The organism is Tessaracoccus pujii, assembly GCF_055326215.1.
Map to the genome: position 1 here is coordinate 114,741 of NZ_JBUZNP010000006.1, position 113,903 is coordinate 228,643.

The 113,903-nt window shown below is 68.5% G+C and carries 102 protein-coding genes and 4 tRNA genes (2 of these 106 cut by a window edge); 54 read left to right on the forward strand and 52 right to left on the reverse strand.

From position 1 onward, the window contains the following. The 9 genes from ACZK5N_RS10255 to dnaK all read right to left on the reverse strand — a co-directional run. Window positions 1–226: the 5' portion of a FecCD family ABC transporter permease gene (locus tag ACZK5N_RS10255; protein ID WP_463624881.1), read on the reverse strand. 749 nt of this gene lie to the left of the window's left edge; 226 of the gene's 975 nt are visible here — the first part of the coding sequence; it begins with the start codon at window positions 224–226; its stop codon lies off the left edge, out of view. Beyond that, on the reverse strand, window positions 223–1,275 hold the full coding sequence (locus ACZK5N_RS10260) for an iron-siderophore ABC transporter substrate-binding protein (protein WP_463624882.1): 1,053 nt from the start codon (window positions 1,273–1,275) through the stop codon (window positions 223–225). The genes ACZK5N_RS10255 and ACZK5N_RS10260 overlap by 4 nt, the downstream gene beginning before the upstream one ends. A gap of 30 nt (window positions 1,276–1,305) precedes the next feature. Then, window positions 1,306–2,148, reverse strand: a complete 843-nt coding sequence (locus tag ACZK5N_RS10265; RefSeq protein WP_463624883.1) for a siderophore-interacting protein — start codon at window positions 2,146–2,148, stop codon at window positions 1,306–1,308. 55 nt (window positions 2,149–2,203) lie between these two features. Next, window positions 2,204–2,818, reverse strand: coding sequence for a DUF1707 SHOCT-like domain-containing protein (locus tag ACZK5N_RS10270; protein WP_463624884.1), 615 nt, complete (start codon window positions 2,816–2,818; stop codon window positions 2,204–2,206). A gap of 9 nt (window positions 2,819–2,827) precedes the next feature. Further along, window positions 2,828–3,289, reverse strand: coding sequence for a hypothetical protein (locus ACZK5N_RS10275; protein ID WP_463624885.1), 462 nt, complete (start codon window positions 3,287–3,289; stop codon window positions 2,828–2,830). A gap of 120 nt (window positions 3,290–3,409) precedes the next feature. After that, window positions 3,410–3,835 (reverse strand): heat shock protein transcriptional repressor HspR, encoded by a 426-nt coding sequence (locus ACZK5N_RS10280; protein WP_459018730.1) that lies wholly within the window; start codon window positions 3,833–3,835, stop codon window positions 3,410–3,412. A 4-nt stretch (window positions 3,836–3,839) separates the two neighbouring features. Further along, a complete protein-coding gene (gene dnaJ / locus ACZK5N_RS10285; protein WP_463624886.1) occupies window positions 3,840–4,991 on the reverse strand; it encodes a molecular chaperone DnaJ in 1,152 nt (383 codons plus the stop codon). Window positions 4,992–5,025: 34 nt separating this feature from the next. Continuing rightward, window positions 5,026–5,559, reverse strand: a complete 534-nt coding sequence (locus tag ACZK5N_RS10290) for a nucleotide exchange factor GrpE (protein WP_459020464.1) — start codon at window positions 5,557–5,559, stop codon at window positions 5,026–5,028. Between the two features lie 32 nt (window positions 5,560–5,591). Next, window positions 5,592–7,445: a molecular chaperone DnaK gene (gene dnaK, locus ACZK5N_RS10295; RefSeq protein ID WP_459018728.1), complete on the reverse strand. Its 1,854-nt coding sequence runs from the start codon at window positions 7,443–7,445 to the stop codon at window positions 5,592–5,594. Between the two features lie 339 nt (window positions 7,446–7,784). Here dnaK and ACZK5N_RS10300 point away from each other — a divergent pair, with 339 nt between their 5' ends. Beyond that, the gene (locus ACZK5N_RS10300) at window positions 7,785–8,810 is read left to right on the forward strand and encodes a lactonase family protein (protein ID WP_463624887.1); all 1,026 of its coding nucleotides are present in this window, start codon (window positions 7,785–7,787) and stop codon (window positions 8,808–8,810) included. 109 nt (window positions 8,811–8,919) lie between these two features. On the opposite strand, the gene ACZK5N_RS10305 is transcribed toward ACZK5N_RS10300, so the two are convergent. Genes ACZK5N_RS10305 through mptB form a run of 5 tightly spaced genes read right to left on the reverse strand, consistent with a single transcriptional unit; the run spans window position 8,920 to window position 14,850 of the window. Next, window positions 8,920–9,960 (reverse strand): glutathione synthetase, encoded by a 1,041-nt coding sequence (locus ACZK5N_RS10305; protein WP_459018726.1) that lies wholly within the window; start codon window positions 9,958–9,960, stop codon window positions 8,920–8,922. Beyond that, the gene (locus tag ACZK5N_RS10310) at window positions 9,957–11,129 is read right to left on the reverse strand and encodes a peptidase MATCAP family protein (RefSeq protein ID WP_463624888.1); all 1,173 of its coding nucleotides are present in this window, start codon (window positions 11,127–11,129) and stop codon (window positions 9,957–9,959) included. Before ACZK5N_RS10310 ends, ACZK5N_RS10305 begins: the two co-directional genes overlap by 4 nt. Continuing rightward, window positions 11,126–11,887: an N-formylglutamate amidohydrolase gene (locus tag ACZK5N_RS10315; protein ID WP_459018724.1), complete on the reverse strand. Its 762-nt coding sequence runs from the start codon at window positions 11,885–11,887 to the stop codon at window positions 11,126–11,128. Before ACZK5N_RS10315 ends, ACZK5N_RS10310 begins: the two co-directional genes overlap by 4 nt. Window positions 11,888–11,925: 38 nt before the next feature. Then, on the reverse strand, window positions 11,926–13,353 hold the full coding sequence (gene thrC, locus ACZK5N_RS10320; RefSeq protein WP_463624889.1) for a threonine synthase: 1,428 nt from the start codon (window positions 13,351–13,353) through the stop codon (window positions 11,926–11,928). A gap of 57 nt (window positions 13,354–13,410) precedes the next feature. After that, complete coding sequence (mptB, locus tag ACZK5N_RS10325; RefSeq protein WP_463624890.1) at window positions 13,411–14,850, reverse strand: polyprenol phosphomannose-dependent alpha 1,6 mannosyltransferase MptB; 1,440 nt, start codon at window positions 14,848–14,850, stop codon at window positions 13,411–13,413. 97 nt (window positions 14,851–14,947) lie between these two features. Between mptB and ACZK5N_RS10330 the strand changes: the two genes are divergently transcribed. The 6 genes from ACZK5N_RS10330 to deoC all read left to right on the forward strand — a co-directional run bounded on the left by ACZK5N_RS10330 (window position 14,948) and on the right by deoC (window position 20,240). Further along, window positions 14,948–15,325, forward strand: a complete 378-nt coding sequence (locus ACZK5N_RS10330) for a VOC family protein (protein ID WP_459018721.1) — start codon at window positions 14,948–14,950, stop codon at window positions 15,323–15,325. After that, a complete protein-coding gene (locus ACZK5N_RS10335) occupies window positions 15,322–16,683 on the forward strand; it encodes an NAD(P)/FAD-dependent oxidoreductase (RefSeq protein ID WP_459018720.1) in 1,362 nt (453 codons plus the stop codon). The genes ACZK5N_RS10330 and ACZK5N_RS10335 overlap by 4 nt, the downstream gene beginning before the upstream one ends. After that, window positions 16,680–17,150, forward strand: coding sequence for a DoxX family protein (locus ACZK5N_RS10340; protein ID WP_459018719.1), 471 nt, complete (start codon window positions 16,680–16,682; stop codon window positions 17,148–17,150). The genes ACZK5N_RS10335 and ACZK5N_RS10340 overlap by 4 nt, the downstream gene beginning before the upstream one ends. A 40-nt stretch (window positions 17,151–17,190) precedes the next feature. Next, on the forward strand, window positions 17,191–17,916 hold the full coding sequence (locus ACZK5N_RS10345; protein ID WP_459018718.1) for a response regulator transcription factor: 726 nt from the start codon (window positions 17,191–17,193) through the stop codon (window positions 17,914–17,916). Then, entirely contained in the window at window positions 17,913–19,367 is a 1,455-nt protein-coding gene (locus ACZK5N_RS10350) for a sensor histidine kinase (RefSeq protein ID WP_459018717.1), read from the forward strand. Before ACZK5N_RS10345 ends, ACZK5N_RS10350 begins: the two co-directional genes overlap by 4 nt. Before the next feature lie 159 nt (window positions 19,368–19,526). After that, entirely contained in the window at window positions 19,527–20,240 is a 714-nt protein-coding gene (deoC, locus tag ACZK5N_RS10355) for a deoxyribose-phosphate aldolase (protein ID WP_459018716.1), read from the forward strand. Between the two features lie 334 nt (window positions 20,241–20,574). Here deoC and ACZK5N_RS10360 read toward each other — a convergent pair whose 3' ends face one another. Continuing rightward, window positions 20,575–22,440 (reverse strand): ABC transporter ATP-binding protein, encoded by a 1,866-nt coding sequence (locus ACZK5N_RS10360; protein ID WP_463624891.1) that lies wholly within the window; start codon window positions 22,438–22,440, stop codon window positions 20,575–20,577. Between the two features lie 130 nt (window positions 22,441–22,570). On the opposite strand from ACZK5N_RS10360, the gene dcd reads away from it, so the two are divergent. Continuing rightward, on the forward strand, window positions 22,571–23,146 hold the full coding sequence (gene dcd, locus ACZK5N_RS10365; protein ID WP_459018714.1) for a dCTP deaminase: 576 nt from the start codon (window positions 22,571–22,573) through the stop codon (window positions 23,144–23,146). Window positions 23,147–23,237: 91 nt separating this feature from the next. On the opposite strand, the gene ACZK5N_RS10370 is transcribed toward dcd, so the two are convergent. Further along, window positions 23,238–25,010 (reverse strand): aminotransferase class I/II-fold pyridoxal phosphate-dependent enzyme, encoded by a 1,773-nt coding sequence (locus ACZK5N_RS10370; RefSeq protein ID WP_463624892.1) that lies wholly within the window; start codon window positions 25,008–25,010, stop codon window positions 23,238–23,240. A 150-nt stretch (window positions 25,011–25,160) separates the two neighbouring features. Further along, window positions 25,161–26,717 (reverse strand): polysaccharide deacetylase family protein, encoded by a 1,557-nt coding sequence (locus ACZK5N_RS10375; RefSeq protein WP_459018712.1) that lies wholly within the window; start codon window positions 26,715–26,717, stop codon window positions 25,161–25,163. A gap of 349 nt (window positions 26,718–27,066) precedes the next feature. On the opposite strand from ACZK5N_RS10375, the gene ileS reads away from it, so the two are divergent. Then, window positions 27,067–30,228 (forward strand): isoleucine--tRNA ligase, encoded by a 3,162-nt coding sequence (gene ileS, locus ACZK5N_RS10380; protein ID WP_463624893.1) that lies wholly within the window; start codon window positions 27,067–27,069, stop codon window positions 30,226–30,228. Window positions 30,229–30,332: 104 nt separating this feature from the next. Here ileS and ACZK5N_RS10385 read toward each other — a convergent pair whose 3' ends face one another. Together ACZK5N_RS10385 and ACZK5N_RS10390 are read right to left on the reverse strand one after the other, a co-directional pair. Then, window positions 30,333–31,328 (reverse strand): Gfo/Idh/MocA family protein, encoded by a 996-nt coding sequence (locus ACZK5N_RS10385; RefSeq protein WP_463624894.1) that lies wholly within the window; start codon window positions 31,326–31,328, stop codon window positions 30,333–30,335. Between the two features lie 128 nt (window positions 31,329–31,456). After that, entirely contained in the window at window positions 31,457–32,632 is a 1,176-nt protein-coding gene (locus tag ACZK5N_RS10390; protein WP_459018709.1) for a DUF480 domain-containing protein, read from the reverse strand. A 158-nt stretch (window positions 32,633–32,790) separates the two neighbouring features. Between ACZK5N_RS10390 and ACZK5N_RS10395 the strand changes: the two genes are divergently transcribed. Both ACZK5N_RS10395 and ngcE read left to right on the forward strand, forming a co-directional pair. Further along, window positions 32,791–34,065, forward strand: coding sequence for an aspartate kinase (locus tag ACZK5N_RS10395; RefSeq protein WP_463624895.1), 1,275 nt, complete (start codon window positions 32,791–32,793; stop codon window positions 34,063–34,065). A gap of 59 nt (window positions 34,066–34,124) precedes the next feature. Beyond that, window positions 34,125–35,507: an N-acetylglucosamine/diacetylchitobiose ABC transporter substrate-binding protein gene (gene ngcE / locus ACZK5N_RS10400; protein WP_463624896.1), complete on the forward strand. Its 1,383-nt coding sequence runs from the start codon at window positions 34,125–34,127 to the stop codon at window positions 35,505–35,507. 9 nt (window positions 35,508–35,516) lie between these two features. Here the strand turns inward: ngcE and ACZK5N_RS10405 are convergent, their stop codons facing one another. Further along, on the reverse strand, window positions 35,517–37,163 hold the full coding sequence (locus tag ACZK5N_RS10405; RefSeq protein WP_463624897.1) for a helicase HerA-like domain-containing protein: 1,647 nt from the start codon (window positions 37,161–37,163) through the stop codon (window positions 35,517–35,519). A 39-nt stretch (window positions 37,164–37,202) separates the two neighbouring features. Between ACZK5N_RS10405 and ACZK5N_RS10410 the strand changes: the two genes are divergently transcribed. Together ACZK5N_RS10410 and ACZK5N_RS10415 are read left to right on the forward strand one after the other, a co-directional pair. Next, window positions 37,203–37,496: a type II toxin-antitoxin system VapB family antitoxin gene (locus ACZK5N_RS10410; RefSeq protein WP_459018705.1), complete on the forward strand. Its 294-nt coding sequence runs from the start codon at window positions 37,203–37,205 to the stop codon at window positions 37,494–37,496. 33 nt (window positions 37,497–37,529) lie between these two features. Next, window positions 37,530–38,105, forward strand: coding sequence for a LytR C-terminal domain-containing protein (locus tag ACZK5N_RS10415; RefSeq protein ID WP_463624898.1), 576 nt, complete (start codon window positions 37,530–37,532; stop codon window positions 38,103–38,105). A 60-nt stretch (window positions 38,106–38,165) separates the two neighbouring features. On the opposite strand, the gene ACZK5N_RS10420 is transcribed toward ACZK5N_RS10415, so the two are convergent. After that, a tRNA-Ser gene (locus tag ACZK5N_RS10420) sits at window positions 38,166–38,250 on the reverse strand. A 144-nt stretch (window positions 38,251–38,394) separates the two neighbouring features. On the opposite strand from ACZK5N_RS10420, the gene ACZK5N_RS10425 reads away from it, so the two are divergent. Then, window positions 38,395–39,567, forward strand: a complete 1,173-nt coding sequence (locus ACZK5N_RS10425; RefSeq protein ID WP_463624899.1) for an MFS transporter — start codon at window positions 38,395–38,397, stop codon at window positions 39,565–39,567. 10 nt (window positions 39,568–39,577) lie between these two features. Here ACZK5N_RS10425 and tadA read toward each other — a convergent pair whose 3' ends face one another. Together tadA and ACZK5N_RS10435 are read right to left on the reverse strand one after the other, a co-directional pair. Further along, entirely contained in the window at window positions 39,578–40,009 is a 432-nt protein-coding gene (gene tadA, locus ACZK5N_RS10430) for a tRNA adenosine(34) deaminase TadA (RefSeq protein WP_463624935.1), read from the reverse strand. A 25-nt stretch (window positions 40,010–40,034) separates the two neighbouring features. Next, window positions 40,035–40,622: a tRNA adenosine deaminase-associated protein gene (locus ACZK5N_RS10435; RefSeq protein ID WP_459018702.1), complete on the reverse strand. Its 588-nt coding sequence runs from the start codon at window positions 40,620–40,622 to the stop codon at window positions 40,035–40,037. Window positions 40,623–40,733: 111 nt separating this feature from the next. On the opposite strand from ACZK5N_RS10435, the gene upp reads away from it, so the two are divergent. Continuing rightward, the gene (gene upp, locus ACZK5N_RS10440; RefSeq protein WP_459018701.1) at window positions 40,734–41,375 is read left to right on the forward strand and encodes a uracil phosphoribosyltransferase; all 642 of its coding nucleotides are present in this window, start codon (window positions 40,734–40,736) and stop codon (window positions 41,373–41,375) included. Between the two features lie 92 nt (window positions 41,376–41,467). Next, complete coding sequence (locus ACZK5N_RS10445; protein WP_463624900.1) at window positions 41,468–42,229, forward strand: YwiC-like family protein; 762 nt, start codon at window positions 41,468–41,470, stop codon at window positions 42,227–42,229. Window positions 42,230–42,318: 89 nt separating this feature from the next. Here ACZK5N_RS10445 and ACZK5N_RS10450 read toward each other — a convergent pair whose 3' ends face one another. The 3 genes from ACZK5N_RS10450 to ACZK5N_RS10460 form a co-directional block, all read right to left on the reverse strand. Beyond that, window positions 42,319–43,224, reverse strand: coding sequence for a 1,4-dihydroxy-2-naphthoyl-CoA synthase (locus ACZK5N_RS10450; RefSeq protein ID WP_459018699.1), 906 nt, complete (start codon window positions 43,222–43,224; stop codon window positions 42,319–42,321). A 48-nt stretch (window positions 43,225–43,272) separates the two neighbouring features. Further along, window positions 43,273–44,007, reverse strand: a complete 735-nt coding sequence (locus tag ACZK5N_RS10455; RefSeq protein ID WP_459018698.1) for a glycerophosphodiester phosphodiesterase — start codon at window positions 44,005–44,007, stop codon at window positions 43,273–43,275. 107 nt (window positions 44,008–44,114) lie between these two features. Continuing rightward, window positions 44,115–44,187 (reverse strand) — tRNA-Arg (locus tag ACZK5N_RS10460). A gap of 130 nt (window positions 44,188–44,317) precedes the next feature. Here ACZK5N_RS10460 and ACZK5N_RS10465 point away from each other — a divergent pair. Together ACZK5N_RS10465 and ACZK5N_RS10470 are read left to right on the forward strand one after the other, a co-directional pair. Continuing rightward, window positions 44,318–45,802, forward strand: a complete 1,485-nt coding sequence (locus ACZK5N_RS10465) for a DNA-3-methyladenine glycosylase 2 family protein (RefSeq protein ID WP_463624901.1) — start codon at window positions 44,318–44,320, stop codon at window positions 45,800–45,802. Beyond that, window positions 45,799–46,281: a methylated-DNA--[protein]-cysteine S-methyltransferase gene (locus ACZK5N_RS10470; protein WP_459018696.1), complete on the forward strand. Its 483-nt coding sequence runs from the start codon at window positions 45,799–45,801 to the stop codon at window positions 46,279–46,281. The genes ACZK5N_RS10465 and ACZK5N_RS10470 overlap by 4 nt, the downstream gene beginning before the upstream one ends. A 50-nt stretch (window positions 46,282–46,331) precedes the next feature. On the opposite strand, the gene ACZK5N_RS10475 is transcribed toward ACZK5N_RS10470, so the two are convergent. Beyond that, a tRNA-Ser gene (locus tag ACZK5N_RS10475) sits at window positions 46,332–46,425 on the reverse strand. A gap of 131 nt (window positions 46,426–46,556) precedes the next feature. Between ACZK5N_RS10475 and ACZK5N_RS10480 the strand changes: the two genes are divergently transcribed. Beyond that, a complete protein-coding gene (locus ACZK5N_RS10480) occupies window positions 46,557–48,269 on the forward strand; it encodes an LCP family protein (RefSeq protein WP_459018695.1) in 1,713 nt (570 codons plus the stop codon). Between the two features lie 19 nt (window positions 48,270–48,288). On the opposite strand, the gene ACZK5N_RS10485 is transcribed toward ACZK5N_RS10480, so the two are convergent. Further along, window positions 48,289–48,726 carry a hypothetical protein gene (locus ACZK5N_RS10485; protein ID WP_459018694.1) on the reverse strand — a complete coding sequence of 146 codons (438 nt, stop codon included), beginning with the start codon at window positions 48,724–48,726 and terminating at the stop codon, window positions 48,289–48,291. A 48-nt stretch (window positions 48,727–48,774) separates the two neighbouring features. Further along, window positions 48,775–48,862 (reverse strand) — tRNA-Ser (locus ACZK5N_RS10490). Between the two features lie 170 nt (window positions 48,863–49,032). Between ACZK5N_RS10490 and ACZK5N_RS10495 the strand changes: the two genes are divergently transcribed. From ACZK5N_RS10495 to ACZK5N_RS10510, 4 genes are all read left to right on the forward strand, one after another. Then, window positions 49,033–49,851, forward strand: coding sequence for a pseudouridine synthase (locus ACZK5N_RS10495; RefSeq protein ID WP_459020462.1), 819 nt, complete (start codon window positions 49,033–49,035; stop codon window positions 49,849–49,851). Between the two features lie 84 nt (window positions 49,852–49,935). Next, entirely contained in the window at window positions 49,936–50,595 is a 660-nt protein-coding gene (locus tag ACZK5N_RS10500) for a 4a-hydroxytetrahydrobiopterin dehydratase (RefSeq protein ID WP_459018693.1), read from the forward strand. A gap of 59 nt (window positions 50,596–50,654) precedes the next feature. Continuing rightward, a complete protein-coding gene (locus tag ACZK5N_RS10505) occupies window positions 50,655–51,620 on the forward strand; it encodes an NAD(P)H-quinone oxidoreductase (RefSeq protein ID WP_459018692.1) in 966 nt (321 codons plus the stop codon). 105 nt (window positions 51,621–51,725) lie between these two features. Then, the gene (locus ACZK5N_RS10510) at window positions 51,726–53,750 is read left to right on the forward strand and encodes a cell wall-binding repeat-containing protein (RefSeq protein WP_459018691.1); all 2,025 of its coding nucleotides are present in this window, start codon (window positions 51,726–51,728) and stop codon (window positions 53,748–53,750) included. A 70-nt stretch (window positions 53,751–53,820) separates the two neighbouring features. Here ACZK5N_RS10510 and ACZK5N_RS10515 read toward each other — a convergent pair whose 3' ends face one another. Beyond that, the gene (locus ACZK5N_RS10515; protein ID WP_459018690.1) at window positions 53,821–54,879 is read right to left on the reverse strand and encodes a glycosyltransferase; all 1,059 of its coding nucleotides are present in this window, start codon (window positions 54,877–54,879) and stop codon (window positions 53,821–53,823) included. 90 nt (window positions 54,880–54,969) lie between these two features. On the opposite strand from ACZK5N_RS10515, the gene ACZK5N_RS10520 reads away from it, so the two are divergent. Further along, window positions 54,970–56,268, forward strand: a complete 1,299-nt coding sequence (locus ACZK5N_RS10520) for a nucleotide sugar dehydrogenase (protein WP_459018689.1) — start codon at window positions 54,970–54,972, stop codon at window positions 56,266–56,268. Window position 56,269: 1 nt separating this feature from the next. Here ACZK5N_RS10520 and wecB read toward each other — a convergent pair whose 3' ends face one another. Further along, a complete protein-coding gene (gene wecB / locus ACZK5N_RS10525) occupies window positions 56,270–57,334 on the reverse strand; it encodes a non-hydrolyzing UDP-N-acetylglucosamine 2-epimerase (protein WP_459018688.1) in 1,065 nt (354 codons plus the stop codon). A gap of 113 nt (window positions 57,335–57,447) precedes the next feature. Between wecB and ACZK5N_RS10530 the strand changes: the two genes are divergently transcribed. Next, window positions 57,448–58,707, forward strand: coding sequence for an O-antigen ligase family protein (locus tag ACZK5N_RS10530; RefSeq protein ID WP_459018687.1), 1,260 nt, complete (start codon window positions 57,448–57,450; stop codon window positions 58,705–58,707). A gap of 655 nt (window positions 58,708–59,362) precedes the next feature. After that, window positions 59,363–60,460 (forward strand): glycosyltransferase family protein, encoded by a 1,098-nt coding sequence (locus tag ACZK5N_RS10535; protein WP_459018686.1) that lies wholly within the window; start codon window positions 59,363–59,365, stop codon window positions 60,458–60,460. Here ACZK5N_RS10535 and ACZK5N_RS10540 read toward each other — a convergent pair. Next, window positions 60,451–61,686 carry a glycosyltransferase gene (locus tag ACZK5N_RS10540; RefSeq protein WP_459018685.1) on the reverse strand — a complete coding sequence of 412 codons (1,236 nt, stop codon included), beginning with the start codon at window positions 61,684–61,686 and terminating at the stop codon, window positions 60,451–60,453. The two genes, ACZK5N_RS10535 and ACZK5N_RS10540, sit on opposite strands and share 10 nt — an antisense overlap. A gap of 91 nt (window positions 61,687–61,777) precedes the next feature. On the opposite strand from ACZK5N_RS10540, the gene ACZK5N_RS10545 reads away from it, so the two are divergent. Genes ACZK5N_RS10545 through ACZK5N_RS10560 form a run of 4 tightly spaced genes read left to right on the forward strand, consistent with a single transcriptional unit; the run spans window position 61,778 to window position 67,349 of the window. Then, a complete protein-coding gene (locus ACZK5N_RS10545; protein WP_459018684.1) occupies window positions 61,778–62,863 on the forward strand; it encodes a glycosyltransferase in 1,086 nt (361 codons plus the stop codon). After that, window positions 62,860–64,197 carry a lipopolysaccharide biosynthesis protein gene (locus ACZK5N_RS10550; protein ID WP_459018683.1) on the forward strand — a complete coding sequence of 446 codons (1,338 nt, stop codon included), beginning with the start codon at window positions 62,860–62,862 and terminating at the stop codon, window positions 64,195–64,197. Before ACZK5N_RS10545 ends, ACZK5N_RS10550 begins: the two co-directional genes overlap by 4 nt. 1 nt (window position 64,198) lies before the next feature. Continuing rightward, window positions 64,199–65,527: an O-antigen ligase family protein gene (locus ACZK5N_RS10555; RefSeq protein ID WP_463624902.1), complete on the forward strand. Its 1,329-nt coding sequence runs from the start codon at window positions 64,199–64,201 to the stop codon at window positions 65,525–65,527. Between the two features lie 10 nt (window positions 65,528–65,537). Beyond that, window positions 65,538–67,349 carry a polysaccharide biosynthesis protein gene (locus tag ACZK5N_RS10560; RefSeq protein ID WP_459018681.1) on the forward strand — a complete coding sequence of 604 codons (1,812 nt, stop codon included), beginning with the start codon at window positions 65,538–65,540 and terminating at the stop codon, window positions 67,347–67,349. Here ACZK5N_RS10560 and ACZK5N_RS10565 read toward each other — a convergent pair. Continuing rightward, window positions 67,331–68,500 (reverse strand): glycosyltransferase family 4 protein, encoded by a 1,170-nt coding sequence (locus ACZK5N_RS10565; RefSeq protein ID WP_459018680.1) that lies wholly within the window; start codon window positions 68,498–68,500, stop codon window positions 67,331–67,333. The genes ACZK5N_RS10560 and ACZK5N_RS10565 overlap by 19 nt on opposite strands. Further along, complete coding sequence (locus ACZK5N_RS10570; RefSeq protein ID WP_459018679.1) at window positions 68,470–69,405, reverse strand: NAD-dependent epimerase/dehydratase family protein; 936 nt, start codon at window positions 69,403–69,405, stop codon at window positions 68,470–68,472. Before ACZK5N_RS10570 ends, ACZK5N_RS10565 begins: the two co-directional genes overlap by 31 nt. Window positions 69,406–69,538: 133 nt before the next feature. On the opposite strand from ACZK5N_RS10570, the gene ACZK5N_RS10575 reads away from it, so the two are divergent. From ACZK5N_RS10575 to ACZK5N_RS10585, 3 genes are read left to right on the forward strand one after another with little or no spacing between them, the layout of a single operon-like run. Continuing rightward, window positions 69,539–70,822 carry a nucleotide sugar dehydrogenase gene (locus ACZK5N_RS10575; RefSeq protein WP_459018678.1) on the forward strand — a complete coding sequence of 428 codons (1,284 nt, stop codon included), beginning with the start codon at window positions 69,539–69,541 and terminating at the stop codon, window positions 70,820–70,822. Between the two features lie 54 nt (window positions 70,823–70,876). Beyond that, the gene (locus ACZK5N_RS10580; protein WP_459018677.1) at window positions 70,877–72,031 is read left to right on the forward strand and encodes a DegT/DnrJ/EryC1/StrS family aminotransferase; all 1,155 of its coding nucleotides are present in this window, start codon (window positions 70,877–70,879) and stop codon (window positions 72,029–72,031) included. Next, a complete protein-coding gene (locus tag ACZK5N_RS10585; protein ID WP_459018676.1) occupies window positions 72,028–72,687 on the forward strand; it encodes a sugar transferase in 660 nt (219 codons plus the stop codon). Before ACZK5N_RS10580 ends, ACZK5N_RS10585 begins: the two co-directional genes overlap by 4 nt. Here the strand turns inward: ACZK5N_RS10585 and ACZK5N_RS10590 are convergent. Beyond that, a complete protein-coding gene (locus ACZK5N_RS10590; protein ID WP_459018675.1) occupies window positions 72,647–73,240 on the reverse strand; it encodes an acetyltransferase in 594 nt (197 codons plus the stop codon). The two genes, ACZK5N_RS10585 and ACZK5N_RS10590, sit on opposite strands and share 41 nt — an antisense overlap. Before the next feature lie 91 nt (window positions 73,241–73,331). On the opposite strand from ACZK5N_RS10590, the gene ACZK5N_RS10595 reads away from it, so the two are divergent. From ACZK5N_RS10595 to ACZK5N_RS10610, 4 genes are read left to right on the forward strand one after another with little or no spacing between them, the layout of a single operon-like run. Continuing rightward, window positions 73,332–74,483 (forward strand): glycosyltransferase, encoded by a 1,152-nt coding sequence (locus tag ACZK5N_RS10595; RefSeq protein ID WP_459018674.1) that lies wholly within the window; start codon window positions 73,332–73,334, stop codon window positions 74,481–74,483. Between the two features lie 35 nt (window positions 74,484–74,518). Further along, window positions 74,519–75,124, forward strand: a complete 606-nt coding sequence (locus ACZK5N_RS10600) for an acyltransferase (protein WP_459018673.1) — start codon at window positions 74,519–74,521, stop codon at window positions 75,122–75,124. Next, window positions 75,121–76,212 carry a DegT/DnrJ/EryC1/StrS family aminotransferase gene (locus ACZK5N_RS10605; protein WP_459018672.1) on the forward strand — a complete coding sequence of 364 codons (1,092 nt, stop codon included), beginning with the start codon at window positions 75,121–75,123 and terminating at the stop codon, window positions 76,210–76,212. The genes ACZK5N_RS10600 and ACZK5N_RS10605 overlap by 4 nt, the downstream gene beginning before the upstream one ends. A gap of 2 nt (window positions 76,213–76,214) precedes the next feature. Then, window positions 76,215–77,204, forward strand: a complete 990-nt coding sequence (locus ACZK5N_RS10610) for a Gfo/Idh/MocA family protein (RefSeq protein WP_459020461.1) — start codon at window positions 76,215–76,217, stop codon at window positions 77,202–77,204. Between the two features lie 27 nt (window positions 77,205–77,231). Here ACZK5N_RS10610 and ACZK5N_RS10615 read toward each other — a convergent pair whose 3' ends face one another. Further along, window positions 77,232–78,794, reverse strand: a complete 1,563-nt coding sequence (locus ACZK5N_RS10615; protein ID WP_459018671.1) for an FG-GAP-like repeat-containing protein — start codon at window positions 78,792–78,794, stop codon at window positions 77,232–77,234. Window positions 78,795–78,966: 172 nt separating this feature from the next. Between ACZK5N_RS10615 and argG the strand changes: the two genes are divergently transcribed. The 4 genes from argG to ACZK5N_RS10635 all read left to right on the forward strand — a co-directional run bounded on the left by argG (window position 78,967) and on the right by ACZK5N_RS10635 (window position 83,923). After that, window positions 78,967–80,388 carry an argininosuccinate synthase gene (argG, locus tag ACZK5N_RS10620; RefSeq protein WP_459020460.1) on the forward strand — a complete coding sequence of 474 codons (1,422 nt, stop codon included), beginning with the start codon at window positions 78,967–78,969 and terminating at the stop codon, window positions 80,386–80,388. A 311-nt stretch (window positions 80,389–80,699) separates the two neighbouring features. Beyond that, entirely contained in the window at window positions 80,700–81,218 is a 519-nt protein-coding gene (locus ACZK5N_RS10625; protein WP_463624903.1) for a WhiB family transcriptional regulator, read from the forward strand. A 72-nt stretch (window positions 81,219–81,290) separates the two neighbouring features. Further along, window positions 81,291–82,247 (forward strand): TIGR03885 family FMN-dependent LLM class oxidoreductase, encoded by a 957-nt coding sequence (locus ACZK5N_RS10630; protein WP_463624904.1) that lies wholly within the window; start codon window positions 81,291–81,293, stop codon window positions 82,245–82,247. Window positions 82,248–82,261: 14 nt separating this feature from the next. After that, a complete protein-coding gene (locus tag ACZK5N_RS10635) occupies window positions 82,262–83,923 on the forward strand; it encodes an alpha-amylase family protein (RefSeq protein ID WP_459018668.1) in 1,662 nt (553 codons plus the stop codon). Here ACZK5N_RS10635 and ACZK5N_RS10640 read toward each other — a convergent pair. Together ACZK5N_RS10640 and serS are read right to left on the reverse strand one after the other, a co-directional pair. Further along, window positions 83,884–84,720, reverse strand: a complete 837-nt coding sequence (locus tag ACZK5N_RS10640; RefSeq protein WP_459020459.1) for an HAD family hydrolase — start codon at window positions 84,718–84,720, stop codon at window positions 83,884–83,886. The two genes, ACZK5N_RS10635 and ACZK5N_RS10640, sit on opposite strands and share 40 nt — an antisense overlap. A gap of 105 nt (window positions 84,721–84,825) precedes the next feature. Then, window positions 84,826–86,091, reverse strand: coding sequence for a serine--tRNA ligase (gene serS, locus ACZK5N_RS10645; RefSeq protein ID WP_459018667.1), 1,266 nt, complete (start codon window positions 86,089–86,091; stop codon window positions 84,826–84,828). A 117-nt stretch (window positions 86,092–86,208) separates the two neighbouring features. Between serS and ACZK5N_RS10650 the strand changes: the two genes are divergently transcribed. Beyond that, the gene (locus ACZK5N_RS10650; protein ID WP_459018666.1) at window positions 86,209–87,411 is read left to right on the forward strand and encodes an MFS transporter; all 1,203 of its coding nucleotides are present in this window, start codon (window positions 86,209–86,211) and stop codon (window positions 87,409–87,411) included. A 38-nt stretch (window positions 87,412–87,449) separates the two neighbouring features. Beyond that, window positions 87,450–88,991 (forward strand): bifunctional phosphatase PAP2/diacylglycerol kinase family protein, encoded by a 1,542-nt coding sequence (locus ACZK5N_RS10655; RefSeq protein ID WP_459018665.1) that lies wholly within the window; start codon window positions 87,450–87,452, stop codon window positions 88,989–88,991. A gap of 178 nt (window positions 88,992–89,169) precedes the next feature. On the opposite strand, the gene pheA is transcribed toward ACZK5N_RS10655, so the two are convergent. From pheA to aat, 4 genes are read right to left on the reverse strand one after another with little or no spacing between them, the layout of a single operon-like run. Next, a complete protein-coding gene (gene pheA, locus ACZK5N_RS10660) occupies window positions 89,170–90,069 on the reverse strand; it encodes a prephenate dehydratase (RefSeq protein WP_459018664.1) in 900 nt (299 codons plus the stop codon). Window positions 90,070–90,121: 52 nt separating this feature from the next. Further along, the gene (locus ACZK5N_RS10665) at window positions 90,122–90,934 is read right to left on the reverse strand and encodes a DUF1206 domain-containing protein (RefSeq protein ID WP_459018663.1); all 813 of its coding nucleotides are present in this window, start codon (window positions 90,932–90,934) and stop codon (window positions 90,122–90,124) included. Window positions 90,935–90,964: 30 nt separating this feature from the next. Further along, window positions 90,965–91,828 carry an Fpg/Nei family DNA glycosylase gene (locus tag ACZK5N_RS10670; protein WP_459018662.1) on the reverse strand — a complete coding sequence of 288 codons (864 nt, stop codon included), beginning with the start codon at window positions 91,826–91,828 and terminating at the stop codon, window positions 90,965–90,967. Continuing rightward, complete coding sequence (gene aat / locus ACZK5N_RS10675) at window positions 91,821–92,570, reverse strand: leucyl/phenylalanyl-tRNA--protein transferase (protein ID WP_459018661.1); 750 nt, start codon at window positions 92,568–92,570, stop codon at window positions 91,821–91,823. Before aat ends, ACZK5N_RS10670 begins: the two co-directional genes overlap by 8 nt. A 91-nt stretch (window positions 92,571–92,661) precedes the next feature. On the opposite strand from aat, the gene ACZK5N_RS10680 reads away from it, so the two are divergent. Next, window positions 92,662–93,363 carry a hypothetical protein gene (locus ACZK5N_RS10680; protein ID WP_459018660.1) on the forward strand — a complete coding sequence of 234 codons (702 nt, stop codon included), beginning with the start codon at window positions 92,662–92,664 and terminating at the stop codon, window positions 93,361–93,363. Window positions 93,364–93,646: 283 nt separating this feature from the next. On the opposite strand, the gene alr is transcribed toward ACZK5N_RS10680, so the two are convergent. The 6 genes from alr to pdhA form a co-directional block, all read right to left on the reverse strand. Next, complete coding sequence (gene alr, locus ACZK5N_RS10685) at window positions 93,647–94,762, reverse strand: alanine racemase (RefSeq protein WP_459018659.1); 1,116 nt, start codon at window positions 94,760–94,762, stop codon at window positions 93,647–93,649. A 56-nt stretch (window positions 94,763–94,818) separates the two neighbouring features. After that, on the reverse strand, window positions 94,819–96,237 hold the full coding sequence (locus ACZK5N_RS10690; RefSeq protein ID WP_459018658.1) for an ANTAR domain-containing protein: 1,419 nt from the start codon (window positions 96,235–96,237) through the stop codon (window positions 94,819–94,821). Window positions 96,238–96,359: 122 nt separating this feature from the next. Next, window positions 96,360–96,905 (reverse strand): hypothetical protein, encoded by a 546-nt coding sequence (locus ACZK5N_RS10695; protein WP_459018657.1) that lies wholly within the window; start codon window positions 96,903–96,905, stop codon window positions 96,360–96,362. A gap of 171 nt (window positions 96,906–97,076) precedes the next feature. Then, the gene (locus ACZK5N_RS10700; RefSeq protein WP_463624905.1) at window positions 97,077–98,651 is read right to left on the reverse strand and encodes a dihydrolipoamide acetyltransferase family protein; all 1,575 of its coding nucleotides are present in this window, start codon (window positions 98,649–98,651) and stop codon (window positions 97,077–97,079) included. A 9-nt stretch (window positions 98,652–98,660) separates the two neighbouring features. Continuing rightward, window positions 98,661–99,638, reverse strand: a complete 978-nt coding sequence (locus tag ACZK5N_RS10705; protein WP_459018655.1) for an alpha-ketoacid dehydrogenase subunit beta — start codon at window positions 99,636–99,638, stop codon at window positions 98,661–98,663. Continuing rightward, window positions 99,635–100,732, reverse strand: a complete 1,098-nt coding sequence (pdhA, locus tag ACZK5N_RS10710; protein WP_463624906.1) for a pyruvate dehydrogenase (acetyl-transferring) E1 component subunit alpha — start codon at window positions 100,730–100,732, stop codon at window positions 99,635–99,637. Before pdhA ends, ACZK5N_RS10705 begins: the two co-directional genes overlap by 4 nt. A 300-nt stretch (window positions 100,733–101,032) precedes the next feature. Here pdhA and ACZK5N_RS10715 point away from each other — a divergent pair, with 300 nt between their 5' ends. Further along, window positions 101,033–103,090 (forward strand): bifunctional metallophosphatase/5'-nucleotidase, encoded by a 2,058-nt coding sequence (locus tag ACZK5N_RS10715; protein WP_463624907.1) that lies wholly within the window; start codon window positions 101,033–101,035, stop codon window positions 103,088–103,090. Between the two features lie 186 nt (window positions 103,091–103,276). Here the strand turns inward: ACZK5N_RS10715 and argF are convergent, their stop codons facing one another. Together argF and ACZK5N_RS10725 are read right to left on the reverse strand one after the other, a co-directional pair. After that, window positions 103,277–104,272: an ornithine carbamoyltransferase gene (gene argF, locus ACZK5N_RS10720; protein WP_463624936.1), complete on the reverse strand. Its 996-nt coding sequence runs from the start codon at window positions 104,270–104,272 to the stop codon at window positions 103,277–103,279. A 56-nt stretch (window positions 104,273–104,328) separates the two neighbouring features. After that, window positions 104,329–104,787 (reverse strand): low molecular weight protein-tyrosine-phosphatase, encoded by a 459-nt coding sequence (locus ACZK5N_RS10725; RefSeq protein WP_459018652.1) that lies wholly within the window; start codon window positions 104,785–104,787, stop codon window positions 104,329–104,331. A gap of 94 nt (window positions 104,788–104,881) precedes the next feature. On the opposite strand from ACZK5N_RS10725, the gene ACZK5N_RS10730 reads away from it, so the two are divergent. From ACZK5N_RS10730 to ACZK5N_RS10755, 6 genes are all read left to right on the forward strand, one after another. Beyond that, on the forward strand, window positions 104,882–105,568 hold the full coding sequence (locus tag ACZK5N_RS10730; RefSeq protein ID WP_459018651.1) for a response regulator transcription factor: 687 nt from the start codon (window positions 104,882–104,884) through the stop codon (window positions 105,566–105,568). After that, complete coding sequence (locus ACZK5N_RS10735) at window positions 105,565–106,986, forward strand: sensor histidine kinase (protein WP_459018650.1); 1,422 nt, start codon at window positions 105,565–105,567, stop codon at window positions 106,984–106,986. The genes ACZK5N_RS10730 and ACZK5N_RS10735 overlap by 4 nt, the downstream gene beginning before the upstream one ends. A 10-nt stretch (window positions 106,987–106,996) precedes the next feature. Further along, entirely contained in the window at window positions 106,997–107,701 is a 705-nt protein-coding gene (locus ACZK5N_RS10740) for an AzlC family ABC transporter permease (protein ID WP_459018649.1), read from the forward strand. Next, the gene (locus ACZK5N_RS10745; protein ID WP_463624908.1) at window positions 107,698–108,009 is read left to right on the forward strand and encodes an AzlD domain-containing protein; all 312 of its coding nucleotides are present in this window, start codon (window positions 107,698–107,700) and stop codon (window positions 108,007–108,009) included. The genes ACZK5N_RS10740 and ACZK5N_RS10745 overlap by 4 nt, the downstream gene beginning before the upstream one ends. Window positions 108,010–108,530: 521 nt before the next feature. Continuing rightward, a complete protein-coding gene (locus ACZK5N_RS10750; protein ID WP_463624909.1) occupies window positions 108,531–108,920 on the forward strand; it encodes a hypothetical protein in 390 nt (129 codons plus the stop codon). Between the two features lie 122 nt (window positions 108,921–109,042). Further along, entirely contained in the window at window positions 109,043–109,261 is a 219-nt protein-coding gene (locus tag ACZK5N_RS10755) for a DUF4332 domain-containing protein (protein ID WP_463624910.1), read from the forward strand. 18 nt (window positions 109,262–109,279) lie between these two features. Here ACZK5N_RS10755 and ACZK5N_RS10760 read toward each other — a convergent pair whose 3' ends face one another. Then, a complete protein-coding gene (locus tag ACZK5N_RS10760; protein WP_459018645.1) occupies window positions 109,280–110,629 on the reverse strand; it encodes an ATP-binding protein in 1,350 nt (449 codons plus the stop codon). Next, a complete protein-coding gene (locus tag ACZK5N_RS10765; RefSeq protein WP_459018644.1) occupies window positions 110,626–111,279 on the reverse strand; it encodes a response regulator transcription factor in 654 nt (217 codons plus the stop codon). Before ACZK5N_RS10765 ends, ACZK5N_RS10760 begins: the two co-directional genes overlap by 4 nt. 80 nt (window positions 111,280–111,359) lie before the next feature. Between ACZK5N_RS10765 and ACZK5N_RS10770 the strand changes: the two genes are divergently transcribed. The 3 genes in view from ACZK5N_RS10770 to ACZK5N_RS10780 are tightly spaced (each overlapping or abutting the next) and all read left to right on the forward strand, a layout consistent with a single transcriptional unit that may run on beyond the window. Continuing rightward, window positions 111,360–112,574 carry a LolA family protein gene (locus ACZK5N_RS10770; protein WP_463624911.1) on the forward strand — a complete coding sequence of 405 codons (1,215 nt, stop codon included), beginning with the start codon at window positions 111,360–111,362 and terminating at the stop codon, window positions 112,572–112,574. Then, window positions 112,571–113,512 (forward strand): ABC transporter ATP-binding protein, encoded by a 942-nt coding sequence (locus ACZK5N_RS10775; RefSeq protein WP_459018642.1) that lies wholly within the window; start codon window positions 112,571–112,573, stop codon window positions 113,510–113,512. Before ACZK5N_RS10770 ends, ACZK5N_RS10775 begins: the two co-directional genes overlap by 4 nt. Continuing rightward, window positions 113,499–113,903, forward strand: partial view of an ABC transporter permease gene (locus tag ACZK5N_RS10780; RefSeq protein WP_463624912.1) — the 5' end (the start) only. The gene runs 429 nt beyond the window's last position; the window shows 405 of its 834 coding nt (coding positions 1–405); the start codon lies at window positions 113,499–113,501; its stop codon lies off the right edge, out of view. Before ACZK5N_RS10775 ends, ACZK5N_RS10780 begins: the two co-directional genes overlap by 14 nt.

Sequence of the window (113,903 nt, forward strand, 5' to 3'; positions counted from 1 at the left end):
GCAGGATGGCGCCCGACAGGGCGAGGGCCGCCCCGCAGACCAGGCCGACGAGGGTCCGGTCCACGCGGGCGACGAGGATCGCGGCGGAGACGGGCTCGCGGCCGGTGAGGAACGCGACGACGTCACCCACCGGCACGCTCACCGCACCGAGCCCGAACGAGGCCAGCGCCGCGGCCACTAGACAGCCGACGGCGATCGCGCCGCCTGCCGCCCGCGGCAGCGTCACTGGACCTTCGCGGCGGCCTCCGCCAGCAGCGGCAGGAACTTCTCGACCGCGACGGGGATGCTGAGCGGGGTGGGGCTGGACAGCGGCAGGGCAAGCGTCGGGTCGCCCGAGGCCACGAACGCGCCGGTCTTCAGCGCCGGTAGATCCTGGATGAGCGGCGCCGCCTGGATGTCGGCCAGCTTCACCGAGTCGTCGGTGTAGAAGACGATCACATCGGCGTCGAACTCCGATGCCCGCTCGGCGGAGACGTCGACGGAGAACTGGCCGGGTGCGCCGGCGCTCAACTCGGTGACGATGGCAGGGGTCTGCAAGCCGACGGCGTCGAGGAAACGCGGACGGGCGTCGGTGGCGCTGTAGACGCCGAATTTCGAGTAGTCGGCGGCAGCGAACCAGATCCACGCGGCGGATGTGCCCGCGATCTCCGGGTACTGCGCTCCGGCCTCCTCCAGGAGGAAGGTGGTGTCGGCCTCCACCTCGGCCGCACGGTCGCTGCGACCCACAGCCCGGCCGACGAGCTCGAGCGAGTCCTGCCAGGAGGTGGACCAGGGCGCTTCCGGGTAGGCGACCACCGGCGCCACCTTGCTCAGCGTGTCGTACTCCTCCTGTGTCAGGCCGGAGTTGGTGGCAAGGATGAGGTCCGGTTCGAGGGCGACGATCTCCTCGATCGGTGCCCCGGCTGAGTCGTCGTAGCGGGTGGGCTGGTCGCCGCCCAACTCGGCGACGGCGGCGTCGAACCAGTCCGTGGAGCCGGCGGCGTTACCGCCCCAGGTGATCTTCACGGCGCCGACCGGCACGACGCCGAGCGAGACGAGGGTCTCGTGGTCGGTCCACCCGATGGTGGCGACGCGGGTGGGCTCCGCCTCGATCACCGCCTCGCCCAGGGCGTGGGCCACGGTGACCGGGAAGGCATCGGCAGCGGTGGCCTCCGACGAGGCCACCGTCGCGGACGACGTGCTGTCGGGGCTCGAGGTCGCGGCCGGGCCGGTGCTGCAGGCGCTGAGAGCGAGCACGGCGGCAACCGCGCCCGCGACGCGGGACAGAAGTGACATGGGTTTCCTTGTTTCGTAGGGCAGGGACGGTCAGGCGCGTGCCTGGCCGAGCTTCCAGTAGCCGGAGAAGAGCACCTGCTGTTTCACGACGCCGCGCTCGATGACGAGGAGACGGCGGCATGCGGCAGCGAGGTCGCTCTCCCCGCAGAGATAGAAGTAGTCGTACGACGTGGTGTCGAGTTCGCGCAGGAGCCCCAACGCCCGCTCACCCGGCGCCGCCCCGTCGCGGGTGACGACGGTGAGGCCCGGATGCCAGGACAGCGGCGTCAGGTGCGCGACATCGGGGGTCTCGACGATGATCCGGCAGTCGGGGTCCAGGTCGTGAGCCTCAAGGATCGCGGCCAGGCCCGGGGCGGCGGTCTCGTCGACCACGAAGCAGAGGCGCGAGGCTGCGCCGGGGAGGAAGAGGGCGCCGCACTGGCGGAAGCCCACCCGATCACCCGGGGCGGCCCCAAGCGCCCAGGCGGAGCCGGGGCCGTCGGTGCCGTGCGTGACGATGTCGACTTCGACGGTGCCGGCGCCGGGATCGTGGCGCCGGACGGTGTACCAGCGCAGCACGGGGCGATCACCCTCGGGTATTTCCGCGACGGCGGCGCGGATGTTGAACCGCTCGGCGTCCGGCAGCACGAGTTGCCCCGACCCACCGGGCATGAGGAGCCCGAAGTACTCATCTGCGCCCACGCACTCGAGCCCGACGAACTCGGCGGCGCGGAGGGTGATCCGCCTGACCGAGGCGGCCGGGGAGGTCACGGCGATCACCTCGGCCGCGACCAGGCGGTGCCCACGGGCCCGCGGCGTGGCCGCCATGGCGCCCCGGGCCCTCGTCTTGGCGAGGCGGAACTGCGCCTTCTCAATCAGCGTCGCGATCGTCACGGAAGTTAGGCTAACCTAACTTCGGAATTACGCAAACCGCGTCTTGCCAAATGCCTCAGCGGGTGGGCGCCTGCGCTCGGCGCGACAATCTCACGTCGCTACCTGCCCAGAACAGGAATCCCTTCAGGACGAGCGTTCCGTTCGAACCGTCTCCTCGGGCGGGGCCCTCGATGTCGTTGCCCGCCATGACCGCGATGGACTCGTCGATGACCCGCACCCCGGCAGGCACGTAGATGTCGTGTCCGGCCATGACGGCGGAGAGTTCCATCGTGAGCACGACCCCTGGGCCCATGACGTCGTCGAGGTGGATGGTGTCGCCGCCCCACCATGCGACGTTGCGGTACAGGGTGGTGCCGGGGGCGACGTCAACCTCGCGGCCGCTCATGATCGTGAACGACGGCGCACCCACGGCAACCGCCGGCTCGGCATGCGAAAGGGGCTGGAGCCGGGCGACCGTGGTGGTCGCCAGCTCCAGCCCCTCGGGCAGATCTTCGACAAGCCTGACGAACTCGTCCGTGTAGCGGGCGTGCATCGCAGCATCCTGCCGCTCACCCAGCTCCTCGACCGTCAGCCGCCCCTCCGCGTGGGCACGCTGGAGCACGGTCAGGACCGCATCACGGTCTGCGTCTCCGGCGCGAAGGCGCCTGTGCGGAACCAGCTCGTCGGACATGCCAGCAGTCTAGGACGCGGGGGGTCCGGGCACCTCCGGGCCGTCCTGCTCCTCGTCCTCAGCTCCATGGCGAGCCTCGCCGCGACCCCTGTCCGCCATCTCGCGGTAGCCCTTGGTGAGCTCCTCCACGAACTTGTTGATCTGATCGCGCATCTGGGCCAGGAACGCCTTGGCGCCCTCGGTGGAGTCGTTGTCCGGGTGAGCGGCGACATACTGGCGCTGCTGCTCCTCGTAGAAGGTCTTGGCTTTGTCGCCGACGAAACCGGCGAAGCCGACGGCGGCGAAGGCGGCCTCGGCGGCCACCTTCTTGAGGTTCTCCCCGATGTTCTCCGGCGACACTCGATCCTGCGGATCCGCCGCCGTCACCTGCTCGTGCTCCGGCCCGAGCTCGGGCTCAGGCTCGAAGTCCTTGGTGTCCTCGGCGTCCAGGAAGGTTGCCGTGGGGACCTCGTCGTGCTCGTGGTGCGTCATGATGTGTCCTCCTCCATCCGGGCGACTCACCCGGCGTGTCTTACCAGTGTGCCGCGTTTCCGGCGCTTGTCACAGGGGGTGTCCCCCTGATTCTGCCCCCGAATCGCCCCTGGGGGACGCCTATCCGGCCACCGAGGGCGGCAGCGCGAGGCGGCGGACCGGGCGGGACCGGCCGGCGTGGACGGCGCCCGAGGACTCGGCGGTGAAGATGCGCATCGCCGCCTCGTGCGTCTGCAGCCGGCGAATGGTGTCGGTCAGCCGCTCCACCTGATCCCGCAGCCCCTCGACCTCGGCTTCCAGCGCGAGGATGCGCCGGATCCCCTCCAGGTTGATGCCCTCGGTCTGGCTGAGGTGCTGGACGTGGCGGAGCTTGGCCACATCCCTGAGGGAGTACCGCCGGCCCCTGCCTCGAGCGCGCTGCGGCACCACCAGGCCCAGCCTGTCGTAGCCGCGCAACGTCTGCGCGTGCATGTCAGCCAACGAGGCCGCGACGGACACCGGGAAGACGGCCGCGTCGATGTCGAACAGCTGGGGCAGGCTCGTCATGCTCTCACCCGCCGAACAGGGAGGCCCTGGGGTTGGTCTCGTGCGCCTTCTCCGCGTACTCCTGGAGAGCCCGCTTGGCCTCGTCGCTCAGGTCATCGGGCACCTGCACGTTGAGGGTGACCAGGAGGTCTCCCATGGTGCCGTCCGACTTGCGGGCGCCCTTGCCGCGCACCCGCATCGTGCGGCCGTTGGGGGTCGACGGCGGCACCCGAAGCTTCACGTTGGCGCCGCCCAACGTGGGGATGGTGATCTCCGCGCCGAGCGACGCCTCGGCGAACGTGACGGGCACCTCCAGGGTGAGGTTGCTGCCATTGCGTCCGAAGAGCCGGTGAGCCTTGACTTTCACGCTCACGTACAGGTCTCCCGGGGCGCCGCCGTTCTCGCCGGCCGCCCCCTTCCCCTTGAGCCGGATCCGCTGACCGTCGGACACCCCGGCCGGGATGCGCACCTGCATGGTCTTGGTGGAGCGGCCGCGGCCCGATCCCTCGCAGTCCGGGCACGGGTCATCGACGATCAGACCGCGTCCCAGGCACTCTGTGCACGGCTCGCTCATGTGGAACACGCCACCGGCCTGAGTCGACTGCATGCCGGACCCCTCACATCGCGGGCAGACCCGAGGCAGTGAGCCGGCCTTGGCGCCGGTGCCCCGGCACGACGCACACGGCTGATCCGAGATGGTGCGCATCGTCACCGTCGCGCCCTCGACCGCCTGCTCGAAGGTGATGGTCACATCACCCTCGATGTCGGCACCTCGACGTGGGCCGCGCTGTGTCGCCCGACGGGTGGCACCCGTCTGGGTGAACAGCCCACCGAAGATGTCGCCGAATCCGGCGTTGCCCTGGCCGGCCTGGGCGTTGCGGAGGAGGTCCTCGAACCCCGCCGGTCCGCCCTGGCCGGGCCTGGTGAACTTGAAGCCGCCGCCGAACAGGCTTCGTGCCTCGTCGTACTCCTTGCGCTTCTCGGTGTCGCTGAGGATGGCGTTGGCCTCCGACGCCTCCTTGAAGCGGGACAGCGCCGCGTGGTTGTCCGGATTCTGATCCGGGTGGTTGTCCTTGGCGATCTGGCGGAACGCCTTCTTGATCTCATCGGCACTGGCGCTCTTGGAGACGCCGAGGACCTTGTAGTAGTCCTTTTCGAGCCAGTCCTTCGTGCTCATCTGTCGATCATCTCCCTTCTGCCGGTGTCTGTGATCAGGGGTTGGCCACGGCGACGCGCGCGGGCCGGATGACCCTCGAGCCGAGCAGGTAACCCTGCTGCATGACCTGGGAGATGGTCACCACCGAGACCGGCTCGTCGAGAGGCACCGACATGAGCGCCTCGTGCAGGTTCGGATCGAATTCCTCGCCCACCGCCCCGAACATGGTCAGGCCGTGCTTGGCCGCGACCTTCTGCAACTCGTCGGCGATCATCTTGAAGCCGCCCTCGATGTTCTCGTGCTGCCTGGCCAGTTCGATGTGATCCAGCACCGGCATGAGGTCTCCCACGACGGCTTCGATCCCTGACTGACGGGCAAGGTCGCGGTCCCGGTCCACGCGCTTCTTGTAGTTGACGTACTCGGCTGCCACGCGCTGCAGGTCCAGGGTCCTCTCGGCGACGAGCGCCTCGAGTTCTGCCACCCTGCCCGCGCCGGGATCGAGGGTCTGAGCCTCTTCCCGTCGGGCCTCAGCGGCGTCCTGGTCCTGAACGGCCTCGGGTGAGGGCGCCGCCTGGACGCCCTCACCCACAGCCTCGCCGTTCGGTACGAACTGCGAATCGGTCACTTGTTGTCCTTCTCCTCTTCGACGATCTCGGCCTCGACCACGTCGTCCTCACCCTCCTGGGCGGACCCGGTGGAGGACTCGGACTGGGCCGACTCCTCGGCCTGCCTCGCCTGGGCGGCGGCGTAGATGGCCTGGCCCATGGACGCGGCCTTCGTGTTGAGGTCGTCGATCGCGGTCTTCACCACGTCGTTGTCCTCACCCTTGAGTGCCTCCTTGAGCGCCTCGGTGGCCTCCACGACCGGAGCCTTGACGTCCTCACCGATGGTATCGGCGTGCTCGGCCAGAAGCTTCTCGGTGCGGAACACCAGTGCGTCGCCCTCGTTGCGCATGTCGACGGCCTCGCGGCGCTTGCGGTCCTCCTCGGCGTGCGACTCCGCGTCGCGCACCATGCGGTCGATGTCCTCCTTGCCGAGGGCCGAGCCGCCGGTCACGGTCATGGACTGCTCCTTGCCGGTGGCCAGGTCCTTGGCGCCGACGTGCACGATGCCGTTGGCGTCGATGTCGAAAGTCACCTCGATCTGCGGCACCGAGCGGGGCGCCGGCAGGAGGCCGGTCAGCTCGAAGTTGCCCAGGGACTTGTTGTCGCGGGCGAACTCCCGCTCACCCTGGTACACCTGGATCATCACGGCGGGCTGGTTGTCCTCAGCGGTGGTGAACACCTCCGAGCGCTTGATCGGGATGGTGGTGTTGCGCTCGATGATCTTGGTCATCACGCCGCCCTTGGTCTCGATACCGAGGCTCAGCGGGGTGACGTCGAGGAGCAGCACGTCCTTGACCTCGCCCTTGAGCACACCGGCCTGCAGGGACGCGCCCAGGGCCACGACCTCGTCGGGGTTGACGCCCTTGTTGGGCTCCTTGCCGCCGGTGAGTTCCTTGACCAGGTCCACGACGGCGGGCATGCGGGTGGAGCCGCCGACCAGGAGCACAGTGTCGATCTTGTTCACCGAGGTCTTCGCGTCGGAGATGACCGCGTTGAAGGGCGCGCGGCAGCGGTCCAGCAGGTTCTGGGTCATGCGCTGGAACTCGGAGCGGGAGAGCTTCTCGTCCAGGTGCAGCGGGCCCTCGGACGAGGCGGTGATGTAGGGCAGGTTGATGGAGGTCTCGGAGGCCGAGCTCAGCTCGATCTTCGCGCGCTCGGCCGCCTCCTGCAGGCGCTGGCGAGCCATCTTGTCCTTGGCCAGGTCCACGCCGTGCTTGTTCTTGAACTGCGTGGCCAGCCAGTCCACCACCACGGCGTCCCAGTCGTCGCCGCCGAGGCGGTTGTCTCCCTTGGTGGCCTTGACCTCGAACACGCCGCCCTCGATCTCGAGTAGGGACACGTCGAAGGTGCCGCCGCCGAGGTCGAAGACGAGGACGGTCTGCTCAGCGCCGCCCTTGTCCAGGCCGTAGGCCAGCGCGGCCGCGGTGGGCTCGTTGATGATGCGGTCCACGACGAGGCCGGCGATCTCGCCCGCCTCCTTGGTCGCCTGACGCTCGGCGTCGGAGAAGTACGCGGGAACGGTGATGACGGCGTTGGTGACGGACTCCCCGAGGTAGGCCTCGGCGTCGCGCTTCAGCTTCTGCAGCACGAACGCGCTGATCTGCTGGGGGCGGTAGTCCTTGCCGTCGACGGTGGTCTTCCAATCCGTGCCCATGTGGCGCTTGACGGAGCGGATGGTGCGGTCCACGTTGGTGACCGCCTGACGCTTGGCGACCTCGCCGACGAGGACCTCGCCGGAGTTCGAGAACGCCACGACCGACGGGGTGGTGCGGGCACCCTCCGCATTGGGGATGACGGTGGGCTCGCCACCCTCGAGGACGGCGACGACAGAGTTGGTGGTGCCGAGGTCGATGCCTACTGCACGAGCCATGGGGGTTCCTCCTGTGGAGACAAGTCTGGTTTCAGGGCCTTGAGCCGGGTTCACTCAAGTTAACCACATGAGCCCGCCGGGCTCAAGTTCGAGTTGAGCCACCTCCGCTCAACCCCGTTCCCAAAGATGCGAACGCGCTCAGGGTTCTCGCTCAGGCGCACACTCCACGAACCCCCTGGCCTCCCCGGCCTCACCGCCATCCGTCGAATCACGCGGTTTATGTTCGTCCAGCACGGTGGTCGGGCCTCACAGGCCCCCGAGTCCCGCACTGGAGGAACAAAAACCGCGCCTGACTCCTGCCCAGCCCTGGTGATCGAGCCCTGAAGCTAGGCTGGCGGCATGGAACCCCTCCTCGCTCTCGTCGCGAACTCCAAGGACGGCACGATCACCGCGCTGCGGCTCGCCGACGGCGCCTTGACGGAGGTGGCCACCACCGCCGTCGCGCCCGGACTCCCGCTGGCCGTCGACCGTGAGCACGGCCTTGTCTTCGCCGGCACCAGCGACCCGAAGGGAATCACCGTCCTGCGCCTCGCTCCCTCCGGCGCCCTCGAGATCCTCGGCGCGTACCCCGCCAACGGCGCCCCCGTCTACCTGACGCTCAGCTCCGACGGCGGGTTGCTCTTCAGCGCCTCGTACCACGACCACGTCGGCGAGGTGTGGACCGTCGCCGACGACGGTGCCCTCACCCCCGTCGGTGACACGCTGCACCGGCAGAACATGCACAGCGTGCAGGTGAGCTCGGACGACCGCTTCGCGTACTTCGTGTCGCTGCGGGAGGACCTGGTGGCGCAGTTCGCGGTCGGCACCGACGGCGTGCTCACGCCGCTGGACCCGCCCACCGTCGCCGCACCGGAGGGTTCCGGCCCTCGGCACCTCATCTTCGACGCCGCCCAGACCTCGCTCTACGTCAACACCGAGTACTCGGGCGAGGCGCTGCGCTACCTCCGTGACCCGGAGACCGGCCTGCTGGAGGCGGCCGAGGCGGTCACGAACATCCCCACCGACCGGGGATTGTCGCACAGCCGCTTCGGGGCCAAGCCGCGTGAGGAGGACCTCATCTGGTGCGCGGACCTCCGCCTCGCAGAGGGCGGTCGCCGGCTGTACAGCTCCGAACGCACGCGCGGGACGATCACTGCCGTGGACGTGGCGGCGGACGGGACCCTCGGCGCGGCGACGGCGCACTCGGACGTGGTCGCCCAGCCGCGGCACTTCGTCGTGCTGCCCGACGACAGCCTGCTCGTGGCCTCCGAGATCGACAGGGTCGTCGCGCTGTACCGGCCTGACGCCGACGGGGCGCTGACCGAGGTGTCGCGGCACGACGTCGGCCTGGGCGCCAACTGGATCGAGATCCTGCCCCTGCCCTAGCCTCCGACCCGCGTCCTGGCCCTGGGGATGCGCGAGGATCCGGAACCCGCGGCACGCGCCCCCGCCCGAATCTTCCACCCCAGCACGTGTGGGAGTGCGTGACGGCCGCTCAGAGGGTGGCCAGGTTCACGTTGTCCAGGCCCGGGTTGTGGCGGCGGACGTCGAGCTTGCGCTCGAGGTCCTGGATGATCGGGATCGCGAAGTTCTCCTCGTACAGCGCCTGGCAGCTGCCGAGGCCACCGGGGCTGAACACGTTGACCTCCATCAGCTTGTCGCCCACGATGTCGAGCCCCACGAGGAACATCCCGTCGGCCACCAGCTTCGGCCGCACCACGTCGACCAGGCCGAGCATCTCGTCGGTCACCTTCGCCGCCAGGGCCTGGCCTCCGGCAGACATGTTGGAACGAGGATCGGAGCCCCCGGACTTCCGCCGGAACGCGGCGTACTTGCCGTTGACCTGCAGCGGCTGCCCGTTCATGACGAACATGCGCACGTCACCGTTCTTCGCCTCCTCCAGGTACTCCTGGGTCACCACGTAACCGTCGCGGGCGATGGCCTCGATGATCTGGTTGAGGTTGGGGGACTCCTCGGTGTTGACGAGGAACACGCCGCTGCCACCGGAGCCCTGCAGCGGCTTGAGCACCGCCTTCCCGCCGAGGTCGCTCACGAATGCCGCGATCTGGTCCCGGTCTCGCGAGATCAGGGTCCGGGGGCGCACCACCTCAGGGAAATGCTGGAAATAGGCCTTCGACAGCGCGTTGGCCAGGGAACCGGGATCGTTGACCACCAGCACCCCCGTCGACGCGATGAGCTGGCCGAACGCGACACCGGCGTTGTTGGCCCACGCCGCGCCCTGCGCGTCGTCCGCCGGGTCGCTGCGCAGCATGACGACATCGAACTCCGACAGCGACAACCGTTGCTCCACGTCCGGCCGCTGCACGTCCTCCAGGTAGCGCTCCAGGGAGCGGTAGTTCTTTCCCTGCCCGCCTCGCACCCGGCCGCTCAGTGAGCCGTCCGGCTCGTAGGCGAAGTTACCCATGCCCAGAAGCCATGCCTCATGGCCCATGTTCGTGGCGTGCATGGCCAGCCGGGTGGTGGTGTAGGTGGACTTCTCGGTGAGGACGTCGTTGACGACGAAGCCGATCTTCATGAGGAAACTCCTTGGATCAGTGCGATGGGGTCTGTGATGCGGGAGGCCTCGTCGAGCCGCTCGCGGCCGGCCGGGTCGTCGAACCAGCGCGGGAGGAGGACGGGAGGGTGGAGCACACCCCGGCTGGCGAGCTCGTCCACCAACGGTAGATCCACCAGCGAGAACTTGCCGAGGAACAGCGCGTCCAGCACTCCCCCGCCCCGCAGGTGGGCCAGCAGGTCCAGCAGGCCCCGCAGGTAGATCGCGTCCTTGGTGAGCCCGCCGGAGCGGAAGACGCGCATCACCGTCGTGAACGCGCCGCCCGGATGGAAGCCGGCCTCGATGAGGCCCTCCCAGCATTCGCGGAACCTCGCGCCACCCAGCATGCGGTGCACGGTGACGACGCGGCCCGCCAGCTGCCGCATCCGCGAGGCCGTCAACTCGCCGCAGGCCACCTCGGCCAGCACCGCCAAGCCCTCCTGCGTCTCGTCGTACCCCGCGAGCCCGGTGCCCAGCACCTGCAACGGCTGGTGGGAGCCGTTGACGTGGGTGACGAGATGCGTGCCCACCTCGTGCTGGATCAGCGCGACGGCGCGCTCGCCCGCCACCGAGGACTCCGGCCCGATGAGCAGCAGGTTCCCCGACACCATGACGCCCGTGGAATCCGGCCGGATCTCGGCGTGGATGTCCACGTCCGGTTCCAGGGCCCGGTAGTAGTCGATCTCCTCGCGGGCCAGGTCCAGGAACTGCTCCGCGGTCAGGCGGTCCCCGCCCCATGACTGCGGCTCGACGCGTGCCAGGATGGCCTCGGCGGCCGTGAGGAGGTCGCGGTGCACGCCGCCGTACAGCTCGACGCTGAGGTCGCGGAAGTCCGCCGAGTCGCGGGCGCGGAGCATGGCCAGCTGCAGGCCCAGCTCCCGCTGCTTGCTGCGCAGCAGCGCCGCGACCGTCGCGTCCCGGACCGCGCCCACGTCGATCCGCTCCAGGACCGTCTGCAGGACCTCCGGGTCGGTCTCCAGCTCCCGGTACGCGAAGGCCGGCTCGTCGACGCCGCCACCGAGGAACTCGTCCTTGACGTCGTCGGCGTCGACGGGGGTGACGTCGAGGACGAACCGGAAGCTCTGCCCGAGTTGGGAGAGCTGGTGGTCGATCGCCCTGTCGATGACCGCCAGCGGATTGGGCTCGGTCATCGGGACAGCGCCTGCAGGACAGGGTCCATGGTGCGGCCGAGCGCCTCGGCGAGGAACGCGACCCGCGCGTCGTCCGGCTCGCCGGTCCACTCGTCCATGAAGGTCTTCTTGAACTCGATCGCCAGCACGCAGCCGACACCCGGATAGCGTCCGTGCACCCACCAGGCGAGGTTCTGGCCCTTGAACTTGACGTTCTCCCGGATGTCGAACCCCTGCCCCAGCATGGAACCGCGGAATGCCTCCACCACCGGCGAGAAGCGGTCCAGGTCCACGCTGCCGGTGCCGAGGTTGACCTCGGGATTCTCCTCCCAGGGCTCGGCTTCGGCCTCCTCGCCGTGCCGGCGATGGTTGTAGGAGTGCACGTCGTAGATCACGAACGGCCCGCGGGCGGCCACCTCGTCGAGACGCTCGCCCAGCTCGGCGAAGAACCCGTCATAGACCTCGAGCGAGCGGGCCACCACGTCGTCGGGCAGCGGGTCCTCGGACCACATGTGGAGGCCCCAGGCATCCTCGGGGCGGCGGTAGACGGTCTTCTCGCGGACCCGGTTGAGGTCGGTCTCGAACCGGGAGCGGTGCACCAGCACCCGGGCCGGTGCGAGGGAGGCGATCCGGTCCGTGAACGGGTCCTCCTCCCGGAGCCGGTCGTCCTCGCTGAGGATCGACAGCTCGGCGATGTCGGGGCGCAGGTCATGGCCGGCGTGGATCGAGGTGGCGATGAGCTGCCCCGACCAGTCTCCATCGAACTCGTAAGCGTCCATGCCTCAAGTCTTACCCGAGGACGGACCACCTCAAACCCTCAGCGGGAAACCGACCTCTCGGCGATGAGCGCGCGGAGCGCGTCCGCGCTGCACGGGAGGTCGACCACGTGACGCGGCAGGTCCTCGATGCCCTCGAAGCGATGCGGCCGTGGGGGGACCATGCCGGTGGCCTCGACGATGGTGTCGGAGAACTTCACCGGCAGCGCGGTCTCCAGCACGACGATGCGACCCTCGACGCCGGACCCGGCTGCCACGTGCACCGCGTCGGCGGTGTGGGGGTCGATCATCACCGTGTCCGCCTCGTAGACCCGGCGGATCTCCGTGAGCCGGTCCTCATGGGTGGAGGTGCCGGCCACGAACCCGAAGCGGTCCAGCTGACCGGCGAACTCGGGCGCCGCGGCGAGGTCGAACTGACCCTCGGCCAGAGCGTCGACGAACAGCGAGCGCAGGCGTGCGGCGTCGCGGCCGAGCAGGTCGAAGACGAAGCGCTCGAAGTTGGACGCCTTGGAAATGTCCATCGACGGCGACGACGTGGCCAGCGTCTCGGCCGCCCCGCGCACCCGGTAACGGCCCGTGCGGAAGAACTCCTCCAGCACGTTGTTCTCGTTGGTGGCCAGGATGAGCCGGTGGATGGGCAACCCCATCTCGCGGGCGATGTGGCCGGCCGCGATGTTGCCGAAGTTGCCCGACGGTACGGCGAAGCTGATGGGCTCGTCGCCCGGGAGCTGCAGCCAGGCGGCGAAGTAGTACACCACCTGGGCCATCAGGCGGGCCCAGTTGATGGAGTTGACCGCGCCCAGCCGGTAGCGGGCCTTGAACTCCGCGTCGTTGTGGAGTTCCTTGACGAGGTCCTGGCAGTCGTCGAACACCCCGTCGACAGCGATGTTGACGATGGCCGGGTCGTCGATGGAGAACATCTGCGCCTGCTGGAACGGGGTCATCCGGCCGCGAGGTGACAGCATGAACACCCTCACCCCCGGCTTGCCGCGCAGCGCGTACTCGGCGGACGAGCCGGTGTCGCCGCTGGTGGCCCCGACGATGGTGAGGGTTTCGCCCCGCCTGGCCAGCTCGTAGGCGAAGAGCTCGCCGAGCAGCTGCATGGCCATGTCCTTGAACGCAGCCGAGGGTCCGTTGCTGAGGTGCGCAAGCCACAGGCCGTCGCTCAGTCGGGTGACCGGCACGACGGCGGGGTCCAGGAACTTCGTCGGCTCGTAGGCGCGCTCGACGATGCCGCGGAGATCATCCTCCGGGATGTCGTCGACGAACAGCCGCACGATCTCGAACGCGAGAGCCGCGTAGCCCTTCTCGGCGAGGACTGCCCGCCATGCCTCCAGCGTCGCGGGTGACACCCGAGGGTAGGAATCCGGCAGGTAGAGCCCACCGTCGGCGGCTAGCCCCTCGAGGAGGATGTCGCTGAACGGCTTGCCGGGCAGGCCCGAGGAATCCCGGGTGGAGACGTAACGCATGGCGCCATGCTACCGAGCCGGCACCTGGCGTCGCCCAGTCCTGGTCCGGCCCCGGGGTCAGTGCGCCGAGGGAGGCAACGGCGAGACGCGGCGACGGTGCAGGCTCAGCCAGAGCGCGGCAAGTGGCAGCGCAAGAACGGGCATGGCCAGGAACGGCGGCATCATCGTCTGCAGCGCGGGTAGCAGGGTGAAGGCCACCACCAGCACCAGCCAGGCGCGGTGCCACCCGGGCCCGGTCCGCCAGAACACGTACAGGGGCAGGAACCACGTCAGGTACCACGGCTGCAGCGCCGGGGCGAGCACACAGAATGCCCCCAGCACCGCCAACGTGAACACCCAGGGCCGGCCGACGTCGTCGCCGCGGGGTCCCCACCTCACCCAGATGGCCGCCACCGCCGCCACGATGAGCGCCGACGAGAGCACAGTGACCGCCGAATTGGCGGTGTCCTCCGGCATCCCGTAGCGCAGCGCCGCCGCCAGCCAGGACAGCGGCGCGTTGCTCACCGCCTCGACGGGGTTGCCCGCCGTCGGCGCGCCCCACCCGAAACCGAAGCGCAGCGAGGAGGCCACGAAGACGGCCACCGTGATCCCCCCGGGCACCGCGGCCGTCGCCGCAAGCCGCCACCATCCCGCCGCGACACTCCTGCCCCCGGGACGCGCGCCCCACTCCCGGTACCTCACGGCCCACGCCACCGCGACCACGCCCAGCCCGAACAGCGCCGCCGACTGCTTGATGCCCATCGCCAACCCCAGCAGGAGACCGGCGACGACGAGGCCACGCCATCCCCTCCACCCGAGGTCCGTGGCGGCCAGGACCGCCAGCAGCGCCAGCGCCACCATGACGGCGTCGTTGTGCACGCCACCGACCCACTGGAACAGCATGATCGGGTTGAGCAGACCCGCCCAGAGCGCCAGGCCCGGATCGATGTCGAAGCGACGGGCCAGCCGAGGAAGCGCCCAGGCCAGCGCGGCCAGCGCCAGGAGGCTCGGTATCCGCATGGCCACCGTCGTCCAGTACAGATCAGAACCGGTCAGGCGCGACAGGGCCCCGAACAACTCCAACGACAGCGCCGGGTAGACCGCGGTGGTCTTGTGCCAGTGCACCCCGACGAGGAGGCCGGGCAGGCCCGCCTCGCCCAGCGGGGTGGCGTAGGGGTCCAGGCCGCCCGCCACCAGCCATCCCTGCGCGGCGTAGGCGTAGGCGTCGCGGGAGTACATCGGCAGCGCGAACACCATGGGCGCGGCCCACACCGCAGCCGTCAGCAGGGGCCGTCTCCAGTGCGGGCCCAGCTGCCACCAGGCCACCAGGAGGACGCTCAGCGCGGGCAGCGACACGAACGGACGCCACCAGCTGTCGCCGCGCTCCAACAGGCCGGGCGCGTCGGCGAACTGGGCACCGACAAGCACCAACACCGCCATCAGGCCCGCCGTGATCCACCACCAGGGGTGCACGGGACGCCCGTGGGGTGCGGGTCGCAGCCATGCGGGTGGCGTCACGCGGCGGCCCTCCTCGTCGGTCCAAGCCGCACCAGAGTACCCCGGGCGTCGGCGGCGACATCGCGGCCCTGCGGGGGGCGGCGGTTACCCTGGTGGAATGCGACTCGCTATGTGCAGCCTCCACGTGACCGATCCGGACCGTGCCCACCGCTTCTACACCGAGGTGCTCGGCTTCGAGACGCTGCTGGCCATGCCCGAGCATCACGTGTTCGTGGTCAACGGTCGCGGTCAGGACACGGGGCTGCTCCTGGAGCCGAGCGACCACCCCGTCGCGGCCGCCTACATGACCGGTCTGCGGGCGGAGAACATCCCGGCGCTCGTCGTCGGCACGGACGACCTGGACGCAGACGTCGCGCGGCTCACCGAGGCGGGGGTCCGGTTCGTGGGCGATCGGTTCAGCGACGCGTCCGGCTCGTCGATCAACCTCGACGACACCGTGGGCAACATCATCCAACTCCATGAGGCGGCAGCATGAGCAGGCATCGCGTGGTCATCATCGGGTCCGGTTTCGGCGGGCTGTTCGCGGCGAAGGCCCTGAAGCGGGCGGATGTGGACGTGATCCTCATCGCCAGGACCACCCACCACCTGTTCCAGCCGCTGCTGTACCAGGTGGCCACCGGTGTGCTGTCGGAGGGCGAGATCGCCCCCGCCACCCGCGAGATCCTCCGGCGCCAGACCAACGCGCAGGTCCTCCTCGGCCTCGTCGAGGACATCGACCTGACCAACCGGGTGGTCAAGTGGCGCTTCCACAACGAATACAGCGAGACCCCCTACGACTCGCTCATCGTCGCGGCGGGCGCTGGTCAGTCCTACTTCGGCAACGACCAGTTCGCCACCTTCGCGCCCGGCATGAAGTCCATCGACGACGCCCTCGAACTGCGGGCGCGCATCTTCAGCGCCTTCGAGATCGCCGAGTTCACCCAGGACGAGGAGGAGCGACGGCGGATGCTGACGTTCGCCGTCGTCGGCGCCGGGCCCACCGGTGTGGAGATGGCCGGCCAGATCCGGGAGTTGGCCACGTCCACGCTGCGCCATGAGTTCCGCACCATCGACCCCACCACCGCACGGGTCATCCTCGTCGACGGCGCCGGACAGGTGCTACCGCCGTTCGGACCCGAGCTGGGCGCCAAGACGCAGAAGACGCTCGAGCGCCTCGGCGTGGAGGTCAAGCTCAACGCCCTGGTCACCGGGGTGGACGAGAACGGACTCACCCTCAAACACCAGGACGGCACGGTGGAGCGCATCGAGTCGTTCGCGAAGGTCTGGGCGGCCGGTGTCCAGGGCAACGACCTGGGGCGCACCCTCGCTGAGCAGTCGGGCGCCGAGTTGGACCGCGCTGGCCGCGTCGTCGTGGCCGAGGACCTCAGCCTGCCCGGTCACCCGGAGGTGTTCGTCGTGGGCGACCTCATGTCGGTGCCCGGCGTGCCGGGGGTCGCCCAGGGTGCCATCCAGGGAGCCCGGCACGCGGCGGCGGCGATCCGCGCACGCATCGAGCACACCGGGGCTCCCGGGGCCTTCACCTACAAGGACAAGGGCTCCATGGCCACCATCTCCAAGTTCGAGGCCGTGGCGAAGATCAGGTCCATCAAGCTCAGCGGGTTCGTCGCCTGGGCGGCATGGCTGTTCCTGCACATCCTCTACATCGCCGGCTTCAAGCAGCGGGTCACCACCCTGCTGAGCTGGGCCATCACCTTCGTCACCAACGGACGGTCCCAGCGCGTGGTCACGAACCAGCAGATGGTGGGACGTCTGGCGCTGGAGCACCTGGGGGCAGGGAGTTCTGGCAGGCTGATCCGAGGTCGAGCCGAGGAATTGAAGCCGAGGAAGCAATGAGAGAGTTCAAGCGCGTGATGCGCGACATCGCCCTGCTTGTGGCGCGCATCGTCGCAGGGGTCACCCTGGTGGCCCACGGGTGGCACCGCTGGCAGGAGACCGGCCTGGATGTGCAGGTGGCGCTGGTCGAGGCCACAGGCCTGCCCAACGCCGCCGCGCTGGTGGTCGCCACGGTCGCGTTCGAGCTGATCGGCGGCGTGCTCCTGGTCTTCGGGCTGGCCACGCCCCTGGTGGGGCTCGGCATGGCGGTCCTCAATGTGGCGATCATCGTCACCACCAAGGCGGACGGCGCCTTCTACGCACACCTGGGAGGGTGGGAGTACAACGCCATCCAGGCGGCGCTGGGCCTGATGTTCCTGGTCTACGGCTCGGGCCGTGCGGGCCTGGACAACCTGTTCGTCCGCCCCAAGGACGAGCACGACTCGCTCATCGCCGAGTCTCCGCAGGCACAGACTTCTCACAGCTGACGCACAGCGAGCCGGTGGCCGAAGGTGCCAGAGTAGGGCCATGCCACTCACCGATCCCCTGACGCGCCCGGACGGCACCCCCATCCGGATCCTCACCGTCGACGACGAGCCGAGCCTCATCGAGCTGCTCTCGATGGCCATGCGCTACGAGGGCTGGGACGTGCACACCGCCACCACCGGAAGCGACGCCGTGCGGGTCGCGCGCGAGGCGCAGCCGGACGCCCTGGTGCTGGACATGATGCTTCCGGACTTCGACGGGCTCGAAGTGATGCGCCGCATCCGCACGGAGCAGCCGGACGTGCCGGTGATCTTCCTCACGGCCCGCGACGGCGTGTCGGACCGGGTGGCCGGGCTCACCGCCGGCGGCGACGACTACGTCACCAAGCCCTTCTCGCTGGAAGAGGTGATCGCGCGGCTCAGGGGCCTGCTGCGGCGCAGCGGCGCCACCAGCGTGCGGCCCGACACCCAGCTCGTCGTCGGGGACCTCGTCCTGGACGAGGACTCGCACGAGGTGACCCGCGCGGGGGCGCAGATCAAGCTGACCGCCACCGAGTTCGAGCTGTTGCGCTTCCTCATGCGCAATCCCAGGCGCGTGTTGTCGAAGGCCCAGATCCTGGACCGCGTCTGGAACTACGACTTCGGCGGCCAGGCCAACGTCGTCGAGCTCTACATCTCCTACCTGCGCAAGAAGATCGACGCGGACCGCGAGCCAATGATCCACACCATGCGCGGCGCCGGCTACGTGCTCCGGCCGGCCGGCGCATGACCCGGGAGCAGCGCCGAGGGTCGCTTGCCTCGCAGCTGCAACCCCGGCTGGTGCTGACGGTCGCCGTGATGGCCATCCTGGTGGCGCTCACCACCGTGCTCGCGCTGCGCACCATCCTGTACAACCAGCTCGACGGCGAACTGGACGCGGCACAGGTGCGGCAGAGCCGCAGCGTCGGTCGCGACGACGGGCCACCCGGCCTGGAGACGCCCGGCATGCGGGTGGGCACCGTGATCGCGGCGGAACTCACCAACGGCACGGCGCTGGGCGGCGTCGTCGGCGACGGCTCCACCAGCGCGTCGATGACTGTGGAGGCCTGGGAGGCCCTGCTGGACGTGCGCGTGGACGGATCGAAGCACACGGTCGCGGTGCCCGGGCTGGGCGACTACCGGGTCCAGGCGCGCGACACCCCCGTCGGCACGGTGGTGGTCGGGCTGCCGGTGGCCGACATCCACAAGACGGTGCTGTGGCTGGCGATGCTGGCGGCGGCCGTCAGTCTGCTGGCCATCTCCGGCACGGCCCTGGTGACGCGGGCGGTGCTGGTGAGCGCCACCAAGCCGCTCGTGGCGCTGACGGACACGGCCGACGAGGTCAGCCGGCTGGAGCTCGAGCGCGGGTCGGTGGCCGTGCCGCGCGTGGAGACCGGGCCGCTGCCGGAGAACAACGAGGTCACGCGCCTCTCCACCGCGTTCAACCAGATGCTGGGGCGGGTGGAGGGGGCGCTGCTGGCGCGCGAGAGCTCCGAGGCGAAGCTGCGGCGGTTCGTCGCCGACGCGTCGCACGAACTGCGGAATCCGTTGGCCGCCATCCGCGGTTACGCGGAGCTTGGCCAGCGCTCGCTGGAGGGGACGCCGCACGCATTGAGCCGGATCGGTGCGGAATCCGAGCGCATGTCGAAGCTCGTCAACGACCTGCTGCTGCTGGCCCGGCTCGACGCGGACGCGTCCGTCGAGCTCAAACCAGTTGACGCCGTCGAGGTGGTCCTCAACGCCGTGAGCGACGCCCAGGCGGCCAGCCGCGACCACCGCTGGGTGCTGGACCTGCCGGAGCAGGCGGTTCAGGTCATGGCGGACCCGGACCAGCTGCACCAGGTGATGGTGAACCTGCTCTCCAACGCCCGGACGCACACGCCGCCGGGGACGACGGTGACCACCGCCGTGTCCGCGCTGCCTGGGGCGCCGTTCGGTGGGCATCCGGCCGGCGCTGGTGTCGCGGTGATCCACGTGATCGATGACGGGCCGGGCATCCCGGTCGACGCGTTGCCTCAGGTGTTCGAGCGCTTCGTGCGGGCCGATGACGCGCGATCGCATTCGGCGGCGCAGTCGACGGGCCTGGGGTTGGCGATCGTCCGCGCCGTCGTCGAGGGGTTCGGGGGGACGGCGTCCGTGGAGTCACGGCCGGGGCGGACGTGTCTCACGGTGACCCTGCCGCTTGCGACGCCCCGCGTCTGACCCGGAGGGGCCACCGCTTGGGCGGCGGATGTGGGAGCGTAGTCGCCACCAGAAGTGCCACTCGGGCGGTCGTCGGCCCTCAGACCGGGAGGGCGCGGCAGTAAGCTCGTGTCGGTTGACGTCGGCGGCCCGGTGACCGCCCCGAGGAGAAGGACGGCCATGGAGATCACGCGCTCGGCGCTCGCCCAGATGGTGGACCACACGCTCTTGAAGACCGACGCCACGCGGGCGCAGGTCTCGGCCCTCGTGTCGGAGGCGCGCGAGCTGGGGGTGTACTCGGTGTGCGTGTCGCCGTCGATGCTGCCCATCACCGACGATCTGGGGGACGTGAAGGTGGCCACGGTGTGCGGATTTCCGTCTGGCAACCACACGGCGACGGCGAAGGCCGCGGAGGCGGCGGAGTCGTCGAAGCTCGGGGCTGACGAGATCGACATGGTGATCAACATCGGGCTCCTCAAGGAGGGACGGCCGGAAGAGGTCGAGGCCGAGATCCGCGCCGTGCGCGAGGCCACGACGGGGCTGCTGAAGGTGATCATCGAGTCCGCCGCGCTGACCGATGACGAGATTGTCGCGGCGTGCCGCGCGGCCGAGGCTGCCGGGGCGGACTACGTGAAGACGTCCACCGGCTTCCACCCCGCCGGTGGGGCGTCGGTGCATGCGGTGGAGCTGATGGCGTCGACGGTGGGCGAGCGCCTGGGCGTCAAGGCGAGCGGGGGCATCCGCGACTTCGCGACGGCCAACGCGATGGTCGCGGCAGGCGCGACCCGCCTGGGCCTCTCCGGGAGCCGAGCGGTCCTCGACGGCGCTGAGAGCGCCGGCTCTCCCCGGGTCGCGGAGGCGTCCGGGCACGTCGGCATGGGTTCGGCGTACTGAGCCTCTTCCCCTGTTGCCACCGTCGCGTCCGTCAGGCTCGGGTCGGGATATGGGTTGAGCCGGACACGGCTCTCACGGAGGGTTGTTGAGCCTGATCTGGACACCAACGAGCTTGGATCGATCGAATCGGTGCGGCTGAGCATTGAGACCGATTCCCGGCTCATGACCACTCATCGAAAGCCGTGTCCGGCTCACGCTGAGTTTGAACCATCAAACCCGGTCATCCACGCGACGGGCCTCGATCCCGGCTCAAGTCCACGCGACGAAAGCCGTGTCAGGCTCAACGCGACCCCGCAGAAGCCGTGTCCGGCTCAACCCCAGATTGCGGCAGGGGTCAGTCGCTGAACTGGGTGGCGTACAGCGTCGCGTAGGAGCCGCCGGCGGCGAGAAGTTCGGCGTGAGTGCCCCGCTCGACGACGCGGCCGGCCTCGACGACGAGGATCTGGTCCGCGTGCCGCACCGTCGACAACCGGTGGGCGATCACGATGGAGGTCCGTCCCTCCCGTGCCGTGTCCAACGCCCGCTGGACCAGCGTCTCCGACTCGGAGTCCAGGTGTGCCGTCGCCTCGTCGAGGACCAGTATGGGCGGCGCCTTGAGCAGCAGCCGCGCGATCGCGAACCGCTGCCGCTCTCCCCCGCTCAGCCGATAGCCGCGCTCGCCGACGACGGTACGCAGCCCGTCGGGCAGCCGCCGGACCAGGCCGGCGATCTGCGCCGCGGCGAGCGCCCCCCACAGCTCCTCCTCCGTCGCCGACGGGCGGGCGTAGCGGAGGTTGGCCTCGATGGTGTCGTGGAACAGGTGCGCGTCCTGCGTCACGTAGCCGATCTCGCCCTGCAGCGACGCCAGCGTCAGCCGTCGGACATCCTGGCCCGCGATCTCGACCGCGCCGGAGTCGACGTCGTAGAGCCGCGCGAGCAGATGCGTGATGGTGGTCTTCCCCGCCCCCGAGGGGCCGACGAGCGCCACCGTCTGCCCGGGAAGCGCCTCGAACGTGACCCCCTTGAGCACCGGCTCGTTGGCGGACTCCCCGACGGCGGCCGTCGGCTCCAGGGACTCCAGGGAGACCGTCGCGGCGTCCGGGTAGGTGAACCGGACGTCGCGGAACGCCACCGACGGCGGCCCCGAGACCGGCTCGGCGTCCGGGGCGTCGACGATGAGCGGCTTGAGGTCCAGCACCTCGAACACCCGCTCGAAGCTCACCAGGGCACTCATGATGTCCACCCGCAGGTTCGACAGCTGCATGAGCGGCCCGTACAGCCGGGCGAGCAGGGCCACCAGCGCGGTGAGAGTGCCGATGGTCAGTTGCTCGCGCACCGCCGCCACACCGCCGAACCCATAGAACAGCGCCGTCGCCAACGCCCCCACGAGCGACATCGCCGTCATGAAAACGCGGGAGATCATGGCGATCTTCACCCCGGAGTCCGCCACATCCTTCGACTGCCTGGCGAAGGTCTCGTGCTCAGTACCGAGGTCGCCGAACAGCTTGACCAGCAGCGCCCCGGACACCGTAAACCGCTCCGTCATCGTGGCCGACATCTCCGCATTCTGCGTCATCCGCAGCCGCGACAGATCCGCGAGCTTCGTGCCCACCATTCGCGCCGGCACCATGAAGATCGGCAGCAGCACGAGCGCGGCCAACGTCAGGGGCCAGGAGAGCGCCAGCATCGACGCCAGCACCAGGACGAGAGTGATGGAGTTGCTGACGACAGTCGACAGCGTCGAGGTGAACGCCTGCTGCGCGCCGTTGACATCCGACTGCAGCCGCGACACCAACTTCCCCGTGTGCGACCGGCTGAAGAAGGCGATGGGCATCGTCAGCATGTGATCGAAGATCTGCGTGCGCATCGAGTAGATGAGGCCCTCGCCGATCCGCGCAGAACACCACCGTTCCACGATCTGCAGCAGGGCGGAGCCGACAGCCATACCCGCGACGGCGACCGCCAGCCACACGACCAGAGCCTCGTCGCCCGCGAGCACGCCGTCGTCGATGATCCGCTGGAACAGCAGCAGGGGTGCCACCGACAGCGCGCTGCTGATGACGACGGTGATGAGGAAGACGACGATGAGACCCTTGAAGGGTGCGCCGTAGGCGATGACGCGACGAGCGGTGCCGCGGTCCAGCTTGTGGTGCGTGATCTCCGGATCCGTGGCGAGTCGTCCCAGCATCCGCCCGCCGCCCATGCCGCGCCCCACGCTCATCCGCCACTCCTCGCCGCCCACCCTCGGGCTGGATGCCGGGCATCACGCCGCGGCTCCACCAGCGTAGCCGCGCGGTCCCGCGGGGCGTGGCCGTCTTCCTGCGGGAGGCGTGCGGCACTAGGCTCAGCCCATGCTGCTCAGCGATCGCGACATCCTCGGGGAAGTTCACACCGGGGGCATCCTCCTCGACCCGTGGGATCCGGGCATGGTCCAGCCGTCGAGCGTGGACGTCCGCCTGGACAAGTTCTTCCGGGTGTTCGAGAACCACCGCTACCCGTCGATCGACCCGTCGGTGGAGCAGCCAGACCTCACCCGCCTCATCGAGACCCCCGTCGACGAGCCGTTCGTCCTGCATCCGGGTGAATTCGTGCTGGGCTCGACGTTCGAGCGGGTCACCCTGGGTGCGGCTGTCGCGGCGAGGTTGGAGGGAAAGTCGTCGCTGGGGCGCCTCGGCCTGCTCACGCACTCGACGGCGGGCTTCATCGACCCGGGCTTCTCGGGCCACGTGACCCTCGAACTGTCGAACATGGCCACCCTGCCGGTGAAGCTGTGGCCCGGGATGAAGATCGGGCAGTTGTGCTTCTTCCGCCTGAGCTCGCCGGCCGAGCACCCGTACGGTTCCGTGAAGTACGGGTCGCGGTACCAGGGCCAGCGCGGACCGACGCCGTCGCGCTCGCACCTGAACTTCCACCGCACCCAGGTCTGACCAGCCGGGCCTCCATGTGGAGCATTGCGTCGCGCAATGACCCACACGCGCTCCGAGGCGACCCACCGTCGGCAACCCCGCTGGAACCGGGTCAGGGCCGGGGCGGCTCGATCCGCAGCGACACGCCCTCTCCGACGTCCAAAATGGTTCCCATCTCGACCCTCACCGCTGCCCCGTGGCGCAGCGTGAACGGCTCACCGTCGGGCGGCAGCACGAGGGTGCCGTTGATCGAGTGCAGGTCCCGCACCACCACGTCGTCCGTGAGTGCCTCGACGACCAGGTGGTTGCGCGAGATGTCCAGGTGCGGGCTCGGCACCCGCAGCAGGTCGGCATCCTCGTAGCCCGCCGCGCGGCGGGGGTCGCGGCCGATGACCACCGCCGTGACCACGTTGACGAACTCCCCACCGTTGGTGTGCACACCGGCCAGCGGGGGCGGGACGACGTGCCGGGCCGCGGGACCGCGGGCCTGGACGGCGGGCATGGGCGCCGTCTGGGACACCTCTGGGATCACGGCAGGCATCGGCGCCGTGTGCGGACCGTCTGAGACCACGGCGGGCATCGGCGCGGTATGTGGACCGTCGTCGACCACGATGGGCATCGGCGCCGTGTGCGGGCCGGACTCCCCCCGCCCCGGTTCCGTCTCCACCACCCGGGTGGGCTCCGAGTCGGGGTTCTCGCCAGGCTCGTCGTCCTGCGGCGGCTCCCAGGTCTCCGGCTCGGCACGCCTCGCGCGCGCTGCCGCGACCTCCGCGCGAACCTCCACCAACGAGGAGGCCATCCGCTCCACCGCCTCCGCGATGATCTCCCGCGACGTGGCCAGATTCACCCGGACGAACTGTGTCGTGTCGGGGGAGAACTCGCGGCCGAAGTTGAACCGCACCCGCCCGAAGCCGTGGAAGTGTCTGCCCGGGTTCTCCAGGGCCAGCGGCGAGCAGTCCAGCCACGCCAGATAGGTCCCGTCGGAGGGCGTGTAGCTCAGCTCCGGCACCAGGGCGGCGAGCCGTTCGGCAAAGAACTGCTTGTTCGCCGCGACCTCCGCCGCCGCCTCGGCCACCCAGTCGCGCGCCTCGTTGAAGGCCGCCGAGTGGGCCAGCACGCCGAAGTAGCTGGCACCCTCGGGCGTCATCGGGTTGAGGCGCGCCAACACGTCCCGGTCCCCGATGACCAGCGCCGCCTTGAGCGCCGCGAGGTTCCACGACTTCGACGCCGACGTCACGATCACCGCATTGCCCGCACCCGGCACCGCCAGGTACGGCGTGTGGGCGGCCCCTGCCAGCGGGGCGTGGATCTCGTCGGAGACCACCACCACCCCGTGCCGCTCCGCGAGTTCGGCCACGCGGGCCAGTTCGTCGGCGGTGTGGATGGTGCCGTTGGGATTGTGCGGCGAGCACAGCAGGTAGATCTTCGGGCGGTGCTCGGCGAATGCGGCCTCGAGCGCGTCGAGGTCCAGGCGGTCATCGAGCAGCGGCACGTCCACCAGCCGCCGCCCTGTGGTGGTCACCACATGACGGAAGGGCGGGTAGATCGGCGAGTTGATGACGACGGCGTCCCCCGCCGCCGCGAACGCGAGCACCGCCTCGCGCATGGCCGTGACCACGTCCGTGGCTAGTGTCTGGTCCGCCACACCGATGCGCCAGCCCCACTGCCACTCGGCGTACTCGGCGAACGCCTCCTGGTACGTGGGCAGTTCCGGGTACCCGGTGTCCCCGTCGGCCAGCGCCCGCTCCAGCGCGGCCCGGATGGGCGGCGCGAGGTGGGCGTCCATCTCGGCCACGAACATCGGCAGCACGTCGGGCTCCCAGCGCCGCCACTTGATGGTGCCGCGACGGCGCAGCTCGCTCAGGGGGACGTCGAAGATCGCCATGGCCCAAACCTAGTGGCCATCGCGGCAGCGGGACGCCAGTAACCGCCTCCACGCTCACCCCCGCGGAGGGAGACCGCCGCTACGGGCTCGATTCCGCGGCCAAGCCCCTCGCACCAGCCCTCATAGACGCCGGGGGAACGCGGCTCCGCGTCAGCCGTCCAGGAGGGTGCTGATCGTGGCAAACGTGTAGCCGCGAGCGCGGATGTCGTTGATCATCCCCTGGAGCGCATCGGCGTCGAGCGTCGACCCATCATCCGGGTGCGCTCCGACGTGCATCAGCACAACCGCACCGGGCTGGAGCGCCGACAGGACTCTCTGGCGGACGATGCTGGTGGTGATGCCTCCTGTGGTCCCCTTCCATCCCAACGTGTCCACCGTCCATCGGATGGGGATGTATCCAGCGTTGTTCACCACCTGGATGTCATAGTCCGTCCGGTCACCGAAGGGGAAGCGGAACACGGGCCTGGCGGGTTTCCCGGTCAGAGAGGTGATGGCCGACTCCGCGGCAGCGAGCTCCGCCCGGATCCCCGCATCGGTGAGCTGCGTGAAGTACGGATGCGTGTTGCTGTGGTTGCCGACGGGGTGGCCGGCCTGCGACATGTCGCGCACATCGCCCGGGAAGTCGCGAGCGAAGTCACCCGTGACGAAGAATGTGGCCGGGACCCCGTTGGCCTTCAGCGTCGCGATGATCGGGTCCACAGCACGGTTGTCGGCACCGCCGTCGAACGTGAGCGCCACCACCTTCCGGGTCGTCGGGAACACCTCGATGTCCTGGCCCCGCCACTCCTCCACCAGGCTGGACGCCGTCCGGATGAGCGTGAACTGGTTGGAGTAGTACGTCCCCCAGGGGGTGCCTGCCCCCACGCGGTACGTGTACGTCCCCGGCGTTGACTGGCCGTACGTCAACGGGATGACGAAGTAGCCGGTGGCATCCGTTGTGCGGATCTGCGATGTGCTCCACCCCGTGGACAGCAACACCTGGGTCCAGACCCGGCCTCCGCCGTAGCCGTGGACGGTCCCCCACGTGTTGGTGGGCTGGTCCACCTCCTTGGTCCCGGCGCTGTAGGCGTCCACCTTCACGGTACGGGTGAGCACGAACGACTGGGAGTACACGGTGCCCATCGACGTGCCGGCGCCCACGCGGAAGGTCTGGCCCCCCACGGTGTCGATGCCGTAGGTCAACGGAATCGCGAAGTAGCCGGATGCGCTGGCGGTCCTGACCTGCGAACGCGACCACGTCCCGTTCACCAGCGCCTCCGTCCAGACCACCCGGTTGGCGGCGCGCGGCATGGTGGCCCAGACGTAGGTCGTCTCGCCGACGGGTTTGGTGCCGGCCCAGTTCGGCTGCCAGGGCGTACGTGTGAGATCGAACGGAGCGGAGTACACCACGCCCGCACTGGTCCGGGCACCCACCCGGTACCGGTAGGAGCCCGGCGTCAGGAACCCGTAGGTCAGCTCGAGGACGAAGTAGCCGGTGCTGTCACTCCTACCCACCTGGGAACGGGACCAGGTCCCCCCCACCAGCACCTCGGTCCACACGTCGGTCGAACCGGTTTCGGTGACCGTGCCCCAGACGTTCGTCGCAAAGCCCACGGTCTTGGTCCCAGCGCTGGAAGCGCTGACGGCTGGGGAGGCAGCTGCCTGTGGTGCTGTTCCCACCAGCAACGCCAGCGCTGCGAGGATGGCGAGGAACCTTCGGAGCCTCATACATTGACACTACGCCCGAGGCCACCCGATTGCCATGCCCTGTCCCCGCGCGCATGTCAAGGGGTGGGGGCTGGGTGGGCGGGTGCACCCGAGTCCATTTCCGCGGCACCATCGCCTCACCGGTCCGCGAAGCCCTTCGACTTGACGCCGACGGCATAATGGAGCCCGTCGCACGGCACTGATGAGGCCATCACCTCGGAGCTGCCGGAAGAACGGCGGTGACACCCGCCCAGTAGAACCGGCCGCGGCAGCAACAAGTGGGGTGCCCCAGGCACCCAAGAAGGGTGGTACCGCGGGCCTCGGCTCGTCCCTTCACAGCTCAGCGACGACCGATGAGAAGGACCACCCGATGACCGACGATCCCACCATGGAGACTCCCGGCTACCGAGCCGTGCCCGCGCAGGTGGACTTCCCCGCACTGGAGCACGAGATCCTCAGCCTGTGGGAGGAGCGCGACACCTTCGCCCGCTCACTCGAGCGCACGGCCGACGGCGAGCCGTGGACCTTCTACGAGGGCCCACCGACCGCCAACGGCATGCCTGGCACGCACCACATCGAGGCGCGCGTCTTCAAGGACCTGTTCCCGCGCTACAAGACCATGCGTGGCCACCGCGTCGAGCGGAAGGCCGGCTGGGACTGCCACGGCCTGCCCGTCGAACTTGCCGTCGAGAAGGAGCTGGGCTTCTCCGGCAAGGCGGACATCGAGGCGTTCGGGGTCGAGGCCTTCAACGCGCAGTGCCGCACGTCCGTGCTGCGGCACGTCGACGCGTTCACCGAGCTGACCGAGCGTATGGGCTACTGGGTCAACATCGACGACGCGTACGTGACCATGACGCCGGAGTACGTCGAGTCGCTGTGGTGGGCGCTCAAGCAGATCCACGGCAAGGGCCTCCTGGAGGAGGACTACCGTGTCGCCCCGTACTGCCCGCGCTGCGGCACCGCCCTCTCGGACCACGAGCTGGCCCAGGGCTACGAGGACATCACCGACCCGTCGATCTACGTCCGCTTCCCGCTCACCTCGGGTCCCCTGGCCGGCGAGGTGGACCTTCTGGTGTGGACGACGACGCCGTGGACGCTGGTCAGCAACACGGCCGTCGCGGTCCACCCCGAGGTCACCTACCGCGTGGCGACGCACCCGGAGCAGCGCTCTCTGGTCGTGGCCGAGGCCCTCGCCGACAAGGTGCTCGGCGACGAATGGACCCTCACCGACACCTTCCTCGGCCGCGACCTCGAGCGCTGGACCTACCAGCGACCCCTCGAGCTCGTGGAGTTCCCGGCTGCAGCCCACTTCGTCGTGCTGGCCGGGTACGTCACCACAGAGGACGGCTCGGGCCTGGTGCACCAGGCGCCGGCCTTCGGCGAGGACGACATGCACGTCTGCCGCGCCTACGGCCTCCCGTTCGTGAACCCCGTCCTACGCGACGGCACCTTCGAGCCGGACCTGGACCTCGTCGGCGGACAGTTCTTCAAGGACGCGGACAAGGCGATCGTCGCGGACCTGCAGGCCCGCGGCCTCATGTTCCGGGTGCTGGACTACACCCACAGCTACCCTCACTGCTGGCGCTGCCACACGCCCCTGCTCTACTACGCCATGCCGTCGTGGTACATCCGCACCACCAAGATCAAGGACCAGCTGCTGGCCGAGAACGAGGCCACCACCTGGTACCCGGACACCATCAAACACGGCCGCTACGGCGACTGGCTCAACAACAACATCGACTGGGCGCTGTCGCGCACCCGCTACTGGGGTACCCCGCTGCCGATCTGGCGGTGCGAGGACGACCACCAGGTGTGCGTCGGGTCGCGGGCCGAGCTCAGCGAGCTGACCGGCACGGACCAGAGCGCGCTGGACCCGCACCGCCCCTTCGTCGACGACATCGCCTTCGCGTGCCCCACGTGCGGGAAGGAAGCGCGACGGGTGCCCGAGGTGATCGACGCCTGGTTCGATTCGGGCGCCATGCCGTTCGCGCAGTGGGGCTATCCGCACGCCCCCGGCTCCGAGGCGGTGTTCGCGGAGCGCTACCCGGCGGACTTCATCTGCGAGGCCATCGACCAGACCCGCGGCTGGTTCTACTCACTCATGGCCATCGGCACGCTGGTCTTCGGCGAGTCGTCCTACCGCAACGTCGTGTGCCTGGGCCACATCCTGGCCGACGATGGCCGCAAGATGAGCAAGCATCTCGGCAACGTGCTGGAGCCGATCCCGCTCATGGATCAGCACGGCGCGGACGCGGTGCGCTGGTTCATGGCCTGCTCAGGATCGCCGTGGATGGCCCGTCGCGTGGGGCATCAGGCCATCGGCGAGACGGTCCGCAAGGTGCTGCTCACCTACTGGAACACGGTGGCCTTCCACACGCTGTACGCGCGCGCCGCGAACTGGACCCCGTCCGGCGAGGCCCCTCCGGTAGCTGAACGGCACGTGCTGGACCGCTGGCTGACGTCGGCCACGCAGCAGCTGATCCTCGACACCACCCGCGCGCTGGACACCTTCGACACCCAGCACTACGGAGCGGTCCTCAGCCAGTTCATCGACGCACTGTCGAACTGGCACGTGCGGCGGTCCCGCCGTCGGTTCTGGGCGGGCGACGACGGCGCGCTCTGGACCCTGCACGAGACCCTCGACGTGCTCACGCGCCTGCTGGCGCCGATCATGCCGTTCGTCACCGAACGCGTGTGGCAGGACCTGTTCTACGCGGCGGATCCCGCGGGCCCGGATTCGGTGCACCTCACCGACTGGCCGGTGGCCGACGAGTCGCTCATCATCCCCGAGCTCACCGAGGCCATGCAGGTCACCCGCCGCACCGTCGAGCTGGGCCGCTCCGCGCGGGCCGAGTCGAAGGTCAAGATCCGGCAGGCACTGCGCAGGATGCTCGTGCCCTCATCGATCTTCGAGCGCTTGTCCGCCGAGCTCCAGGCCGAGATCCGCGCGGAGCTCAACGTGGAGTCGATCGAGTCGTTCGCGTCGCACGGCGACCTGGTGGACTACTTCGCGAAGGGCAACTTCCGCAGCCTCGGCCGGCGGTTCGCCAAGCGCACCCCGGTGATCGCCAACGCCATCGCGGAACTGGACGCCGCCTGGCTGGCCAAGGAGCTGCGCGACCTCGGCCGAGCCGTGGTGCGGGTCGACGGCGAGGATCACGAGCTCACCCCCGAGGACGTCCTGATCACCGAACGCCCCCGCGAGGGCTGGTCCGTGGTCAACGAACAGGGCGAGACCGTGGCGCTGGACCTCGAGCTCACCCCCGAACTGATCCGCTCAGGTCTTGCCCGCGAGGTCATCCGGTTCATCCAGGAGTCGCGCAAGCGTGCGGGCCTGGATGTGTCGGACCGGATCACGGTCGTGCTCGAGGCGGACGCCGACATGGCTGAGGCCGTCGAGGTGCACCGTGGGTTCATCGCCGAGGAGGTGCTGGCGGTGCAGCTGGAGTCCGGCACCGTCGAGGCGCCCACCGACGAGGATGCCGAGCTGGGCGTCAGGCTGGCCCTGCGCAAGGCGGACACCCCTACATAGGCCCTTGACAAGGGCACTCGGCGGTGTTGTACTCGAAAGATCCATCGTGTGGATCACCAGCGGGTCCTCCACCACCGGATGTGGGGGGGACCAGGAGGCTGCCGTCAACCCAGGTCGACGGTGGCCTCCTGGTGTGTGATCCCGGCCTGGTGCAGGCAGGCCTCCAGGATTCGCATCACCTCGATGGTGTCGCACAGCGGCATCGTCGGTGATTCGGTGAGCCCCTCGCGGACGCGCTGAGTGACCTCGGCGAACTCGTGGCTGTATCCACGGCCCTGCGGCAACGCCTCGATGATGCGGGGCAGGACGCCGTTGCGGTGCACCGTGATCATCGACGAATGGTGGAAACGCGGCTCCACCTCGATCCAGCCCTTCGTTCCGACGATCACCATGCGTCCTGGGCCGTAGCCGTCGAACCCGAAGGTCAGCGAGGACAGGCCGTCGCCCGCGTGCACCAGGTTGAGCGTGCAGGCCCGCTCCACACCTGAGGGGTAGAGGCGGGAGCGGCTGCAGATCTCCTTCGCCCCGCCGAGGAACGCCTGAGCGAAGCTGACCGGATAGACGCCGAGGTCCAGGATGGCGCCGCCGCCCAGCTCGGGGGTGAAGAGGCGATGGTCGGGCTGGTATTCGCGGAACGCGTACAGGTCGCCCTGGACGCCGACGACGTCGCCGATCCGGCCCCAGGCCACCACCTCGCGCGCCGCCGCGATGACCGGGAGGAAGCGCGTCCACATGGCCTCCATGGCGAACACGCCCTTCGCGCGCGCAGCGTCGACCACCTCCTGCGCACCGGCCAGGGTCGCGGTGAAGGCCTTCTCCACGAGCACGGCTTTGCCGTTGGCGATGGCGGCCAGCGCCACATCACGGTGCTGCGGGTGCGGGGTGGCGATGTAGACCACGTCGACGTCAGGTGATTCGAGCATCTCGCGGTACGAGCCGAACGCGAGTCGCACGCCGTGCTTGGCGGCGAAGTCCCGGGCTCTGGTCTTGGCGCGGGATGCCACGGCCACCAGCTCGGCCCCTGGGACGAACTGGAAGTCGCCAGCCACGCCGTTGGCGATGGCGCCTGTCCCCACGATCCCCCAGCGAACGGTAGTCATGGCCACAGGCTAGTGCCGCCGGTGGATGCCGGGGCGTGAATCGGCAGCGGCTTGGCCGTTCGGCGCGACGCCCGGACGCCTGGCGGCCAGCCACCAGGCGCGGAGGTGCGCGGGGGACCGGGGTGCGGTCATCCGCGACGCGCGAGCAGGTACAGGCGATCCGCCGGGTCGTCGTCGGAGACCACGTAGGCTTCCACGCCGCCCAGCCCCACGGCCGCGACCGCGCGTCTCACGTCAGCGACGTCGTGGCGCACGAAGGTGAGGTCCACGGCCTCCCCGAACCACTCGTCGCGATGGTCGACGGCGTTGCCCACCTGCAGCGCCACGGCCAGCACCCCGCCCGGCAGCAGCACCTCCGCGAGCCCGCGCAGCACGGCCTCGAGCTCGCTGGGCGCGAAGTGCACCAGCGAGAACCACGCCGTCACGCCACCCCAGCCCGCCGCGGTGGTGGGGCGCAGTAGCCGCCGCAGGTCCCCCACCTCGAACTCGTCCTCCGGGTACCGCGACCGCGCCTCGGCGACCATCGACGGTGACATGTCGAACCCGACGGGGTCGGCCCCCGCCCGCGCGAGGAACGCCGTCACCACCCCGGCTCCACAGCCCACGTCCGCGGTCCGGTGCGGCCCTGCCAGCTCGGCGACTCGGGTGAGGAACCACTCCTCGAACGGTGTCAGCGCCGCCCGCTCCTCCGCGTACAGCGGCGCGACGGCGTCGTAGGCCGCCACGACGGCGGCGTCGCGGGCGTCGGTCCCCCCGGCCAGCACCTGTTCGCGGTCCACGCCGGCCGGCGCCGCGTCCACCGGTGGCTCGCCCAGCAGGTGCAGCCACCGCGGGTCCTGCTGCCCCGGTCTGCGCTCCAGTTCCACCACGAGCGGTTCTTCGCGCGCGGCCAGGCCGGTGAGGCAGGCTTCGACGGCCGCCCGGTCCGCGAACGCGCACATCCGCTCAGCGCGCGTCCTCAGCTCGCCCGCAGTCTGCGGACCGCGGAGCAGGAGGAGCGTGACCAGCGCGCGCTCGTCGTCGGCCACCTTCAAGGCGTCCACCGCGGACTGGGCGTACTTGAGCGTCCGCTTGCCGTAGTCCAGCCAGGTCACGCGCACCAGCCCGCGCTCCTTGAGCGAGCGGAGCGCGTCCTGCACCGTGCGCTCGTCGTACTCGACGACGGGGTCGCGGCTGTTCCTCTGGTTGCAGGCGGTGCGCAGGGCGTTGAGCGTCAGGGGGTAGGTGTCGGGCACCGTGACCTCCTTCTCGAGGAGGCACCCGAGCACGCGCTGTTCTTCGGCGGTGAGGATCGGCAGCGTCACACCGTCGACACTACTCCCGCCCCTTCGAGACGGCTGCCGGTCGCCGCGCGACGCCGGCCCCCTGCAGGCAGATGGGTCCCGGATCGGGCGCGCGGCGGACGTCCTTCACGCCGTCGGGCCGGGGCAACTATCCTGTGACGGGTTCCAGGAGGTCAGGCATGGGTCGCATTGTCCAGAAGTTCGGTGGGTCGTCGGTGGCGGACGCCGAGTCGATCAAGCGCGTGGCGCGGCGCATCGCACGCACGCGGGCGGAGGGTCATGACGTCATCATCGTCATCTCGGCCATGGGGGACACCACCGACGAGCTGATGGACCTCGCGCTGAAGGTGTCGCCCCAGCCGAAGTCACGCGAGCTGGACATGCTGCTGACCACCGGTGAGCGGCAGTCGGCCGCGCTGCTCGCGATGGCGCTGTCGGACCTGGGCGTCGACGCCGTGTCCTACACCGGCTCGCAGGCCGGCGTCATCACCACCCCCACGCACGGCAACGCCCGGATCATCGACATCACCCCCGGCCGCGTCGAGAGGGCACTGACGGAGGGCAACGTCGCCATCGTCGCCGGCTTCCAGGGAGTGTCGCAGACCACCAAGGACGTCACGACGTTGGGCCGCGGCGCGTCGGACACCACCGCCGTCGCGCTGGCCGCCGCGCTCGGCGCCGATTACTGCGAGATCTACTCCGATGTCGACGGCGTCTACACCGCAGACCCGCGGATCGTGCCGTCCGCCCGGCACATCGCGCAGATCGGGTACGAGGACATGATGGAGATGGCCGCCTCGGGCGCCAAGATCCTGCACCTGCGCTGCGTCGAGTACGCGCGCCGCGAGGGAGTGCCGGTCCACGTGCGCTCCTCCTTCACCGACAAGCCGGGCACCTGGGTCAAGAGCCAGGACGAGATCGACAAGGACGAATCCATGGAAGAAGCCATCATCACCGGCGTCGCGCACGACCGCGGCGAGGCCAAGGTCACCATCGCCGGTGTCCCGGACAAGATCGGCGAGGCCGCGCGCATCTTCAAGGCCATCGCCGAACACGAGATCAACATCGACATGATCGTGCAGAACGTCTCCCGCCTCAGTGACGTCAAGACCGATATCTCCTTCACCCTCCCCATGACCGACGGCGCCCGCGCGATCTCCGCGCTGGAGGCCATCAAGGACGAGGTGGGCTTCGACGAGCTCCTCTACGACGACCAGATCGGCAAGGTCTCGGTCGTGGGCGTCGGCATGCGCTCACATCCGGGGGTGTCGGCCACCTTCTTCGAGGCTCTCGCCAGCGTCGAGGTGAATCTGCAGATGATCTCCACCTCCGAGATCCGCATCTCGGTCATCGTGGGCGCCGACGACGTGGACCGGGCCGTGCTGGCTGCCCACTCGGCCTTCGGGCTGGACGCCGACGAGGCCGCGACCGTCTACGCCGGCACCGGCCGCTGACCCCTGTCCGGGGCGGCCGGCGCGTGGCCTAAGGTGTGGCTATCCGTTCGGAGGAGCCCATGTCACGTCCCAGCCGCCGCCAGGTGTTGTCGGCGCTCGCCGTCGCGGCCGTCGCGCCGCTGACCGCCTGCCCGGCGCCGCCGTCGAACGGTACGACGTCACCTACTGCCAGCCCCTCCCCCTCACCGACCGGGCTGCCGTTCGGGCTTGTCAGCCCGTCGATCGTGCGGGCCGTGGTCTTCGACGGCGCCTTCGGGACGGACTATGTGGCCGCCGCGGCGGCGACGATGGAGGCGGCTCACCCAGGGGTCGCGGTGGCACTCTCCCCCACCGCTGACGTGCTCGCGCGTGTGGAGCCGCTCCTGGCCGACGGCGAGACCCCTCCGGACCTCGTCGACAACTCCGGCGCCCAGGTGCTCCCCGTGGGCAAGCTGGCGGACCGGTTCGAATCGCTGGACGACCTGATCGAGAGCCGCAACCTGGAGGGCAAACCCATCGGAGACACCCTCTACCACGGCGTCCTCGCGGCCGGTACCTTCAACGGCCGTTTCATCGCCCTCAATTACGCCCTCGCCGTCCACGGCCTGTGGTACTCCGCCCCCCGGTTCGCCGCCGAGGGCTGGGAGGTGCCCGCCACCTGGGACCGGATCCTGGAGTTGGGCGCTCTGGCCCGCTCGATGGGCAGCTACCTGTTCGTGTGGGGCGACGAGGCAGCCGACTACTACCAGGAGCTCGCCATCGCGTCGGCCGTCAAGGAGGGCGGCCACGAGGTCCGCCTGGCTCTGGACAACCTCTCCGACGGCGCATGGAGCCATCCTGCGGTCGCCGGAGTGCTGGAGCAGATGGAGCTCTGCGTGCGGGAGGGCTACGTCCTGGCGGGCGGGCCGTACCTGGACGCCCAGGCCAGATGGGCGCGCGACGGTGAGGCGCTCTTCTACCCCTCCGGCGCGTGGATCGCCTCGGAGATGCAGGGCGTCGAAGCAGCGGACTTCGGGATGACGGCCGCCCCCGCACCCACGCTCACCGCGGCCCCGACGCTTCCCGCCGCGGCGGTGCACGCCGCACCCACCGAACAGTTCCTGGTGCCGCGGGACGCTGAGAACGTGGCGGGCGGGAAGGAACTGCTGCGCACGATGCTCTCCCGTGACACCGCGACCCTCTTCTCCCGCACCCACCTCATCCCCACCGTGGTGCGTGAATCGGTGCCCAGCGATCTGGACTCGACGGCGCTCTCGTCGCAGACCCGTCTCCTGGCAGATGCCGGGGAGCACGTCTTTTCCTGGCGGTTCGCCGCGCACTACGGCCTGGGTCCGGCCAGCAACGAGGCCTGGGCGCAGTTCCTGGGCGGCGCCATCACCGCCAAGGTGCTCGCCAGCCGGCTTCAGACCCTCTCCGACGCGGTCCGTAACGACCCGTCGGTGGAGCGCTACACCGTCGAGTGACCGGTCCGGTCAGCGGCGGCGGCCGGTGCCGAACACGCCCCGGATGATCTCGCGGCCTGCCGTGCGCATGAGGTCCTTGAACACTGTGGACTTGGTCACCTGCTGCACCAGGCTCGGGTTCTCGCGCTCGTAGCGGCGGCGGGCTGCCTCCTCCGCGCGGGCCTCCCGTTCGCGCCTTGCCTGCTCGGCCCGCGCCTCACGCTCAAGACGGGCCTGCTCCTTCTCCGCGGTCTTGAGTTCCTTCTCAGCCTGCTGGAGCTGCTTCTCCCGTTCGGCCTCCAGCCGTTCCTCCTCGGCGCGCTGCGCACCCTCCGCCAGCTGCCGGGTGAGGACCTCGTAGGCGGACTGCCGGTCCAGCGGCTGGCCGTACCGGGCCATGAGGGCCGATTGCGCCACCCCGGCCCGGAGGTGCTCCTCCGGGGTGGGGCCCATCAGAGACTGCGGCGCCCACATCCGGGTCCACGCGACGGGGGTGGGGGCCCCCTTCTCGCTCATCACCGTGACGATCGCCTCGCCGATGCCCAGCTGCTGCAGCACCTCTTCGAGGTCGTAGCCCGAGTTCGGGTAGGTGGACACGGTGGCTCGGAGGGCCTTGGCGTCGTTGGGGGTGTGGGCACGCAGCTGGTGCTGGACCCGTGAGCCGAGCTGCGCCAGCACGTCGTCGGGCACGTCCTTGGGCGTCTGGGTGACGAAGAAGATGCCGACGCCCTTGGACCGGATGAGGCGGACCGTCTGTGTGATCGCGTCGAGGAACGCGTCTGAGGCGTCGTTGAACAGCAGGTGGGCCTCGTCGAAGAAGAAGACCAGTTTGGGCTTGTCGATGTCTCCCACCTCGGGCAGCGACGTGAACATGTCCGCCAGCAGCCACATGAGGAAGGTGGAGAACAGCGCGGGGCGGGTCGCCAGCTGCGGGAGTTCCAGCAACGACACCACGCCGCGACCGTCGGGCGCCACGCGCAGCAGATCGTCGGGATCGAACTCCGGCTCCCCGAAGAACACGTCCGCGCCCTGATCGGAGATGGTGATGAGGGAGCGGAGGATGACGCCGACGGTGGCCGTCGAGATGCCGCCGATGCCCTTGAGCTCAGGTTTACCTTCGTCCGAGGTGAGGTACTTGAGCAACTCGATGAGGTCCTTGAGGTCCAGCAGCGCGAGCCCGGCCTTGTCCGCGTAGTGGAACACCAGCCCCAGCGACGACTCCTGCACCTTGTTCAGGCCCAGGACCTTGGACAGCAGAATGGGGCCGAACGATGAGACGGTGGCACGGACCGGCACGCCGATTCCCTCGCCCCCGAGTGCGTAGAACTCGCACGGGAAGGCCGTGGGCCGCCAGTCCTGCCCCTGCCTGGCCACCCGGGCCAGCAGCTTCTCCGAGGGGTTGCCCGGGGAGGCCATGCCGCTGAGATCGCCCTTGATGTCCGCGGCGAACACGGGAACACCGGCGCTGCTGAGCGCCTCCGCCATCACCTGCAGGGTGACCGTCTTGCCGGTGCCCGTGGCGCCGGCCACCAGCCCGTGCCGGTTGAACATGGACAGCGGGATGCGGATCTTCGCGTCGACGACGGGGTCACCGTCGTTGAGCACGCCCAGCGTCGCGGCGGGTGCGTCGAAGGCGTACCCCGACGTGATGGTCTCGATCAGTGCCTCATTGCTCACCCCCCTACTCTGGCACAGCCCTCACGGTAGGGTGGCCCCGTGATCTTCAAGCGAGTGGGCGACTCACGCCCGTACCCGGACCACGGCTTCACGGCCAAGCAGTGGGTCGCGATCGCGCCGCATCAGGTCCGGCTCGACGAGCTGGTCACCACCAAGCGCACGCTGGACCTCGAGGCTCTCCTGGAGGAGGACTCGACGTTCTACGGGGACCTGTTCGCCCACGTCGTGTCCTACCGTGGGGATCTCTATCTGGAGGACGGCCTGCATCGGGCTCTGCGCGCCGCGCTGCAGCAACGGCAGACGATGCACGCTCGCGTCCTCGAGTTGAAGTAGTTTGTATCACCCGACGAAAGCAGACCCCTACCAGTGCGCATCTTCCGGCTCATCGCAACCCCTATCCTCCTTCTGGGGTTGCTGGGGTTGCTCCTGTGGGGCGCGTCGTGGGGTTGGAGGGCGCTGACGGAGCCGCTGCCCTCGCCGTCGCCCACCCCCTGCGTGGTCGGACCGGCTGAGGTGGTCACCCCGGCGGACATCTCGGTGCGCGTTCTCAACGGGGGCTTCACCAGCGGCCTGGCCAACAGGGTCGGTTCCCACATGGAACGGGCCGGCTTCACGGTCATCAGGGTCGGCAACACAGACGAGCGCGTCTTCGGGACAGTGATCAGGGCCAACCAGCGCGACACTTTGCAGGTGGATCTGGTGGCGTCACAGTTCATCGAGCCAGTCATTGAGTACGACGATCGAGTGGATGGGACCGTCGATATCCTCGTCGGCACCGATTTCAGGGGGAGCAATCCATCCCCTCCGAGTACACAGGCAACACCAACCGACGGCCAGTTCTGCCGGGTACCTTCACCGTCGCCTTCTCCCTCGGTCCTGGAAACGCCAGCTTCAAGCCCGTCTGCCGCGCCCGCCACGCCACAACCCACAACAGAGGGCTAGGCTCAAAACACTGAAGCCCCCGACCGTAAGGTCAGGGGCTTCAGTTCGTCAGAGACGCGGCGGTGATGGAGGGATTTGAACCCCCGGTGGGTTGCCCCACTCTCGCTTTCGAGGCGAGCTCTTTCGGCCGCTCAGACACATCACCGCCCTGAAGTTTACCGACGCCTCCGCACTTTGACCAATCGGTGAACAGCCGGTGACACGCAGGCGAAGCCGGGCAGAGCCCCCCTCGAGCCACGAAAAAAGCCCAGGATGATCGGGATGGTCGGCGTCGCCGTATGGTTGGCCGGTGCGTGACTTCACGGCGTTGCTGAGGGCCCCCGGGCTGGCGCGCATCCTCCTGACCCAGCTCGCCGCGCGGTTGCCCGCCGGCATGTACTCGCTGGGCATCCTCATGCATGTGCAGCAGACGTACGGCAGCTACACCGCCGCCGGGCTGGTCCTCGCGGCCTTCTCCGTCGGGATGGCGGTGGCCGGGCCCGTCGTGTCGCGGCAGCTGAGCAGGCTCGGGACTCTGCCCGTACTCCTCGGCACGCTCATCATCTCGGTGGCATCCTTCGCTCTCCTCGCCACGCTGGAGCTACCGCTGGCCGGCGTCATGGCGTTGGGCGCCCTGGGCGGCGCCGCCATGCCCCCGGTGATCCCCGCTGTGCGCACCCTGTATCCGCAACTGGCGCCGCCTCACCTCCTCACCGCCCTGTTCAGCTTCGACGCAGCGCTTCAGGAGGTCATCTGGGTGATCGGGCCGGTGGCCATCACCATGCTGGTGGCCGGGCTGGGATCCGGTCCCGCGCTGCTCGTCGTGGTGGTGGTCCAGGTGATTGGGGGGCTGATGTTCATGCTGGCGCCCCGCGTCCGGATGCAGAAGATCCCGGCCGCCACGCGACGATTCGGCCGGGTGCTCGGCAACCCCTCGGTGCTCCTCATGGTCGTGATGTCGCTGCTGATGATCGGCGCCTTCGCGGCGATGGAGGCCGCGGTGGTGGCCTCGTTCGGCGACGGCTCCGTCAGCGCCGGTGTGGTGCTGGCCATCTCGTCGTTCGGCTCGCTCCTGGGCGGCCTGGCGGCCGGCAACCGGCCGATCAGCCGGTGGTCGCTGGCGCTGCGTATGCTCATCGTGGTGGTCGGCTTCGGACTGGCGGCGCTGCTCTCGGGATTCTGGGGGCTGTCGGCCGCGCTCTTCCTGGCAGGGTTCGGGATTGCGCCGGCGCTGGCCGCCGTGTCGTCGGTGATCGCCGGCAGCGTGCCGTTCGCCGAGACGGCGGAGGCCTACGGCTGGATCGGCACCGGCCAGTTGCTCGGCGCGTCGGTGGGATCGGCGTCCGCCGGGATCGCGATCGACGCAGCGGGTGGACGCGGCGGCATCCTGGTGGCGGTGGGGATCGCGGCGGCCGGCGTGGTGGTGGCCAGCGCATTCCGCCGTGCGCAACCGGACCTCCGTCAGGGCATCGTCTCCCTTTGAGCGGAGGCGCTCAGCGACGCTCGGCGAAGAACCCTTCCAGCACCTGCGCGCACTCGTCGGCGAGCACTCCCGAGGTGACGGCAGGCCGGTGGTTGAGCCGTGGGTCACGCACTACGTCCCACAACGACGCCACCGCCCCGGCCTTCTCGTCGAAGGCCCCGAACACGAGGTGCCCGATCCGCGAGGCCACCACTGCACCGGCGCACATCGTGCAGGGCTCCAGCGTGACCACCAAGGTGCAGCCCGTCAGCCGCCACTCACCGACTGCCTCCGCGGCGCGGCGGAGGGCCACGATCTCCGCGTGCGCGGTGGGGTCTCCCAATAGTTCACGCTCATTGCCGGCCCTGGCGAGCACATCGCCATCGGGTCCCAGCACCACGGCCCCGATGGGCACGTCGCCGTGCAGCTCGGCGGCGCGGCCCTCCTGCAGCGCGAGGCGCATGGCCTCGTGCCAGCGCGTGCCCACGCTAGCCGTCGAATGCCTCGACGGCGCTCTCGAACTCTGCCGAGATCTTCAGCTTGGCCGCGATCCGCCCGAGCAGCACGTCGGAGTCCTCGTCGTAATCCGTGGCGATGGCTTCCAGCTCGAAGGCACGCAAACCGCTGGCGGCGTACATGCTGAGGTCCCCCAGGGGAGACGGGTCGTCGTCCTCGTCCGGCATCTCCTCGCCGAGGTAGTCCACGACGTCGCGGGCGATGGGCCAGTCGTTGGCGGCCGTGACGTCCGAGAGCAGCACCTCGACGGTGCGTCCGCGCACGCGGCAGATCACGAAGAACTCACCCGCCACCGACACCCAGCCGTCCGCACCCGAGTCCCCCGGGAGGCGGCTGAGTTGGTTCATCAGTTCATCGAGGTCGTTGGCCAGGTCCACGTCCATGGGGACGGCGACTGCCCTGCCATCTTCCCGGTACAGGGCGACCACCAGGTCGACGTCGTCCTCGGTGGCGTCCTCAAGGTCGTCGAAATCGTCCGCGTCCTCATCCGAGTCCTCAGAGTCTCCGTTGTCCACGCCGGTGAGGTCGAATGGCTCGGCGTCCTCGTCAAACACGTCCACGGTTACTCCTTTCGTCGAATGCGCCTCCATCCTTGCATGACTGGCACGTGGACACACCCCCCGGGGCCCGAACAGCTACGCGCCCCGGCGCCGTTGTGCCAAGGTAGGGGGGTGGAACTCTGCGTCGTCACCCATCCCCTCGTCGATCACAAGCTGACGCTCCTGCGAAACAGGAACACCGAGCAGCCGGTGTTCCGCCGCCTGGTCGAGGAGCTGGTCACCCTGCTGGCCTACGAGGCGACACGCGGGGTGCGCGTCACGCAGACCCAGATCGAGACGCCGGTCACCAGCACCACCGGCGTGAAGCTCGCCCAGCCGGCCCCGCTCGTCGTGCCGATTCTCCGGGCCGGGCTGGGCATGCTCGACGGCATGCTGCGGCTGATGCCTACAGCTGAAGTGGGGTTCCTCGGAATGATCAGGGACGAGGTGACCCTCCAACCGGTCACCTATGCCGAGCGGCTCCCCCAGGACCTCTCGGGCCGCCAGTGCTACGTCCTGGACCCGATGCTGGCGACGGGCGGGTCCCTCGGCGGCGCCGTGCAGTACCTGGTGGACCGAGGCGCAGACGACATCACGTGCATCTGCCTGCTCGCCGCACCGGAGGGCATCGAGAAGCTCAACCAGCTCCTGGCGGACCTGGACACCCCCTGCACCCTGGTGGTGGCGGCGGTCGACGAGCGGCTCAACGAGCACGGCTACATCGTGCCCGGCCTGGGCGACGCCGGGGACCGGCTCTACGGCCTGGCCGACTGACAATGGTCACGCGGTGCGAGCCGCGGGCCAACTTCCAGCCCCCCACCGCCCCCGGTGGTGACGGCGAGGGCGGCGTCGGCTAGCGTGACCGGATGGGTGGTCGGACAGCGGGCTGGATCCCGAAGCAGCACGGCGCATGGGCCATGCTCATCGTCCCCTTCCTGGCCGGTCTGGCGATGGCCCGCGATTCGCGTCCCCTGGGCGCCAGCGACGCCACCCTCGGCCTCACGTGGCTCGTCGGCTACTTCGCCTACAACGCCGCCGTCCTGACCCTGCGAGCCGCCCCACGACGACGGGGCCGCTACGTCCCGGCCCTCGTCGTGTACGGCGCCGGGGCCCTCGTCATGGGACTCTCGACGCTCGCACTCACAGGATGGTGGCTGCTGGCCTGGGTGCCGGCTTACACAGTGCTGGTGGGCTGGGCCCTTTGGCTGGCGTGGACGAAGCGTGAGCGCTCGCTCCTGTCCGGGGTGCTCACTGTCGTGGCCTCGTGCGCTCTGATGGCGGTGCTTCAACCGTGGGGCGCCGACGACCCCTCCCGCTGGCGCGACCTCGCGATCATGCTGGTGATCACGGCGTACTTCGTCGGCACGGTTCTGCACGTCAAAGCACTCATCCGGGAACGCAACGATCCTGCCTCCACCCAGCGTTCCCGGGCTTACCACGCCGCAGTCGCGTTGGTGGCGGTCGCCGCCGTCGGCGCGGGATGGCTGGGATGGTGGTGGCTGCCCTGGGCGGCGGCCCTCGTCGCCCGCTCCGCCTGGATGCCGCGGGCGGCGCGCCGACCCGCCCAGATCGGCGTGGTCGAGATCCTGCTGTCGGCCTGGGCGCTGGGGTTGTCGCTGCTGGGCTGACCACCTGCTGGGGAGCCCTGCCCGACCCTGCGACAGGAGTGGGCAGGGAGTGACGGGTGACCCTCGTTTCGCGCCTGTCAGGCGCCCGCTCAGTAGTAGTAGGGGAACTTCGACCAGTCCGGCGCCCGCTTCTCGAGGAACGAGTCCCTGCCCTCGACGGCCTCGTCGGTCATGTATGCCAGCCGCGTCGTCTCGCCGGCGAACACCTGCTGGCCGATCAGCCCGTCGTCGATGGCGTTGAATGCGAACTTCAGCATGCGCTGCGCGGTCGGCGACTTCCCGCAGATCTTCGCGGCCCACTCCAGGCCCACGTCCTCCAGGTCCGCGTGCGGCACCACCCGGTTCACCATGCCCATCCGGTGCGCGTCCTCCGCGTCGTGGACGTCGCCGAGGAAGAAGATCTCGCGGGCGAACTTCTGCCCCACCTGGCGCGCAAGGTAGGCAGACCCGAAGCCCGCGTCGAAGGAGCCGACGTCGGCGTCGGTCTGCTTGAACTTGGCGTGTTCGCGCGACGCCAGGCTGAGGTCCGCCACGACGTGCAACGAATGCCCGCCGCCGGCCGCCCACCCGTTGACCAGCGCGATCACCACCTTCGGCATGAACCGGATGAGCCGCTGCACCTCGAGGATGTGCAGGCGTCCGAGCTTGGCCGCGTCGACGCCGTCGGCCGTCTCCCCCTCCGCGTACTGATAGCCGGCGCGGCCCCGGATGCGCTGATCGCCTCCTGAGCAGAATGCCCACCCGCCGTCCTTGAGCGCGGGACCATTGCCCGTCAGCAGCACGCAACCGACATCAGAGGAGGTGCGCGCATGCTCCAGCGCCCGGTAGAGCTCGTCGACGGTGTGTGGCCGGAAGGCGTTGCGCACCTCGGGCCGGTCGAGCGCGATCCGGACAGCAGGAACATGCTTGGCACGGTGGTAGGTGATGTCCGTGAAGCTGAAGCCCTGGACCTCGTCCCACAGCTCGGGACGGAACGGATTGCCGGTGTTGCTCATGAGGCGAGCCTAACGGCCCACCGGCGCCGTCGTCGGGCGCCTGGGCGGCTAGCCCCCGGGGGTGCGGAGGAGCTCACCGAGCCGGTCTGGGAAGTTGGTGATGATGGCGTCCACGCCGAGGTCTGCCAGCCAGCGGGCGTCCTCATCCTTGTTCACCGTCCACGGATGCACCTTGATGCCTGCCTCGTGGCAGAGCCACACGAAGTTGGGCTGCTGAATCGCCAGGTAGTGCGGGTGGATTGCGCCGGCGCCGAACCAGGTGGCGTACTTCCACGGGTCGAAGATGCCGTCTGAGATGAGCAGCCCCAGCTGATCACGCGCCACCCGTCCGCGGAGGTTGGCCAGCGAGAAGTGGTTGAAGGACGAGTACAGCACCTGCTCTGTCATGCCCGCATCCCGCACGATCCGCAGGACGTCCTCCTCGAGCCCCGGGTAGAGCACGACGGTGTTCTTGAGCTCGATGTTGACCGTGACTCCCGTGCCTCGGAAGAGGTCCAGCACTTCGCGCAGCGTCGGGATCCTGACGTTGCGACGGCCGGCGAAGCCGTTGGAGAAGTCGCAGTGGCGCAATTCCTCGAGCGTCTGGTCCACCACCCGTCCGAAGCCGTTGGAGGTTCGGTTGATCGTCTCGTCGTGAATGGCCACGATGTGCCCGTCGGCGGTGCGTTGCACGTCGAGTTCCACGCCGTCGGCCCCCATCTGCAGGGCCAGTTGGAAGGCGGGCAGGGTGTTCTCAGGCGCGTAGGCGCTCGCGCCGCGATGGGCCCAGATGGCTGTTGTCACGTCAATATCCTGCCACTCTTTGTCGTTCCTCCCGCCACCACTGACTGGGGTGGAGTGGCCAGGAAAGACGACGAGGCGCCGGGTGCGATGCCCGGCGCCTCGTCCAGCGCGCTCGGAGGGACTCGAACCCCCAACCTTCTGATCCGTAGTCAGATGCTCTATCCGTTGAGCCACGAGCGCTGGCCGAGTCGTAACTATACGTGGCAGGAACTGGTTGGGCAAACGCGCTTCGTGGGACGCCGTATCGCCACGCGCCGCGATGTCGCATTCCTGCGAGAGACCGCCGTGGACATGCGTCATGCTTGATGTCATGCACGACGACACGGCCACGCGCATGCGGGCCATCCAGGCCAAGGATCCCCGCTTCGACGGGTGTTTCGTGACCGGGGTCACGTCGACGGGCATCTACTGCCGGCCCAGCTGCCCAGCCCGCACACCGCACGCCCGCAACGTCCGCTTCTTCCCCACTGCGGCGGCCGCCCAACTCGCCGGCTTCCGTGCCTGCAAGCGCTGCCTGCCGGGCGCGACCCCCGGCTCACCGGCATGGGACGTGCGGGGTGACAGCGTGGCCCGGGCGGTCCGGCTCATCAACGACGGTGTCGTGGATCGCGAGGGCGTCGGCGGTCTCGCTTCGCGGTTGGGCTACTCCACCCGTCAGATCCAGCGGCTGCTGGCCGACGGCGCGGGCGCCGGCCCGTTGGCCCTTGCCCGCGCCCGCCGTGCGCAGACGGCTCGGACCCTCCTGGAGGCCACCTGGCTCACGCTGCCGGAGGTTGCCTTCGCCGCCGGGTTCTCCAGCCTCCGCTCCTTCAACGCCACCATCCGCGAGGTCTACGACGCCACCCCGAGCCAATTGCGGCGGCCCTCGCGGGGTCCCGGTTCGAGCCCTGACGGTGGGCTCACGTTCGTCCACCTCACACTGGCGGTCAGGAAACCGTTCTGCCCGTGCAACGTCTTCGGCCACCTCATCGCCACCTCCGTCGCCGGCGTCGAGTCGTTTCACGACGGCGCCTACCACCGCACGCTGCGACTGCCGACCGGGCACGCCGTCGCGTCCCTCCGGCCGACCCGGGACGGGGTCGAGGCACGCGTCGGGCTGAGCGACCTCGTCCAGTTGCCGACCGTCATCGCTCGCGTGCGCCGGCTCCTGGATCTCGACGCCGACCCCGTGGCCGTCGACGATCTGCTCGCTTCGGACCCCCTCCTCGCCCCCCTGGTCGCGGCGCACCCCGGCCGCAGGATCCCGCGCGGGGTCGACGGCGACGAAGTGGCCTTCCGGATCCTCCTCGGCCAGCAGGTGTCGACGGCGGCAGCGCGGACCCATGGATCGCGGCTGGTCGAACGGGTCGGCGCCCGCGTCGAGACCGGGATTCCGGGCCTGACGCACCTGTTCCCCACCGCCGCCGCTGTGGCGGAGGTGGCCGACGAAGCCCTGGCCTTCCCGGCCTCGCGCCGCGACACCATCCGCCGACTGGCGCGCGCGCTCGCCGACGGCGAACTGGACCTCTCCGTCGGCGCCGACCGCGACGCCGCCCGCGCGGCGCTGGCCGCCCTCACGGGGATCGGGCCCTGGACCGTCGAGATGATCGCCATGCGAGGGCTTGGCGACCCGGACGCCTTCCCTGCCACGGACTTGGGCGTGATGCGCGCCGCCCGGGAGCTCGGCGTGTCCGTAGGGTCCAGATCGGCAGCCTGGCGACCGTGGCGGTCCTACGCGACCCAACACCTGTGGGCGCTCACGCCCCACGCCGTCAACACGATTCCCGGCGTACCCGGATGCGAGGAGAAGTCATGACCTACAGCGTGATGGAGTCACCCATCGGACCGCTGACGATCGTCCAGCGCGACGGCACACTGATCGCCGTCCTCATGGACGGCCACAGGAAGCCACCGGTGGACACCCCCGACTGGGGTGACCAGGTCGACGACGCGCTCCCGGAGGCCACCCGCCAGCTCACCGAGTACTTCGCCGGGCAGCGCACCGAGTTCGACCTGCAGCTCTCGCCGTCAGGCACGGACTTCCAGCGCCAGGTGTGGGAGGCCCTCACCGAGATCCCCTACGGGGAGACGCGCAGCTACGGCCAGCTGGCCACGGCGATCGGGCGCCCCGGCGCCTCGCGTGCCGTGGGTGCGGCGAACAGCAGAAACCCCATCAGCATCGTCGTGCCGTGCCACCGCGTGATAGGGGCGAGCGGGATGCTCACTGGCTACTCCGGAGGCCCTGAACGCAAGCAGTTCCTCTTGGACCTGGAACGGGCGAACATCGCCGCCTGAGGCGGACTAGCAGAGCCCCTGGCAACGGGTCCCAGGGGCTCGATCACAACTGGCGGAGGCGGCGGGATTTGAACCCGCGATGGGGTTGAAGCCCCAAACCCGCTTAGCAGGCGGGCGCCATAGACCGGACTAGGCGACACCTCCAGTGCCGTCACAGCCTAGCCGAGCGCCCAGCGCAGCGGCAAACATGCGCCACCGGACCGGGGGAGGCTGGGGGCTCAGGCCGCCGTTTCGTGCGCTGCGCTGCCAGTTACACTGGCGCGCAGGAGGAGCCCATGACCGAAGACGGCCAAGCGCGCCGCGCTGCGTCCGGCGATGGCGGTGCGGGTCGAGGCAAGGCCCCGAAGTCCGCGGCCACCCCGACGCGCGCGCTGGAGGACACCCCGCTCGACGATTGGGACAGCCCGGCCGACCTGCCCTTCCCCCACAACGTTCGCCTCCGCATGGCAGCCCAGGAGAGGGCAGCGAAGGGCTCGCTGCGCCGCGCGTCGCTCCTCACCCTCGCCTCGACGATGCTGCCCGGCATCGGTCTGCTCGGCGCCAGACGCCCCGGCCTTCGGGTGGCGGGGCTGGTCGCGGGTGGGTCCGCTCTCGGCGCGGGTGCCTTCATCGCCTACTATGCCGTCGCAAACACCACCCGCCTCGCCACACTCGCCGTGAGCCCCGGCTTCCTCACGGGGGCGACGCTCGCACTGATCGTCGTCGGCCTGGTGTGGGTCACGCTCATCGTCGTCACCCACCTGGCCACCCGCCCGCGCGGCCTCTCCGACACGAGGCGGGCTCTGGGGGCCATTCTGGTGGTGGTGCTCGCGTTCGCCGTGGCGACGCCCACAGCCATCGCCGCACGGTATGCCCGGGACCAGATGCTGCTGGTCGACAGGGTCTTCACCTCCGGCGACGACGAGGTGAAGTCATCCACGCGCCCGACCCTGGACTCCGAAGGCGGCGCGGACCCCTTCGCCGACATCCCGCGGATCAACATCCTCCTGCTCGGGGCGGACGGAAGCGCCAACCGGGCCGACGCAGTCGAGCAGTTCAGCATCCGCACCGACACCATCATCCTGGCCTCGATCGACACCCAGAGCGGCGCGACCACGCTCATCCAGATCCCCCGGAACGTGCAGTACACGCCATTCCCGGAGGGAAGCGAGATGGCAGAAGCGTTCCCGGACGGGTTCCGCGGCGAGCCTGCTGAGGACTGGCTCATCAACAGCGTCTGGGCGCACACCGAACTCGGTTACCCCGATCTGTTCGACGGCGCCACCTACCGCGGCGCCGAGGCGCTCAAACAGGGCGTGGAGGGCATCACCGGCCTCAAGGTGGATTACTTCGCCATGCTCAACATCGACGGCATCCAACAACTGATCGACGCCATGGGTGGGGTCACCGTCAACATCAACCAACGGCTGGCCATCGGCGGCAACTCGGAAGGCAGAAGGCCCTCGGGTTATCTCGAGCCGGGGCCGGATCAGCACCTGATGGGCTACGAAGCCATGTGGTACGCCCGTAGCCGGCTCGATTATTCGGACTACGACCGCATGGCCCGCCAGTCGTGCCTCGTGGGCGCGATCATCAAGCAGGCCAACCCCGCGACGCTGCTGACCCGGTATGAGGCAATCGCCGCTGCGTCGTCGCAGATGGTGGTGACCGACATCCCGCAGCGGGACCTCCCGGAGATCGTCGAGTTGGCGCTGCGCGTGAAGGACGGCCAGGTCAGCCGGCTCGTCTACTCTCCCGGCAAGAACGGCTACTCCTACGAGAATCCGGATTTCGAGGCGATGCAAGCGGCCGTCGAGCAGGCCCTCGATCCGCCGTCGCCCACCACGTCCGCGGCGCCCGGCGTGGAGCCGACGGCGGCCGCGACACCCAGCGCCACCACGACGTCCCCCTCGGCTGAGCCGTCGCCGTCGGCCTCCGAGAGCCCGGTCCTCACCGACGGGGCGCAGAACGTCACCGACGCCTGCGCCTGGTACGGCGAGGAAGGCTGAGGCGGGCGCAGGAGGGGTGCTACCCCTTCGCCGCCTGGAGGCGGGACCGGATGTCCGCGAGCACCTCGTCGATCTGGGCGCGATCCCCGCCTGGGAACAGCAGGTGGGTGCGCCGGACCGGGCCGTGGTAGACGGTCACGTGTGAGCCCTCCTGCGACTGCGTGACCTTACTCACGTCCGCCCATTCACCGGAGTGATCGACCCCGGGCCCCACCAGCCTGTACCCGTCGTCGTCCAAGGTGAGACGGACGGCCAGCCGGTCGAGCGACACGAACGCGGCCACCATGAGCGCCACGCCCGCGACGAGAAACAACGCGCCGACCACGACGACGGCCACATGCCATCCCTGGTTCAGCGCAGCAACCAGCACGACGGCGCCGATGAGGTCCGCACCGGCCGCGGTGACGAACGCGCGCACGGGCGGCTGGGGCTTGATGACGTGGGTGGTCTCGGCCATGGCCCCACAGTACCCAGGAGATCGGTTGACCGGCCGGACGCGGGGCGGTGGCGGCGAGGGTGGGATTCGAACCCACGGAGAGTTGCCCCTCGGCCGCTTTCAAGGCGGCTGCACTAGTCCACTATGCGACCTCGCCAGTGCCCGACCATGTTAGCGCCTCGATGCCGGCGGGTAGGGTGCGGTATCCGAGCAGGGAAGGGACGTGGGATGCCGCCGAAGTCGCCGCTGCCGCCCCGCCACGGCCTGCAGGCCGCCTGGGTGCGCACGCCGGATCGCGATCCGCGCGACCCCCTCCCCTGGCCCACGATGCGTGACTGGCTGGTTCACAAGCTGGCGCCGTCGCCGGAAGATGTCGACGAGATGCTCGAGGGCGGCGTCTTCGTCGACGACCGCGGCCGGCCGTGGACCGGTCGCGAGGAGTACCGTCCACACACCTTCGTCTGGTTCCACCGCGAACTGCGCGACGAGGCCCCGGCCCCCGGCGAGCTCACTCTGCTGTACCGCGACGAGCGGATCGCGGTCTTCGACAAGCCCCACTTCCTCTCCACCATCCCGCGCGGCCGGCACGTGCTGCAGTCGGCCGTGGTGAAGGCGAGGCAGGCTCTGGACCTGCCCGAACTCTCCGCTGCCCACCGGCTGGACCGTGGCACGGCCGGCGTGCTGCTCATGACGACGGAGAAGAGATGGCGGGCCGCCTACCACTCGGTGTTCACAGACCGAACGGCCACGAAGGTCTACCGCGCGATCGCGCCCCACGATCCGGCGCTCCACTTCCCGCGGCGGGTCGAGTCCCACCTGGTCAAAAGGGTGGGCACACTCCAGGCCGACACGCTCGACCTACCGTCGAACTCAGTCACCGACATCGAGCTCATCGAGATCCAGCGCGGCTATGCCCTGTACGAGGTCCGCCCACTCACCGGCAGGACCCACCAGATCCGCGCACACTTCAACGGCCTCGGCATACCCCTCGTCGGTGATCCGCTGTACCCCGAGATCCTCCCCACCGCCATCGATGACTTCTCCACGCCGCTGCGCCTGCTGGCCCACCGGCTGGAGTTTCCGGACCCGGTCGACGGCTCGCACCGTGCGTTCGAGAGCGGTCGCGGCCTCACCTGGCCTGATTGACTCCACTCCGGCGAGCCAAGAGCGACCGCGCTGTCGGGCGCGACGCCCCCTGTGCTCACCGCGTTCCCGGGGTTAGTGTGAAACATGGCACTCTCACGCAAGCAGGCCTCAGAGGCCCTTCCAACCTGGCGTTACCTCCTAGGCCGGATGCATCTCACGGTGGACGCCGGCTCCTTCCCCTCGGCGCTCGCCTTCGTCAACGACGTCGCCCGGATCGCGGAGGACCAGAATCATCATCCCGAGATCGACCTGCGCTACTCGAGGGTCCATCTCGCCGTGGCCAGCCACGACGCCGGAGGCATCACCGACCGCGACGTCGCCTTCGGCTCGGCGGTCGCGGAACTCGTCGCCGCCATGGGCCTGCAGCCGGTGACGTCAGACCTGGCCGAGATCGAGATCGCCATCGACGCGCTCGACATTCCCGCCGTGCTCCCCTTCTGGCGCGCGATCACGGGCTATGCCGACGACGGCCCGGAGGCGTTGATCGACCCGCAGCTGATCGGGCCACCGATCTGGTTCCAGCAGATGGACGAACCGCGCCCGCAGCGCAACAGGGTCCACCTGGACCTCACGGTGGCGCATGACGAGGCGAGGAACCGGCTGGACCGGGCACTGGCTGCAGGCGGGACACTGGTGAGCGACGAGGCGGCGCCCCGGTTCTGGGTCCTGTGCGATCCCGAGGGCAACGAGGTGTGCATCTGCACCTGGCAGGGTCGCGACGAGAACGAGCCCACGGACGGCTAGAGCCGTTGCGGGATGTGCAAACCCCCGTCGACGCACGCGCGTGTGGCAGGGTGGGGGACATGCGCGCAGTGATCGTGGAAGCCCCAGGAGATGTCGACGCCCTCACCCTCGGCGAGGCCCCCAGCCCCATCCCTGGGCCGGGAGAAGTGCTCGTCCGGACGGTTGCCTCCGGCGTGAACCGCGCCGACGTGCTGCAGCGGCAGGGCCACTATCCCCCGCCCCCCGGCGAGAGCGACATCATCGGGTTGGAGGCCTCCGGCGTCGTCGAGGCGGTCGGCGACGGAGTCCGACGTTGGAAGAAGGGCGACGAGGTCGTGGCCCTCCTGGCCGGTGGCGGATATGCCGAATACTTCGTCGCACCCGAGGGTCAGCTCATCGCTCCGCCGCCCGGCGTGGATCTGGTGTCGGCAGCCGGGGTTCTCGAGGTCGCGGCGACCGTCCTTTCCAACCTTCGCGTCGGGCAGCTCGAGCCCGGCGAGGTGTTCCTGGTCCACGGCGGCGCCGGTGGGATCGGCACGTTCGCGACTCAGTACGCCCACGCCCTCGGCGCCACGGTCGTGGCGACCGCGGGGAGCCCTGCGAAGCTGGAGCACTGTCTGGCCCACGGCGCCGACATCGCGCTGGACTATCACGACGACTGGGTCGCAGCACTCAAGGCCGCCACCAAGGGTGCCGACGTCGTCCTCGACATCATCGGCGCGAAGTACCTCGAATCCAACGTGGCGGCGCTGAAACGCCGCGGCAGGATCGTCGTGATCGGGCTCCAGGGTGGCGCCAAGGGCACGCTCAACTTGGGGGCCCTGCTCAGCAAGCAGGCCACCATCACCGCGACCTCGCTACGGTTCCGTCCCGCCGAGGAGAAGGCGGAGATCTGCGCCGCTGTGGAGGCGGAGGTGTGGCCGATGCTGGCCGACGGCCGCATCAGGCTCTCCCCCGAGACCAGGATCCCCTTCGACGACGTGCGCAGGGCCCACGAGCAGCTCACGGGCGGGGACAACGTGGGCAAGATCATCCTGGTTCACTGACGGCGCACGGCCCGGGACGCCCAACACTGCCCCGGAGGGTGGAACCTCAACCTGCGCCTCACCTTTCGGATGACAGATTTCGCGAGGTGGGGGTTCAATGACCCCATGCCTTCTCCGCGCATGCTCCTTCGAGTACTCCTCACCTTCGCGCTCGTGGCCGTCTGGCTGCCCGTCGCCAGACCCGCCGCAGCCCTGGACGCCGCGACCTTCGTCGCCAAGACCTCCGCCTGGGCCCAGGAAGAGGAGCGCGCCTACGGGGTGCCGGCATCGGTGGCCATGGCGCAGGCGATCCTGGAATCCGGTTGGGGCGAGTCGTCTCTGACCAAGAATGCGAAGAACTGGTTCGGCATCAAGTGCTCCTCCACACTCAGTCCGCACCAGAACGGCTGCTACTCCGTCAGCACCACCGAATACGACTCCAGCGGCAACGCCTACACAACGACGGCGCAGTTCCGGAAGTACGACACAGACCAGAACTCGTTCATCGACCACGGCTACTTCCTGAGCCGGCTGACCCGCTACGCCAAGGCCTTCAACTACACGAACAACCCGGATCGCTTCATCGTCGAGGTGCACCTGGGCGGGTACGCCACGGATCCGCAGTACGCCAACAAGATCATCAACCTGATGGTCAAGTACGACCTCTACCAGTACAACGTGACCGCGCCGGCAACCGGCGCCAGTGAGCTGGTGATCCGCCCCCAGACCCAGGCGAAAGTGGGGGCGACGGCGTACGTCACCGGCCTGCTCAGCCCCGGCGGCGCAGGTAGCGAGGTCCTGACACAGGTCTACACAGCTTCGGGGTGGTCCATCGACGAGCTTGTCACCGCGGGGACGCGTGGCCAGTTCTCGATCCCACTCACATTCGGCACGGCCACCGTGGGTACCACCCGCTACCGGGTGCAGGCGACCTCGGCAGCGGGGACCCTGACCAGCGCCGAGTTCACCGTGGACAGGCTGGGGTCGGTCACCGTCCAGTCCGTAACTGGTGTCCTGGTCGGCCAGACCGCACGACTCAAGGGGCAGGCCCTCGGTTACGGCGGCCGGACGATCACGTCCCAGGTACTGGTGAACGGGGCCTGGCAGAACCACACGACGGCCACCGTCAACAGCGACGGAAGCTTTGACCTTCCGTTGACCTACGGGCAGGCCAGCGCCGGCACCCGGACCTTCCGCGCGAGGCTGGTCACCGCAGCCGGAGCCACACTCGTCTCCTCTCAGGTCACCGCCACGTGGGCGGCGACCGCCTACCCAACGATTGAGCAGCGAATCGGAGGCGCCGATCGATACGAGGTTGCTGCCAACGTTTCGAGTCAGCTCCCCGCCGCCGTCGGCTCCTCCGTCGTGGTGGCCTCCGGCGAGGTCTTCACGGACGCACTCAGCGCGGGTCCGCTAGCGGCGTACCGTGGCGCCCGCCTGTTACTGACGAGGGGTGCGTCGCTCCCCTCGTCGGTCACGGCTGAGCTGACTCGGAGTCGTCCCAGTGAGATCGTAATCGTCGGCGGCCCCGGCACCGTCTCGGACGCGGTGCTGGCCGACCTCCAGAAGTTCGGCAAAGTCACCCGCATCGGTGGCGCAGATCGGTACGCGGTATCAGCCGATCTCGCTGCGCGCATTCCAGGCAAGCACGTCGTCATAGCCTCAGGCGAGCTGTTCTCCGACGCCCTGTCCGCCGGACCACTCGCTGCCGAGCTGGGAGGGCCACTGCTGCTGGTGCGTTCTGGCGAGCTGCCCAGCGCCACTGCCAGAGCGCTGAGCTCTATTGCCCCCGAGCGAGTCACCGTTCTCGGTGGTGCGGCCACTGTCAGCGATGCGGTGCTGACTGAAATCGCCAGCATCACTGGAGCCCCGACCAACCGCGTGGGGGGAGCGGATCGATTCGAGGTCGCGGCAAACGTGGCGAAACAATTCTTCGCTTCTTCCGACACCGCCGTAGTGGCGTCGGGTCTGCTCTTTCCCGACGGTTTGAGCGGCACGCCCCTGGCCCACTCAAACAACGCCCCCATACTCTTGAGTACGGCCACGTGCACCCCCTCCTACACCACAGCGGTACTCAACTCGCTGAAGCCAGCATCAACGTTCCTGGTAGGCGGATCAGCGTCCGTCACGAGCCCGACGGTCCAGTGTTGAGTGTCTGTCCAGCAAAGGGGGATAGTGCCACGTATCTCCTCATCCTCGCTGCGACGCCCGAGGGGTCATTTCACAGACCGTCGCCGAGGCCAAGGAAGTCCCTGAGCAGCGCGGCCGACACGACGCCATCGTGCCACCGACGAACAAACTTGAGGTTGCTCTCGGCTTGGAGACGCAACTCGCCGCGACGCTCGCGGATGGACCCGATGACCTCGCGCAATGAATTTGGCGTCGCCTCCAGTATCGACGGCGCTTCTTCCATGCGGTCACGCACCGGTTGGACCATCCGGCCTATCGTGACCCGACCTGCGGCCATGGCCTCCACCGCCGCCACTCCGTAGGAGCCGAACAACAGTTGATCAACCACCACGTCACACGTCCGTACGAGTTCACACACCTCCCGGTGCTGCATGCCCGAGGGTTCCACGTACTCGATCACGCCCTCGTCGTGGAGCTGCTGTAGTACGGGCGAGATGTATTGCGTGCCCTTGATCGGGGGACTCCGCCGGCTGGGGACGTGGACGACGCGCGGCCGCTCCCGCTCCAGCAGCGGGGCGTCCGACGCCCACGCGTCAACGTCTACGACGACAGGCAGCCATGTGCCGCCCGGGAGGTCAAAACCCAGGTCTGGCGTCGAGTAGAACACGGGCCAGCCCGACTCCTCCGCGAAGGCTCGGTTTCGCGCGGTCTGCGCGGTAAGCCTGGCCCTCCACTCCTCGGAACCGACCGAGAAATAGGACCACTTGTCGCGCGCCAGGTGGGCCGCCGGTTCGCGCACATCCGAACCGTGCGCAATGAGGGCCATTGAGTGCCCAAGCGCCTCAAGCCGCCTGGCGTCGGCCGGGAAGTGACCGTGCCTGTCCCAGCGTGCGAACGACTTGAATCCGTCCAGCGCGATATGGGTGGTGTCCCTGAACATCACCTGGGCCCTGGCACCCCACAAAGTCCCTGCACGGAACGCGACGCGGTTGAAGCGGCGGTCGACGTCGAAGCCGAACCCGCCGCCCCGGAGTGGTACACCGGCGAAGGACCATGCCTCGACTGTCAGCACGGCCCTCACCGCCCGCGCCCATGCCGTGGCCTGGCCGGCGTAGTTCGACGGACCGATCGCGAGTACTGGGCGCTGCATGGGGCCAGGCTAGCGGCAAGCCGCGAAACGGTTGGGTAGACTGCGGCGCGGGTGCGCACCGCCATCCACCGGTGGAAGGGACGAAGAAGAGTGAAGATCGCTGTCATCGCCATGGGCAAGATCGGCCTCCCACTGGCCGTCCAGTTCGCCGACATGGGTCACGAGGTGATAGGCGTCGACGTGCAGCAGAGCGTCGTTGACAAGGTCAACGACGCCGTCGAGCCGTTCCCTGGCGAGGCACACCTGCAGGAGAAGCTCTCCGAGTTGGTCCCCGCCGGGCGACTGCGCGCCACCACGGACTACGGCGAAGCGATCCCGGACGCGGACGCCGTTGTCATCGTGGTCCCCCTCTTCGTCAACGACGAGACCTGGCAGCCAGACTTCGGCTGGATGGAGAACGCCACGCGCAGCCTCTCCGAGCACCTCACCCCCGGCACGCTCGTCAGCTACGAGACCACCCTTCCCGTCGGCACCACGCGCACGCGGTGGAAGCCCATGATCGAGGAGATCTCGGGGCTCACCGAGGGCAAGGACTTCCACCTCATCTTCTCCCCCGAGCGTGTGCTGACCGGCCGCGTCTTCGAGGACCTGCGCAAGTACCCAAAGCTCGTCGGCGGCCTCTCCCCGGAGGGTGCCCGACGCGGCGTCGAGTTCTACGAAGCGGTGCTCAGCTTCGACGAGCGCCCCGACCTGCCGCAGGGCAACGGGGTGTGGGACCTAGGCTCGGCCGAGGCCGCCGAGATGGCGAAGCTCGCGGAAACCACTTACCGCGACGTGAACATCGGACTGGCCAACCAGTTCGGCAAGTTCGCGGCCGCCAATGGCATCGACGTCCACAAGGTCATCGAGGCGTCGAACTCGCAGCCCTACAGCCACATCCACCGCCCCGGCATCGCCGTCGGCGGCCACTGCATCCCGGTCTACCCGCGCCTCTACCTCTACACGGATCCCGACGCCACCATCGTGCGCACGGCCCGCGAGGCCAACATGACCATGCCGGAGTACGCCATTTCCCTGGCCGAGGGCGCGCTGGGTGACCTACGCGGGAGGAAGGTCGTCGTCCTGGGCGCCTCCTACCGGGGCAGGGTCAAGGAGACCGCCTTCTCCGGCGTCTTCCCGACTGTCGCGGGTCTTAAGGCGCGGGGCGCTGAGGTGAGCGTCCACGACCCAATGTTTACCGACAAAGAACTCGCCAAATACGGCTTCGACGCCTACCACCTCGGCGAGCCGGTCGACATCGCGATCCTGCAGGCCGACCACCCCGAATACACCTCCCTTACCCCGGCGGATCTGCCTGGCGTGGAGGTGTTCGTCGACGGTCGCGGAACCTGCCCGGCGGACGCGTGGAGGGACGTCAGGTTCTTCCGGCTGGGTGACGGCGAGGCCTGAGTCAGGCCGGCTGCCAGGTCTTCAGCACCCGCACAACGACTTCTGCCGCCTCACCCCGGCCATAGGGAGCGGCGTCTGTCTTCTCCGGAGCCGGACGCACGGCAAGCTCAGCCAACCGGGTTAACTCTGGATCGAGCGCGTTCCAGCCCGTGTCGACGGTTTCGGTCCATTCCGTCTCAGTGCGAATCGTCGTGCACACAGTCTCAAGGAGGAAGGCCTCCTTCTGCAGGCCGCCCGAATCGGTGACCACACCCCGGGCATGGACCACAGCGTTGATCATGTCTGGATAGGTGAGCGGTTCGATGACATGCAGACCTCCACGCTCGATCTCGATACCACGCGCCTCGCAGGTGGATCCAAGTCGTGGGTGGACGGGGAGGTACACGTCAACGTTCAACGACCCCAAGGCGTCGAGAATTGCATCGAGCCGTCCGGGATCATCGGTGTTGTCGGCGCGATGTACGGTGGCCAGCACATAGTCCTGACCTTGCGGAATACCCGGCACGGGCCGCGGATCGGCCAGAACAGCGTCGCGGGTCTGCAGGCAGACGTCGGTCATGACGTCACCTACGAGCACGGCGCGTGAGGCGAGTCCCTCGTCGCTCAAGTGCTGCATCGCCACCTCTGTTGGTGCGAGGCACAGGTCTGCGGCGTGATCAGTCATGACCCGGTTGTGCTCCTCGGGCATACGACGGTTGAACGACCGCAGGCCAGCTTCCAGATGTGCCACTCGAAGATGTTGCTTGACCGCCGCGACCGTCCCCGCGAGAGTGGAGTTAGTGTCACCGTAAACGAGCACCCAGTCTGGCTTCATCTCCATCAGGATAGGATCCAGCTGTTCCAACATCCGCCCGGTCATGACACCATGGCTGCCGCTGCCCACCCCGAGATGCACGTCCGGGTCCGGAATACGGAGATCACGGAAGAACGCCTCGGACATGTTCACGTCGTAATGCTGGCCGGTATGAATGACGCTGTGCTGAATCCCTTCGGCCGCCATCGCCTGGGCAATGGGTGCCAGCTTCACGAACTGAGGACGTGCGCCGACGATACTGACAACGTGCACGGTGTTCTCCTGGGCTTGGGTTCGCTCTCTGACGCACGGCACGCCAGCACCACCAATCCTAGGGTGCGCCGGGCCACCGAGTACGCTTACACCGCTGGAGGGAGGACAACCGCATGACCCTGCTGCTTCCCACGAAGGCAGCTCGCCGCACTGGCGGAGAGTTCTTCATTGCCGCCGTTGCTCTGCTCGTGTTGATCCAAGTGCCCGGCAACACCTACATCGCCCTGCTTCTTCCCCTGTTCGCCCTGCTCTGGAACGGCCTGCGGGTCCCCGACATGGGTCGAGTGAACCCGTATCTGGCGACCTGGCCACTCTGGTTGTGGCTGGGCATCACGCTAATCGCATCATTGATGGCACTGATCTATGACAACGCACTGTTCCAGCGAAACTTCTTCCTCCTGACCGTGGCGACGACCAGTGTCGCACTCTTCGTGATTCCAGATTCCTCCAAGCGGGGAGAACGTGCCCTCGGTACCGGGCTGTGGCTGGGTTTCTCGGCGCTAGCCCTGATCGGCATCGTCGAGGTCGTCACAAACAATAAACTGATTTTCTCGCGCTACCCGGAATCGACTGTCCTGTCCTGGGTTGCCACAAAGCGCTTCCTCACCACCGCCGTGTACCCCAACTACAACGATTACGCGATTGCCCTTGTGCTCCTGGCGGTATTCATCGCAGCCAGATTTCTGGTTGCTCCGCGAGGGCTCGTGGTGCAAGGGGCCCGAGTCGTGGCGGTCCTGGCCCTTAGTGGGTGGATCGTCTACATCGGGTCGCGGGGCGCCATGCTCGGCCTACTGGTTGCGTTGGCCCTCCTCGTCTTCCTCACCGAGCGCGAACGCGACATCCGGTCCATTCCAAGCTGGCTGCTCACCACGCTGACGGCGACTGGGGTGGCGGTGGCTGCCGCGCTCTCGCAGACCAGCTACGTGCAGGACGAGAACGCAGCGGAACGTGGGCGCATCATCGAACGGCTCTGGGCGCTGGCCTCCGAGGATCCCAGCCGGACGCTCCTCGGATTCGGCTCACCGGAGACCCTCACCCGGTTTAGCACGAGTCATTTCAGCGGCCAACTGCTGAACCCTCACAACGTCATCGTGGAGAGCTTCGTCTGGGGTGGGATCTTCGGCGCCCTCGCCTTTGTCACGTGCTGGGGTTTTGTTGCCTGGAAGGCTGTCACCAATCAGTCTGGCACATCGTGGTTTGCCAAGGCCGCCACCGCCGCCACCGTGAGTCTGCCGCTGCTGGGGGTTACCCCAAGCGTGATGCTCCACTATCTGTTTCCGCAATTGCTGCTGGTTCTCGCCGTCGCGACGCTGCGAAGGCGTCCAGTAGCGCCATCGTCACCAACCACGCCGCAACAGCTAGCGCGCCACTGATGATCAACCGCGATAGCTTCGCGGAACTCACTGCGGCGATCTCCGGGTCTGCGGCAGCGCCCAGTTCGTAGGGGAAGTACAACGATCCCTCTCCCGAGCGGCTATCGGCAATCACCTCGGCGAAGGCCACGGCAGCGTCGTTGGCAAGGGCCGCTGATTCCTCGGCCGATTCGCCCGTGGCATCGACCCGGACCGCGAAGGCATTGATCTGTTGGATGTCAACAAGCGCGGAAAAGCTATCGAAGGTTATCGCCTCGTGTGTCACCTGAACCTTCCTGACCAGCTCAGCGCTGTTGCGCGCCACTGCCACATCTGATGCGACGAGGCCGTTGGTCATGGTGCTCTGGGTGGCTTCAGCGTCAGTCGCAGCCTGCGGCACCTCGATGAACAGAATACTGCTGGATTGCCAGGTTGAAGGCGTGGCCAACGCGAATCCGGCCGCCAATGCCAGCACCACGAGAAAGACCGGCAGCCCGCGGAGCCACTGCCTGGATAGGCGCACGAGGTAGCCCCGCAGGTCGACGATCGTGGGTACTTCTTCCGCATTTGCTTGCACGAGCCTCATAGTACCTACACTTGGCCGCCCGCCCGAGGAGGCGCAAACCATGTCAACCGCGATACTGTGAACTGGCTCTTGATCCGAAGTGAGGTGCCCGTGACCCGCGTTGTCTTTCACCATCCCCTGCCTATCGTCGCGGAGGGATTCTCGGGCAGCAGCGTTCGACCCGCTCAGATGCTGCGAGCCCTGGAGTCCGTGGCTGAGGTGTGGCAGGTCACGGGAAGTTCGGCTGAGCGGAAGCAACGTATCGACGAGGTGAAGAAGGCAATGGCGAAGGGGCTGCGGTTCGACGGCGTCTACGCTGAAGCCGCCACGCTGCCCACCCCCCTGACCGACGATGACCGCGTTCCCAGGCACCCGTTCATGGATCCTCTGTTCTTCCGCCACTGCAGGAAGCAGGGAACACCGGTGAGCCTGTTCTATCGAGACGTCTACTGGCGCTTTCCAGGGTTCGGGCACCGTCAGTCGAGGCTGCGCCGAGAGATGGCGCGGGCCTCTTTCCGTTATGACCTCATGTGGTACCGGCGCGCGGTCGACCTGTTGTATCTACCGAGCTTGGCGATGAAGGATCATCTCCCCCAAGCCAAGGGCCTGCCGGCCAAGGCGCTGCCTCCGGCCACTGTGCTGACCGAACCTTCTTCACCCAGCCCTGACGGGCCGCTTAAGCTGTTCTACGTGGGCGGCTTGGGCTCCATGTACGACATCCAGGATTTCGTTCGGGCCGTAGCCGATCAGGACGGCATCGAGTTCACGATCTGCACCCGGGTAGAGGACTGGGAGAGCGTCGCCGACGACTACCGGCCGTTGCTCGGTTCGAACACCCAGGTCGTCCATCAGTCGGGGCCCGCGCTGCGCTCAACGATGGCGCAGGCGCACATATCGGTTCTCTGCGTCCAGCCGAACCTCTACCGCTCGTTCGCGGCACCGGTGAAGCTTTTCGACGGCATCGGGATGGGGCTGCCCACTGCTGCTTCAAACGGCACGCACGGGGGAGCCCTCGTCAATGAGTTCAGGCTGGGCTGGACTGTCGACTACGAGGTGGCTGCCATGCGCGAGTTATTCAGCCGCTTGGCACTGGATCGCAGCGAGATCGAGAGCGCCCGCGATCGCGTGCTGGCCGAACGCGGGAACCACACCTGGCTGGCTCGGGCCGAGCAGGTAGTTCGGGATTTCGCGGAGATCCGTCAGCGCTGAGCCAGGGCGAGTGCCTCGTCTACAAACGCGGCAAAGTTGGCGCTTTGGTCCCAGTGCCGCACCACCTCGTCACGGAATCCACGCCGCCATGCTTCCTCCATTGAGGATGGCAGGGCTTCCTCGATCTGGCCCGCCCACGTCGTCGAGGGTGCGTCCGGGTGGAGGATAACTCCGCCCGGAGGGGCCACTAGCTCTTGAGTGCCGCCGACATCCGTGGCCGCCACGGGGATAGCCCGGCACATCGCCTCCATCAACGAGACCGGCACGCCCTCCGAACTGGACACATTGATCATGAAGTTCCACGGTCGACTCGCATAGGTCCTGGCCAAGACGTCGCTATCCAGCTGACCCAGCCAACTGACCTCGACATTGTCTGGAAGGGATACGGCGCTGGCGCGGAGCGAATCCGCCAGGGGACCCGAACCGGCATGGGACCAACGGATGCGGCGCTGTGGATTGGCCTCCGCGAGGATCCGTAGCGTGTCGATCAGCCTGTCCACTCGCTTCACGGGCATCAAGGACGACACCGACAAGAGATTGAGTTCGTTGTGGTCAAAGGGGATGGGAGCCACGTCATCCGTGATAGATACACCCAACCTCATGCACCTCGATCGCTCAGGCGGCAAATCCCATGATCGTCTCGCGGCGCGCAGCCCGGCTTCACTGATGGGAGCCAGCACATCCACTCTGGACGACATCCACCCACGGAAGGGCAGGCGACGATCCGGCGACAATTCCTCGTAGATGTCGTAGCCATGCGCGCGTGAGAGAATCCGACGGACCGCCTCAGGAGCTCGGAGGGCGCCCAGAGCGTAGAAGTCGAACCAGTATGAATAGACGAGGTCAGTCGGCCTGCCCTGTTCACTGGCCAGATCTCCGAGGGCACGAGCGACTATGGAACCGGCAGCGGACGACACCAAGACGCGCCACAGCGCCTTCGGGGCATAGCTGCCAGCCCTCACTGAGGCGACCACCTCGCGCCACAATGAGGGAGAGGCCAGTTCCAAGAGTCGCTGGCGCTTGGTGTGCCGCTCTCGCAGCTTGCTCAGGCGATCATCTACGACGATACCCTCAGGCAGATCCCTGAGCCGGTCTGTGGTTCGCCAAGGCATCAGGATGAGCTTCACCCCGTCCCTCGACCAGTGGGCGATCTCCGGGGTCAGGAATTCTTCCCCGGGGGCGTACGGATAGACCGATGAAAGGAGCACCACCGTTGCGCGGGACATGAACCAGAGCCTAGTCGGTGGGTTCATGAAGGAGGGGCAACCGACAAGCGAGTAGGCTGAGGCCTACCCACGTTCCATTTGGAGGTTATTGGTGCGCATCCTGCACGTCATCAACGGGCTCGGGACCGGTGGCGCTGAGATGCTCGTCGTCAACCTCGCGGCGGCGATGCGCGGACATGGACACGACGTCACGATCGCCTGTCTGGCTGATGTGGACGGTGTCCCCAACGGCCGTGCTCGCGACCTGACACTTGATGTTCGCATTCTGAGCCCCCACCGGCTGGACCCGCGCCTGCCCCTGCGCGTCGCCGCGCTGGCCAAGGGCTACGACATTATCCACGCCCACTTGTTCCCAAGCCTGTACTGGACGGCGCTTGCCCCAACGACTGTCCCGAAGGTACTAACTGAACACAGCACCTCCAACCGTCGCGCCCACAAGAGCTGGCTCCAGCCGGTCGACCGTTGGATTTATCGACGCTTCGATCGCGTCTTCGCCATCAGCCAGGGAGCTGCAGAGCACCTCGCCACGACTCAACGGCACCCCGCCGAGGCGTTCCCGGTGGTCCTAAACGGCATCGACGGCGAACTCCTGAAACACTCAGCCGCCCGGCGACCTGGTGAACAGCGCATCATCTCCGTGTCGAGCCTGGACAACCGCCGCAAAGACCTCCTGCGGGCTGTCGAGGTACTGGTGCACCTGCCAGCGGCAACACTGACCATCGTCGGCGATGGGCCTGATCGACCGGCCATCGAATCACATGCCACGAGTCGTGGCGTGAGCGATCGCCTGACGCTGGCAGGGCAGCGCTCAGATGTCGCCGACTACCTACGCCGACATGACGTCTTTCTCTCCAGCTCCCGCATCGAGGGCTTCGGCATCGCGGCCGTGGAGGCCATGGCCGCAGGCCTACCAGTGGTTGCGCCAGACATCCCAGGCATTCGCGAGGTGGTGACGCATGAACGAACCGGCCTCCTGTATGACCGCGGCGACGACGCGGAGCCGACGCGTTCACTGACCCGGCTGTTCCACGACGTGCCCCTCGCAGACGGGCTGGCCACGGCTGCCCGAGCTGATGCCGCGCGGTTCACCATCGACAGCTGCGCCGCCAAGTACGAACAGCACTACGCCGACATCACCGGTCAGGTGATGAGCCGCCGGGCAGAGAGTTCCCAGTGAGGAGCCCCGAATCGGGTTCCTGGCACCAGCGACTGATCGGGCGGTTGCGGGATAGTCGACTGGGACAATGGCTAGGGCGTCACGAGTTCGCCAAGCACGTCCTCACGCTAATGACGGGCACGGCCTTCGCCCAGGTCCTCGGCCTGCTCATCTACCCGATCGTCACGCGCGTCTACAGCGCCGCCGAGATGGGCGTCTTCAACCTACTGGCCGCCGTCGTCGGCTTCCTGATTACGATCGCTGGCCTGCGTTACGAGTACGCCATCGTGCCCGCCCGCTCCGACGACGAGGCCCGCACCCTCATATCACTGACGACGCGCACGAACACTGCAGTGTCGGTGACGGCGACCGTGTTGCTGCTGATCTTCGCCGAGCAGGTCGCCGGGCTGCTCAACACGCCCCGACTGGCTGACTGGCTGTGGCTCGCTGGCCCCATGGTCTTCCTGGCTGCGCAAGTTATCATCCTCACCCAGTGGCTCAACCGGAAGAAGTACTACCGGTTTGCCAGCAGCAACCAGATCTCCCAGTCGCTGACCATGTCTGCCAGCCGCGTGGGACTTGGGTTCGCGGGCGGCAACGCTCTGGGACTGGTTGGTTCCCAGATGTTCGGGCACTTCGTCGCCCTGCTCCGGTTGATCCGGCGCGTTGGTCCGGAGGTTCGGGGTCCATTGACAGGGCGCCGCCGCGACGTGGCCAAGAAGTATCGCCGCATGCCGCTGCTCAATGGCCCGAACGCAATGATCGACGCGATACGCCTCAACGGCATCCCCCTCCTCAACGGCCGGTTCTTCTCACTTGAGGCCATCGGCAACTTCGGCGTGGCCTGGCTGTTGATCCAGGCACCGCTGGCTCTCATCAACGGCGCATTGTCCCAGGTGTTCTTCCAACGCATGTCCGTGACCCCACGCGGGGAGATGTTCAGTCTCGTCAAGCGGTCCCTCATCCGATCGCTGTTGCTGGGCATCGTGCCGTTCGCGCTGATCTTCTTCCTCGCGCCCAGGCTGTTGCCATGGGTGTTGGGCAACGACTACGTTCTCGTAGGCGACATAGCCGCCGTACTGGTCCCCTGGCTCTTCCTGAACCTCGCGACGTCGCCCGTGTCAATGCTCTTCATCGTCGTGCACAAGCAGGCAACCATGTTGGTCTTCAGCATCGCCTACATGGTCACCCCGCTGACGATCATGTGGTTCTACCATCCGAGCATAGTTGAGACGATGACGGTGGTGTCGCTGGCGATGGCTGGCCTGCTCGTGTGCTTCTCCCTACTGGCGCTACTGGCCTCACACGCCTACGACGCCGGTCGCACACCAGACCTCCATACTGGGACGACCTGACATGAACGCAATGCGCCGGATCAGCGTGCTGTTCGGCTGGTCCGCCCTGGCCATCATCGCGCTGGGGAGCCTGTTCAATGGCAACTCGGTGGTCATCCTCACCCCTGTCGGCATCACGGCTTGGCTGCTGGGTGCCGTGCCTGCGATCATCGTCGCGCTGGCGCTCCTGCCGTGGGCCCAAGGGCTGCGCAACCTCTGGCAACAGGCGGGTTGGGTGATAATCGCGTTTCTCGCCCTCACCATATGGGGCGCCACCCGCGCTTTCGGCTTCACAGTCTGTGTGACGCACCGCGATGGCGAACCGTGGCCCGTCTGCTACCCAAGTTGGGTCGGCTGGATTCCGGTGCTTCAGGGTGCTGTCACCATGCTGCTGGCCTTCACCGTCGTCGCCGCCGTTCCACGTCGGCAGCTGTGGCGTTGGCAGATCGCCCTCGCCTCCGTTGTGGTGCTGATGACTGCGATCGGGCTCGTCAGGGCGCTGTTTCACCCCCGGGGATTCAACCGCCTCGGCACCGGACTGGGAGGTGCAGCGGTGCTGTCTACCGCGCTGATTGTCACGGTGGTCATCCTGGTGGCGGCAGCGCTCAAGACCAATCGGCGAGCCTGGCCGCTCTGGGGCCTCGCCGTCATCGGGGCCGCAGAGATCTTCCTCACCTTCTCCCGAGCCGGCCTGGGTCTGCTGGCCTTGGCAACGGTCGTTCTGATCGTCATCTGGCGAAAACGCACCGAGCGGTCGGTCTCATCACGCGCCGTGCTGCTCGGGTTGGGCGCCGTCGTCCTCTTAGCCATCGGTGCGGCGGCGTCCTTCCCTCATCGAGCGACGCGTCTGCTGACGCTCGGAGATCCAGCACGCCTGGAGAACATCACCAACGCTCTAGAGCACTGGACGAGCTCGGCCACGACGATCCTGTTAGGCACCGGCACTGCTGGAGTGTGGCCCTGGTTCGGCATCGACGCCAAACTAATCTACGCTCCACGCACAGGAATGATGCGGGTCGAGGGCATTGAGGGCGATCTCCTCGCCAACCCACACAGCACGTTCCTCGGTGTACTCGTCGAGCTGGGTCTGGTGGGAATCGCGCTGCTCACCGTCGTTCTCATCATCCTAGTGAGGGCTGCGCTCCGCCATCAAGGCGACCGGCGCACGGCGTCTGTGCTCTGGATCGTGGTACTCGCCGCTGCGGCGTTCGCCGTCGACACCTACCTCTTCCGCAATCCGGGTGTCTCGTTCGTGTGGTGGTGCGCGGTCTTCGCCGGCCTGGCGCTGCACGGAAAGGCTAGCGGCACTGCTGACGATAGGATTACCGGGGGACAACGCCACAGCAACTAAGGAGTAACAGGTGGACACAGCGAGGCGCACCAACGTGCACTGGCAACGGTTAGCCCTCGCCGCCTGGGACGCTAGCTGCTGGACCATCGCCGCCCTGGCGCTGGTGATCGCCCGATACAGCTTCACCCTCACCAACGCCCAGACCCGTATGGTGCTGGGCTATGCCGCTGCTGCCATGATCGCCCAGCTACTGCTCGGCTATGCGACCAAGTTGTACCGCGGCCGCAACCGGGTGGGCTCCTTCGAGGAAGCCACCCAGATCGCGGTCATCGTGTTGGTGATCGGCATCGTACTAGTGATGTGGTTCGCCTGGTTCGGCTCGCCCAGCTATCCGCGGGTCGTCACGTTCACGGTCCCCTTGGCCGCGCTCATCCTGATGGCCGCTGGCCGGTTCGTGTTCCGCACCTTGCAGGGCAGCACCCAACACGCAGCGACGGCGGAACCGGTCCTCGTCTACGGCGCCGGCAACGCGGGCGCACAATTGGGCCGACTCCTCGCATATGATCCGGACGCCCCGTTCACCATCGTCGGTTTCATTGACGACGACCCAGACAAGCGCAACCTCCACCTCTCGGGGGCGAGGGTCCTTGGCGGTAGGGACAAGCTGACACCCATTGCGCGGGAGCGCGGGATCAAGACGGTGATCGTCGCCATCCCCACGGCCAGCCGGGAACTAATGCGCGACATCTCAAACATCACCGACGAAGCTGGCTTGAAGACGCTTGTCATGCCCCCCACCCGCGAGATCGTGGGCGGACGGGTCGACGTCTCCAGCCTGCACGCGCTAGACGTGACGGATCTGCTTGGCCGCGCCCAGATCCAGACCGACCTCAGCGAGATCTCCGGCTACCTCTCCGGCCGAGTGGTCCTCATCACAGGGGCCGGCGGCTCCATCGGTTCCGAGATCGCCAAGCAGGTGCACCGCTTGGGCCCGAAGGAACTGGTCATGCTGGACCGCGACGAGTCGGGCCTGCACAGCACCCAGCTGTCCATCTACAACAAGGCCCTGCTCGACACGCCGAACATGGTGCTGTGCGACATTCGCGACATCAGCGCCCTGGACAAGGTGTTCGAGGATCACCGGCCGGATGTGGTGTTCCACGCGGCCGCACTGAAGCATCTGCCGATGTTGGAGCAGTACCCCCTGGAGGGGTGGAAGACCAACACCATCGGCACCCGCAACGTGCTGGCGTCGGCCCGCAAGTGGGGCGTCAAGCACTTTGTGAACATCTCCACGGACAAGGCCGCTGACGCCACCAGCGTGCTGGGCAAGACCAAACGCCTCGCTGAGGAACTCACCGCCCACTACGCACGCCTCGTGGACGGGCCGTGGCTCTCGGTCCGCTTCGGCAACGTGCTGGGGTCACGCGGCTCCATGCTGCACACCTTCACCCGTCAGATCGACGCCGGTGGTCCGCTGACAGTTACACATCCGGACATCACGCGATACTTCATGACCATCCCCGAGGCCTGCGAGCTGACGATCCAGGCTGGCGCCATCGGCAGGCCCGGCGACGTCCTCGTCCTCGACATGGGTGAACCGGTGAAGATCCTCGATGTGGCTAAGGGCCTCATCGCGCGCTCGGGGAAGGACATCAAGATCGTGTTCACGGGGTTGCGCCCCAACGAGAAGCTGCACGAGGTGCTCTTCAGCGAGGATGAGAAACGCACGCCCACCAGCCACCAACTGATCTCTCGAGTGTCGGTTCCTCCGCTCGATCCGGCGCTGCTGGATACCGTCGACGGCAGCGATCCCGCATCACTCGGGGCGGTGCTCCATCAGCGAAACTCCCTGCGCCAAAATCAGTTGCCGGAGCGGTAAACCTTGTTGAGACCCGCCCAGATGCGCTCGTTGGGGAACTCCTGTTCAGCCCATTGGCGCGCCTGCCCGCCCTGACGGGTGCGCTCGGCGTCGTCGTTGACGAGCGTGGTCAAGGCGATTGCCAGAGCGCCAGCGTCGTCGACATCGACAAGGAGGCCGGTGTGACCTGCGACGACGGAGTCCACGGCGCCGGTGGCGCGGGTGGTGACCGTCGGGATCCCTGCCACCGCAGCCTCCAGGATGACGTTGGGAAACCCCTCGCGTCTGGTTGGTAGGCAGAGGAGGTCCATGAGCGAGTACCAGGGCCACGGCTGTGCCTGATGACCCAATTCGAACACCCGGAAGGGCAGGGCCTCCAGTTCTCGTGCCAGCCCTTCGTCCTCCACTGAACCCATCAGCGCCAAGGCGACATCGCCATCGGGCCGGAACTGGTCGCTGCGCAGAGCAGCGGCGAGAGTGTCGAAGCCCTTATCCCGAGTGACCCTCCCCACAACCCCGATGACCTTGGTGGCTGCGCTGATTCCGAACTGGTGGCGAAGCTCCTCGCGGCGCCCATCGACTGCTGCCCTGACACCGTCGACATCGACGCCATTGCTGGATCCGGAGCCTATGACAATCGCGCTCCTCCGCCTCGGCAACAGGCGCTGGGCCTTCAGCTCACGGGCGAGACTGTGACTGACCGACACGGTGTGGGTGGACAGCGCGATCGCGATGCGCTCCATTATCCAGAGCAGCGCACGCTTCGACCCGGTCACACCTTCGAGCCGGAGACCGCGCACGACGTAAATCCGCTGAGGAACGCGGCACAGCCAGGCCGCCATCGTGCCCAGAAGCCCCGCCTTGGGAGTGCCGACGTTGACAACATCCGGCCGCAGTTCGCGGATCAGTGCGATCCAGCGCCGCAACGACACGGCGTCGTCGAGTGGCGACGGTTCCCTCTTCATGTCCAACGCGTGGGCGGTGACCCCGGTCCGCGCGGCGACCTCGTCGAAACCCGGTCCTGGCGCCATGGCGACGTGGACGTCCCACCCCTGGGCCGACATCCATTCGAGCTGCCCGCGCAGCAGGGTTACGGCGCTCGTGGGGATCGTCACGCCGTACAGCAGCCGCCGCTGGACCTTCACCGGTGCCCCGGGAGTGATCGGAACCACTTGAGGGTCGCGGTGAGACCCTCGTCAAGGGAGACGGGATCGATGTGCGGGAACAGGCCACGCAGAGATTCGTTGGCGCCCTGCGAGTGCGGCACATCCCCGGTGCGGGCAGGACGGAACTCTCGCTCCAACTCATGTCCGACAAACCCTTCCAGGCGGCGCACCAGATCCAACAGTGAGGTGTTCGTGCCGAAGGCGAGGTTCACCGGTTCGGGGTGGGTCACCCGGCCCTCCGCGGCCTCGAGGAGCACGCGGCACACAGTGCCAACGAAAGTGAAGTCCCTCGACTGGGTGCCGTCGCCGTTGATGGGCAGCGGCTCGCCACGGAGCATCGCGTCGATGAAGATCGGGATGACGGCGGCATACGCGTGGCCCGCATGCTGGCCGGGGCCATATACGTTGAAGAAGCGGAACGCGAGCGTGGTGAGGCCGTAGCACTGCTGAAACGCCAACACGTACTGCTCCGTGGCCAGCTTGCTCACAGCGTACGGACTCATCGCACGGACCCATTCGCGTTCGTGCTTGGGTAGGGCGGGGTTCATCCCGTAGACCGAGCTCGACGACGAACAACTCACGTGCTCCACCTCGGCCCGCCGTGCCGCCTCCAGTACCTTGAGCGTGCCGGTCGCGTTGACTTCATGTGTACGCATCGGATTCTGGATGCTGCGCGGCACCGAACCAAGCGCGGCCAGATGCACCACCGCCTCGGCGCCGGCCATGGCGCGGGTCAGTGCGTCGTCGTCGAGGATGCTCCCTTCGACGAACTCCACGTTCAGGCCATCGAGGTTGACGCGGTAACCGGTGGAGAGATCGTCGATGACCTTGACTGCATGCCCTGCAGACAGGGCCACCTTCACGAGGTTTGATCCAATGAATCCGGCGCCACCAGTGACAAGCAACTTCATGCAGGGGAGCATACTCTCGGTGGCTTCGCTGGTCGGTGACGCTACCTGGACGGGGCGGGCCGATCAGGTATCCTCATGCTGTTCGTCGGACGGGCGCGCGATACCGACACCTCTCCCGCAGAAAGGTCCTGGCATGGGATTCCCCGCTCCTGAAGACTCCGTGATGGCCGTGATAGGCCTCGGCTACGTCGGGCTGCCGCTGGCCGTCGAGTTCGCCAAGTACATCGACGTCATCGGTTTCGACATCAACGCAGCACGCGTTCAGGGCCTCAGCGCCGGCTACGATCACACCCTTGAGGTACCCGACGGCGAACTCGCTGCTGCGCAGCGCCTCACCTTCACCACGGATCCGACTGACATGGAACGTGCAAACGTCTACGTTGTCACCGCTCCCACCCCTGTCGACGCACACAACAACCCGGATCTGACCCCACTCCGTTCTGCGTCGGAGTCGATTGGTAACACGCTGCGCCCCGGCGACGTGGTGATCTACGAATCGACGGTGTACCCCGGCGCGACCGAAGAAGTCTGCGTGCCGATCCTTCAGCAGGTGAGCGGACTGAAGTTCAATGAAGACTTCTTTGTGGGCTACTCCCCCGAACGCATCAATCCGGGCGACAAGGAGCACCGCTTCTCCACCATCCTCAAGGTGACGTCCGGATCGACCCCTGAAACGGCGGACTACGTCGATTCCCTCTACCGGATCGCGGTCACCGCTGGCACCCATAGGGCGCCGTCGATCAAGGTCGCCGAGGCAGCGAAGGTCATCGAAAACACCCAAAGGGACGTCAACATCGCACTCGTCAATGAGCTCGCCCTGTTGTTTAACCGCTTGGGCATCGACACCCATGCGGTCCTTGAGGCGGCCAATACCAAGTGGAACTTCGTCAAGTTCCAGCCCGGGCTCGTCGGCGGACACTGCATCGGCGTCGACCCGTATTACCTCACCTACAAGGCCCAGGAGATCGGATACAACCCCGAGATCATTCTCGCCGGCCGCCGCCTGAACGACGCCATGGGTCGCTATGTCGCAACCGAGACGGTGAAGGGGATGGCGAGGAATGGCCTTGTAGTGAGCAACGCCCGCGCTCTGATCCTGGGGTTGACGTTCAAAGAGAACACCCCAGATCTCCGTAATACCAAGGTCACCGACATCGTCGAGGAACTTGAAAGCTACGGCATCGACGTCGACGTGCACGACCCCTGGTGCTCCGCAGAAGAGGCACTCACGCTTTACGGCGTGACGCTCATCGACGAACCAGACAAGGGCGCCTACGACGCTGTCATCCTCGCAGTCGGGCACGGGCAGTTCCTGGATCGCGGTCCCGAGTGGGTGCGCGAGCTAGCCGCGAACAATGGCGTGGTGTTCGACGTCAAGGGCATCCTCCCGACCGGCCTGGCCGATATGGCGCTCTGAGCAGCCCAACCGCACGCCGTCAGCGGTGAGGGCGGGTCGGGATATTCTTGCCGCGTGAACGAACGCATCTTCCTGTCCCCGCCCGACGTCACACAGCTTGAACGAGACGCGGTCAGCCGTGCTTTCGACGGCGGGTGGATTGCGCCCCTGGGGCCGGAGGTGGACGCATTCGAAGCCGAACTCGCGGCTTTCTGTGGACGTCAGCACGCCGTCGTGCTCTCGTCGGGCACTGCGGCACTGCACCTTGCTGGGCTGACGATGGGCTTCGGCCCCGGCGACACGGTGATCACTGCCTCGATGACGTTCGCCGCTACGACCAACGCCATCACCTACACGGGGGCTGCCCCTGTCCTCGTCGACTGTGACGCGCAGGGGTCGATGGATCCGGAACTAACGCGTCACGCCGTCGAAGACCAACTCAAGAAGGGCGCGACGATCAAGGGAATCGTTCCCGTCGACCTACTGGGCCACGTCGTTGATCACGAGGCCTTGAAGCAGGTCGCGGACGAATTCGGTCTCCATGTGCTATCCGATGCCGCCGAATCGCTGGGCGCCGTGCACCAGGGACGCCCGGCGGCGGCCCACGGCGACAGCGCCATCGTCTCCTTCAACGGGAACAAGGTCATCACCACATCCGGTGGCGGCGCGGTGCTCACCGACGACGTGGACGAAGCCAAGCACATCCGATATCTCGCCACCCAAGCACGTCAGCCAGTGCTGCACTATGAGCACACCGATGTGGGCTATAATTATCGGCTCTCAAATCTGCTGGCCGCAATGGGGCGAGCCCAACTCAGCAGACTGCCTGAGATGCTGGAGCGCCGACGCCAGCACCGCCTGCGCTACAAGAAACTCTTCGGCGGGATCCCGGGAGTCGCTTTCTTCGGGCAGCCCGACGGGTCAGAGCAGCACATCGGCAGCGGCCACGACCACGACAACTTCTGGCTCACGTCGATCATCGTCGACCCCGAGGAAGCGCCCTTCACTCGCGACGATCTCCTGCAGGCCCTCACCCAGGACAACATCGAAGCGCGCCCTGTCTGGAAGCCGATGCACCAGCAGCCGGTCTTCAAGCATTTGGTGGCATATGTCTCCGGCGCCAGCGAGCACCTCTTCGCTACCGGCCTTTCGCTGCCGAGTGGTTCGGCCCTGACGGACCCGCAGATGGATAGGGTTGAGGCAGTGATCCGACAGGTCCTAGATCGGTGAGCCGCTTTCGTCCATACGATCTGGTAAAACGGGCGATCGATGTCGTCGCGGCCGCGGGCCTGTTGGCGGTCACCGCCCCGATCCAAGTGGGCGTCGCCGCTCTGGTGCGTGTCAAGCTTGGCTCGCCGGTGTTGTTCCATCAGGAACGGCCCGGCCGCAACGGCCGACTGTTCAAGATGGTGAAGTTCCGCACCATGCTCGAGCCCACCGCGGATTTGGTCACCGATGAGCAACGCCTCACGCGGTTCGGCAAGCTGCTGCGCTCCACCAGCCTCGACGAGTTGCCGGAACTCTGGAACGTGCTCAAGGGCGACATGTCGCTCGTGGGCCCCCGCCCGTTGCTCCCGTCCTACCTGCCGCTCTACACGCCTCGCCAGGCGCGACGTCACGAGGTCCGGCCGGGGATCACGGGGCTGGCCCAAGTCAGGGGCCGCAACGCGTCGAGTTGGGGGGAACGACTGGCCTGGGACGTGACCTACGTTGATCAGCGCAGTCTGGTCCTGGATCTGCGGGTACTCGTCGAGACAGTTGCCGTGGTGCTGCGACGCGACGGTGTGGCCGAGGAAGGCGCGGTCACCCGCACTCCCTTCGAGGGAGCTCCGGATACTGGGTCAACTAGCGCTGAAGTTCGCGCCCGGGGTTCCCGACCACGGTGACGCCGTCGGGAACGTCGCGGATGATCACTGCTCCCGCCCCGATGGCGCTCCACGCGCCGATCCTTACCCCCGGGATGATCGAAGCCCCCGAACCAATGTGGGTGCCCTCCCCCACCATGACGCCGCCCGATAGCACCACGCCCGGTGAGATGTGCGCAAAGTCTCCCACCACGCAATCATGGTCAACCGAAGCGCCGGTGTTGATGATGCAGTGTCGGCCGATGGCGGTAGCCGGGTTGACGATCGCGCCAGCCATGGCGACGCTGCCCTCGCCGATCTCGGCACGCGAGGAGACGCAAGCGCCGGGATGAACGAGAGCGGCGACACTACGTGGCAGGGTCTCGGCGATGCGCCGTCGGGTGTTGTTATGGCCGATGGCCACGACATAGGCGACGTCGTCCGCAGGCGCTGCCACAACGTCGTAGCCCCAGAGACTTGGCTGCTTCGGCGTGTCGTCCACGAAATGGGCGATGTCGTAACCGAGCAACTCGGCAATCTCAGCGACGACCTTGGCATGCCCTCCTGCGCCATACAGCCCGAGACGTCCCGCCATGAACACATTCCTTTCGCACCACCGCCGGGAGAACCGGCAGGTCCTGGTTGCGGCACTACACTAACCGTGCAGAACCCAGGAAGGGGTGTTGGTGATCAAGACTCGTCGGCAGGTCAAGGTCCGGCACCTGTCCACGGTGCACGATGTGCGCGACACTCGCGTCACGTACAAGGAGTGCCGCCATCTGAGCGAAGCGGGCTATGACCTTGCTCTCATCAACTGCAACCCAGGCGACACCACGCTTGCAGGTGTCCGGGTCATCGGATTGGGCGCGCCACGTAACCGGCTACACCGGATGTTCGTGAAATCTGTCTCGATGGCGCGGCGAGCGCTGCACGAGAACGCCGACATCTACCACTTCCACGACCCCGAGCTCATCCCTGTCGGCATCGTGCTGAAACTCCGCGGTAAACGGGTGATCTATGACGTGCACGAGGACGTGCCCAAGCAGATCATGCACAAGTTCTGGATCCCGACGCCCATGAAGAAGCCGCTGAGCCTCGCCGCACACGTGTTTGAGCGAGCGGCAACCAGGCTCGTCGATCTGTTCGTGGCCGCCACCCCGACGATCGCGGAAAAGTTTCCACAGGCCAAGACGATCGTCTGCCAAAACTTCCCGGAGAAGGATCTGGCCGAGCACAAGAACAACACCCCTTTCGAGGACCGACCGTCAGCGTTCGTCTACGTCGGTGGCCTCTCGCGTCAGCAGGGGCTCTTCAGCATGCTCGACGGCGCCGCCCAGCTGCCCGATGACGCCGTCGGTGACCTGGCAGGGAAGTTCAAGGAGTATGAGGACGAGGCACGTGCACACCCCGGGTGGCAGCACGTGCGTTGGCACGGGGTGCTTGAGCGCGACGGCATCGTCGCGTTGTTGAACCAGGCCCGCACCGGCGTCGTCCTCAACCATCCAATTTCGAACTACCTGGAGGCCTACTCCACCAAGATGTTCGAGTACATGGCCTGTGGGCTTCCCGTGGTCACCTCCGACATCCCGCTGTGGAAGGAAATCGTCGAGGGTTCAGGATGCGGCGTAGCGGTCGACCCCTTCGATGCGGCCGCAGTGGAAGCCGCCGTCCGGCGCTACCTGGACGACCCTGAACTGGCCGCAAGCGACGGGGAACGAGGTCGGCAGGCGATTTTGGCGCGCTATAACTGGAGCTTGGAGGGTGCAAAGCTGGTTGCCGCCTACGACGCGCTCTGTGGCATCCGCCCCGTCACAAGTCAGATCATGTCGGAGCACTAGACTGAACTGGACCTTCGATCAACTGGAGACTTCACATGGCTGAGCCCAGGATTCTGCCTTCGGCAGACCTCGATGACAACGTCAACATTGGCGACGGATCCTCCATCTGGCACCTTGCGCAGGTGCGCAGCGGAGCGGACATCGGAGAGAACGTCGTCGTCGGCCGTGGCGCCTACATCGGCACCGGCGTGCACGTCGGCAACAACTGCAAGATCCAGAACTACGCGCTCGTCTACGAGCCCGCGTACCTGGAGGACGGCGTCTTCATCGGCCCGGCTGCAGTCCTCACCAACGACACGTTCCCCCGGGCGATCAATCCCGACGGCACCGCCAAGAGCGCGCACGACTGGGAGCCGGTCGGAGTGACGCTCAGGCAGGGCGCCTCGGTCGGCGCCAGGGCCGTGTGCGTGGCGCCGGTCACCATCGGAGCATGGGCGACGGTTGCGGCTGGCTCAGTCGTCACCCGCGACGTCCCGGATTACGCGCTCGTCGCGGGCGCCCCTGCCCGGCGCATCAAGTGGGTGGGCCGATCCGGCTTCCCGCTGGAGCAGACCGGCGACAACACCTACCGGGACCCCAAGACCGGCGACGAATTTGAGCAGTCCGGCGACACTCTGAGACTCGTAAAGGAATCCGCATGACGTACGACTTCATCCCTCCCGCGAAGCCCTTGATCGGTGACGAGGAGCGCGCCGCGGTGGACCGCGTCCTGCAATCAGGCATGATCGCCCAGGGCCCGGAGGTGGCCGCCTTCGAGACCGAGTTCTCCGAGCACTTTCAGCTCGGGCGCGCATGCGTGGCGGTCAACTCAGGCACCTCGGGCCTCCACCTCGGCCTGTTGAGCTGCGGGATCGGTGCAGGCGACGAAGTCATCGTCCCCTCCTTCACGTTCGCCGCGACGGCCAACTCGGTCGCGTTGACCGGTGCCACGCCCGTGTTCGCCGACATCGCGGAGGACGATTTCACGCTCGACCCCGCGTCGGTCGAGGCCTCCGTTACCGAGCGCACCAAGGCGATCATGCCAGTGCACCTCTACGGCCACCCCGCCAAGATGGAGCAACTGCGCGCCATCGCGGACAAGCACGGACTCATGCTGTTCGAGGACGCGGCGCAGGCGCACGGCGCCGCACTCAACGGCACCCCCGTGGGCGCGTTCGGTGAGTTCGCCATGTTCTCGCTCTACCCCACCAAGAACATGACCTCGGGCGAGGGCGGCATGGTGTCCGCGGCGAACGCGGAGATCGAGCGGAACCTCCGCCTGTACCGCAACCAGGGCATGCTCCAGCAGTACCACAACGAGGTCGTCGGACTGAACAACCGCATGACGGACATCCATGCCGCCATCGGCCGGGTGCAGTTGACCAAGGTGGGGGCCTGGACCAATTCCCGCCAGGAGAACGCTGCATTCCTGTCCGCCAACCTCGAGGGCGTCACTCCCCCGCCTATCGCCGACGGCGCCGTGCACGTGTTCCACCAGTACACGGTCCGCGTCGCAGGTGACCGCGACGGGCTGTCCAGGGCGTTGAAGGAGGAGTACAACGTGGGCTCCGGCATGTTCTACCCCGTACCCAACCACCGCCTCAAGCCCTTCATGGCAGACGTCGAGCTGCCGGAGACGGAGCGCGCGGCGAAGGAGTGCCTGTCGCTGCCTGTGCACCCCTCCCTCAGCCAGGCGGACCTCGAGCGCATCGTGATGGCCGTCAACGCCCTCGCGAAGGCCGGTGCGTGAGCATGGCCAACCTCCGCGCCGGCCTGATCGGGCTCGGCATGATGGGGCGCCACCACGCCCGGAACCTTCGCTCCATCGATGGTGTGGACCTGGTGGCCGTCGCAGACGCAGCAGGCGACCCGCATGGTCTCGCGGGCGACCTCGAGGTCCTCCCCGACATCGACGCCTTGCTCGCGCAGGGTCTGGACTACGTCGTCGTGGCCGCGCCCACCATGTACCACGAGGAGATCGGCCTGAAGCTGGCCGAGGCCGGCGTGCACGCGCTCATCGAGAAGCCCCTGGCGAAGACCGTGGAGGGGGCCCGTTCCCTGGTCAAGGCGTTCGCCGACAAGGGGCTGGTCGGGGCCGTCGGCCACATCGAGCGCTACAACCCCGCACTCCAGAGCCTGCGTAAGCGGCTGGAAGCCGGGGACCTCGGGGACCTGTACCAGGTGTGCACCAGGCGTCAGGGCCCGTTCCCTGCCCGCATCGCCGACGTGGGTGTCATCAAGGACCTCGCCAGCCATGACATCGACCTGACCGCTTGGGTGACCCAGCGCAAGTACGAACTGGTGGCGGCACGCACCATGTTCAAGGCCGGCCGCGAATACGAGGACATGGTCTCCGCCACCTGCCAGCTCGAGGGCGGGTTGATGTCCAACCACCTCGTGAACTGGCTGACTCCAACGAAGGAGCGGCTCACTGTCGTCACCGGCGAGAAGGGCATGTACATCGCGGACACCCTCACCGCCGACCTCACCTTCTACGCCAACGGCAGCATCGTCAACACCTGGCACGACATCGCGCAGTTCCGCGGCGTGTCCGAGGGTGACGTGACCCGCTACGAGATCCCGAAGCCCGAGCCTCTGCGCACCGAGCACGAGAACTTCCGCGACGCCGTGCTGGGCAAGGAGGCGGACATCGTCACCCTTGAGCAGGGCGCACGCGTCGTCGAGGTGTGCGAGGCCATGATCGAATCCGCGAGGACCAATCGGTTCATCACCATCGACTGAGGCCCGCAGCGTCCTGGTCTGAGCCACTCAGGCCAAGACGTTCAAGCTGGACCACGTGCCTCCGGCGGGATGCGCGAGGGTGACGCGGGGCAGCAGGCTGCCGGTGCCGGTGCCTGGATAGAGGTACATTGCGCCGCTACTCCTCTGCCGAGCAACGAGATCAGGGGACCTGTCACCGTCGAGGTCGGTCATGCCCTCGATCATGTCCATCGCCCCCCAGCCGGTCCCGAGCCTGGTGCGCGCGAGCAGGCTCCCCGTGCCGTTCCCGGGGTAGAACCACAGGTACCCAGTGCTGCGCTCACGCGCGATGAGGTCGGGATCGCCGTCGGAATTAAAGTCTCCGGTGGAGACGAGCACATCCATGACGTTCCACCCAGTGCCGATCCGTTGGCGCTTCTGACCGCTGAATGTGTCGCCCTTGTAGAGCCAGAGCTCCCCGGTCGACTTCTGCACGGAGAGCAGGTCCGTCCTGCCGTCGCCGTTGAAGTCGCCGACGCCGGCTATGTCGCCCATGCCGTTCCAGCCGTTGCCGATCCTCTTGCGGGTGGGCCCGCCGTACCCGTAGCCGACGTAGAGGTACAGGTCGCCCGTCGAAGACTCTCTGGCGACGAAGTCGCTGCTGCCGTCGCCGTTGGCGTCACCCACCACCTCGAGGAGGTTCATCACACCCCAGCCCGTGCCAATCTGCTGCCTGGTGAACTGTCCCCGCTCGTTGCCCGCGTAGCGCCAGAGCTTCCCGTCGGGACTGCGTGCGAGGAGGTCGTTCTTCCAGTCACCGTTGAGGTCGTTGAGAAATCCGGTCATCGTCGGCAGCGGCTTCGCGAATGCCGTGAACTGGTAGGTGCCGCAGGTGCGGTCGTAGTCCCGGGTGTCGTCGTACCACTGCGAGATGAGTACGGGCCCGCCGGAGAAGCTCGCCTGCGTGCAGCGGTCCAGAGCCTCGTTCGCATAGTCGAGCCGACCCGCAGTGGCCCACACGGGGACAGCGGGGAGCTTCCAGCCACCGACGATCTCGTTCCACCCATTCGTGAAGGAGTAAAGACCGTATGCGTAGCCGGAGTCGGACAGACCCCTCATGAACCCCTCCACGACGGCGCGGTTCAGCGCACGCTTCACCGCAGTCCCGCTCGGCCACGGCTGCGCGGGCCGGGGTTCCACGTCGATCCACACCACCGGCGGCCTCCACCCGACCTGGGACAGGTAGGCCACCGAGTCCTTGGCCTGCGCGTAGCCGACGTTGCTGAGTCGTGCCGCCAGAGTGGTGGACCGCCATGGTCCCCACGTGCCGTACTTGGTCAGCTGGGCCGCAGTGGGATATGTGGCCATCCCGTACGCGTGCGCGGGCTTGGACCGCGACGTCGCCCACTGCACTTGACTGACGAGACAGGGGTTGAGCGTGAACGCCAGCCCTCGCGTGAGCCCGATGATGACGAACTGAGTGGTGGCCGGCGGCATCGGGAGGCCGTACCCCGCGGGCGCCGGGCATTGGGGCCACGACACATCGTGGCCGAAGAGGTCCGCGGCCTCGGCGCGGGGAGCCCCCGAGAAGGACGCGAGGACGACGAGGACTGTCACTAGAAGACGCGACACGATCGCTCTTCTTGACGTCCGCTGCTGCGCTGACATGACGCCCCCATCATTTGGCCCTGCATCCATAGTGCGCCTGTCCATGCCAAAGCGCCATGGCCGAGACCCGACGTTCAGCGGTCACGCCGGCCGGACGGCCCTGCTGGTGCGGGTGACGATCATCTACAGTGTCTCCGTGTCCAAAGTCCTGACCTCCCTTCCCGTCGGCGAGCGCGTCGGCATCGCATTCTCCGGCGGCCTCGATACCTCCGTCGCCGTCGCCTGGATGAAGGAGGCAGGGGCCGTCCCCTGCACCTACACCGCAGACATCGGCCAGTACGACGAGCCTGACATCGAGTCGGTGCCGGGCCGCGCGCTGCAGTACGGGGCGGAGCTGTCGCGACTGGTGGACTGCCGGACCCAGCTCGTCGAGGAGGGACTCTCGGCCCTGGCCTGCGGCGCATTCCACATCCGCTCCGCCGGCAAGGCGTACTTCAACACGACCCCCATCGGTCGCGCTGTCACCGGCACGCTGCTGGTCCGCGCGATGGCCGACGACAATGTGTTCATCTGGGGAGACGGCTCCACCTACAAGGGCAACGACATCGAGCGGTTCTACCGCTACGGCCTCATGGCCAACCCGCAGCTGCGCATCTACAAGCCGTGGCTCGACGAGGAGTTCGTCCGCCAGCTCGGCGGCCGCGACGAAATGAGCCAGTGGCTCACCGAGCGCAAGCTCCCCTACCGCGACTCCAAGGAGAAGGCCTACTCCACCGACGCCAACATCTGGGGCGCCACGCACGAGGCCAAGACCCTCGAGGACCTTGACGTGTCACTCGAGACGGTCGAGCCCATCATGGGCGTCAAGTACTGGGACCCGACCGTGGACATCGCCGCCGAGGACGTGAGCGTCCGCTTCGAGCTCGGCCGCCCCGTCGCGATCAACGGAGTGCGCTTCGACGACCCGGTGGCGCTGGTCATGGAGGCCAACGCCATCGGCGGCCGCCACGGGCTGGGCATGAGCGACCAGATCGAGAACCGCATCATCGAGGCGAAGTCCCGCGGCATTTACGAGGCACCCGGCATGGCGGTGCTGTGGATCGCCTACGAGCGGCTGCTCAGCGCCATCCACAACGAGGACACGCTCGCCAACTACCGCTCAGAGGGCCTGCGCCTGGGCCGCCTGCTGTACGAGGGAAGGTGGCTGGATCCTCAGTCGCTCATGTTGCGGGAGTCCATCACGCGCTGGGTGGCCTCCGCCGTCACCGGCGAGGTGGACCTGCGGCTCCGTCGCGGAGACGACTACACCATCCTGGACACCCGCGGTCCGCACCTGTCGTACCAGCCGCACAAGCTGTCCATGGAGCGCGTCGAGGACGCCGCGTTCGGGCCCACAGACCGCATCGGCCAGCTGACCATGCGCAACCTGGACATCGCGGACTCGCGCGAGAAGCTGGAGCTCTACGCAGCCCAGGGCACGCTGCTGTCGAGCCACCAGGACCTCATCGGACGGCTTGAGGCGGGCGGCGCGGCCGCCATCGCCGAGTTGGGCGCCACCGGGCCCTCCGACGTCGACGAGGCCGTGGCAGGTTCCTCGATGGAGTCCGGCACCGACTGAAGTCCCGGCGCTCAGCACGCGCACGGCCCGCCGTGCAATAGCCGAAAGGTAACACTTCCCGCTTCCAGGTGAACGGCGGGTAAAGCACCCTGTCACGGGCACGTCGACGACGGCCGCGGAGCGTGTCACGCTCGCCATTTGAGTATCCGCACTCAAAAGCGCTGCGTTGCCTACTCACCTTTTTCGGGTAGCAGCGCCCATCGTCGAGCGCCCGTCCACCCGCTTCCTCTTGGGACCGTTGATACCGGGGACGCAGTCCCCCGACGATAGCTTGAACAAGGGGGCAGTTCATGGCCGAGGTGACGCCGTGCGTGAAGTATCCGACCATCTTTCTCCACCCTCTGCTTGAGGACGGAGCCTCCGCGGCGTCAGGAGGCGAGCGCCGTGAACAGTCGATGCTGCAGTCGCAGGCGGACGCGATGTGCGCCTCCTGCCCACTTCAGGCCCAGTGCCTCACGGACGCCGTGACCAGGTTCGACGTATCCGGCTTCGTCGCCGGAACCACCCGACGCCAGCGCCAGGAAATCCGCCTGCGGCTCGGCGTGGAGGTGCCGACGGACAACCTCGACGCGCTGGCCGGGGCACCGTCGGGCCGTCAGTTCGACCGTCACGAGATCCACCGGCTCCGCACCACGCACCCCACGCAACCGCTCAGCGTCCTGGCGGCGAAGATCGGCTGCTCGGTGTCCACCATCAAGCGTCATCTCCGCAAGATCGAGGAGGAGGGTTTGGCGGTGCGTCCCTCTGACCGCCCCCGGCCGACCCCCCGCGAGGTCATGGCCGTGGCATCGGAGGTCCGGAGAGGATCGCGCCGCGCCGCCGCGGCCTGACACCGTCGCCGACGGCTACCCAGTTTGGGCGAAACCTTGAATCGCGGGGTCCTGTGCCACGAGAGTGGGGGCATGACGCGAATCGGCTTCCACGCCTCCCACGAACAGATCTCGCCGCGCCAACTCCTGCTCGACGTCCAGCACGCCGAGCGGGTGGGATTCGACATGGCCATGTGCTCGGATCACTACAAGCCGTGGTCTGAGCGGCAGGGCCACTCCGGTTACACGTGGTCCTGGCTGGGCGCCGCGCTGGCCACCACCGGGCTCGCGTTCGGCTGCGTGTGCGCGCCGGGCCAGCGGTACCACCCCGCCGTCGTGGCTCAGAAGATCGGCACGCTGGCGTCCATGTTCCCGGGCCGCTTCTGGATCGCGCTGGCCAGCGGCGAGGCGATGAACGAGTCCATCACCGGGGAGCGTTGGCCGGCCAAGGAGGAGCGGATCGAGCGCCTTGAGGAGTGCGTCGAGGTGATCCAGCGGCTCCTCGACGGCGAGGAGGTCAGCTTCTCCGGCCTGATCACCGTCGATCGGGCGAAGGTGTGGGATCGGCCCGAGGTGCGCCCGGCGCTGTTGACGCCCGCCGTCTCGGCCGAGTCCGCCGCCCGGTCGGCCGCCTGGGCGGACGGCCTGATCACGGTGAACCAGGACCACGCGACGCTGCGGCAGGTGATCGCCGCCTACCGTGACGCCGACGGCCAGGGTCCCCTGGCGCTGCAGCTGCACCTGTCCTGGGCCCCGACCATGGAGGAGGCCGAGCAGATCGCCTTCGACCAGTGGCGCTCCAACGTGCTCGGGGATCCGCTGTCCTGGGACATCGCCACCGTCGAGGGCTTCGACGCGGCGTCGAAGCACGTCACGCTGGACTCCGTGCGTCAGGTGGTGCGGATCTCCGACGACCTCGAGCAGCACGCCACCTGGATCCGGGAGTATGCCGACCTCGGCTTCGACGACATCTACCTGCACTACGTGGGCCAGCATCAGACCGCCTACCTCGACGCGTTCGGTGAGTACGTGCTGCCGAACGCCCGCTGACAAGGAGACCCACCATGAGAATCACGGACACCAGCGACCTGTGGTGGAAGAGCGCGGTGGTCTACTGCCTCGACATCGAGACCTACCTCGACGCCAACGGCGACGGCGTGGGTGACCTGGCGGGTCTCTCCCATCGCATCGACTACCTGGCCCAGCTCGGCGTCAACTGCCTGTGGCTGATGCCGTTCTACCCCTCACCCGATCGGGACGACGGCTACGACGTCAAGGACTTCTACGGCGTGGACCCTCGGCTCGGCAACCACGGTGAACTGGTGGAGGTGATCCGCACCGCCCACGATCGCGGCATCCGGGTGATCGCAGACCTGATCGTCAACCACACCTCGGACCAGCACCCGTGGTTCGTGGCGTCGCGGCGGAGCACGACGAACCCCTTCCGTGACTACTACGTGTGGCGCGGCACGGACCCCGGCGACACCTCGGCCGAGGTGGTGTTCCCAGGCGAGGAGGACGGGATCTGGACGCTCGACCACCGCACGGACGAGTGGTATCTGCATCACTTCTACGCGCACCAGCCCGACCTCAACCTCGCCAACCCAGCCGTGATGGACGAGATCCTGCGCACCGTCGGATTCTGGCTGGAGCTCGGCATCGACGGTTTCCGCGTCGACGCCGTGCCGTTCCTGCTCCAGAACACCCAGAACTCGGGCACCAGGACGATGCCCGTGGATCCCCACGACGTCATCAAGCAGATCCGCGCGTTCCTTCAGCGGCGCAAGGGCCACGCCGTGCTGCTGGGCGAAGTGAACGTGCCGCACGCCGAGCAACGGGAGTTCTTCGGTGGTGACGTCGGCGACGAACTGCAGATGATGTTCGACTTCATCGCCATGCAGGCCACCTACCTGTCGCTGGCCCGGCAGGATCCCCGCCCTCTGATCAAGGCGTTGGAGGACAGGCCGCCGATCCACCACACCTGCCAGTGGGCCACGTTCCTGCGCAATCACGACGAGCTGACCCTGGACAAGCTCACCGAGGAGGAGCGCCACGAGGTCTTCGAGGCGTTCGGCCCCGAGAAGGCGATGCAGGTCTACGACCGCGGCCTCAAGCGACGACTGCCACCCATGCTCGGCGGAGACCCGAGACGCGTCCGGATGGCCTACAGCCTCATGTTCTCCCTGCCCGGCACGCCCACCCTCTACTACGGCGAGGAGATCGGGATGGGCGAAGACCTCGAGGCCCCGGGCCGGATGGCCGTGCGCACCCCGATGCAGTGGGGGCCGGGCCGAAACGGAGACTTCTCGATGGCGAAGCCCGGGAAGCTGATCCAGCGCGTCACACCGGACGGGTACGGCCCCAAGCACGTCAACTTCGCAGACCAGGAGCACGACCCGGACTCGCTGTGGTCCTTCATCCGGACACTGATCAGCATCCGCCGCCGCCGCGCCGAGGTGGGATGGGGAGACTTCTCCGTCATCGAGACCGAGTCCGCGTCGGTGCTGGCGCACCAGGTGTCGCTCGACGGGTCGGCGGTGGTGGCGGTACACAACTTCTCGGCCGATCCGGTGTCGGTCTCGCTCGCCGACGCGTTCGGAGACGAGGACGTCGTGGAGGACCTGCTCGCCGGGGAGGCGACGGTGGTGCACGACGGCAGTCTGTCCGTCAGCCTGGAGGGCTACGGCTACCGCTGGTACCGCGTGAGGTCCACTCCCGGTCCCTGACCACATGACACGAGGGCCGGGAACCACCGGTCGAGCTCCTCGACGGTGCCGAGGTCGGCGAAGTTGCCTGTGACGGCGTCCGCCGCCTCCTTGACCACGTCCGGGGCGTCGCCCATCGCCACCCCCCGGCCGGCCCACTCGAGCATCTCGATGTCGTTGCGGCCGTCGCCGATGGCCAGGACATCGGCCGCGTCGATGCCCAACTCGTCGCACACGATCTGGAGGCCGTGCGCCTTGTCCACCCCCAGCGGCGCGATGTCCAGCCACGCGGACCAGCCGATGAAGTAGGCCACCTCGTGCAGCCCCAACTGGCTCACCAGCCCGTCGAACACCTCCTCGGAGCTGTGCGGATCCCGCACGATGACGCGCGACACCTCCCGCGAGGCCAGCTCGTCGATGCTCTCGATGCTCACCTCGCCCAGCAGCTCGCCCTCGGGGAAGGGCCGGTTGACCCGCCAGTGCATCCCGTCCTGGACCGCGATGCAGGCACTGGGCGCGAGCTCGGCCACGCGGTGCACCGTGTCCCCGGGATCGAACCGCGACTCGTGGCGGATCTCGAACGGCGGGTAGGTCACCACCATGGCGCCGTTCGACGACACCGCCCAGCCTGCCGGCAGATCCAGGTGGTCGAAGATGGTCTCGGTGGCAAGCCAGGAGCGTCCCGTGGACAGCACCACCGGGATCCCGGCGTCGACGACGCGACGCACGGCGTCCCGGACCTCCGGCGGCATCTCCCCGAACGGGTCGACGAGCGTGCCGTCGATGTCTAGGGCCACCAGTTTCGGGCTGAACTTCACGGACACAGATGAACCTCTCTTGCGGTGTGCCGACGGGGGCCGGGTGGGCGAAGCCTGCCACGTGCAGGTGAACGCCCGGTTGCCGGCGCCCCAACGGCGGGTGGGTTAGGCAAGCGCCTCCCGGCCACCCAGGTAGGGCCGGAGCGCCTCCGGGACGCGCACCGAGCCGTCGGCCTGCTGGTGGTTCTCCAGCAGCATGATGATGATGCGGGTCATGGCGCACAGCGTGCCGTTGAGCGTGGCGACCGGGCGGACCCCGTCGTCGAACCTGCCCCGGATGCCGAGCCGCCGGGCCTGGAACTCGGTGCAGTTCGACGTGGACGTCACCTCGCGGTAGCGCTGCTGGGTGGGCAGCCAGGCGTAGCAGTCGTACTTGCGGGCCGCGGAGAGGCCGAGATCGCCCGACGCCACGTCGAGCACCTGGAACGGCACCTCGAGCAGCGTGAGGAACTCCTTCTCGAAGCCGAGCAGCTTCTCGTGCCACGCCTCGGCGTCCTCGGGTGCGCAGTGGACGAACATCTCCACCTTGTCGAACCAGTGCACGCGGAAGATGCCGCGGGTGTCGCGGCCGTGGGAGCCGGCCTCGCGCCGGAAGCACGGGGAGTAGGCGACGTACTGTCGCGGCAGGGTGGCGGCGTCGAGGATCTCGTCGGAGTGGAAGGCGGCCAGCGCCACCTCCGAGGTCCCGACGAGGTAGAGGTCATCGGCCGGGAGGTGATAGACGTCCTGCGCCGCCTGGCCGAGGAAACCGGTGCCCTCCATGGCCGACGGTTTCACCAGCGCCGGCGGGATCATGGGTGTGAAGCCCCACTCGGCGGCCTTGGTCATGGCGAGGTTGAGCAGCGCGAGCTCCAATTGGGCGCCCACTCCGGTGAGCACGTAGAACCGCGACCCCGAGATCTTGGTGCCGCGCTCCATGTCGATGGCACCCAGGCGCTCGCCGATCTCCAGGTGGTCCTTCGGTTCGAAGCCCTCGGCGGCGAAGTCCCGCGGGGTCCCGACGGTCTCGATCACCACGCCCTCATCCTCGCCGCCCTCGGGGACGCCGTCGAGCACGAGGTTGCCGACCTGCTTCATGAGGACGTCGAACGCGGCGCCGGCGGTGTCGGCGTCGGCCTGGGCCGTCTTCACATCTGCCGCCAGCTGCTTGCTGCGCTCGAGGATGGCGACGCGCTCGTCGCCCTTCGCCCGGGCCACCTCCTTGCCGAGGCCTTTCTGATCGGCGCGGAGGGTCTCGAACGCGAGGATCGAGGCGCGGCGGGCCTCGTCCGCGGCGATCAGCTCATCGACGAGCTCGACCGAGGCGCCGCGGGCGGCCTGGGAGCGTCGGATGCGGTCTGGATCCACGCGGAGCCACTTCGGATCAATCATGCCTCTACCCTACCGACGCCCGCATCGCGCTGTCCCCACCACCCTTGGGCCTGAGGAGAGCACCCACCGAAGCGTGGGGGCGTTTTGACGCGATCGACCGTCGCCTAGGGTAGGCGGGTGACGGAGAAGAGTGCGACGGCGAAGAGAGAGCCGATCTCTGCCGAGATCTGGGTGCTGGTAGCCTCCGCGATGCTCATCGCGCTGGGGTTCGGCATCGTCGCCCCGATCCTTCCCCAGTTCGCCCAGTCCTTCGACGTGGGGCTGATGGCGGCGTCGTCGATCGTGTCGGTCTTCGCCTTCATCCGGCTGATCTTCGCGCCCGCAGGCGGTGCGCTGGTCAACAAGCTCGGCGAACGACGCGTCTACCTGGTGGGCCTGCTCATCGTGGGCGGCTCCAGCGCGCTCAGCGGGCTCGCCACCGACTTCTGGATGCTCCTGGTGTTCCGCGGCATCGGCGGCATGGGCTCGGTGATGTTCACCGTCTCGGCGATGGCCCTGCTGGTCCGCCTGTCACCCCCCGCCCAGCGCGGGCACACGTCGTCGATGTACGGCACCGCGTTCCTGCTGGGCAACATCCTCGGCCCCATCCTCGGCTCGGCGATGCAGGGGCTCGGGCTACGGGCGCCGTTCTTCATCTACGCCGGCGCCGTGTTCCTCGCCGCCGGGGTGGTCCTGATCTTCCTCCGCGGGGGCACGGGCGGGAGGCCCGTCAAGGGTGAGCACCAGGAGCGGATGACGCTGGCCGAGGCCATGGGGATGCCCTACTACCGGGCGCTGCTGGTCACCGGCTTCGCGCACGGCTGGTCCAACTTCGGGGTGCGGATCGCGCTGTTGCCCCTCATGGCGGCCGCCGTGCCCACCATCGGCAATCAGGCGGCGGGCATCGCGCTCACGCTCTTCGCCCTCGGCAACGCCGTCACGCAGCAGGCCACGGGCCGGCTGGTGGACCGCATGGGGCGGCGGCCGTTCCTGGTCCTCGGCCTCGCCGTGTCCGCCGTCGCCACCGTCTTCTTCGGATGGGTGGACTCGCTCTGGGTCTTCCTGGCTCTGTCCGCCCTGGCCGGGGCGGGGGCGGCGCTGATCGCCCCCGCGTCCCAGGCCCTGATGGCCGACATCATCGGCTCCAATCGCAACGGCGGCCAGGCCCTGTCGACCTACTCCATGTCCATGGACATGGGCTCGATCGCGGGCACCATGCTCGCCGGGGCGATCGCGGACGCCGTCGGATTCGGCTGGGCGTTCGCCGTCACCGGGGTGGTGATGGCCGCGGCCGTGCTGCCCTGGCTGGTGGTCCGACGGCATCCGTTCCGCGCCGCCTGAAACACCCGCGCAGAGCGCCGCGGTGGAAGAATCGGCGCATGGGGCGACGTTCGCGCGTGACGGTCGGGGCGGCGCTGGCCTTCGGCGTCGCCTTCCTGGTGTGGACGCTGCTGCTCCCCACGTTCGTCGACGACCTGTGGCCCCACTCCCCCGTCTCCGACCGCTCCGTCGCCGGCCAGATCGCGGCGGCGGTGGCATTGGTGACGGCCCCCATCGTCGTGTACCCGCTCCTGCTGGTCCTCGCGTGGTGGGCCGCCCGCCGGCGGTTCCGGGCGATGGCCCGGGCGATCGCGATCGCGGTGGTGCTGGCCGTGACAGGCACGGCCCTGCTGAAGATCACGGTGGGCCGCGACCGCCCCGCCAGTCCCTGGGACTATCTGGTGAGCAGCGACCCGATGAGCTACCCGTCGGCGCACACGGTGGGCGCGACGGTCGCGGCAATGCTGGTCGCCGTGCTCGCCACCACCACCCGGCGCCCTCGCCGGGTGCGGGTCGCGGCGCACGTCCTGGGCGCGGCGGCCGTGGCGGTGGTGGCCGCAGACCGGCTCCTCCTGGGAGCGCACTTCGTCACCGACGTGGTGGGCGGGGTCCTGTTCGGCGGCCTGGTTGCGTCCGCTGCCTGCGTGCTCGGTGACGTGCACATGCTTCCGGCGGCCCCGGCACGAACCGGCCCCGGACGCCTCGTCGTGATCTACAACCCGACGAAGGTGCGCGACCTTGCCCTGCTGCACCGCTTCGTCGGGCACGACGCCGAGGCGCGCGGCTGGGCGCCGCCCATCTGGCTGGCCACCTCCGAGCACGATCCAGGTGGGGGGATGGCGCGCGCAGCGCTCGAGTCCGCGGCGGACCTTGTGCTCGTCGTCGGCGGCGACGGCACCGTGCGGGAGGTCTGCGCCGGGATGGAGGGCAGCCGGGTACCCATGGCCATCCTCCCGTCCGGCACCGGCAACCTGCTGGCCCGCAACCTCGGCGTGCCTCTGGACGCCGGCAGCGCGTTGGGGGTCGCGTTCACCGGGGCCGCGGAGGACATGGACCTGCTGCGGTACGCGGACCTGGACGGCGGCGTCGAAGGGATCGCGGCGGTGATGGTGGGCCTGGGCGCCGACGCCGCGGTCCTCCACGACACCGACGAGGCCCTCAAGCGCTCGCTCGGTCCCGCGGCCTACGTATGGGCCGGGATCGGCCACATCCGGGCCCGGCCCGTGGCTCTCCGGTTGACGGTCGACGGCAGGGTACCGCTGGAGCGCGACGCGTCGCTGGTGGAGGTGGGCAACGTCGGCGATCTGTACCCGGGAGTGTCGCTGATGCCGGCCGCGAGCGCGCACGACGGAACGCTGGAGGTGCTGGTGGCGTCGCCGCAGACGGCCGGTGATGTGGCGCGCATGATCGGCGGGGTGCTGCGGCGGTCGACGGACGAGCCCCTGCTAGACCGGGTGGAGGGACGCAGCGTCGTGGCCGAGTTCGCCGAGCCCGTGTTGTGCCAGGTCGACGGCGACGTGGTGGGCAGGGTTCAGCGGATCCGCTTCGAGGTGGTCCCGGCGGCCGTGCGGGTCGTCCTCCCCTCCACCCCTGAGAGTTGAGCCTGACACGGCTCTCGCTGGACCGCCTTGAGCCGGACACGGCTCTCGCGGGGGCTACTCGAGCCTGAACCGAGGCCCAACGCCCGGATCCGCTGTTTTGATCGTTCCAACCCCGACGAGACCAGTTTCAGGCTCAACGCAGATGGCCGGCGTCGGGGTACAGCAGCCGAGGGGGCGGTCAGCCGAGGGTGCGCACCCACCGCGCGGCGGCGTCGAACTCCTCGTCGGTGAAACCGTGGCCGATGACGGGGCGAGTCTCGTCCGCGCGCGCGTAGGACCCCAGGAAGTGCACCGTGGGGCAGATGCGGTGCAGCCCCTCCAACGCTTCGGCGACGCGCTTGTCATGCAGGTGCCCCTCGACATCGATCGAGAAGCAGTACGAGCCCAGCGTGGTCTTGGTCGGCCGCGACTCGATCCGGCTCAGGTTCACGCCGCGCACGGCGAACTGCTCAAGGATCTCCAGCAGAGCCCCCGCGTGGTCCTCACGCATGTAGGCCACCAGCGTGGTCTTGTCCGCACCGGTGCGGACGGGCACCGGCCCCGCGACCCCCACCTCCACGAACCGGGTCACCGCACCAGGGTTGTCCTCGATCTGGTAGGCCAGCTCGTCCAGTCCGTAGAGCTGACCCGCGACCCTCGCGCACACCGCGGCGTCGTAGCGCGAATCCGGGCGGGCCACCTCGGCCGCCGCGCCCGCCGTCGATCCCGCCTCCGTGATGTGGGCCTGGGGCACGGTCCGCGACAGCCAGTCACGGCACTGCGCCGCCGCGTGCCCGTGGGTCAGCACCTGGTGCACGTCGTCCATCGCGGTGCCGGGCCGGACGTACAGCCCGAACTCGACGGGGATGACGATCTCGCCGCGGATGGCCAGCGGCGAGCCTGCGATCAGCTCGTCCAGGGTGGCCGAGACCCCTCCCTCCACCGAGTTCTCGATGGGTACGACGGCGCCGCGGACCTCCCCGAGACGCACCGCGTCGAGAGCCTCGCGCACACTGGCGAAGGCGACGGCGTCGTCATCGGTGATGGTGCGCAACGCCTGGTGGGTGAAGGTCCCCGCGGGGCCGAAATAACCGAGCACGCCCTTAGGTTAGGCCATGGGCCTCCGGAGCAGCCGCGGGCTCTCCTGAGCGTCAGTCGCCCTTGTTGGCGGTCGTGGTGGCGCGCGCGATGCAGAACAGGCCGTACAGGATCAGGCCTACGCCGATGGCGATGAGGACGATCTGCCCCCCGGGCACCCCGACGAGGGACTTGAGTGCACCGTCGAGCCCGCCGGTGTCCGACGCGTCGCCGCTGACGACGGCCGCGACGAACAGGACCCCGACGATGGCCACGGCAAGGCCCTTGGCCAGATAGCCCACCACACCCAGCACCGTGAACGACCGGCGGAACCTCGGCGAGAGGTCGACGTCCTTGAGGAAGGACCTCGTGATGCCCCGCCCCATCATCGCCGCGCCGATGGCGAAGACGACGATGCCCGCCAGGACCAGCAACGCCGATCCCCACCAGCTCTGCAGCAGCACCGAACTCAGCGATTCGGTGGCCTCCTCGCCGTCGGCGGTGCCGCCTGATGCGTAGGTAAGGGCGGCCGCCCCCACCACGATGTACATGACGGCCCGACCGGCGCTCCTGGCCGCGTCGCGCTTCTTCTCGGTGATCTCACCGATGGCTACGGCGATCGAGTACGCCGCCAGCGCGAACAGGGCCAAGCCCACGAACCACAGCGCGACGGAGCCGAGCGGGTGCGCGTCGATGGCGCGCATCGCGCCGGACTGGTCCGCCGATCCGCCGACCCCCCGGGCGATGCCGATGGCGATCACCCCGATGATGGCGTGCACGATGCCGTTGACGATGTGGCCCGCGGCCGCCAGCCAGGCCGCGGCCGGGTGGTGTTCAACATCCTTGGCCTTGTCCTGCACGTCGTCCAGGATGCCCCCGTCGCTCATCCCCACATAGTAGGGGCGCCGGGCACGCCGCTACTTGAGAAGCTTCGACATCCGGCGGTCCGCCAGCGGCTTCCCACCGGTCTGGCACCCGGGGCAGTACTGCAGGGACGAATCGGCGAAGGACACCTCCGCGATGATGCCGCCGCAGACGTCGCAGGCGTCACCCGCGCGGCCGTGCACCCGCATACCCGCACGCTTGGCGTCCTTCAGCTTGTCGATCGGCACTTCGGCCGCCGCGGCCACCGCCTGGCCGAGCACCTCGCGCAGGTGCCCGAACAGCTCTGCCGCGGCGGCGCCGTCGAGGCTGTTGGCCGGCTTGAACGGGCTCAGCCTCGCCGCGTGCAGGATCTCATCGCTGTACGCGTTGCCGATGCCGGCGAGGATCTTCTGATCCCGCAGCACCCCCTTCAGCTGGGCCCGGCCCGCGTCTGCCAGCACCGAGCGGAAGTCGTCGACGGTGAAACCCGGATCCAGCGGGTCCGGGCCCAGCGCCGCGACCCCGGGCACCTCCTCGGGGCGCTCCACCACGTACACCGCGAGGTGTTTCTGCGTGCCCGCCTCCGTGAGACTGAATCCGGACCCGTCGTCGAGGACGACCCGCAGCGCCAGGCCCGACTTCCCGGGCCGTGCAGGGACCGTGGGTGCGACGTCGTGCCAGGTGATCCAACCCGCGCGGGCCAGGTGGACGATGAGATGGACGCCTTGCGCCTCGATGTCGATGAACTTGCCGTGCCGGGTCACGCGTTCCACCTCAAGCCCGGCCAGCGCGTCCAGCGGAATCCGGTAGGTCTTCAACGCCGAGAACGACACCAGGTGGCCCGCCGCGACGACACGTCCGCGCAGCCGCTCGTCCAACGCGCCGGCCAGGGCGGCGACCTCCGGCAACTCAGGCATCCGAGACTCCTCTCAGGGACAGTGTCCCCCCTGCGCGCGCCGCATCCCAGGACCGGAGCAGTTCGTCGCCGCCCATGGCGCCCTTGTCGCTCCACGGCAGGCGCGGCAGCTCCAACGCCCGGCTGAGGCGTTGGAGGTAGTCATCCCTGGGCATCTCGTAGGCGCCGAGCGTGCCGAGGTGCTCCGTGAGCCACTGCACATCCAGCAGCGCCACCCCTGCGCCCGCCAGCTCGACGGCGAGGCGCAGCAACGCCACCTTGGAGGCGTCGCGGCCGTGCACCGGATCGTGGAACATCGATTCGCCGGCGAACATCCCAGCGAGGTGAACCCCGTACAACCCGCCGACGAGGCGCCCGTCGGCATCCCATGTCTCCACGGAGTACACCCATCCCGCCTCGAACAGGGCCGTGTAGGCGTCCGTGATCCGCTGGTCGATCCATCCGTCTGGCCGCGACGGGTCGCCGCAGGCCGCCAGCACCCGCAGGAACGCCTGATCCACCGTCGTGGTGTAACGCCTGGCGGACCGACGCAGGGACCGGGTGACGTGAAGGTTGCGCACCGGAAGCAGGCCGCGCTGCATGGGCGACCACCAGCCCATCTCCAAGCCGTCCGGGTGGAGGGGCATGGGGAACACCCCGCACGCGTATCCCTCGAGGGCCAGTGCGGCGCCGAACTCCTCGGAGAACCCGATGAGATCCTGACTCGGCCAGTCCTCCGGCCGCCCGAACGTGGCTCCCAGCATCCACCCAGTCTGGCAGCCTGGAACGACAAATCCCGGGGTCGACGCGTTTGCGGGCGTGTGACACGCTTGGAAGGACGAAAGGGGACCGCCGATGAGCGATCAGAACGTCGTCGCGGTGGCGGAGGGCTTCACCGCGGATGTGTTCCACGAGTTGCTGGAGCTGGCCATCGAGGGCCGGGGCAAGCTTCCGGGCGCCAAGCACTCCGCCAAGCAGCTGCTCGCCCAGCGTTCTGACGCCGAGTCCGCCATCTCCCGCATGATCGCGCAGCACGTCGCCATGGCGGGCGGGCAGGGGTTCGTGACGAACTGGGGCGGATTCTTCGTCTCACTGGTGACCATCCCGGCCAACATCGCGGCGGCCACCTTTCTGCAGGCCCGCCTGGTGGCCGGCATCGCCCATCTCCGCGGGTACGAACTGACGGACCCCAGGGTCCGCACGGCCATCCTCATGGTCATGCTCGGCCCGGGTGCCATGGCAGACCTGGTCAGCAAGGGCATCCTGCCCAGCTCTCCGCTGGTGGTGGCCACGGCTCCGGTCTTCGACGCCCGCCTCGACGGCCAGGTGTCGCGGGCGCTGCTGGACCGGGCCCTCAACGCCATCACCGGCAAGCGCTTCGGCGTGTGGGTGGGCAAGCGGATCCCGTTGGTGGGTGGCGGTTTCGGAGCCGCCGTCGACGGGTGGGCCACCCGTTCCATCGCCATCCATGCCATGAACGAGTTCCCGAGCCGGCGGCCGAAGCTGTCGGCGGGCCACGCCGAGGACGCCTCCGCCGAGGAGACCTCGTCCGAGTAGCACCGCTGGTGGGAGTGAGCTCGGGGCTGGATGGGAGTTGAGCCGGACACGGCTCTCGCTGAGTGGCCTTGAGCCGGACACGGCTTTCGCGCAAGCCACTGGAGCCGGAACCGGCACTGAACACGGCTTGAACGATAAAGTCCCCGACTTTGCGTGTTGACATCCAGACCAGGCTCAAGCGGGCTCAGCGAGAGCCGTGTCAGGCTCAAGCGGGCCCACCGGGAGCCGTGTCCGGCTCAACTCCCGTCCCCAGCCCGGGACCATCCAAGCGACGCATGGCGGTTCAGTAGGTCCGCGGGACGCGATCGGTGATCAGGCAGGTGACCTCGTAGGTGATCGTGCCCATCAACTCGGCCAACTCCTCCACGCCGATCCGCTCGGCGCCGCTGGTACCCATGAGCACCACCTCGTCGCCCACGCCCACCGTCGGCTCCTCCGGCCCCACGTCGAGCATCGTCTGGTCCATGCACACCCGCCCGACGACGGGGTAGGCGCGACCGTCGATCAGCATCCGACCCCGCGACGACAACAGTCGCGAGTATCCGTCGCCGTAACCCACCGCGACGGTGGCCACCCACGTGTCCTGCGGGGCCCGCCACGACCGGCCGTATCCCACCGTCTCCCCCGCCGCGATCCGCTTGAGGAACGTCACCCGCGACGTCCAGCGACCAACGTCGCGCAGGGGCCGGGTGTGGGGGGTCGCGGCATCAGGGTAGGAGCCGTAGACCATGATGCCGGGGCGCACCATGGTGGTGCGGCCGAGGTCGTGGCCCAGCACCGCGCCCGAGTTGGCGGCGTGCACGAACTCGACGGGGCCGAGCACGCGCTCGACGTCAGCGACCGCCACCTCGAAGCGCCGCAACTGGTCGCGCGTGAAGTCCTCGCCGTCGACGACATCACTGACGGGCAGGTGCGTGAACACGCCGCCCACGCGCAGGTGCGACGACGCCGCCAGCAGCCCTGCGATCGCGACGGCGTCGCGCGGTTCGGCGCCCACGCGCCGCATCCCGGTGTCCAGCTTGAGGTGGACGTCCACAGTGGTCCCGGCCGTGGAGGCTGCCGCCTGCGCCTCCTCGACGGCGCGCGCATCGCCCACCGAGAGCGTGACGCCGGCGTCGATCGCCTCGCGCAGGTCGTCGACCAGTGTGGGCGTGAACTTCAGGATGGGCAGGGTGACGCCGGCCCGGCGGAGAGCCTGCGCCTCCGTCGTGACGGCCACGCCGAGCCAGTCGGCCGATCCCCGCTCCTCGATGCTGCGGGCCACCTCCACCAGGCCATGGCCGTAGGCGTTGGCTTTGACGGCTGCGAGCACCTTCCGTCCACCCGCCAGCTCTCGGGCCACGGCCAGGTTCGCGTGGAGGGCGTCGAGGTCGACGTGGAGGCGGGTCGGCGAAGGCATGGGTACCAGTGTGGACTCATCGTGCCGCGGCTGCACGACGCGGGCTTGACCCTCGCTCAGATGGACTCCGGATCCGAGCCTGTCTCGATGACGAGTTCCGCTACGGCGCGCAGCTTCACATTGCGCTGCTGGCTGGCCCTCTTGAGGCGTTCGAAGGCCTCCGCCGGTGTCACGCGGTGTCGCTCGACCAGGATCCCGACGGCCTGGCCGATCAGCCGGTGGCTCTCGATGGCACGGGTCATGTGTTCCTGCCGGTCCGCGCTGCGGTGGGCCTGGATGAGGCGATCGACGGCGAGGGCGAAGGCCTGGGCGAGGAGGTCGGCCACGATCATCTCGTCAGGGCCGATCTGGCGTCGACGGGGGAACTGGATCCACGCCCGGCAGTCGGCGAGGCTGGCCTGCGGCACGAGCAGGATGCCGGGGCGCAAGCTGACGCTGTCCGCGCTGGGTCGTCCGCCCAACCCGGCGTGAACCTCTGGAGGGAGGTCGTCGGCGGACACCGTCGTGCCCCCGCGGAACAGCACCGGGCTGCCGAGGTCGACCTGGATGGTGCAGCGGCCGGCGAAGAGGAGCTCGAACCCGTGCTCGGCCAGGCCCAGCAGCGTCGCGATGTCGTCCTCCCCAGCGAAATCGGCGCTCACGAGCGCCGCGGCTGCGCGCCGGGTCTGCGCCTCCATCTGCCGCGTGATGTCGCGGAATGTGCGGATCGTCGCGCTGAGGCCCGTGTCGGGGTCACGCACCTGGGCGTCGGCCACCGACACCCACACCGGCCGGCGCTCGCAGTCGTAGAACAACGCCTCACCGGCCCCGGAGGCCCCCGCGCGAGCCAACGCGTGCCGATCCGCGATGATGGCCAGCTGCTCGGCGTTCTCCTCCTCCGTGGGCCACCAGGGGTAGGGGGGTGAGAACGGCCCGTCGGCCATCGTGTAGCCGAACAACCGGACGAACGCCGGGTTCATCTCCATCACCGTGCCCGCGGCGTCGAAGATCAGGACGCCGTCGTGCAACGCGGACAGGAGGGCCCGGCGCCATGCGACGTCCAGCGAGTGGTGCCGGGCGCGCGCCAGGGCGGCGGCCAGACGGATCCGCACCCCGGGCAGGTCGACCGCGGCAGGCTCGTCGCCTGCCTGGTGGTCCTCGAGCAGGACCACGGGCGTGTCGGCCAACGCCGGTTCCGCGCGCAGGGCACGCAGGAAATCCAGCCCCGAGGACGAGGAGGTGAGATCCGCCAGCACGAGTTCAGGGGGATCGGCCCGAAGCAGGTCGTGGGCCTCCTCGACAGTGGCCACCGTGCGCACGTCGTAGGTGTCGGAGAGCGAGTTGCTGAGGAAGGCTGCGCGCTCGGAGTCCGGCTCGACCAGCGCCAAAGTAGGTCTGGTGCCCTGGTCCGGCTGAGGTTCCGGCAGCCACCCGCCCCGAGCGGACGTCGGCGCAGTGGCTGATGCCCGCTGGGCGCCACTGAGATGGAGGGTCATGAGCTCGGCCTTATGTGACGGTGCCGACATGGATTGTCGTCACGCCGCACACTAGCGCGCCGACGGTGCGCGGAACCGGGATATCCAGGGGCTGCCCGCGGGGCCCACATCCCGGCAGCGGGTCATCTGTGGCGGCCCCGGCCCATCGCCTCCACGGCCCACTCTCCCAGGACCCGTAGCCTGGCCTCCGCCGTCCGCCGGAGCTGGGCGAAGGTGATCCGATCCTCAGCGGGAAGCTCGCGCGCCACCCGCTGAACCTCGCCTCCCATGTACTCACCCCAGCCCACCGGCGCGTCGGCGACACACCCCCGACGTGCGCCTGCCTGCAGGGCGGTGGGATCGGCCAGCATCTCCTCGAGCAGCCCTGCCTCGATCACGAAGTCGAGGGAGTCGCGGTGAACGCACTCGAGGATGGTCACCGACGTGGACACAGCCACGTGGAACCGGTCGGCCCGACCCTGATCGGGCGACCCGCCGAACCCCAGCGAGGCACACATCCGATCGGCCGCCATCTGGGCGGCCAGGAGCCGTCGAAACGCGTTGAAGGCGGCGTCTCTCCCCGGCGGAACGCCGATCCGCACCTCATGGAGCACCCTGAGCAACCGCCGATGGACGACGGCGAGTGCCTCGGCGTCACGGGGTGCGCACTGGCTGATCGGGTTTCTCATGCTGATGGCCCTTACCGAACCGTCGCCGTGAGGACTCTGGCTCGGGAGCGACAGCTACGTTGCGGGAAGACGATGACCTGGGGGGTCCTCCTCGTGGTGGGTGGTTACCTGCCACGTACCCACAAACCGTCGGCCCAAACACGGGGCCCCTCGCGTGGACCCCGGCGGGGCTCAGTACAGCAGCGCCAGCGCGGGTTCCTGCAGGATCGACGCCACGTCGTGCAGGAACCGCGATCCCTGCTCGCCGTCGATGACCCGATGGTCGAACGCCACCGCGAGCGTGCTCACCCATCGGGGCTCGACGCGCTCGTCGGCGCCCTCGCCGACCACCCACGGGCGGCGCTGGATGGCACCCATGCAGAAGATGGCCGACTCGTCGCCGTTGATGATGGGGGTGCCCGCGTCGATGCCGAAGACGCCGACGTTGGTGATGGTGAACGTCCCCTTCGCGTAGTCACCGGGCTGAAGCTTTCCGTCCTTGGCCACCTGCACCAGCTGGTTGACCGCCTGGCACAGCTGCAGCAGGCTCAACCGTTGCGCGGACTTGATGTTGGGCACCATGAGCCCGCGGGGCGTGGCCGCGGCGATGCCGAGGTTCACCTCGCCGTAGTAGACGATCTCGTGGCTCTCCTCGTCCCACGACGAGTTGAGCTCCGGGTTGCGGCCGAGCGCCAGGCAGATCGCCTTGGCGTAGACCAGCAGCGGCGACACCCTCAGCCCCGTGAACTCGCGGCGGCCCTTGAGCGTCTCGACGAAGTCCATCATGCCCGTGACGTCCACGGTGATCCACTCGGTGACGTGCACATGCGTCTGGATGGAACGCACCATGTTCTCGGCGGTCACCTTGCGCACACCCTTGATCGGGACGCGACGCTCGGAGCGGCCCTGGTGGGGGTCGAAACCGCCGAGACCCTCCGTCGGCCCGAAACCGCCGCCGAACGTGGAGCCGCTGAAGGCCGTGCCTGCGTGGGCCTGTCCACCCGCCGGCTGAGCCGAGCCGAAGGCCGGCCCGGCACCGGCGAACGACGCGGACTGGAACGACGCGGACTCGTTGAGGATCCGCCCCTGCTTGGGCTGCTCGTCGAGGTAGCGGAAGGCCGCGGCCGCCTCGACGTCGCGCCGGGTGATGGTGCCGTCGGGCCCGGTGCCGATCACCGAGCCGAGATCCACGCCGAGGTCCTTGGCGTACTTGCGCACCGGCGGCTTGGCCTTCGCCGACCCGGGATCCGAGGCGAGCACCAGCTGGGACTCGGCCGGCGCCTGTCCTGGCGTGGGCAGGGGATCGCCCTGCGCCCGGGCGTGCACGGCGCCCGCCGGCTGCACCTCGTCGGCGCGGCGGCCGGGCGCGTGCTGTTCGTAGGCCGCCGACATCGCCTCCGCGACCGACCCCCTGTCGGCATCCTGCCCGCGACGGCGGCGTCGCGTCGGACCGGAGTCGGAGGACCCGTAGCCCACCAGGTTGGGGCCGCCTTCAGCGGCCGGCGCCGACGGCTGCTCCTCGCCGGCCACGCCGTCGTCGATCTCGACGATGGGCCTGCCCACCTCCACCGTCGTCCCCTCGGCGACGAGCAGCGCGGCCACCGTGCCCGCATAAGGCGACGGCAGCTCGACGAGAGACTTGGCCGTCTCGATCTCCACGAGCACGTCGTTGACCTCGATCACGTCCCCCGCCGCGACCCTCCAGGCCACGATCTCCGCCTCGAGCAGGCCCTCACCCGGATCCGGCAGCAGGAATTGGTGCTTCATCTCTGGCTCCTAGTAGGCGAGCGAACGGTCGACGGTGTCCAGGATTCGGTCCACACCGGGAAGGTACTCCTCTTCCACGCGGGCGGGCGGATACGGCATGTCGTAGCCTGCCACCCGCTGGACGGGCGCCTCCATCACGTAGAACAGATCCTCGTGCAGCCGGGCCGCGATCTCCGCGCCCAGGCCCAGCGTCTTCGGCGCCTCATGGACGACGACGGCGCGCTTCGTCCGCCGCACCGACGCCTCGATGGTGACCCAGTCGATGGGGCTGAGCGTGCGCAGGTCCACCACCTCCAGCGACGTGCCCTCCTCCGCCGCCACGGTCGCGGCGTCCTGGCAGGTCTTCACCATGGGCCCGTAGGCGAGCAGTGTCGCGTCCGTGCCGTAGCGCACGATCTGCGCCTGATGCATCGGCACCGGGCGGGCGGTGAAATTGACGGCACCTTTGACGTGGTAGCGCCGCTTGGGCTCGAAGAAGACCACCGGGTCATCGGACTTGATGGCCTGCTGGATCATCCAGTACGCGTCGTTGGCGTTGGAGCAGGTCACCACCTTGAGGCCGGGGGTGTGGGCGAAGTACGCCTCCGGCGACTCGGAGTGGTGCTCGATGGCCCCGATGCCGCCGCCGTACGGGATCCGGATCACCATGGGCATCCTGGTGTGCCCGCCGGTGCGCATGTGGAGCTTGGCCACCTGGGTGACGATCTGCGAGAAGCCGGGGAAGACGAAGCCGTCGAACTGGATCTCCACCACGGGGCGGTAGCCGCGCATGCACAGGCCGACGGCGGTGCCGATGATGCCGGACTCGGCCAGGGGCGAGTCCACCACGCGGTTCTCGCCGAACTCGTCCTGCAACCCCTCGGTGATGCGGAACACCCCGCCGAGCTTGCCGATGTCCTCACCCGCCAGCAGCACCTTCGGATCAGCCTGCAGTGCGCGGCGCAGCCCCCTGTTGAGGGCCTTGGCCATGGTCAGCGTCTCGCTCATGCGTCCTCCCCGAACGTCGCGGCGTACTCGGCGTACTCGCGGCGCTGCGCCTCCAGCGCGACAGTGGGCTCGGCGTAGACCGTGGCGAACAGAGCGTCCATGGTGGTGTTCTCCATGAGCGGGATCGACGCGCGGGCATCGGCACCCAGTTGTCTGGCCTCCTCCTCGACTGCCGAGAACCATGCGTCGTCGACGGCGCCCAGCCCCCGGAGGTAGGTGGTGAGGCGAGCGATGGGGTCTCGGCCCCGCCACTCATCCTCGTCGGCGCGCTCGCGGTACTTGGTGGGGTCGTCGGAGGTGGTGTGGGCCCCCATCCGGTAGGTGAACGCCTCGATGAACGAGGGCCCCTCGCCGGCGCGGGCCCGCGCCATGGCCCAGTCGGTGACGGCCTTGACGGCCAGGACGTCGTTGCCGTCCACCTGCACGCCGGGGAAGCCGAAGCCCTTCGCGCGCTGGAACAACGGGATCCGCGACTGCAGCGCGATGGGCTCCGAGATGGCCCACTGGTTGTTCTGGCAGAAGAACACCACCGGAGCGTTGTAGGAGGCGGCGAACACGTAGGCCTCGTTGACGTCGCCCTGGCTGGCCGCGCCGTCGCCGTGGTAGACGATGACGCCGGCATTCTTCGCATCGTCGTGGTTGCCGACAGCGCCGTCGAGCTGGAGACCCATGGCGTAGCCGGTGGCGTGCAGCGCCTGGCAGCCGATCACGATCTGGTAGTTCTTGAAGGTGTCCAGCTTCTCCCAGTAGCCGCCGTTGGTACCGCGGAAGAGGGACAGCATGTTGGTCAGCGGCACGCCCAGGACCATCGCGACGGCGTGCTCGCGGTAGGAGGGAAACACCACGTCCACGGACCGCAACGCGTGGGCCGAGCCCACCTGCGCCGCCTCCTGGCCGATCAGCGGGGTCCACAGTCCCAGTTCGCCGTGCCGCTGGAGTGCGGTGGCCTCCGCGTCGAAGCGTCGGGCGAGGATCATGTCCCGCAGGTACTCGACGAGGTCCTCCGTGGTGCCTGTGAAGTGGAACTCCTCGTGCTCCACGCGCTGACCGTCGGGGGTCAGCAGCTGCACCATGTCCTGGCTCTGGCCGCGCACTCGCGCTCCTCTCAGCTAACTTACGTATCCGTAGCTTACGCGAGCGTAGCTTACGGCTTTCCGCCTGTCCCGGCACATTGTCGCGGGTCCGGGGGATGTTCCGCCCGAGCCCCGCACACCACAGTGGACCACGTGACGGGCGGGCGCCACGCCCAATTGGTCGGATCCGATGACCGTCGGGTGACGGCACGGTGAACGACACAAGAAGAGCTTGACGCGGGCGCCGAGCCCCTTCAGAGTGGGGCGTGAATCATTTTGTTTCGCGGTGACCGCCCCCGCCGCCTCACGCATCGGAGAGACATGATCAACCTGACCAGGAGGGCCACGGCGACGATTGCCGCGACGGCCCTGGTGGCGAGCGGCCTCGCCGCCACCACGTTCACCCCCCAGGCCCACGCCGCCATCGGCGAGTGTGTCGCGGGCAGCCCCACAGAGACCGTCACCATCTTCGCGTTCAACGACTTCCACGGCCGGATCATCGACGATTCGAAGTCCCTCACCGACCCCTCCGCCTACCTGGCCGGCCGCCTCTTCACGCCGGTCGAGCAGGCCCGCGCAGCGCGGGGCGATGACAACGTCGCGCTGATCTCCTCTGGCGACAACATCGGCGCCTCCACGTTCGTGTCGATGATCGCCGACGACGCCCCCACGCTCGACGTACTCAACGCGGCCGGCCTCGAGGCCTCCACCGTCGGCAACCACGAGTTCGACAAGGGCTGGAACGACCTGGCCGGGCGCGTCGTGCCCGCGGCTCAGGGCTTCGAGTACCTGGGCGCCAACGTCTACACCAAGGGCACCACGACCGTCGCCGCGCCGATGGAGGAGTACACCGTCCTCGAGAAGGCCGGCATCCGGATCGCGGTGGTGGGCGCGGTGACCAGCGACCTGCCGTCGCTCGTGTCCCCCGCCGGGATCGCGGACCTCACCATCGGCAACCCGGTCGAGGCCATCAACCGCGTGACGGACGACCTGCTTGACGGCGACGAGGCCAACGGCGAGGCCGACGTGGTGCTCGCGTCGCTCCACGAGGGCGCCGCCCTGGCCACCCAGAGCGCGGCGACCAACGCCGACAACAGCGCCGCGTTCGACGAGATCTACCGCGACATCGACCCGCGCGTCGCCGCCATCTTCAACGGTCACACCCACCAGCGCTACACGTTCGACAGCGCCGACGGCCGGCCGATCGTCCAGGCCGGCTCCTACGCCGAGCGGCTCGGGAAGCTGGACCTCGTCGTCGACACCTCGGGCAAGGGCGTGTGTTCGGCCACCGACTCGCTGGTGACCCCGCCCGGAACCTCCGACGAGACGCTGCCCGCGATCCAGGCGATCAACGACATCGCGCGGGCCGCCTACGGCGTCGCGATGGTCCAGGGCGCAGAGGTGGTGGGCGAGACCTCCGCCGCCATCTCCACCGCCGGCACGGGCAACGCCGACACCCGCAACACCGAGTCCCCGATGTCCAACCTGGTGGCGGAGATGTTCCACGAGGTGCTGGGCGGCGGCGACGCCGAGTTCATCGGCATCCAGAACCCCGGCGGCACCCGCGACTCGTTCGACGCGGGAGACGTGACGCTGCGGGAGGCCGCGCTCACCCTGCCGTTCGCGAACTCGCTCTTCACCACGCAGGTGACCGGGGCACAGTTCACGAAGGTGCTGGAGCAGCAGTGGCAGCGCAACGCTGCCGGGTCGGTCCCGTCGCGGCCGTTCCTGCAGTTGGGCCTGTCGAAGAACGTCACCTACACCTACGACGAGTCACTCCCCGAGGGATCGCGGATCACGTCGGTCAGCATCAACGGTGCACCGATCGACCCCGCCGGGCTGTACACCGTCGGTGGCGGCTCGTTCCTCATCACCGGCGGCGACAACTTCCACGAACTCGGCAAGGGCGTCAACACCCGCGATACCGGCAAGACCGACCTCGCGTCCTGGACGACGTGGATCGGCGAGCAGGGCGTGCTATCGCCTGACTACTCCAAGCGCGGCGTGTCGGCCAAGCTCGCGGCCGGCCCACTCGTCGCCGGCCCAACCCCGCTCACCTTCACCTTCGGTCAGCCCCTGGCCGACGGCGTCGCCCCGCAGACCCTCGACATGTTCCTTCTCGGGGGCGACAAGGTCTCCCCCCAGCTGGCCAACACGTCGATCACGGCGTTCATCGGCGACGTCCAGGTGGGCAGCGCGCCCGTGACCGACGGCGTGGCGACCGTCGAGGTGTCGCTGAAGAAGGGCAGCCGCTTCCCCATCACGACGGGGGCGTACACGCTCCGGTTCGAGGTAGCGGAGTCCGGCACCCAGATCTACGTCCCCATCGACGTCGAGTCGAAGCGGCCCGAGAAGAAGCCGCACCCCCTCGGGAAGTGACCCGGCGCTGAGCAGATGGAAGGGGGGCCCGTATTCGTCGGGCCCCCCTTCTTCGTCACTCCTGGCACTCCCGAGGTCCGTGCGCCGACGGGCTTCGCGGATTCTGTTCCTCCAGCGCGACCTCCGGGCCCTCTGGGCCGCATCAGCACCGCCTGGAGGAACTCCTGCCGCATGACGGCCGACGCATCAGCCGGCCAGCGTGGAGACCAGCACCGCCTTGATGGTGTGCATCCGGTTCTCGGCCTGGTCGAACACCACGCTGGCCTCCGACTCGAACACCTCGTCGGTCACCTCCACGCCCTCGATGCCGAACGCGTCCCTCAGTTCTCGCCCCACCGTCGTGTTGAGGTCGTGGAAGGCGGGCAGGCAGTGCATGAACTTCACGTCCGGGTTGCCGGTGGCGCGCATCAGTTCGGCGTTGACCTGGTACGGCCGCAACAGTTCGATGCGCTCGGCCCACACCTGCTTCGGCTCGCCGAGCGACACCCACACGTCGGTGTAGACGAAGTCCACACCCGCCACCCCGGCGGCGACGTCGTCGGTGACGGTGATCCTGGCCCCCGTGGTTTCGGCGAGGCGCCGGGCCTCCGCGACGATCCCGTCGGCGTTCTGCTGGGATGCGGGGGCCACCATCCGCACGTCCATGCCCATGAGTGCGCCGCTGATGAGCAGCGAGTTGCCCACGTTGTTGCGGGCATCGCCGAGGAACGCGAACGCGATCTCCTCGAGGGGCTTGCCGCTGTGCTCGATCATGGTGAGCTGGTCCGCGAGCATCTGAGTGGGGTGCCACTCGTCGGTCAGCCCGTTGTAGACGGGGACGCCCGCATGCGCCGCGAGCGTTTCGACGACCTCCTGCCCGGCTCCCCGGTATTCGATGCCGTCGTACCACCGCCCCAGGACCCGGGCGGTATCGGCGGCGGACTCCTTGTGCCCGATCTGCGACCCGGCGGGATCCAGATAGGTCGTCATGCCCCCCTGCTCGGCCACGGCCACCTCGAACGCGCACCGGGTGCGGGTGGAGGTCTTCTCGAAGAGCAGGGCCACCTTCCTGCCGGCGAGGCGCTGCTCCTCGCGACCCTCGCGCCGCTGCAGCTTGAGTTCCGCGGACAGGTCGAGCAGGCTGCGCCACTCGTCCGGTGTGAAGTCCAACTCCTTGAGGAAGCTGCGTCCGGTCAGGCTCATCGTCGTGGCCTCTCGCTCGTGGTTCAAGAGACCACAGGGTACCCGGGGCGCACGGGTCAGCGTCGGGCGACCGCCATCAGCACGCCGTCGACGGCGGCCTCGATGTCGGCCAGTGTCCGTTCGAAGCCCTCCTCGGGGCCGTACCACGGGTCACCCAGCGGCTCCCCCTTCGGCTTGTCCACGTTGAAGTCGTTGAGGAGAGCGATGTTGGAGGCCCCCGGGGCGATCCGCTGCAGCCTCGCCACGTGCAGGGGCTCGGCAGCCACCACCAGGGTGGCGCCCTTCACGTCGGCCGCCCCGATCTTGCGCGCACGATGACCGGCGGCGTCGTATCCCGCCCGCTCCAGGGTGCGGGCGGCGCGACGGTCGATGGGGTTGCCCTCCTCCTCGCTGGACACCCCGAAGCTCTCGATGCGGACATCGAGCCCGCGCTCCTCAGCCTTGGCGCGCGCGACGCGCTCAGCCATGGGGGAGCGGCAGATGTTGCCCCAGCACACGAAAAGAAGCGTAGCCATATGCCTCACCATACCCACGCGGGTCGGGAACGCCGAGCCGTGCCGGGGTGGGTAGGATGAAGCCCTGTAGCAGGGCGAGTGACGGGGGACGACGGTGCAGATCCTGGTGGTTGACGACGATCAAGCGGTGCGCGATTCGCTCGCCCGCTCGCTCACCTACTCCGGCGACGAGGTGCAGACCGCTGCGGACGGCGTCGAGGCCCTCGCCAAGCTGGTCAGCTACACCCCAGACGCGATCATCATGGACGTGATGATGCCGCGCCTGGACGGGCTGGAAACCACCAAGATGCTCCGCGACGGCGGCAACGACACCCCCATCCTCATCCTCACCGCGCGCGACGCTGTAGGTGACCGCGTGGACGGCCTCGACGCCGGCGCGGACGACTACATGGTCAAGCCGTTCGCCCTCGACGAGCTCCTGGCGCGGCTGCGCGCCCTCACCCGTCGCTCGAAGGCGGCTCCCGAGGCGGAATCGCGGGTCCTCACCTTCCAGGACGTCACCCTCGACACGCAGCACCGTGAGGTCACCCGTGGCGGCCAGCACATCTCGCTGACCCGCACGGAGTTCGCGCTGCTGCAGGTGTTCATGGAGAACCCGCGCCGGGTCATGGAGCGCAACACCCTGCTCAACGAGGTGTGGGGCTTCGAGTTCCCGACGACGGCGAACTCGCTCGAGGTCTATATCGGCTACCTGCGCCGCAAGACGGAGACCGGTGGCCGCCCCCGGCTGATCCACACCGTCCGGGGCATCGGCTACGTCCTGCGTGAAACGCCCCCGTGATCGGGAGCTGGTGGATCCGGCTCAGACGCGGCATCGGCCGCCTTGTCAGTGGACAATCTCTGCAGTGGCGGCTGGCCCTTCTGACCGGGGTCAGCGTGGCGTTGTCGGTGCTGGTCGTCGGCGCCACGTCCTACGGGGTCACCAGATGGTCGATCCTCGAGCAGCTCGACCGCGAGCTCATCGGAGTGGCCCAGACGGCCTCCGGGACCATCGCCTCCAATCTGTTCGACCTGTCCGTCCTCTCGGCGGATCTGCTCGGCTCGTCGAACGGCATCCTCGCGCTCGTCTCCGCTGACGGGGCGCTCAGCCAGGTGCCGGGTCAGACCGTCGTGGTCCCCGCGAGCGCAGAGGAGATCGCGGTGGCGCGGATCCAATCGGGGTCCTCGGCACGCACCATCGATGTGGAGGGCACCTCGTACCGGCTGGTGTCCGTGCCGATGTCAACGGGAGGCAACTTCTACGCGGTGATGTACGGCCGGCCGACAGAATCGCTGGAGTCGACGCTGGGGTCGCTGTGGCTGGCGCTGCTGCTGGCGGGCGCCGCGGGCGTCCTGACCACGACGGTCGCGGCATTGTGGGCGGCACAGGCCGTGCTGGCCCCGGTCCGACGGCTGTCGCAGGCCGTGAAGTCTGTCACCCAGACCGACCAGCTCAACCCCATCCGCATCTACGGCCGCGATGACCTGGGCGAGCTCACCAAGTCCTTCAACCTGATGCTGCGATCCCTGCAGACCTCTCGGGAACAGCAGCGCCAACTGATCGCCGACGCCGGGCACGAGCTCCGCACCCCGCTCACGTCCATGCGCACCAACATCGAGCTGCTGCTCGCCGACGACACCTCAGGGATGCTGCCGGAGGGTGCCCGCTCCGTCATCCTGGGTGACGTGGCCGCGCAGCTCGGCGAGTTCTCCGCCCTCGTCGGGGACCTCGTGGCCCTGACCCGCGACGACCACCTTCAGCGTCCTCACGAGCCCCTCGACATGGCGGAGGTCACGGAGTCCGCCATCGAGCGCGCCCGCCGTCGCGGGCCGACCATCCGGTTCGACGTGACGCTGGAGCCCACCCCGGTGATGGGCGACCCGTCGACGCTGGAGCGGGCCATCACCAACCTGCTGGACAATGCCGTCAAGTTCTCCCCCGCCAACGGCACCATCAGCGTCACCCTGGAGGACGGCACGCTCACCATCGTCGACGAGGGCCCGGGCATCGCCGACGAGGACCTCCCGCTCATCTTCGACCGGTTCTACCGCTCGGACCGCGCCCGGAACACGCCCGGCACCGGGCTGGGCCTCTCCATCGTCGACCACACGGTACGCGTGCACGGTGGGTCCGTCCGCGCCGCCAACGACCCCGAACGCGGAGCGAAGTTCGTCATGCGTCTGCCGATGATCGCCGAGCCGAACGAGGTGCTCCAGTGAGGCTCGCGGCGTGAGGACGGGGTTGACCCCCGCGCAGAGGCGCGGGGTTTCGGTCGGCGTGGCGACAGGGCTGTACGGCCTCTCCTTCGGCGCCCTCGCCGTGGCAGCCGGACTGTCAGTACCGCAGGCCAGCGCGGTGAGCCTGCTCATGTTCACCGGCGGGTCGCAGTTCGCGTTCATCGGGGTGGTCGCGGGTGGGGGCGCGCTGGCATCCGCCACCGCGGCGGCGTCGTTGCTGGGGGTCCGCAACGCCATCTATGGCGTCACCGCCAACGCCCTGCTCAGGCCGCACGGGTGGCGCCGGTTCCTGGCGGCCCACCTCACCATCGACGAGTCCATCGCGACGGCGTCCGCGGCGGAGGATCCGGACGAGGAGCGTCGCGGGTTCTGGGCCGCTGGTGTCGCGGTGTTCGTGCTGTGGAATCTCTTCACGCTGGTGGGGGCGGTCGTGGGCAACGCGCTGGGCGATCCGGCGGCCTGGGGACTCGACGGCGCGGCCGTCGCCGCCTTCCTCGGCCTACTGTGGCCGCGGCTGAAGGGGCGCGACCCGATCGCGATCGCGGTGGTGGCCGCCGTCGTCACCGTTGCCGTGGCACCCCTGGTCCCGGCCGGGATCCCGATCATCGTGGCCGCGGGCGTCGCGGTGGGGCTGACCGTGGTTCAGCAGCGGCGCCGGACCTCCCACTCGCCTGCTGCGCGGGGAGGACACCGATGACGCTCTGGCTGTGGATCCTCGCCGCGTGCGCCATCGCGTACGCCACCAAGCTGATCGGTTACCTCGTTCCCGAGCGCTGGCTGGAGAACCCCTGGGTGTCCACCCTCTCGCACGGCGTCACAGTCGGACTCCTCGCCTCGCTGGTTGCGCTCAACACGTTCGTGGCCGGGACGGCCATCACCCTCGATGCCCGCATCGTCGCGCTGGCGGCCGCGGCCGTCGCACTCGTGTTCAAGGCGCCGTACCTCCTGGTGGTGATCGTCGGCGCGGCCGCCGCCGCCCTGGCGCGCCTGGGCGGGCTTGCGTGAACCAGCCCCTTGTCGAGGCACGGTCTGCAGGGAGGGCAAATGGCGGCCGGTGGAGCGGTTCCGCTGGGGTGGAGTCGTCGCTGTCGGCGTAGAGGGTGCCCGCGGAAGCGGGACGCGAGTGCGAAGGTCCACGCTCAGCGCGTGGACCAAAGGGTGCCACTGCGGGCATGTTTCCGCGCCGCGTGGTTCGGCACCTGAAGGTGGCAGGGGCCCGATGCGCGGGAACGTGCCGGCAGTGGCGGTGGCCTATGGCCGCGTTTGAGCGTGGGGCGGCACTGGGGGCCCGTCTCCGCGGTGGAGGGTGGGGTTCACCACCTCACAGTTCAGCAAGCAAGCAGTTCGTTCTGCTCGCAGTTCGTCTCCGGCTGAGAATTACACCCGAGTAACTTGTTCACACCTGTGGATAACACTGTGGACGCGCGTGATGGCAGGGCTCGATGACCCCTGCGAGTTCTTGACCTCCGGGAGTCCCCCGCTGTGAGAGAGGGAGTTGACAGCTGCCCATCTGGCACAGTGGTCGAATGGCGCTACCTCCCCTGCCCCACCCGCACCTCATCACGCTCCGCATCCTGGCCACCCTCGTGCTCAGCTGCCTGATCGGCCAGGCCGGATGGGCATCGGCCTTCCTGGGGGGCCAGAGCGGCTACCGGACCCATCACGAAGTCGGCGCCCTTGTCACGCTCGTGGTCACCGTCGTGGCTGCCGTCGTCTACGTCGTGCTGCGCCGTTCCGCAGGCGTGGTGAATGTGGTGCTCGCCGTGGCGATGGCACTCCTGGTCAGCATCCAGTACCTGCTGGGCAGCGCAGGCACCACCTCGGCCCACATCTTCGTGGGGGTTCTGTCGGTCATGCTCGCCACGGCTCTGACCTCGTGGACGTATCGGCACGCCATGCCACGTGCCTCCTCCTGACCGGGGCCGGAACCGCCGCCCGGCTCCAACCGGAATGCCCGGGGACGCCTGCGTTCGGCGCTGCGGCGGTACGCTGCAGATGTCCAACGAAGGACGCAGTACACCAGTCGAGGAGCTGAATGATGGCATCCGTCGAGAACGATCTCGCCCGGATCAAGGGAATCGGCCCCAAGTACGCCGAACTGCTCAAGAGCATCGGGGTGGACTCGGTCAAGGAACTGAGGCATCGCAACCCTGAGCATCTCAAGGAGATGATCGAGACCCGGCACGGTCCCGTCATCGGGCTGTCGGTGGCCGAGTGCACGGACTGGGTCACCCAGGCAAAGGCGCTCGACGTCTGAGGCTCCCCAGGCGGCGGGTCACGGCAGCCGCGGAGCGCGGCCCGGGAGCGTCAGCGTCGCACTGAGGCCGCCGAGTTCGGAGTCACCCAGGACGACGTCGCCGCCGTGATCACGCGCGATCTCGCGGGCGATGGCGAGCCCGAGTCCGCTGCCCCCCGCCTCGCGCTCGCGGGCCTCATCCAGGCGGACGAACCGCTCGAACACCCGCTCGCGGTCCCCTGCCGCGACCCCCGCGCCGTCATCCTCGACCACCACGCTCCCCTCCGTGACCGTGACCCGGACGGCGCTCTGCGCGTGCCGCACGGCGTTGTCCACCAGGTTGCGAACCACGCGACCCACGGCTGCCGCATCCACGCGCGCCGCACCGCTGCCGCGGATTTCGACGGCCACATCCGGGCGAGCCACGCCGACGGCATCGGCGGCGATACCCGCCAGGTCCTCCTCGGAACGCCGCGCAGGCGCGGCACCGACCCGTGCCAGCAGGAGCAGGTCATCCACCAGTGCCTGCATCCGCAGCACCTCGGGCCCCAGGTCCGCCGCCAGCTCCGCACTGGAGATGGCCTCAGGATGCGACCGCGCCACCTCGACGCTGGCCCGCAGCGACGAGATGGGCGACCTCAGCTCGTGCGCCGCGTCCTCGACGAAGGCGCGCTGCCTGGCCGACGCCCGTTCGAGCCGGTCCAGCATCTCGTTCAGCGTCCGGGCGAGCGCGCCCAACTCGTCATCGGCCGACGGCACGGGCAGGGCCCCTGGCCCACCCTCGCGTGCGACGCGGGCCGCCGCGCTCCGCAGCTCCTCGACCGGCCGCAGCGCCCGCCCCAGCGCCAACCAGATCACGCCGGCCAGCAGCAGGGTCAGCGTCGGCACCACGCCGACCAGCGACACCCGCAGCGCGTTCAGCACTCCCTCGACGTCGCGCAGCGGCAGCGCCACCACCACCGAGACGGGCTCACCCCTCCAGGTGGCCGGGAGGACGGCCAGCCGCGCCCGCTCGTCGTAGGCCGTCCGCAGGGTGCCGCGGCCCTGACCCAGGAGCCGTTCCAGATCGCCGGCGCCGATCACCGGGAGAGTCCGGCTCGCGGAGGCCGAACTCGCCACCACCAGACCCGATCCGTCGAGCACCTGCGCGATCTCCCCCGCCTCGGTCACCGGCAGCGGATCAGGCAGCCTGTCGTCGAGGGCGAGCCGCGCGACCGTCTCCGCCCGGGCCATGGCCACGTCGTCGAGAGCCGCGACCCTGCTCGCCGAGACCACCCCCGACAGGACGACGGCGCCCAACGCCAAACCCACGCCCAGCAGGCCCGCCGTGACGAGCGTGAGCCGGAGCCGCAGGGACAGCCCGCCCCACCGTCGGCCGGCCACAGTCACCCCGCCACGCGATAGCCCGCGCCCCGCACGGTCACGACAGCGTCGCGCCCCAGCTTCCGGCGCAGGTAGCCGACGTAGACCTCGACGACGTTGAGGTCCTCACCCGTCCCGTCCCAGACGTGATCACGCAGCTCGACCTTCCCGACGACGCGATCCCCGTGCCGCATGAGGTACTCCAGCAGCGCGAGCTCCCGGGTGGTGAGGTCGACGGGCTCCCCGCCCAGCCGCACCGCCCGCGCCGCGGGATCCAGCTCCAGGGAGCCGATGCTGAGCACAGCGGGCCGCGCTTCGGCGGGCCGCCGGACGAGTGCCCGCAGCCGAGCCACGAGCACCACGAAGGAGAAGGGCTTGGTGAGGTAGTCGTCGGCACCGAGGTCGAGGGCGTCCGCGACGTCGTGCTCGCCGTCCTTGGCGCTCAGCATGAGCACGGGCGTCCACACCTTCCGCTCCCGGAGGGCGGCCACCACCGCGTAGCCGTTGCGCCGCGGAAGCATCACGTCGAGGACGATGGCGTCGTAGTCGCCGTGCGTGGCCAGCGACAGGCCCGTGTCGCCGTCGTGGGCCGTGTCGACGGCGAACCCCTCTGCCGCCAGGCCGCGCTGGAGCGTGCGCGTGAGTCCGCGCTCGTCGTCGACCACCAGTACCCGCACTCCCCCATCCTGCCACCGGCCCGCACAACCCCGACGACGCTCTCAGCGTCCTCTCAGCGGGGCTCGTCTACCGTGGACGCATGACCGAACGACGCTCCCTTCTCCGCTCCCCGTGGGTCGCCCCGATCGCGGTGACCTCCGCGGTCGCCGTGGGCATCCTGGCGCAACCGCTGTTCGCCGCCGGCGAAGCCAGCGACCTGCCCGAGTTGTCCGCCGAGGAGCTCGTGGCCCGGGTCCTGGAGTCCGAGCCGCAGGCCATGTCCGGCACCGTCGTGCACACGGCGCGGCTGGGGCTCCCGGACCTCCTCTTCACCGAGGCCAGCGGCGCGGACCCCATGAGCCTGCTGGGCGGAAGCTCCACCCTCCGGCTCTGGACGGACGGAGAGCAGCGCTCGCGCGTCGCCCTCCTCGGCACCATGTCCGAGTGGTCCGTCGTCACCGACGGCCCAGAGGTATGGACCTATTCGAGCACCGACGACGAGGTCGTCCACTACAGCGTCAGCGACGCGGACCGCGCGCGCCTCGAAGCGATGAGTGAGCAGGCCCGCGAGGAGGCGCTCGCCCGTAAGGCCGAGCTGCCCACCCCCCAGGAGGCGGCCGCTGAGGCGCTGGCCAAGATCGACGAGTCCTCCAGCGTGCGCGTCGACGCCCAGACCACCATCGCCGGGCGCGACGCCTACCAGCTCATCGTGACCCCGGACACCGACGGCACCCTCGTGGACCGCGTCGTGCTCGCCGTCGACGGCGAGACCATGACGCCGCTGCGCGTGCAGACCTGGAGCACCCTGGACGAAACCGCCCCCGCCCTCGAAGTGTCCTTCACCGACATCGACTTCACCGCACCCAACGATTCGGTCTTCGCCTTCTCACCGCCCGCGGGTGCCACCACGCGCGACGTCGTCGTGCCCATCCCCGCCGAGGGAACGGAGATGCCCGCCCACGAGATGGCAGAGGGCGCGCACGAGAAGCCCACGGTGCACGGCACCGGCTGGGAGACCGTCATCGAGCTCACCGGCGTCGACATGGCCGCCCTGCTCGCCGAGGACCCCACGGCCGTCGGCGGCCTGCCGGAGGACTTCACCGGCTCCGAGGAGGCGAAGGACCTCATGGAGGAGTTCAAGCCCGAGCACGGCGGCGGCATGGATCTGGACACCGGTGCGCTCTTCGAGCAGCTCACCACCGAGGTTCCCGAGGGTCGCCTGCTCAGCTCCACGCTGCTCAGCGTCCTGGTGACCGACGACGGGCGCGTCCTCGTGGGCGCCGTTCCCGCCGAGACCCTGCGCGCGATGGCGTGAGCGCCCCTGCGATCCGCACCGAGGGACTGACGAAGCGGTTCCGGTCCGGGCAGGTCGCGGTCGACGGGATCGACCTCGTCGTGCCCACCGGGTCCGTCTACGGTTTCCTCGGCCCCAACGGTTCCGGGAAGACCACCACCATTCGCATGCTGCTCGGGCTGGTGCGGCCCACCGCCGGCGCGGCCTGGCTCCTGGACCAGCCCATGCCCGATGCCGGCGGCACCGTCCTCCCGCAGGTCGGTGCACTGGTCGAGGGCCCGGCCTTCCACCCCTATCTCAGCGGCAGGGCCAACCTGGTGCGGCTGGACGCCTGCGACGCGACGGCGGATCCCGCCACATCCCGGGCCCGCATCGACACGGCCCTGGACCGCGTCGGCCTCACCAATGCCTCCCGCAAGCTCTACCGGCAGTACTCCCTGGGGATGAAGCAGCGGCTCGGGCTCGCCGCCGCCCTGCTTCGCCCGCGCAGGCTCCTGGTCCTCGACGAGCCCACCAACGGCCTCGACCCCCAGGGCACCCGCGAGGTGCGCCACCTCATCCGGGAACTCGCCGGGGAGGGCGCCACCGTGCTGGTCTCCTCTCACCTTCTGGCGGAGATCGAGCAGGTGTGCACCCACATCGGCATCATGGGCCAGGGCAGGCTGCTGGCCCAGGCCGAACGCAGCGAGCTCGCCGCCGACGACGACTCCCGCCTCGTCGTCACCACCACGGCGGACAGCATGACCGCTGCAGCTGAGGTGCTGGCATCGCTCGGCCTCGAGGAGGTCCGGGCCGACGGCGTGGAGGTGCGGGCCCGCCTGGGAGCCGTACCCCCGGGGCGCGTCTCGGCGGCCCTCGTGCACGCCGGCATCGACCTGGTGGGCCTCGAGGTCCGCCGTCGCAGCCTGGAACAGCTGTTCGTGGAACTGACGGGGGAGGGCTTCGATGTCGCGCGCTGAGGGCTCCTTCGGCCGGCTGCTGCGCAGCGAGCTCCGCCTCCTCTTCGGCAGACGGCGCACGCTGGCCCTCCTCGCCGGGCTCGGCGCAGTGCCACTGCTGCTCTCCGTCGTCCTGTTCATCGCCCAGGGCTCGGGCCTGGAGGGACAGGGGCCCGGCTTCATCGGCCGCGTGACCGGCAACGGGCTGTTCCTCGTCGTCGCGGCACTGTTCATGTGCCTGCCGTTCCTGCTCCCCCTCACCATCGGGATCACGGCCGGCGACTCGATCGCCGGCGAGGCGCAGGCCGGCACACTGCGCTACCTGCTGACCCTTCCCGTGGCACGGACCCGCCTCCTGGTGGCGAAGGCGCTCGTGGCCCTGGCCTTCGCGCTGGCGGCGGTGCTGGTGATC

Coding starts and splice junctions, on each gene's coding strand:
- dnaJ (WP_463624886.1), bottom strand. CDS start 4,991: ATGAGCACGAAGGACTGGCTCGAAAAGGACTACTACAAGGTCCTCGGC.
- ACZK5N_RS10755 (WP_463624910.1), top strand. CDS start 109,043: ATGGCATCCGTCGAGAACGATCTCGCCCGGATCAAGGGAATCGGCCCC.
- ACZK5N_RS10495 (WP_459020462.1), top strand. CDS start 49,033: ATGCGTGACTGGCTGGTTCACAAGCTGGCGCCGTCGCCGGAAGATGTC.
- ACZK5N_RS10630 (WP_463624904.1), top strand. CDS start 81,291: ATGACGCGAATCGGCTTCCACGCCTCCCACGAACAGATCTCGCCGCGC.
- ACZK5N_RS10470 (WP_459018696.1), top strand. CDS start 45,799: ATGACCTACAGCGTGATGGAGTCACCCATCGGACCGCTGACGATCGTC.
- ACZK5N_RS10575 (WP_459018678.1), top strand. CDS start 69,539: ATGGGATTCCCCGCTCCTGAAGACTCCGTGATGGCCGTGATAGGCCTC.
- ACZK5N_RS10680 (WP_459018660.1), top strand. CDS start 92,662: ATGAGCGATCAGAACGTCGTCGCGGTGGCGGAGGGCTTCACCGCGGAT.
- ACZK5N_RS10570 (WP_459018679.1), bottom strand. CDS start 69,405: ATGAAGTTGCTTGTCACTGGTGGCGCCGGATTCATTGGATCAAACCTC.
- ACZK5N_RS10705 (WP_459018655.1), bottom strand. CDS start 99,638: ATGAGCGAGACGCTGACCATGGCCAAGGCCCTCAACAGGGGGCTGCGC.
- ACZK5N_RS10555 (WP_463624902.1), top strand. CDS start 64,199: ATGAACGCAATGCGCCGGATCAGCGTGCTGTTCGGCTGGTCCGCCCTG.
- ACZK5N_RS10315 (WP_459018724.1), bottom strand. CDS start 11,887: ATGGACGCTTACGAGTTCGATGGAGACTGGTCGGGGCAGCTCATCGCC.
- ACZK5N_RS10515 (WP_459018690.1), bottom strand. CDS start 54,879: ATGCAGCGCCCAGTACTCGCGATCGGTCCGTCGAACTACGCCGGCCAG.
- ACZK5N_RS10335 (WP_459018720.1), top strand. CDS start 15,322: ATGAGCAGGCATCGCGTGGTCATCATCGGGTCCGGTTTCGGCGGGCTG.
- ACZK5N_RS10465 (WP_463624901.1), top strand. CDS start 44,318: ATGCACGACGACACGGCCACGCGCATGCGGGCCATCCAGGCCAAGGAT.
- ngcE (WP_463624896.1), top strand. CDS start 34,125: ATGTCACGTCCCAGCCGCCGCCAGGTGTTGTCGGCGCTCGCCGTCGCG.
- ACZK5N_RS10770 (WP_463624911.1), top strand. CDS start 111,360: ATGACCGAACGACGCTCCCTTCTCCGCTCCCCGTGGGTCGCCCCGATC.
- ACZK5N_RS10375 (WP_459018712.1), bottom strand. CDS start 26,717: ATGAGGCTCCGAAGGTTCCTCGCCATCCTCGCAGCGCTGGCGTTGCTG.
- ACZK5N_RS10385 (WP_463624894.1), bottom strand. CDS start 31,328: ATGACTACCGTTCGCTGGGGGATCGTGGGGACAGGCGCCATCGCCAAC.
- ACZK5N_RS10270 (WP_463624884.1), bottom strand. CDS start 2,818: ATGTCCGACGAGCTGGTTCCGCACAGGCGCCTTCGCGCCGGAGACGCA.
- ACZK5N_RS10750 (WP_463624909.1), top strand. CDS start 108,531: ATGGCGCTACCTCCCCTGCCCCACCCGCACCTCATCACGCTCCGCATC.
- serS (WP_459018667.1), bottom strand. CDS start 86,091: ATGATTGATCCGAAGTGGCTCCGCGTGGATCCAGACCGCATCCGACGC.
- ACZK5N_RS10345 (WP_459018718.1), top strand. CDS start 17,191: ATGCCACTCACCGATCCCCTGACGCGCCCGGACGGCACCCCCATCCGG.
- ACZK5N_RS10445 (WP_463624900.1), top strand. CDS start 41,468: ATGGGTGGTCGGACAGCGGGCTGGATCCCGAAGCAGCACGGCGCATGG.
- ACZK5N_RS10635 (WP_459018668.1), top strand. CDS start 82,262: ATGAGAATCACGGACACCAGCGACCTGTGGTGGAAGAGCGCGGTGGTC.
- alr (WP_459018659.1), bottom strand. CDS start 94,762: ATGCCTTCGCCGACCCGCCTCCACGTCGACCTCGACGCCCTCCACGCG.
- ACZK5N_RS10655 (WP_459018665.1), top strand. CDS start 87,450: ATGGGGCGACGTTCGCGCGTGACGGTCGGGGCGGCGCTGGCCTTCGGC.
- ACZK5N_RS10370 (WP_463624892.1), bottom strand. CDS start 25,010: ATGGCGATCTTCGACGTCCCCCTGAGCGAGCTGCGCCGTCGCGGCACC.
- ACZK5N_RS10725 (WP_459018652.1), bottom strand. CDS start 104,787: ATGGCTACGCTTCTTTTCGTGTGCTGGGGCAACATCTGCCGCTCCCCC.
- ACZK5N_RS10330 (WP_459018721.1), top strand. CDS start 14,948: ATGCGACTCGCTATGTGCAGCCTCCACGTGACCGATCCGGACCGTGCC.
- ACZK5N_RS10485 (WP_459018694.1), bottom strand. CDS start 48,726: ATGGCCGAGACCACCCACGTCATCAAGCCCCAGCCGCCCGTGCGCGCG.
- ACZK5N_RS10695 (WP_459018657.1), bottom strand. CDS start 96,905: ATGAGAAACCCGATCAGCCAGTGCGCACCCCGTGACGCCGAGGCACTC.
- ACZK5N_RS10505 (WP_459018692.1), top strand. CDS start 50,655: ATGCGCGCAGTGATCGTGGAAGCCCCAGGAGATGTCGACGCCCTCACC.
- ACZK5N_RS10665 (WP_459018663.1), bottom strand. CDS start 90,934: ATGAGCGACGGGGGCATCCTGGACGACGTGCAGGACAAGGCCAAGGAT.
- ACZK5N_RS10510 (WP_459018691.1), top strand. CDS start 51,726: ATGCCTTCTCCGCGCATGCTCCTTCGAGTACTCCTCACCTTCGCGCTC.
- ACZK5N_RS10275 (WP_463624885.1), bottom strand. CDS start 3,289: ATGACGCACCACGAGCACGACGAGGTCCCCACGGCAACCTTCCTGGAC.
- ACZK5N_RS10260 (WP_463624882.1), bottom strand. CDS start 1,275: ATGTCACTTCTGTCCCGCGTCGCGGGCGCGGTTGCCGCCGTGCTCGCT.
- ACZK5N_RS10395 (WP_463624895.1), top strand. CDS start 32,791: ATGGGTCGCATTGTCCAGAAGTTCGGTGGGTCGTCGGTGGCGGACGCC.
- aat (WP_459018661.1), bottom strand. CDS start 92,570: ATGCTGGGAGCCACGTTCGGGCGGCCGGAGGACTGGCCGAGTCAGGAT.
- ACZK5N_RS10450 (WP_459018699.1), bottom strand. CDS start 43,224: ATGAGCAACACCGGCAATCCGTTCCGTCCCGAGCTGTGGGACGAGGTC.
- ACZK5N_RS10590 (WP_459018675.1), bottom strand. CDS start 73,240: ATGGCGGGACGTCTCGGGCTGTATGGCGCAGGAGGGCATGCCAAGGTC.
- ACZK5N_RS10350 (WP_459018717.1), top strand. CDS start 17,913: ATGACCCGGGAGCAGCGCCGAGGGTCGCTTGCCTCGCAGCTGCAACCC.
- ACZK5N_RS10480 (WP_459018695.1), top strand. CDS start 46,557: ATGACCGAAGACGGCCAAGCGCGCCGCGCTGCGTCCGGCGATGGCGGT.
- ACZK5N_RS10500 (WP_459018693.1), top strand. CDS start 49,936: ATGGCACTCTCACGCAAGCAGGCCTCAGAGGCCCTTCCAACCTGGCGT.
- ACZK5N_RS10305 (WP_459018726.1), bottom strand. CDS start 9,960: ATGAAGATCGGCTTCGTCGTCAACGACGTCCTCACCGAGAAGTCCACC.
- dcd (WP_459018714.1), top strand. CDS start 22,571: ATGCTGCTCAGCGATCGCGACATCCTCGGGGAAGTTCACACCGGGGGC.
- ACZK5N_RS10610 (WP_459020461.1), top strand. CDS start 76,215: ATGGCCAACCTCCGCGCCGGCCTGATCGGGCTCGGCATGATGGGGCGC.
- ACZK5N_RS10300 (WP_463624887.1), top strand. CDS start 7,785: ATGGAACCCCTCCTCGCTCTCGTCGCGAACTCCAAGGACGGCACGATC.
- ACZK5N_RS10600 (WP_459018673.1), top strand. CDS start 74,519: ATGGCTGAGCCCAGGATTCTGCCTTCGGCAGACCTCGATGACAACGTC.
- ACZK5N_RS10530 (WP_459018687.1), top strand. CDS start 57,448: ATGACCCTGCTGCTTCCCACGAAGGCAGCTCGCCGCACTGGCGGAGAG.
- ileS (WP_463624893.1), top strand. CDS start 27,067: ATGACCGACGATCCCACCATGGAGACTCCCGGCTACCGAGCCGTGCCC.
- ACZK5N_RS10700 (WP_463624905.1), bottom strand. CDS start 98,651: ATGAAGCACCAATTCCTGCTGCCGGATCCGGGTGAGGGCCTGCTCGAG.
- deoC (WP_459018716.1), top strand. CDS start 19,527: ATGGAGATCACGCGCTCGGCGCTCGCCCAGATGGTGGACCACACGCTC.
- argF (WP_463624936.1), bottom strand. CDS start 104,272: ATGAGCCTGACCGGACGCAGCTTCCTCAAGGAGTTGGACTTCACACCG.
- dnaK (WP_459018728.1), bottom strand. CDS start 7,445: ATGGCTCGTGCAGTAGGCATCGACCTCGGCACCACCAACTCTGTCGTC.
- ACZK5N_RS10605 (WP_459018672.1), top strand. CDS start 75,121: ATGACGTACGACTTCATCCCTCCCGCGAAGCCCTTGATCGGTGACGAG.
- ACZK5N_RS10280 (WP_459018730.1), bottom strand. CDS start 3,835: ATGACGAGCCTGCCCCAGCTGTTCGACATCGACGCGGCCGTCTTCCCG.
- ACZK5N_RS10340 (WP_459018719.1), top strand. CDS start 16,680: ATGAGAGAGTTCAAGCGCGTGATGCGCGACATCGCCCTGCTTGTGGCG.
- ACZK5N_RS10745 (WP_463624908.1), top strand. CDS start 107,698: ATGACGCTCTGGCTGTGGATCCTCGCCGCGTGCGCCATCGCGTACGCC.
- tadA (WP_463624935.1), bottom strand. CDS start 40,009: ATGCGCCTCGCGCTGCAGGAGGGCCGCGCCGCCGAGCTGCACGGCGAC.
- ACZK5N_RS10310 (WP_463624888.1), bottom strand. CDS start 11,129: ATGACCGAGCCCAATCCGCTGGCGGTCATCGACAGGGCGATCGACCAC.
- ACZK5N_RS10690 (WP_459018658.1), bottom strand. CDS start 96,237: ATGACCCTCCATCTCAGTGGCGCCCAGCGGGCATCAGCCACTGCGCCG.
- ACZK5N_RS10715 (WP_463624907.1), top strand. CDS start 101,033: ATGATCAACCTGACCAGGAGGGCCACGGCGACGATTGCCGCGACGGCC.
- ACZK5N_RS10540 (WP_459018685.1), bottom strand. CDS start 61,686: ATGTCCCGCGCAACGGTGGTGCTCCTTTCATCGGTCTATCCGTACGCC.
- ACZK5N_RS10670 (WP_459018662.1), bottom strand. CDS start 91,828: ATGCCTGAGTTGCCGGAGGTCGCCGCCCTGGCCGGCGCGTTGGACGAG.
- ACZK5N_RS10360 (WP_463624891.1), bottom strand. CDS start 22,440: ATGAGCGTGGGGCGCGGCATGGGCGGCGGGCGGATGCTGGGACGACTC.
- thrC (WP_463624889.1), bottom strand. CDS start 13,353: ATGCGTTACGTCTCCACCCGGGATTCCTCGGGCCTGCCCGGCAAGCCG.